The 115,343-nt window shown below is 67.8% G+C and carries 104 protein-coding genes, 1 tRNA gene and 1 riboswitch (1 of these 106 running past the window's edge); of the genes, 45 read left to right on the forward strand and 60 right to left on the reverse strand.

The window, feature by feature from the left end; translation table 11 throughout:
• Both ACWEOI_RS22240 and ACWEOI_RS22245 read left to right on the forward strand, forming a co-directional pair.
• Window positions 1-825 (forward strand): Ig-like domain-containing protein (locus ACWEOI_RS22240; RefSeq protein WP_452360830.1); only part of this gene is annotated, 825 nt, incomplete at its 5' end.
• 61 nt (window positions 826-886) lie between these two features.
• Window positions 887-3,478, forward strand: coding sequence for an FHA domain-containing protein (locus tag ACWEOI_RS22245; RefSeq protein ID WP_452360831.1), 2,592 nt, complete (start codon window positions 887-889; stop codon window positions 3,476-3,478).
• 476 nt (window positions 3,479-3,954) lie between these two features.
• Here the strand turns inward: ACWEOI_RS22245 and ACWEOI_RS22250 are convergent, their stop codons facing one another.
• Window positions 3,955-4,587, reverse strand: coding sequence for a hypothetical protein (locus ACWEOI_RS22250; RefSeq protein ID WP_433667313.1), 633 nt, complete (start codon window positions 4,585-4,587; stop codon window positions 3,955-3,957).
• A gap of 80 nt (window positions 4,588-4,667) precedes the next feature.
• Window positions 4,668-5,192, reverse strand: a complete 525-nt coding sequence (locus ACWEOI_RS22255) for a hypothetical protein (RefSeq protein ID WP_452360832.1) — start codon at window positions 5,190-5,192, stop codon at window positions 4,668-4,670.
• Between the two features lie 284 nt (window positions 5,193-5,476).
• Here ACWEOI_RS22255 and ACWEOI_RS22260 point away from each other — a divergent pair, with 284 nt between their 5' ends.
• Together ACWEOI_RS22260 and ACWEOI_RS22265 are read left to right on the forward strand one after the other, a co-directional pair.
• The gene (locus tag ACWEOI_RS22260; protein ID WP_452360833.1) at window positions 5,477-5,707 is read left to right on the forward strand and encodes a hypothetical protein; all 231 of its coding nucleotides are present in this window, start codon (window positions 5,477-5,479) and stop codon (window positions 5,705-5,707) included.
• A gap of 44 nt (window positions 5,708-5,751) precedes the next feature.
• Window positions 5,752-5,955, forward strand: coding sequence for a hypothetical protein (locus ACWEOI_RS22265; protein ID WP_452360834.1), 204 nt, complete (start codon window positions 5,752-5,754; stop codon window positions 5,953-5,955).
• Window positions 5,956-5,969: 14 nt separating this feature from the next.
• Here ACWEOI_RS22265 and ACWEOI_RS22270 read toward each other — a convergent pair whose 3' ends face one another.
• The 9 genes from ACWEOI_RS22270 to ACWEOI_RS22310 all read right to left on the reverse strand — a co-directional run bounded on the left by ACWEOI_RS22270 (window position 5,970) and on the right by ACWEOI_RS22310 (window position 17,639).
• Window positions 5,970-9,206, reverse strand: coding sequence for a protein kinase domain-containing protein (locus ACWEOI_RS22270; protein ID WP_452361062.1), 3,237 nt, complete (start codon window positions 9,204-9,206; stop codon window positions 5,970-5,972).
• Window positions 9,207-9,300: 94 nt separating this feature from the next.
• Complete coding sequence (locus ACWEOI_RS22275) at window positions 9,301-10,461, reverse strand: zinc-binding dehydrogenase (RefSeq protein WP_452360835.1); 1,161 nt, start codon at window positions 10,459-10,461, stop codon at window positions 9,301-9,303.
• 170 nt (window positions 10,462-10,631) lie between these two features.
• Window positions 10,632-11,621: an alpha/beta hydrolase gene (locus ACWEOI_RS22280; RefSeq protein ID WP_452360836.1), complete on the reverse strand. Its 990-nt coding sequence runs from the start codon at window positions 11,619-11,621 to the stop codon at window positions 10,632-10,634.
• A gap of 79 nt (window positions 11,622-11,700) precedes the next feature.
• Window positions 11,701-12,753: a helix-turn-helix domain-containing protein gene (locus tag ACWEOI_RS22285; RefSeq protein ID WP_452360837.1), complete on the reverse strand. Its 1,053-nt coding sequence runs from the start codon at window positions 12,751-12,753 to the stop codon at window positions 11,701-11,703.
• Window positions 12,738-13,373, reverse strand: a complete 636-nt coding sequence (locus ACWEOI_RS22290; RefSeq protein ID WP_452360838.1) for a TetR family transcriptional regulator — start codon at window positions 13,371-13,373, stop codon at window positions 12,738-12,740. Before ACWEOI_RS22290 ends, ACWEOI_RS22285 begins: the two co-directional genes overlap by 16 nt.
• A gap of 122 nt (window positions 13,374-13,495) precedes the next feature.
• A complete protein-coding gene (locus ACWEOI_RS22295; protein WP_452360839.1) occupies window positions 13,496-14,002 on the reverse strand; it encodes a hypothetical protein in 507 nt (168 codons plus the stop codon).
• A gap of 126 nt (window positions 14,003-14,128) precedes the next feature.
• On the reverse strand, window positions 14,129-15,118 hold the full coding sequence (locus tag ACWEOI_RS22300; RefSeq protein WP_452360840.1) for an oxidoreductase: 990 nt from the start codon (window positions 15,116-15,118) through the stop codon (window positions 14,129-14,131).
• Window positions 15,119-15,271: 153 nt separating this feature from the next.
• On the reverse strand, window positions 15,272-16,453 hold the full coding sequence (locus ACWEOI_RS22305; RefSeq protein WP_452360841.1) for an acyl-CoA dehydrogenase family protein: 1,182 nt from the start codon (window positions 16,451-16,453) through the stop codon (window positions 15,272-15,274).
• Complete coding sequence (locus ACWEOI_RS22310; RefSeq protein ID WP_452360842.1) at window positions 16,446-17,639, reverse strand: acyl-CoA dehydrogenase family protein; 1,194 nt, start codon at window positions 17,637-17,639, stop codon at window positions 16,446-16,448. Before ACWEOI_RS22310 ends, ACWEOI_RS22305 begins: the two co-directional genes overlap by 8 nt.
• A 243-nt stretch (window positions 17,640-17,882) precedes the next feature.
• Here ACWEOI_RS22310 and ACWEOI_RS22315 point away from each other — a divergent pair, with 243 nt between their 5' ends.
• From ACWEOI_RS22315 to ACWEOI_RS22325, 3 genes are read left to right on the forward strand one after another with little or no spacing between them, the layout of a single operon-like run.
• Complete coding sequence (locus tag ACWEOI_RS22315) at window positions 17,883-18,341, forward strand: MaoC family dehydratase N-terminal domain-containing protein (protein WP_452360843.1); 459 nt, start codon at window positions 17,883-17,885, stop codon at window positions 18,339-18,341.
• Complete coding sequence (locus ACWEOI_RS22320) at window positions 18,338-18,739, forward strand: MaoC/PaaZ C-terminal domain-containing protein (protein ID WP_452360844.1); 402 nt, start codon at window positions 18,338-18,340, stop codon at window positions 18,737-18,739. Before ACWEOI_RS22315 ends, ACWEOI_RS22320 begins: the two co-directional genes overlap by 4 nt.
• 15 nt (window positions 18,740-18,754) lie before the next feature.
• On the forward strand, window positions 18,755-19,585 hold the full coding sequence (locus ACWEOI_RS22325; RefSeq protein WP_452360845.1) for an SDR family NAD(P)-dependent oxidoreductase: 831 nt from the start codon (window positions 18,755-18,757) through the stop codon (window positions 19,583-19,585).
• A gap of 67 nt (window positions 19,586-19,652) precedes the next feature.
• On the opposite strand, the gene ACWEOI_RS22330 is transcribed toward ACWEOI_RS22325, so the two are convergent.
• Genes ACWEOI_RS22330 through ACWEOI_RS22340 form a run of 3 tightly spaced genes read right to left on the reverse strand, consistent with a single transcriptional unit; the run spans window position 19,653 to window position 23,481 of the window.
• Window positions 19,653-20,528 carry an SDR family NAD(P)-dependent oxidoreductase gene (locus ACWEOI_RS22330; protein WP_452360846.1) on the reverse strand — a complete coding sequence of 292 codons (876 nt, stop codon included), beginning with the start codon at window positions 20,526-20,528 and terminating at the stop codon, window positions 19,653-19,655.
• Window positions 20,528-22,492 (reverse strand): acetate--CoA ligase, encoded by a 1,965-nt coding sequence (acs, locus tag ACWEOI_RS22335; protein WP_452360847.1) that lies wholly within the window; start codon window positions 22,490-22,492, stop codon window positions 20,528-20,530. Before acs ends, ACWEOI_RS22330 begins: the two co-directional genes overlap by 1 nt.
• The gene (locus ACWEOI_RS22340) at window positions 22,489-23,481 is read right to left on the reverse strand and encodes an alpha/beta hydrolase (protein WP_452360848.1); all 993 of its coding nucleotides are present in this window, start codon (window positions 23,479-23,481) and stop codon (window positions 22,489-22,491) included. Before ACWEOI_RS22340 ends, acs begins: the two co-directional genes overlap by 4 nt.
• A gap of 263 nt (window positions 23,482-23,744) precedes the next feature.
• Between ACWEOI_RS22340 and ACWEOI_RS22345 the strand changes: the two genes are divergently transcribed.
• Window positions 23,745-24,260, forward strand: coding sequence for a flavin reductase family protein (locus tag ACWEOI_RS22345; RefSeq protein ID WP_452361063.1), 516 nt, complete (start codon window positions 23,745-23,747; stop codon window positions 24,258-24,260).
• Window positions 24,261-24,312: 52 nt separating this feature from the next.
• The gene (locus tag ACWEOI_RS22350; protein WP_452360849.1) at window positions 24,313-24,816 is read left to right on the forward strand and encodes a hypothetical protein; all 504 of its coding nucleotides are present in this window, start codon (window positions 24,313-24,315) and stop codon (window positions 24,814-24,816) included.
• 60 nt (window positions 24,817-24,876) lie between these two features.
• Here the strand turns inward: ACWEOI_RS22350 and ACWEOI_RS22355 are convergent, their stop codons facing one another.
• Window positions 24,877-25,644: an SDR family NAD(P)-dependent oxidoreductase gene (locus ACWEOI_RS22355; RefSeq protein ID WP_452360850.1), complete on the reverse strand. Its 768-nt coding sequence runs from the start codon at window positions 25,642-25,644 to the stop codon at window positions 24,877-24,879.
• A 30-nt stretch (window positions 25,645-25,674) separates the two neighbouring features.
• Window positions 25,675-26,010 carry an NIPSNAP family protein gene (locus ACWEOI_RS22360; protein ID WP_452360851.1) on the reverse strand — a complete coding sequence of 112 codons (336 nt, stop codon included), beginning with the start codon at window positions 26,008-26,010 and terminating at the stop codon, window positions 25,675-25,677.
• A 133-nt stretch (window positions 26,011-26,143) separates the two neighbouring features.
• Between ACWEOI_RS22360 and ACWEOI_RS22365 the strand changes: the two genes are divergently transcribed.
• The 12 genes from ACWEOI_RS22365 (at window position 26,144) to ACWEOI_RS22420 (ending at window position 40,873) form a co-directional block, all read left to right on the forward strand.
• Complete coding sequence (locus ACWEOI_RS22365) at window positions 26,144-26,785, forward strand: TetR/AcrR family transcriptional regulator (protein WP_452360852.1); 642 nt, start codon at window positions 26,144-26,146, stop codon at window positions 26,783-26,785.
• A 527-nt stretch (window positions 26,786-27,312) separates the two neighbouring features.
• Window positions 27,313-27,762, forward strand: coding sequence for a VOC family protein (locus tag ACWEOI_RS22370; RefSeq protein ID WP_452360853.1), 450 nt, complete (start codon window positions 27,313-27,315; stop codon window positions 27,760-27,762).
• A gap of 93 nt (window positions 27,763-27,855) precedes the next feature.
• Window positions 27,856-29,052, forward strand: coding sequence for an amidohydrolase family protein (locus ACWEOI_RS22375; protein WP_452360854.1), 1,197 nt, complete (start codon window positions 27,856-27,858; stop codon window positions 29,050-29,052).
• Entirely contained in the window at window positions 29,049-29,981 is a 933-nt protein-coding gene (locus ACWEOI_RS22380; protein WP_452360855.1) for a TIGR03620 family F420-dependent LLM class oxidoreductase, read from the forward strand. Before ACWEOI_RS22375 ends, ACWEOI_RS22380 begins: the two co-directional genes overlap by 4 nt.
• A gap of 32 nt (window positions 29,982-30,013) precedes the next feature.
• A complete protein-coding gene (locus ACWEOI_RS22385) occupies window positions 30,014-31,711 on the forward strand; it encodes a thiamine pyrophosphate-requiring protein (RefSeq protein WP_452360856.1) in 1,698 nt (565 codons plus the stop codon).
• 43 nt (window positions 31,712-31,754) lie between these two features.
• Window positions 31,755-33,425, forward strand: coding sequence for an AMP-binding protein (locus ACWEOI_RS22390; RefSeq protein WP_452360857.1), 1,671 nt, complete (start codon window positions 31,755-31,757; stop codon window positions 33,423-33,425).
• Window positions 33,422-34,921: an aldehyde dehydrogenase family protein gene (locus ACWEOI_RS22395; RefSeq protein ID WP_452360858.1), complete on the forward strand. Its 1,500-nt coding sequence runs from the start codon at window positions 33,422-33,424 to the stop codon at window positions 34,919-34,921. The genes ACWEOI_RS22390 and ACWEOI_RS22395 overlap by 4 nt, the downstream gene beginning before the upstream one ends.
• Window positions 34,918-35,772, forward strand: a complete 855-nt coding sequence (locus ACWEOI_RS22400; protein WP_452360859.1) for an enoyl-CoA hydratase — start codon at window positions 34,918-34,920, stop codon at window positions 35,770-35,772. Before ACWEOI_RS22395 ends, ACWEOI_RS22400 begins: the two co-directional genes overlap by 4 nt.
• Window positions 35,773-35,802: 30 nt before the next feature.
• Window positions 35,803-36,894 carry a hypothetical protein gene (locus ACWEOI_RS22405; protein ID WP_452360860.1) on the forward strand — a complete coding sequence of 364 codons (1,092 nt, stop codon included), beginning with the start codon at window positions 35,803-35,805 and terminating at the stop codon, window positions 36,892-36,894.
• Between the two features lie 12 nt (window positions 36,895-36,906).
• Window positions 36,907-37,446, forward strand: coding sequence for a hypothetical protein (locus ACWEOI_RS22410; protein WP_452360861.1), 540 nt, complete (start codon window positions 36,907-36,909; stop codon window positions 37,444-37,446).
• 51 nt (window positions 37,447-37,497) lie between these two features.
• Window positions 37,498-38,709, forward strand: coding sequence for an acetyl-CoA C-acetyltransferase (locus ACWEOI_RS22415; RefSeq protein WP_452360862.1), 1,212 nt, complete (start codon window positions 37,498-37,500; stop codon window positions 38,707-38,709).
• 4 nt (window positions 38,710-38,713) lie between these two features.
• Window positions 38,714-40,873: a 3-hydroxyacyl-CoA dehydrogenase NAD-binding domain-containing protein gene (locus tag ACWEOI_RS22420; RefSeq protein ID WP_452360863.1), complete on the forward strand. Its 2,160-nt coding sequence runs from the start codon at window positions 38,714-38,716 to the stop codon at window positions 40,871-40,873.
• An 84-nt stretch (window positions 40,874-40,957) separates the two neighbouring features.
• Here ACWEOI_RS22420 and ACWEOI_RS22425 read toward each other — a convergent pair whose 3' ends face one another.
• The 21 genes from ACWEOI_RS22425 to fabD all read right to left on the reverse strand — a co-directional run bounded on the left by ACWEOI_RS22425 (window position 40,958) and on the right by fabD (window position 61,940).
• Window positions 40,958-41,083, reverse strand: a complete 126-nt coding sequence (locus ACWEOI_RS22425) for a hypothetical protein (protein WP_452360864.1) — start codon at window positions 41,081-41,083, stop codon at window positions 40,958-40,960.
• A gap of 75 nt (window positions 41,084-41,158) precedes the next feature.
• The gene (locus tag ACWEOI_RS22430) at window positions 41,159-42,481 is read right to left on the reverse strand and encodes a DUF2786 domain-containing protein (RefSeq protein WP_452360865.1); all 1,323 of its coding nucleotides are present in this window, start codon (window positions 42,479-42,481) and stop codon (window positions 41,159-41,161) included.
• A 54-nt stretch (window positions 42,482-42,535) separates the two neighbouring features.
• Window positions 42,536-44,719: an MMPL family transporter gene (locus tag ACWEOI_RS22435; RefSeq protein ID WP_452360866.1), complete on the reverse strand. Its 2,184-nt coding sequence runs from the start codon at window positions 44,717-44,719 to the stop codon at window positions 42,536-42,538.
• Window positions 44,720-44,725: 6 nt separating this feature from the next.
• A complete protein-coding gene (locus tag ACWEOI_RS22440; RefSeq protein WP_452360867.1) occupies window positions 44,726-45,652 on the reverse strand; it encodes an SDR family NAD(P)-dependent oxidoreductase in 927 nt (308 codons plus the stop codon).
• Window positions 45,649-46,152 (reverse strand): DUF2505 domain-containing protein, encoded by a 504-nt coding sequence (locus ACWEOI_RS22445; protein ID WP_452360868.1) that lies wholly within the window; start codon window positions 46,150-46,152, stop codon window positions 45,649-45,651. Before ACWEOI_RS22445 ends, ACWEOI_RS22440 begins: the two co-directional genes overlap by 4 nt.
• A gap of 2 nt (window positions 46,153-46,154) precedes the next feature.
• Window positions 46,155-47,903: a BTAD domain-containing putative transcriptional regulator gene (locus tag ACWEOI_RS22450; RefSeq protein WP_433673440.1), complete on the reverse strand. Its 1,749-nt coding sequence runs from the start codon at window positions 47,901-47,903 to the stop codon at window positions 46,155-46,157.
• Between the two features lie 45 nt (window positions 47,904-47,948).
• The gene (locus ACWEOI_RS22455; RefSeq protein WP_452360869.1) at window positions 47,949-48,422 is read right to left on the reverse strand and encodes a DUF1772 domain-containing protein; all 474 of its coding nucleotides are present in this window, start codon (window positions 48,420-48,422) and stop codon (window positions 47,949-47,951) included.
• Between the two features lie 205 nt (window positions 48,423-48,627).
• Entirely contained in the window at window positions 48,628-49,023 is a 396-nt protein-coding gene (locus ACWEOI_RS22460) for a hypothetical protein (protein WP_357278846.1), read from the reverse strand.
• Between the two features lie 4 nt (window positions 49,024-49,027).
• Window positions 49,028-49,993, reverse strand: a complete 966-nt coding sequence (locus ACWEOI_RS22465; RefSeq protein ID WP_433667303.1) for a zinc-binding dehydrogenase — start codon at window positions 49,991-49,993, stop codon at window positions 49,028-49,030.
• Complete coding sequence (ubiG, locus tag ACWEOI_RS22470) at window positions 49,990-50,697, reverse strand: bifunctional 2-polyprenyl-6-hydroxyphenol methylase/3-demethylubiquinol 3-O-methyltransferase UbiG (protein ID WP_433667302.1); 708 nt, start codon at window positions 50,695-50,697, stop codon at window positions 49,990-49,992. Before ubiG ends, ACWEOI_RS22465 begins: the two co-directional genes overlap by 4 nt.
• Before the next feature lies 1 nt (window position 50,698).
• Complete coding sequence (locus tag ACWEOI_RS22475) at window positions 50,699-51,913, reverse strand: FAD-dependent monooxygenase (RefSeq protein ID WP_452360870.1); 1,215 nt, start codon at window positions 51,911-51,913, stop codon at window positions 50,699-50,701.
• Complete coding sequence (locus ACWEOI_RS22480) at window positions 51,910-52,467, reverse strand: ester cyclase (protein WP_452360871.1); 558 nt, start codon at window positions 52,465-52,467, stop codon at window positions 51,910-51,912. Before ACWEOI_RS22480 ends, ACWEOI_RS22475 begins: the two co-directional genes overlap by 4 nt.
• Window positions 52,457-53,590 carry a 3-oxoacyl-[acyl-carrier-protein] synthase III C-terminal domain-containing protein gene (locus ACWEOI_RS22485; protein ID WP_452360872.1) on the reverse strand — a complete coding sequence of 378 codons (1,134 nt, stop codon included), beginning with the start codon at window positions 53,588-53,590 and terminating at the stop codon, window positions 52,457-52,459. The genes ACWEOI_RS22480 and ACWEOI_RS22485 overlap by 11 nt, the downstream gene beginning before the upstream one ends.
• 55 nt (window positions 53,591-53,645) lie before the next feature.
• Window positions 53,646-56,048 carry a beta-ketoacyl synthase N-terminal-like domain-containing protein gene (locus ACWEOI_RS22490; RefSeq protein ID WP_452360873.1) on the reverse strand — a complete coding sequence of 801 codons (2,403 nt, stop codon included), beginning with the start codon at window positions 56,046-56,048 and terminating at the stop codon, window positions 53,646-53,648.
• 18 nt (window positions 56,049-56,066) lie between these two features.
• Window positions 56,067-57,341 (reverse strand): beta-ketoacyl-[acyl-carrier-protein] synthase family protein, encoded by a 1,275-nt coding sequence (locus tag ACWEOI_RS22495; RefSeq protein WP_452360874.1) that lies wholly within the window; start codon window positions 57,339-57,341, stop codon window positions 56,067-56,069.
• Entirely contained in the window at window positions 57,338-57,850 is a 513-nt protein-coding gene (locus ACWEOI_RS22500) for a 3-hydroxyacyl-ACP dehydratase FabZ family protein (RefSeq protein ID WP_452360875.1), read from the reverse strand. The genes ACWEOI_RS22495 and ACWEOI_RS22500 overlap by 4 nt, the downstream gene beginning before the upstream one ends.
• Window positions 57,847-59,157, reverse strand: coding sequence for a beta-ketoacyl-[acyl-carrier-protein] synthase family protein (locus tag ACWEOI_RS22505; protein WP_452360876.1), 1,311 nt, complete (start codon window positions 59,155-59,157; stop codon window positions 57,847-57,849). Before ACWEOI_RS22505 ends, ACWEOI_RS22500 begins: the two co-directional genes overlap by 4 nt.
• Complete coding sequence (locus ACWEOI_RS22510; protein ID WP_452360877.1) at window positions 59,154-59,606, reverse strand: hypothetical protein; 453 nt, start codon at window positions 59,604-59,606, stop codon at window positions 59,154-59,156. The genes ACWEOI_RS22505 and ACWEOI_RS22510 overlap by 4 nt, the downstream gene beginning before the upstream one ends.
• Before the next feature lie 41 nt (window positions 59,607-59,647).
• Window positions 59,648-60,430: an SDR family NAD(P)-dependent oxidoreductase gene (locus ACWEOI_RS22515; RefSeq protein WP_357086479.1), complete on the reverse strand. Its 783-nt coding sequence runs from the start codon at window positions 60,428-60,430 to the stop codon at window positions 59,648-59,650.
• Complete coding sequence (locus ACWEOI_RS22520) at window positions 60,430-60,852, reverse strand: acyl carrier protein (RefSeq protein WP_357086477.1); 423 nt, start codon at window positions 60,850-60,852, stop codon at window positions 60,430-60,432. Before ACWEOI_RS22520 ends, ACWEOI_RS22515 begins: the two co-directional genes overlap by 1 nt.
• Before the next feature lie 98 nt (window positions 60,853-60,950).
• On the reverse strand, window positions 60,951-61,940 hold the full coding sequence (gene fabD, locus ACWEOI_RS22525) for an ACP S-malonyltransferase (protein ID WP_433667285.1): 990 nt from the start codon (window positions 61,938-61,940) through the stop codon (window positions 60,951-60,953).
• Window positions 61,941-62,390: 450 nt separating this feature from the next.
• Here fabD and ACWEOI_RS22530 point away from each other — a divergent pair, with 450 nt between their 5' ends.
• The 4 genes from ACWEOI_RS22530 (at window position 62,391) to ACWEOI_RS22545 (ending at window position 67,090) form a co-directional block, all read left to right on the forward strand.
• Window positions 62,391-63,404 carry a ParB/RepB/Spo0J family partition protein gene (locus tag ACWEOI_RS22530; protein ID WP_433667283.1) on the forward strand — a complete coding sequence of 338 codons (1,014 nt, stop codon included), beginning with the start codon at window positions 62,391-62,393 and terminating at the stop codon, window positions 63,402-63,404.
• Window positions 63,405-63,537: 133 nt separating this feature from the next.
• Window positions 63,538-64,374: an alpha/beta fold hydrolase gene (locus tag ACWEOI_RS22535; protein WP_452360878.1), complete on the forward strand. Its 837-nt coding sequence runs from the start codon at window positions 63,538-63,540 to the stop codon at window positions 64,372-64,374.
• Between the two features lie 47 nt (window positions 64,375-64,421).
• Complete coding sequence (locus tag ACWEOI_RS22540; protein ID WP_452360879.1) at window positions 64,422-65,840, forward strand: cytochrome P450; 1,419 nt, start codon at window positions 64,422-64,424, stop codon at window positions 65,838-65,840.
• Complete coding sequence (locus ACWEOI_RS22545; RefSeq protein WP_452360880.1) at window positions 65,837-67,090, forward strand: epoxide hydrolase family protein; 1,254 nt, start codon at window positions 65,837-65,839, stop codon at window positions 67,088-67,090. The genes ACWEOI_RS22540 and ACWEOI_RS22545 overlap by 4 nt, the downstream gene beginning before the upstream one ends.
• Window positions 67,091-67,147: 57 nt before the next feature.
• On the opposite strand, the gene ACWEOI_RS22550 is transcribed toward ACWEOI_RS22545, so the two are convergent.
• Entirely contained in the window at window positions 67,148-69,373 is a 2,226-nt protein-coding gene (locus ACWEOI_RS22550; protein ID WP_452360881.1) for an ATP-binding protein, read from the reverse strand.
• Between the two features lie 247 nt (window positions 69,374-69,620).
• Between ACWEOI_RS22550 and ACWEOI_RS22555 the strand changes: the two genes are divergently transcribed.
• Window positions 69,621-70,583 (forward strand): DNA polymerase domain-containing protein, encoded by a 963-nt coding sequence (locus ACWEOI_RS22555; RefSeq protein ID WP_452360882.1) that lies wholly within the window; start codon window positions 69,621-69,623, stop codon window positions 70,581-70,583.
• Between the two features lie 54 nt (window positions 70,584-70,637).
• Here the strand turns inward: ACWEOI_RS22555 and ACWEOI_RS22560 are convergent, their stop codons facing one another.
• Window positions 70,638-72,395: an ABC transporter permease gene (locus ACWEOI_RS22560; RefSeq protein WP_452360883.1), complete on the reverse strand. Its 1,758-nt coding sequence runs from the start codon at window positions 72,393-72,395 to the stop codon at window positions 70,638-70,640.
• A 224-nt stretch (window positions 72,396-72,619) separates the two neighbouring features.
• A riboswitch (M-box (ykoK) riboswitch) is annotated at window positions 72,620-72,789 on the reverse strand.
• A 78-nt stretch (window positions 72,790-72,867) separates the two neighbouring features.
• On the opposite strand from ACWEOI_RS22560, the gene ACWEOI_RS22565 reads away from it, so the two are divergent.
• Both ACWEOI_RS22565 and ACWEOI_RS22570 read left to right on the forward strand, forming a co-directional pair.
• On the forward strand, window positions 72,868-73,380 hold the full coding sequence (locus tag ACWEOI_RS22565; RefSeq protein WP_452360884.1) for a DUF3558 family protein: 513 nt from the start codon (window positions 72,868-72,870) through the stop codon (window positions 73,378-73,380).
• Complete coding sequence (locus ACWEOI_RS22570; RefSeq protein WP_433667269.1) at window positions 73,380-73,892, forward strand: DUF3558 family protein; 513 nt, start codon at window positions 73,380-73,382, stop codon at window positions 73,890-73,892. The genes ACWEOI_RS22565 and ACWEOI_RS22570 overlap by 1 nt, the downstream gene beginning before the upstream one ends.
• Window positions 73,893-73,910: 18 nt before the next feature.
• Here the strand turns inward: ACWEOI_RS22570 and ACWEOI_RS22575 are convergent, their stop codons facing one another.
• The 7 genes from ACWEOI_RS22575 to ACWEOI_RS22605 all read right to left on the reverse strand — a co-directional run bounded on the left by ACWEOI_RS22575 (window position 73,911) and on the right by ACWEOI_RS22605 (window position 80,845).
• Window positions 73,911-74,102, reverse strand: coding sequence for a hypothetical protein (locus ACWEOI_RS22575; protein ID WP_379275014.1), 192 nt, complete (start codon window positions 74,100-74,102; stop codon window positions 73,911-73,913).
• Between the two features lie 179 nt (window positions 74,103-74,281).
• Window positions 74,282-75,256 carry an AraC family transcriptional regulator ligand-binding domain-containing protein gene (locus ACWEOI_RS22580; protein WP_452360885.1) on the reverse strand — a complete coding sequence of 325 codons (975 nt, stop codon included), beginning with the start codon at window positions 75,254-75,256 and terminating at the stop codon, window positions 74,282-74,284.
• Window positions 75,257-75,301: 45 nt separating this feature from the next.
• Complete coding sequence (locus ACWEOI_RS22585; RefSeq protein ID WP_452360886.1) at window positions 75,302-76,228, reverse strand: AraC family transcriptional regulator ligand-binding domain-containing protein; 927 nt, start codon at window positions 76,226-76,228, stop codon at window positions 75,302-75,304.
• Between the two features lie 49 nt (window positions 76,229-76,277).
• On the reverse strand, window positions 76,278-77,192 hold the full coding sequence (locus ACWEOI_RS22590) for an AraC family transcriptional regulator ligand-binding domain-containing protein (RefSeq protein ID WP_433667263.1): 915 nt from the start codon (window positions 77,190-77,192) through the stop codon (window positions 76,278-76,280).
• 68 nt (window positions 77,193-77,260) lie between these two features.
• Window positions 77,261-77,452 carry a hypothetical protein gene (locus tag ACWEOI_RS22595; protein WP_433667262.1) on the reverse strand — a complete coding sequence of 64 codons (192 nt, stop codon included), beginning with the start codon at window positions 77,450-77,452 and terminating at the stop codon, window positions 77,261-77,263.
• Between the two features lie 52 nt (window positions 77,453-77,504).
• Window positions 77,505-79,211 carry an AMP-binding protein gene (locus ACWEOI_RS22600; protein ID WP_452360887.1) on the reverse strand — a complete coding sequence of 569 codons (1,707 nt, stop codon included), beginning with the start codon at window positions 79,209-79,211 and terminating at the stop codon, window positions 77,505-77,507.
• Window positions 79,208-80,845, reverse strand: coding sequence for an AMP-binding protein (locus ACWEOI_RS22605; RefSeq protein WP_452360888.1), 1,638 nt, complete (start codon window positions 80,843-80,845; stop codon window positions 79,208-79,210). The genes ACWEOI_RS22600 and ACWEOI_RS22605 overlap by 4 nt, the downstream gene beginning before the upstream one ends.
• A gap of 55 nt (window positions 80,846-80,900) precedes the next feature.
• Between ACWEOI_RS22605 and ACWEOI_RS22610 the strand changes: the two genes are divergently transcribed.
• Window positions 80,901-81,761, forward strand: a complete 861-nt coding sequence (locus tag ACWEOI_RS22610) for a response regulator transcription factor (protein ID WP_452360889.1) — start codon at window positions 80,901-80,903, stop codon at window positions 81,759-81,761.
• 59 nt (window positions 81,762-81,820) lie between these two features.
• Here ACWEOI_RS22610 and ACWEOI_RS22615 read toward each other — a convergent pair whose 3' ends face one another.
• Together ACWEOI_RS22615 and ACWEOI_RS22620 are read right to left on the reverse strand one after the other, a co-directional pair.
• Window positions 81,821-82,177, reverse strand: a complete 357-nt coding sequence (locus ACWEOI_RS22615) for a ribosomal subunit interface protein (RefSeq protein WP_357086450.1) — start codon at window positions 82,175-82,177, stop codon at window positions 81,821-81,823.
• A gap of 119 nt (window positions 82,178-82,296) precedes the next feature.
• On the reverse strand, window positions 82,297-83,505 hold the full coding sequence (locus ACWEOI_RS22620; RefSeq protein ID WP_433667254.1) for a glycosyltransferase: 1,209 nt from the start codon (window positions 83,503-83,505) through the stop codon (window positions 82,297-82,299).
• Window positions 83,506-83,807: 302 nt separating this feature from the next.
• Between ACWEOI_RS22620 and ACWEOI_RS22625 the strand changes: the two genes are divergently transcribed.
• The 4 genes from ACWEOI_RS22625 (at window position 83,808) to ACWEOI_RS22640 (ending at window position 88,845) form a co-directional block, all read left to right on the forward strand.
• Window positions 83,808-85,967 (forward strand): terpene synthase family protein, encoded by a 2,160-nt coding sequence (locus ACWEOI_RS22625; protein WP_452360890.1) that lies wholly within the window; start codon window positions 83,808-83,810, stop codon window positions 85,965-85,967.
• A 116-nt stretch (window positions 85,968-86,083) separates the two neighbouring features.
• Window positions 86,084-87,154, forward strand: a complete 1,071-nt coding sequence (locus ACWEOI_RS22630) for a polyprenyl synthetase family protein (protein WP_452360891.1) — start codon at window positions 86,084-86,086, stop codon at window positions 87,152-87,154.
• 396 nt (window positions 87,155-87,550) lie between these two features.
• On the forward strand, window positions 87,551-88,408 hold the full coding sequence (locus ACWEOI_RS22635; RefSeq protein WP_452360892.1) for a hypothetical protein: 858 nt from the start codon (window positions 87,551-87,553) through the stop codon (window positions 88,406-88,408).
• Complete coding sequence (locus ACWEOI_RS22640; protein ID WP_433667248.1) at window positions 88,405-88,845, forward strand: hypothetical protein; 441 nt, start codon at window positions 88,405-88,407, stop codon at window positions 88,843-88,845. The genes ACWEOI_RS22635 and ACWEOI_RS22640 overlap by 4 nt, the downstream gene beginning before the upstream one ends.
• Before the next feature lie 23 nt (window positions 88,846-88,868).
• Here the strand turns inward: ACWEOI_RS22640 and ACWEOI_RS22645 are convergent, their stop codons facing one another.
• Window positions 88,869-89,681, reverse strand: coding sequence for an SAM-dependent methyltransferase (locus ACWEOI_RS22645; RefSeq protein WP_452360893.1), 813 nt, complete (start codon window positions 89,679-89,681; stop codon window positions 88,869-88,871).
• Window positions 89,682-89,852: 171 nt separating this feature from the next.
• On the opposite strand from ACWEOI_RS22645, the gene ACWEOI_RS22650 reads away from it, so the two are divergent.
• Window positions 89,853-90,965, forward strand: a complete 1,113-nt coding sequence (locus ACWEOI_RS22650; protein ID WP_433667244.1) for a cytochrome P450 — start codon at window positions 89,853-89,855, stop codon at window positions 90,963-90,965.
• 41 nt (window positions 90,966-91,006) lie between these two features.
• Here the strand turns inward: ACWEOI_RS22650 and ACWEOI_RS22655 are convergent, their stop codons facing one another.
• Window positions 91,007-91,816: a class I SAM-dependent methyltransferase gene (locus ACWEOI_RS22655; RefSeq protein WP_452360894.1), complete on the reverse strand. Its 810-nt coding sequence runs from the start codon at window positions 91,814-91,816 to the stop codon at window positions 91,007-91,009.
• A 175-nt stretch (window positions 91,817-91,991) separates the two neighbouring features.
• On the opposite strand from ACWEOI_RS22655, the gene ACWEOI_RS22660 reads away from it, so the two are divergent.
• Window positions 91,992-92,690, forward strand: a complete 699-nt coding sequence (locus ACWEOI_RS22660) for a phosphatase PAP2 family protein (protein ID WP_452360895.1) — start codon at window positions 91,992-91,994, stop codon at window positions 92,688-92,690.
• 3 nt (window positions 92,691-92,693) lie between these two features.
• On the opposite strand, the gene ACWEOI_RS22665 is transcribed toward ACWEOI_RS22660, so the two are convergent.
• The 4 genes from ACWEOI_RS22665 to ACWEOI_RS22680 form a co-directional block, all read right to left on the reverse strand.
• On the reverse strand, window positions 92,694-93,764 hold the full coding sequence (locus tag ACWEOI_RS22665; protein WP_452360896.1) for an amidohydrolase family protein: 1,071 nt from the start codon (window positions 93,762-93,764) through the stop codon (window positions 92,694-92,696).
• A 61-nt stretch (window positions 93,765-93,825) separates the two neighbouring features.
• Complete coding sequence (locus tag ACWEOI_RS22670; protein ID WP_433667237.1) at window positions 93,826-95,277, reverse strand: FtsW/RodA/SpoVE family cell cycle protein; 1,452 nt, start codon at window positions 95,275-95,277, stop codon at window positions 93,826-93,828.
• A complete protein-coding gene (locus ACWEOI_RS22675) occupies window positions 95,274-96,326 on the reverse strand; it encodes a hypothetical protein (protein ID WP_452360897.1) in 1,053 nt (350 codons plus the stop codon). Before ACWEOI_RS22675 ends, ACWEOI_RS22670 begins: the two co-directional genes overlap by 4 nt.
• Window positions 96,327-96,439: 113 nt before the next feature.
• Window positions 96,440-97,441: a polysaccharide deacetylase family protein gene (locus tag ACWEOI_RS22680; RefSeq protein ID WP_452360898.1), complete on the reverse strand. Its 1,002-nt coding sequence runs from the start codon at window positions 97,439-97,441 to the stop codon at window positions 96,440-96,442.
• 124 nt (window positions 97,442-97,565) lie between these two features.
• Here ACWEOI_RS22680 and ACWEOI_RS22685 point away from each other — a divergent pair, with 124 nt between their 5' ends.
• A complete protein-coding gene (locus ACWEOI_RS22685; RefSeq protein ID WP_452360899.1) occupies window positions 97,566-98,888 on the forward strand; it encodes a putative glycoside hydrolase in 1,323 nt (440 codons plus the stop codon).
• 3 nt (window positions 98,889-98,891) lie between these two features.
• On the opposite strand, the gene ACWEOI_RS22690 is transcribed toward ACWEOI_RS22685, so the two are convergent.
• Together ACWEOI_RS22690 and ACWEOI_RS22695 are read right to left on the reverse strand one after the other, a co-directional pair.
• The gene (locus ACWEOI_RS22690) at window positions 98,892-99,131 is read right to left on the reverse strand and encodes a hypothetical protein (protein ID WP_452360900.1); all 240 of its coding nucleotides are present in this window, start codon (window positions 99,129-99,131) and stop codon (window positions 98,892-98,894) included.
• 26 nt (window positions 99,132-99,157) lie between these two features.
• The gene (locus tag ACWEOI_RS22695; protein WP_452360901.1) at window positions 99,158-99,448 is read right to left on the reverse strand and encodes a hypothetical protein; all 291 of its coding nucleotides are present in this window, start codon (window positions 99,446-99,448) and stop codon (window positions 99,158-99,160) included.
• A gap of 309 nt (window positions 99,449-99,757) precedes the next feature.
• Between ACWEOI_RS22695 and ACWEOI_RS22700 the strand changes: the two genes are divergently transcribed.
• Window positions 99,758-99,833 (forward strand) — tRNA-Ala (locus tag ACWEOI_RS22700).
• 138 nt (window positions 99,834-99,971) lie between these two features.
• Here ACWEOI_RS22700 and ACWEOI_RS22705 read toward each other — a convergent pair.
• On the reverse strand, window positions 99,972-101,111 hold the full coding sequence (locus tag ACWEOI_RS22705; protein ID WP_452361064.1) for a recombinase family protein: 1,140 nt from the start codon (window positions 101,109-101,111) through the stop codon (window positions 99,972-99,974).
• A 583-nt stretch (window positions 101,112-101,694) separates the two neighbouring features.
• Between ACWEOI_RS22705 and ACWEOI_RS22710 the strand changes: the two genes are divergently transcribed.
• Window positions 101,695-102,024 (forward strand): hypothetical protein, encoded by a 330-nt coding sequence (locus tag ACWEOI_RS22710; protein ID WP_452360902.1) that lies wholly within the window; start codon window positions 101,695-101,697, stop codon window positions 102,022-102,024.
• Between the two features lie 291 nt (window positions 102,025-102,315).
• Here ACWEOI_RS22710 and ACWEOI_RS22715 read toward each other — a convergent pair whose 3' ends face one another.
• Window positions 102,316-102,912: a hypothetical protein gene (locus ACWEOI_RS22715; protein ID WP_452360903.1), complete on the reverse strand. Its 597-nt coding sequence runs from the start codon at window positions 102,910-102,912 to the stop codon at window positions 102,316-102,318.
• Entirely contained in the window at window positions 102,909-104,441 is a 1,533-nt protein-coding gene (locus tag ACWEOI_RS22720) for an RNA-directed DNA polymerase (RefSeq protein WP_452360904.1), read from the reverse strand. Before ACWEOI_RS22720 ends, ACWEOI_RS22715 begins: the two co-directional genes overlap by 4 nt.
• A gap of 989 nt (window positions 104,442-105,430) precedes the next feature.
• Here ACWEOI_RS22720 and ACWEOI_RS22725 point away from each other — a divergent pair.
• The 7 genes from ACWEOI_RS22725 (at window position 105,431) to ACWEOI_RS22755 (ending at window position 114,350) form a co-directional block, all read left to right on the forward strand.
• On the forward strand, window positions 105,431-106,423 hold the full coding sequence (locus ACWEOI_RS22725; RefSeq protein WP_452360905.1) for a CBASS cGAMP-activated phospholipase: 993 nt from the start codon (window positions 105,431-105,433) through the stop codon (window positions 106,421-106,423).
• On the forward strand, window positions 106,420-107,769 hold the full coding sequence (locus ACWEOI_RS22730) for an SMODS domain-containing nucleotidyltransferase (RefSeq protein WP_452360906.1): 1,350 nt from the start codon (window positions 106,420-106,422) through the stop codon (window positions 107,767-107,769). Before ACWEOI_RS22725 ends, ACWEOI_RS22730 begins: the two co-directional genes overlap by 4 nt.
• Before the next feature lie 109 nt (window positions 107,770-107,878).
• On the forward strand, window positions 107,879-108,448 hold the full coding sequence (locus ACWEOI_RS22735) for a hypothetical protein (protein WP_452360907.1): 570 nt from the start codon (window positions 107,879-107,881) through the stop codon (window positions 108,446-108,448).
• A gap of 693 nt (window positions 108,449-109,141) precedes the next feature.
• Window positions 109,142-110,497 (forward strand): alpha/beta hydrolase, encoded by a 1,356-nt coding sequence (locus tag ACWEOI_RS22740; RefSeq protein ID WP_452360908.1) that lies wholly within the window; start codon window positions 109,142-109,144, stop codon window positions 110,495-110,497.
• A 263-nt stretch (window positions 110,498-110,760) separates the two neighbouring features.
• Window positions 110,761-112,017, forward strand: a complete 1,257-nt coding sequence (locus ACWEOI_RS22745) for a haloacid dehalogenase-like hydrolase (protein ID WP_452360909.1) — start codon at window positions 110,761-110,763, stop codon at window positions 112,015-112,017.
• A 229-nt stretch (window positions 112,018-112,246) separates the two neighbouring features.
• Window positions 112,247-112,885 carry a hypothetical protein gene (locus ACWEOI_RS22750; RefSeq protein ID WP_452360910.1) on the forward strand — a complete coding sequence of 213 codons (639 nt, stop codon included), beginning with the start codon at window positions 112,247-112,249 and terminating at the stop codon, window positions 112,883-112,885.
• A 100-nt stretch (window positions 112,886-112,985) separates the two neighbouring features.
• Window positions 112,986-114,350, forward strand: coding sequence for a cytochrome P450 (locus ACWEOI_RS22755; protein ID WP_452360911.1), 1,365 nt, complete (start codon window positions 112,986-112,988; stop codon window positions 114,348-114,350).
• 63 nt (window positions 114,351-114,413) lie between these two features.
• Here ACWEOI_RS22755 and ACWEOI_RS22760 read toward each other — a convergent pair whose 3' ends face one another.
• On the reverse strand, window positions 114,414-115,343 hold the 3' portion of the coding sequence (locus ACWEOI_RS22760; RefSeq protein ID WP_452360912.1) for a DUF1254 domain-containing protein. It continues 495 nt past the right edge of the window; 930 of the gene's 1,425 nt are visible here — the last part of the coding sequence; its start codon lies beyond the right edge, outside the window — the gene reads right to left on this strand; the stop codon is at window positions 114,414-114,416.

Consider the following 115,343-nt stretch of genomic DNA (forward strand, 5'->3'; position numbering starts at 1 on the left):
ACGGTCACTCCGGCAGCGGCGGGTGGCACGGTCCAGTTCGCCGATGGCGCAACCGTGCTGGGGACCGGTCAGGTCGATGGGACCGGGACCGCCACTCTCCAGTGGACGCCCTCGGCTGCCGGGGCGCACACGCTGACCGCGACGTTCTCGGGGCGTGACGGTGTCACCGGATCCAACACGACCGCACAGGCGGACGTTGCCGCAGCCGATGTCGCTTCCACCACCACCTTCAATCCGGTGACGGGCGCGAAAGTCGGTACCGCGACCACCCTCACAGCCAAGGTGACTCCCGCCGCGGCGGGTGGCACGGTCCAGTTCGCTGACGGCGCAACCATTCTGGGGACCGGGCAGGTCGACGCGACCGGTACCGCGACCTTCCAGTGGACGCCCTCGGCCGCTGGGGCGCACACGCTGACCGCGACCTTCTCGGGGCGTGACGGTGTCACCGGATCCAACACCACAACGCAGGTGAACGTCGCTGCGGCCGACAGCAATTCCACCGTGACCGTCAACCCGGTCACAGGAGCCACCGTCGGTACCGCGATCACCCTGACGGCGAAGGTCAACCCCGCAAACGCGGGCGGCACCATCACCTTCACCGACGGTGGCACCGTCATCGGCACCACCGCCCAGGTCGGCGCTGACGGCACCGCCACCATCACGTGGACCCCCACCACCGCCGGTAGCCACATCATCACCGCCGACTACTCCGGCAACGGCACCGTCAACGCGTCCACCACCACCGCCACCATCACGGTCGCACCCGCCGGAGGCACCGGCACCGGCACCGGCAGCTCCCTGCCCGGCAGCCTCGGAAGCCGCTGAACAAAGCTGTCGCGGTGTCTGTTTCCAGCCGGTGCGGCCGGGGACAGACACCGCGGCAGCGATGGGTAATACCGGCTGTCGGGCGGTGAGGCGGTTCTGCATCCGGACGACGCGACTCGCTCGAGTATTTCCGATCCCATCGGTACTCGGCACTCGGCCCGGCAGTTCGGCAGGGTCGTATACTCCCCTTATGGCGGATTTGCGGTCCTCCACAGAATTCCCCGAGTCGCCTGTTCTCGTGGTGCAGACGCGAGAACACGTTTATCGGCTGCGCGCCGGGGGTGTGTACAACATCGGCCGCGATCCGACCGCCGACGTTGTTGTCACCGATCCGCGTGTTTCGGCCGTGCACGCTGTGCTGGAGCGTGGATCGAACGGTTGGGAAATCGAGGATGCGCACAGCCTGAACGGCACCTTCTTCGACGGTCAGCGCGTCGAGCGGATGCTGATCGACCACGACGAGACGTTCCAGCTGGGGCATGCCAAAGATGGTGCGCAGCTGTCCTGCTCGCTGGAATCACCCAACCCCGCTCCCGAGCCCGAACCCGATGACGACTTCGGCGGGGACACGATGGTCGTCCCCAATCCTGGCTATGACTTGGACGATGAAGCCACGGTCACCCTGTTCGAGCCGGGCCTGCCCCGCCGAGTGTCGCGGACGTCGCCTCCGGCTACCGAGCCCACCGCGGTGGTACGGATCGTCTCGGGCACGCTCCGGATCGGGCGCGCCGCCGACAACGACATCGTCGTGCCCGACCTCATGGTGTCTCGCCATCACGCCGAACTACAGGTGATCGCCGAAGGCGAATATCGAGTCGTCGACCTCGACAGTCACAACGGCACGTACGTCAACGGCCACCGGATCGAGACCGCGGACCTGTCCGAATCCGACCTGATCGGCATGGGACACACCACCTACCGGCTCGTCGGCGACGAACTGCGCGAGTCCGTCGACACCGGTGACATCTCGGTCTCGGCCCAGAACCTCATCGTGCGGACACCGGAAGGCAAAGTGCTGCTCGACGATGTGAGCTTCCCCATCGCGCAGCGCTCACTCGTCGGGGTCATCGGACCCAGCGGAGCGGGCAAGTCGACACTGTTGGGCGCGGTCACCGGGATGCAGCCCGCGACCGAGGGGACCGTCCGCTACGACGGACGCGACCTGTACACCGACTACGACGAGCTGAGACACCGGATCGGGCTGGTTCCGCAGGAGGACATCCTGCACAACCAGCTCCCGACGCGACGCGCCCTGCTCTACGCGGCCGAGCTGCGCTTCCCCGGTGACACCCGCAAGGAGGAGCGCGAGCAGCGAGTCGACGAAGTCCTCGAGGAACTCGGCTTGTCGCGGCATGCGGACACCCGCATCGATCGACTCTCCGGCGGGCAGCGCAAACGGGTGAGCGTCGCATTGGAACTGCTGACGAAACCGTCGCTGTTGTTCCTCGACGAACCGACCTCCGGCCTGGATCCCGGCCTGGACAAGACGGTCATGGAAATGCTGTCCGAACTCGCCCACGACGGGCGGACCGTCATCGTCGTCACCCACAGTGTGGCGAATCTCGATTCCTGTGACCGCCTCCTGGTTCTCGTGCCCGGCGGCAAGCTGGCCTATTACGGACCGCCCGCAGAGGGGCTGCAGGAGTTCGGGCAGCGCACCTGGGCCGAGGTGTTCCAGGCATTCGACCGGGACGAGGACCGCGACTGGGCCGGTGAGTTCCGGAACTCCCCGCGCTTCGAGAACTACGTCGCTGTCGGGCTGACCAACGACACCGGACCGGCGGAAGTACACGCACCGGCTCCGCCGCCCGCGCGGCAGTCCAAGCTCAGCCAGCTCAGCACACTGTGTCGGCGGTATCTCGCGGTAATCGCCTCGGACCGCAGTTATCTGGCGCTGCTCGTCGTGATGCCGCTGCTGCTGGGCGGTTTGATCGCCGCGGTGCCGGCGGGCGCGGGTTTCACCGGGGCCCCGGGAACCAACGAAGATGCCTCCACCAAGCTCATGATCTTGGTTTTCGGTGCCTGCTTCGTCGGCACCGGCAACGCGATTCGCGAGATCGTCAAGGAACAGACGATCTACCGCAGAGAACGCGCGGCAGGACTGTCGGCCGGGGTCTATTTGATGTCGAAACTGCTGGTCTTGGGTGTGATCACCATCCTCCAGACGGCGGTGTTGTTCTTGATCGGCGCTATCGGCACGAGTTTCCCGCCGAGCGGGATATTCACGTCGGTCCAGCTGGAGATGATCTTGGCCATGGCGATGCTGGGCATCGCGTCGCTGACGTTGGGCCTGCTGGTGTCGGCTTCGGTGAGCACCTCGGAAAAGACACTGCCCCTGCTGATCGTGCTGTCGATGGCGCAACTGGTGCTCACCGGCGGGCTGGTGCGGCTGCCCGGCACGCCCGTTCTGCAACAGCTGTCCTTCGTGTCGCCGTCCCGTTGGGGCTACGGCGCTGGAGCGGCCAGTATCGACCTCGATACCCTCACGCCGCACGAAGGCGGGCCCGACCCGCTGTGGAAACACACCATCGGCACCTGGCTGCTCGATATGGGAGTCCTCGCCGGTCTCGCCGCGATCTTCCTCGCGCTGGCCTGGTATCGCCTGCACCGGATGCAGCCACGGCGGCGCGGTGCCCGTCCCGCTCAGATGTGAGCTTGCTCCAGGCTCTTGCTCCAGGGTGACTGAACCGTGCGCGGTCGCGGCTGGGTGGCCCGTCGCTTCGTGTGACCCCGAGTGGAGGTACTGACCAGTGTCCACCACTATTCAGGGTCGGTGCCACCAGTTACGGCTGAGGAAACTGCTAGCTACCTTTGAAGAGGAAGTCCTTCCTCGGAAAATGGTGCAAGGAGTTGATCAAATGAAAACAAGAATCGCCGGGACCGTAGCCGCGACTGCAATCATGCTGTCGCTGGGCCTCGCCGGAGCGTCGGCGGCGTCTGCCAGCGAACCGCAGGCTACCCCAGTGGACGGATCGGTCGGCATCTGTTTCACCTTCCCGTTGCCAGGATCCGCAGACTTGGTTTGGTGCCTCTGAGGAAGAGGCTCGGAGAAAGGCGTCCCGCGGCGTCGCATGAGAAAGGCCCGGTCCAGCAGGACCGGGCCTTTCCGGTGGCAACGCCGTGTGGCGGTCAGAGCGTGCCGTTCTCGATGTCCCGCTTCAGTGCAGCCTGGTACGCCTGGTGGGAGGAGACGCCGTTGCTGACGGTGAAGTTGAGCAGCAGGGGGTTGGAGCTGAAGGTGATGTGTTCGTTCACCGAGGTGGTGCCGTTGCCGTTGTCGGTGAACGTCACCTTCTGATGCGTGATGACACCGGGGGTGTCGTAGCTGTCGGTGAGGTAGTACCGGTCGGCCGGGAAGAGGCGCTGTTCGGCCTGGGTTTTCGCGGGGTAGTCGACCGAGCCCATCGGGACGTTCTCCAGCGCGGTGAAATCGATGGTCGTGCTGACGCCGTCGGTGCAGGTGCGGTGGGTGATGATGTCCTTGAGGAACGGGTGGCGGCCGATGTCGTTGCGCAGGTTCGAGTAGACCGTCCACACCTTGTCGATCGGGGCGTTGATGGTGATCGGCAGGTCGACCGTGCGCGAGGCGGAGCCGGAGGATCCGCTCTTCTCCGAGGCCTGGTACGACGCCCAGCCGGTCTGCCAGCCGGCGGTGTACGAGTTCGGGGTGTCGGTACAGGTCGGTGCGGAATCCGCCTGCGCTGCCGGTGAACCCGTCGCTGCGAACGACAGGGCCATTGCGCATCCCACAAGATATTTCACGGCCGGACTGTAACGTGTTCTTGCGATGTTCGCTCGCGCCGTCATGGATTCGAGACCGACCGGCAGGATCGTGCGGCGGATCACCGGCCGATCGGCCGCCGGGCGTCGAGCTGCGCGCGGTCCGCGGCGGCCCGTCCCGCATCCCAGCCCTCGGCGCTGCGGATGGTGATGCCACGATTGCGGGCCTGCGGAAACAGCGCGTCGAAGGCCGCGTCGACGGCGAGCTGATGCGAGGCCAGCACCGGCAGCAGCCGTTCGGAGTCGGGTGATTCGGCGATGGTGGCCGCGGTGGCCGCCGCGAGCCGCTCCCCGATGCGGGTGGCGTAGGCGACCAGGAACGATTTGCGGAAGATCCGGCTGCGCGCCCCGTCGTCGGGGGTGTCCTGCCCGCTCGCGATCATCGCCCGGGTGGCCTGCACCAGCAGCGAGGTGGTCAGCAGCTCGATGGCCTCCAGATCCGCGTCGTCCCCGACGATGGTGACGAACCCCCACTCGGAGGCCACGATGGCGCGACTGCGATTGCCCTTGGCGACCACGTCCACCAGCAGCGCCTTCGCATCGACGTACGGGGTGTCGAGCCAGATCCGCCGTCCGGATGCAGCCACGGCGGCGCGGCGCCCGCGCCGCTCAGATGTGAGCCTCCTGCCCTCGGCGGCTTCTATCCCCACGAGGGTGTGCCGAGAGCAGGTAGCGAGTAGGTAGATCTCCCGTCGCCCGAGCGGCCGTCTCCCGGAGAAAGTGGTGGGGACAGGTCACGCCACCAGCGGACGGGACAAGCATGGATGCACGGAATCACCAGCGGGGGCGCGATGCGTTCTGGGTTCGCTCGGCGCTGAGTCAATTGGAGCGTCTCGCGTACGGCAGGTCGATCGAGCCGGAGTCGCGAGTAGTGATCGAATTCGCGATCCGCTGGGCGCCGTTCGGTGGCGCCGGTCCCGGCGAGCTGCTCGTGGCATTCGGTGTCGACCGGCGGCGGTTCCTGAACCTGCTCGAAGAAGGGTTGCGGACGCGGCAATCCGACAGCTCGGAGGAGCGGTGGTCCAAGCAGCGGCTGTCGGAGGCGGTGACGTCGGCGTGGCGCGCGGATGGTCGTGCCACGACCGGGGACCGTCGATGGTGACAAATACCGGGGAAGCCTGGTTCCTGTCCCCGGACGATGTGCACGTGCGGATCTGGTTGGGCGGGAAGGCGTTCGACTACCGGGCGACCCTGGCCGCCGCGCTGAACTTCATCCACGATTGTCGCCGGAGATATTGGTGCGCAATCGAATTGAAGATGCACGAGATCGAGGAACCGCTGCCGGAAACGCGGCTGCCGAATGAACGATTGTTCCTCGATCCGGAACCTGTTCGGCCCGTTGGACGATGATGGAGCCGGCGGGTTCAGGATCGGCCGTGCTCGGCCGCCCAGTTCGCGATCTGTAAGCGCGAGGTGAAGCCCAGCTTGGTGAGGATATGTTCGACGTGGCCTTCCGCAGTGCGCTGGGCGATCACGAGTCGATTGGCGATCGCCCGGTTGGACAAGCCCTGGGCAACGAGTTCGGTGACCTGGAGCTCACGTTTGGTCAGCGTGCCGCCGGGACCCTGAGCGGGTGTGGAAACGCCGGATTGCTCGCGAAGCGCGAAGGCCACAGCGGAATCGAAGGTCATCGCCGCGCCTTCCCGGCGGCCCGCCTCGAACACTCTCGCCCCGAGAACCTCCCGGGTGCGGCGCTCGCAGTCCTCGCGGTGCACGAGCAGAACGGGAAAAACGAACGCCGAACTGCCGGCCACGCTGACCAGCGTGTCGGCGGCGCCCATCAGCACAGCCGCGCGTCGATCAGGATGCTGCGCGGTCGTGACCCAAGCCAGGGTCTCGGTACAGGCCGCGGCGACCAGCGGATCCGCCGCCCGCCGGGCCAACCGGATGCCCTCCTCGAGCAACCGCACGGCGCGGTCCGGCTCGCCTTCGCGCCACGCCGTGTACCCCGCTGCCCACAATGCCCAGGACCGGAGCATGGTTTCGTGAGCGGATTCGGTGATCGCCAGCACCTGCTCGAAGTATCCGGTCGCCCGCGACGTGTCACCCAGGATCGCGCAGGACCATCCGAGCGAGATCAGCGCATCCAATTGCCGGGGGAGCTCACCGAATGCTTCGTAGATCTCGACGGCGTCGGCCACCAGGTCGCGCGCGTGGTCCACGTCGGCGTCGCCCATCATGAGCAGGTTGTTTCCTTCAGCGTGAGCGAGCAGAGCCGTCACCACCGGGTCGGTGGTCCGGTCGGCCAGGCGCCTGAGTTCCGTCAGTTTGTCGGTGGCGTCGGCGAAGTCACCCTGCAGCGTGGCCATTGCCTCGGCGGCATGGAGTGCCTTGGCGTGATCAGTAGCCTGTGTTCCGGTCGTGTGCGTGAGTGCGCGAGCGAACCAGCGGCGACCCTCACTGAGCCGTTCGCGCATCAACCAGAAGGGGTAGAGGGCGTTGGTCATCCGCAAGGCTGCTTCACTCGCCTCGGACACCGCGAACTCCAGTGCGCTGCGCAGGTTCGGCAGTTCTCGCTCCAGTCTGGAGGCCCACTCCAGCTGGTGCGGTCCGATCCATTCCACCTCTGCTCGCAGCGCGAGACGAAGAAACCAATCCTGGTGTCGCCGAGCGGAATCCAGGTATTCGCCGCCGTCCTCGGCCTTCCTTCTACCGAACTCTTGGACGGTCTCGAGCATCCGGAAGCGGACAGTTCGATCGGCTTCCTCACGGATCAGAATCGACTTGTCGACCAGTGCGGACAATGAGTCGAGCAATTCCGATTGCGTCAGGTCGCTTCCGCAGACCTGCTCGGCGGCGTCGAGCTCGAAACCGCCGGCGAAGACCGACAATCGGGTCCACAACCGTTGTTCGTCCGGCGTACACAGGTCATAGCTCCAGCCGATGCACCAGGCCAGCGTCTGTTGCCGCATCGGTGCACCGCGATGCCCGCGGGTCAGCAGACCGTAGCGGTCGTCGAGCCGAGCCAGAATCTGCTCGGGCGACATCGCGCGCAGCCGGGCCGCGGCGAGTTCGATCGCCAGCGGGAGCCCGTCCAGCCGAGCGCAGATCCGGACCACGCAAGCCCGGTTGCCGGGGGTCACCTCGAAGCCGGGCACCACCGCGGCGGCCCGTTCGGTGAACAAGGCCACGGCGTCGTCACGAGCGGCTCTCAGTGCCGGCGTGACCGCTGGATCGGGCACTGCCAGCGGGGGCACCGCGAGCACCGATTCTCCGCTGACATCGAGAGCCTCACGGCTGGTCGCCAGAATCCGCACGCGCGGACAGGCTCGGAGCAGCGAGTCGCTCAGTGTCGTGACCGCGTCGATCACCTGCTCGCAGTTGTCCAGCACCACCAGCAGGTTGCGTGCGGACAAATACCCGGTGAGCACGTCGAGCATCGGGCCGGCCCCTCGGCTGCGGAGGCCGAGAGCATTGGCGACGACGTCGACCAGCAGTGCCGGATCCCGCACATCGCTCAGCTCGACCAGCCACACGCCGTCGGTGAAACGATTCTTCACCTTCTGCGCGACACGCAGTGCCAGCCGCGACTTACCGACTCCGCCGATCCCGGTCAGCGTCACCAGCCGTGACCCGGCGAGCAGGTTCTCGATCTCGACCATCTGGGTACGGCGACCCACGAAGCTGGTCAACTCGAGCGGCAGATTCCTGACGCCGCTCGAGGCCGTGGCCGCCGGTGTCGCCACTGCCAAGGAGTCGGCTCCGGGCTCGCCTCGCAGGGGCATTCGGTCGACGAGCAGACCATTCCGGCGCTGGACCTCCCGGAGTTGGTCTCCCAACATCGCGGCGGTGGGACGGTCGAGCGGGTTGCGCGCCATCGCACCCTCGATCAACACGCACACGTCCTCGGGAATGTCGTTGTCGCGCAGATCCGGAATCGGTTGCTGGGTGATCCGCAGAAATTGCGCGACCACCTGTTCACCGCTGCGTCGTTCGAACGCCGCATGGCCGGTCAGCGCGCAGAACAAGGTGGCCCCCAGCCCGTAGACATCCGCCGCCGGGCTCGGGACTTCCCCGCTGAGCACCTCGGGCGCGGTGAAAGCCGGAGAGCCGGTGATCGTGCCGCTGGTGGTCTCGAACCCGCCGGTGATGTGAGCGATCCCGAAATCCGTCAACGCCGGTTCACCGTAGTCGGTCAGCAGAACGTTCCCCGGTTTGATATCGCGGTGCAGAACGCCGGTGCGATGCGAAGTTTCGAGTGCGCCGGCGATCTTCACCCCGAGGCTCAGGACCTCCGACAGCGGCAACGGGCCGTCACGATGAATTCGCGTCTGGAGCGAGCCACCCGAGTGGTACGGCATCACCAGGTAGGGGTGGCCGTTGACGGTGCCGACCTCCAGCATGCCGACGATGTTCGGGTGTCCGGTCAACCGGCCCATCGCACGCTGCTCGCGCAGGAATCGTTCACGGCTCTCGTCGAATTCCTCGGTCAGCACCTTCACCGCCACCGTGCGATCCGCACCGACCTGGTGACACCGATATACCGCCCCGAACCCACCCCGCCCGATCTCCTCCGCGTCCTCGAAACCGGCAGTCCTCAGCTCCGTGATGACATCGACGCCGACATCACGCTGGGTCTTGCAGGGATCGTTCTCGACCATCGGATACTCGTGATCTACCAGCGGGCACCAGCCAGAATATCTCCATCGGCTGTGTTCCGGACCATGATGTTCGGACGCCGGCGCCAGGCCCCGGTCAGGGGATGGTGGCCGGGCTCGCGGGGTCGATGAGGATCTTGGCGTGTTCTTCGGGGTTACCGAGGGCGGTGAAGGCCGCGTCCACACCGGAGAGCCCGACGGTTCCGGTGATGAGGGGCGCCGGGTTGACATCGCCGTCGGCGAGCATGTGCAGGGTGTCGCGGAATTCGCCCGGGTCGTAGCCGGTGGAGAAGCGGATGTCGATCTCCTTGTTGATGGCCATCCCGGGATGGAACGTGTCGGCCTCGAGGCAGGCGCCGACGACGATCAGCTTGCTCATCATCGGCACGTCAGCGAGCAGCCGGTCGATCATGCCCGGCACGCCCACACATTCGAAGACGATCGGGCCCGAGGGGGAGACGCCCAACTTGTGCGCCGCGCGAAAGGCGTACCACCACGGCGCATTCGGGACCCGGCGCAGCTTCTCCATGGTGTCGAAACCGAGGTTGAGCAGGTCCGGGACATTGGTGAGCCGATTCGGGTACGGGGAGGAGGCGAACGGATCGGACTCGCGCGGATCGACCACCACGTCCGCGCCGCACTGGACGGCCAGCTCCCGGCGCCGCGGCGAGTAGTCGGAGGCCACGACGGAGCGCACTCCGGCCGCCTTCAACATCGCGATCACGGCCAGTCCGATCGGGCCGCAGCCGATGACGTAGGCGTTCTGCTTCTTCCCGATCCGACTGCGGCGCACCGCGTGCCAGGCGACCGCCATCGGTTCGGTCAGCGCCGCGTGCGCCGGCGGCAAGCCGTTCGGCACCGCGAACGTCATCGACTCCTGCACGACGATCTGCTCGGCGTACCCGCCCGGCACCTGGGTCGAGGTCCCGATGATCTGGACGTCCTTGCCGTCGCGGCACATCGGCATCGCCACCACCGGGGTACCCGGCTTCCAGCGGCGCCGGGTGTCGCGACCGTATTCGACGACCTCCCCGCAGAATTCGTGACCGAAAACGACTTTGTCTTCGTGCCGCGGCATCTTGTCGTAGCCGACGGTCGCGGCCATATCGGCGAGCTCGTCACTGTGGACGCGCGCGTGCAGATCCGAACCGCATATCCCGCAACGGGATACATTGATCAGAACTTGACCCGGTCCCGGTCGCGGATCGGGAACATCGGTGACTTCCAGTTTTCCAGAGCTACATACGACTGCCTTCATGAAACGCAGCGTATTGCTTTCGCGCCGACCGGATCACCCGCCATTCGGCGGGATATGGACGTTGTTCTCACCGGGTTGGCGGGTGCCGCCGCATTCGCCGGAATACGGTTGTGCCACCGGCGGAATCCGCCGGTGGCACAATTCGATCGGATGAGAATTGCCGCGCGCGATCAGCGTTTCAACGCGCGGCGGAAGAACGCGGTCCGAGTCGCGAACGAGGACTGGGCGATCGCCGCCGGCGCGATGTTCTCGAAGCCGTGAAATCCACCGCCCCACATGTGCAGGTCCACGCTCACCCCGGCCTGGCTCAGACCCAGCGCGTAGGCGATGGCCTCATCGCGAAAGCCTTCGGCGGAACCGATATCGATGAAGGTCCGAGGCAGCCCCGACAGATCCTTGGCGCGCGCGGGGGCCGCGTAATAGGAGACGTCCTCGGTGCCGCGGCGATCGCCCAGCAGCGCCGTCCAGCCGTACAGATTGCCGTTGCGGTCCCAGGTTCCGTCGTCGTCGAGCATGCGGGAACTGTGGGTCTCGAACCGGTCGTCGAGCATCGGGCAGACGAGCACCTGATGGCTCACTTCCGGGAAGCCCGTGTCCCGCGCCATCAGCGTGATGCCCGCGGCCAGTCCGCCGCCGGCGCTGGTTCCCGTGACGATGATGTGCGATGGATCGATGCGCAACCGCGCGGCGTTCTCGGCGCACCAGCGCAGGCCGTCATAGCAGTCGGTGATCGGGGCGGGGTCGGGATGTTCGGGCGCGAGCCGGTATTCGATCGACGCGACGACCGCGCTGCCGACCGCCACCAGTGCGATGAGGTCGTCCAGGCCCAGATGGCGTCCGCCCGCGACCATCCCGCCGCCGTGAACGTAATAGATCAGCGGCCACGGTCCCCGTCCCTCGGCGGGCGTGAGGACGACGAGGGGGAGCTCGGCGTCCGCGGTCGTGATGGTCAGTTCCTCGACCTGGACCCGGCCGCCCACGGTCAGATCGACCGGTTCGCGGCCGGGCACCGCCGCCTTGGTGATCTCCCGGACGAGCTCCAGGGTGTCGTCGCCGAGCGCGGGTGTGGCGGCTCGGATCGCGGCGAGTCCGGGAACCAGTTCGGGATCGTAGGGCGGCCGCACCGGTGCGGGGCCGAAAGACAATTCGTTCTGAGTCATTGAGACCTCCTTCGGCCTCCAGTGAACCGGCCGGATGAGGCCGGTCACAGCCGCCAACCCGGCGCGACTACCACCTCGATCACCGACAAACGGCGGTCACGGGCTGCGGTGCACCGTGCGGGCGCTCGGCGGCCATCGCGATCCGCCACAGCATCAGCGTCGTGCTCGCGCGCGCGTATCCATCGCTGCTGAGCGGGGTGTATCCGAGTTGCCGTTCGAGCCAGTCGATCCGCTGCCGCATGGTCGAGTGGTGCAGATTCTGCAGGCGGGCGGCCTCGCGAATACTGCTGTGGCTCAACACCGCCTCGATGGTCGGAACCACCCACGGCCGCTGCGCCTGCAGCTCGACCACCCGGCGGACATCGGGTGCGCGCGCGGCGGTATCCGCGTCGACGCTCTCCACGACGGTGGCGATGCAGCCGAGCTGGTCGTATCGCACATGCGTGGGCTCGCCGGTGGTGAGATCGATGGCGATGCGCAGCGCCGTGCGGGCGTACTGCCATCCCAGATGGACTTCGGCGCCGGCACAGGAATGGATCCCCGCGGCGATATCGAGCGGGATCGTGTGCGGGGGCATCGACGCGGGGAACAGGTTGATCTGATGCTCATCGAGGACGAGCCCCGGGGGCAGGTGCCGCGCATTGGCCAGATGGGTGGCCACCACGGTGACCGCCGACCCCAGGCCCAGCTGCCGCAGTGCGTTGTGCCGGTCGGCGGGGGAGGCGTCCGGATCACACGCGATGCGGGTCGCGGCCACCGCGGGGGAGGTATCGCGAGTCTTCTTGACCGAGTGCAGGCTGCGGGCGAATCGTTCGAGAATCAGGTGGTCCAGCGGCCAGAGCGGACCGTCCCGGTCGAGCCAGACGGTGATCTCCTCGAAGCGCTCGGTCTGGCGGGACGCGGTCCCCGCACCGACATCGGAGATGGTGCGGCCGGCCGCGTCGACACCGACTCGAAGGCCGCGCTCCGGATCCTCCAGCCCGACCGGGCAGTCTGCCAGCGCCGCCGCCGCCCGGAGCATGGCCAGCGCCGATGACCGCTGATCGACCAGCGTGTCGAAATGCTCGATCACGCGCAGGGCTTCCGCCGCTCCGCCGTCGATCGTATTGAGCTTGACTATCCACTCCCGCACGGACGGACTCCTCGATCCTCTGGCACGGCCGCCGGGAACAGGCCCGCTACGGCGGCGACGATCGCGGCGCGGCGCGCCGCATTGGATGGGTCGCGGACCTGTCCCTCGGCGAGGTCGACGACATCGGGCTGCTCGGCCCAGGACAGGGCGATCTGATTGACCAGGACCATGACGTCGATCGGGTCCCACGCCGGATCGATGCGGCCGGCCAGCTGCGCCTGGCGCACCTGCTCCACCCCGCGTCGCACGGTCTGCCGCACGGCTACCTGGAAAGGATCGTCAGGAGTCTCGTTGCCCGCGACATCCAACCGGCCCCACTGCATCAGGCGCAGATGGTCGGGGTGGGCGATGAAGTAGTCGTGCACCCGTCCGGCGTAGCCGGGCAGGTCGGTCGCGTCCAGGCGGGTGGCGTCGGTCATCGCGGTCAGCTCGCGTTCCGCGACGAACCGGTAGAGCTCCTGCTTGCTGCGGAAGTACGCGTACAGCCGTTCCTTGCTCGACTTCGCCCGGCGGGCGATGCGATCGATGCGGGCCCCCGCCACGCCGTACTGGGCGAACTCGTCGGTCGCGGCGGTGAGGATGCGGTCGAGAGTCGTATCGGCGCCGGTTGGAGTGGTCACGCTCACATCATACCAAACCGAACTGTTTGGTATGGTCGGTTGTCCGGGAACTTCCCGGCGCGGGACAGCTCTCGGGTCCACCACCCAGCCGTGGGGGCCCGAGAGCCGTCGTCGCCGCTGGATCAGTGACGCGGGTTGGCGGCGTGCTCCGCCGCTCGATCCAGTCGCGGCACGGGCGGCGGGCTCTTGTCCTCCAGCCGGGACACTCCCGGGATGTCGCCGAAGTCGGGTCCGAGCATCTCGGCCATCGCCTTCGCGAAGGTGGTGTCCATGTACATCCGCTCGCCGGAGATCCGATTGCCCTCGAAGGCCATCACGACAAAGTAGCGACCGGTGACACGGCCCTCTTCGGTGTCGAAGTACACGTAGGCTTCGCGGCACAGTTCGTTGTCGGAAATCGCATGAACTCGCTTGTCGGCCCAGATGTTCCGCTTGTCGCTGCCGGGGAGCATGCGCGCGTATGTTTCGCGAACGGCGTCCCTTCCCTCGATGTGCCATCCGAGGGTCGGGAGCTCGTACACCGGATTGTCGACAAGCGTCGCCAACGTTGCATCGAGATCGAGATTGAACTCGGCCATCTCATGAATGGCGAGCACCTCTTCCATCTGCTGCAGAGTGAATTTCTCCATTGATTTTCAGTCCTCTCCACTGAGCTCGAAACCGGCCGAGACACTGGCCGGTCCGCGAGAATTCGTCGTAGCCGACGGTGCTTGCTGCCCGACGGGAGCGGTCACCGTGGGTGCAAGCCGGGGCCGCTACAGTCGCACGATCGTCCGGCCCTTGACCGCGCCGCCGAGAATCGCGCCCGTGACCGCCGGCACCTCGTCCAGGCCGATCTCGTGAGAAATGCTCTCCGCCAGGTTCTTCGGTTTCAGGTCCGTACCGAGGCGCAGCCACACCGCGGCCCGCACCTCCGCCGGGCACATGACCGAGTCGATCCCCAGCAGGTTGACGCCGCGCAGAATGAAGGGCAGCACGGTGGTCGCGAGCATCGGGCCGCCGGTCAGGCCGCAGTTCGCCACCGAGCCGCGGTAGCGCGTGGTGCGCAGCAGATACGCGAGGGTGTCGCCGCCCACCGGGTCCACCCCGGCCGCCCAGCGCTCGGCTTCCACGGGAGCGCCCTGCGCGGAAACCTCGTCGCGGCCGAGGATCTCGGTAGCGCCCAAGCCGCGGAGAAAGTCGTGTTCCTCGGTCTTGCCGGTGCTGGCGGAGACCTCGTAGCCGAGGCCGGCGAGCATGTTCACCGCCGTGCTGCCGACGCCGCCGGTCGCGCCCGTGACGAGCACCGGGCCGTCGCCCGGCTTCAGGCCGTTCTCCTCCAGTCGCTGAATCGACAGCGCCGCGGTGAATCCGGCCGTGCCCAGCGCCATCGCCTCCTTCAAGGTGAGGCCCGGCGGGAGCGGCTCCAGCCAATCACCGCTCAGCCGCGCGTATTCGGCGAAGCCGCCGAAGTGTGAGATGCCCAGCTCGCGGCCGATGGCGAGCACCTCTTGGCCGGGCGCGAAGCGCGGGTCGCTCGACTCGACGACGGTGCCGGCGAGGTCGATGCCCGGCACCATCGGGTACGAACCCACGACGGGGCTCTCGGGAAGGCAGGCGAGGCCGTCCTTGTAATTGACGCTCGAGTACCGCACCCGCACGGTGACCTCGCCGGCGGGCAGGTCATCGAGCGTGAGCTGCTGCACGCCGGCACTGAAGCCGGCGTCGCTCTTGTTGACAACGAAAGCGTTGAAGGACTGGGACATGACACCTTCCTGGATCGGATCGCATTCAGAGACCTTGTTCGGCAGCGGCGAGCTCCCGGACCGGCAATGCGACCGACTTGATAGATTGATCTACTAGAGCGTAGACGCAGGTCTCCCGCCTCGTCAACGGTCGGACCGCGATCGCCACGGGGTTCATCCCGTCGCGACCGGGAGTTCGAATTCGGGCGTGGCGGAATCGAATACGAGCTCGGCGATCCGGTCCCGGTGATCCTCGGCGCTACCCAGCAGTGCCGCGTCGGTGAACGCGCGCTTGAAGTACAGGTGCGTCCGGTGTTCCCAGGTGAAGCCGATGCCGCCGTGCACCTGGACGGTGTCGGCCGCGATGCGGGTGAATGCCGCCGAGCAGGTCGCCTGCGCGATCGACGCCGCGAGTTCCCCGTCATCGCTTCCGTCCTGCAGCGTCCACGCGCCGTGGTACGCCGCCGAGCGGGCGTGCTCCTGTTCGACGAGCATGTCGGCGAGCCGGTGTTTGACGGCCTGGAACGAACCGATGGGCCGGCCGAACTGCAGCCGTTCCTTCGCGTACGCGACGCTCAGGTCCAGTAGGTGCTGGCCGCCGCCGACCTGCTCGGCGGCCAGTAGCACCGCGCCTACGCGCAGCGCGTGCCGGCAGACCAGGTCCGTCTCCGCCGGGGCCGCGAACAGCCGGGCCCGAGCGCCGGAGAAGCGGACCGTGGCCTGTGGCCGGGTCAGGTCCAGCGTGGACAGCGGAATGCGCTCCACCGCAGGCTCATTGGCGTCGACCACGAAAAGTGCCACCCCGTCCGGGCCGGTCGCGGCGACGAGCAGGTCGTCCGCGGCGCCGGCGTCGACAACGCGCTCGACGGTTCCGGAGATGGTCCACTCGTCGCCAGAACCCGTGGCGCGCACGGTCACGGCATCGGCGGCGAAGCGACCGGCCCGGTCCGGGACGGCGAAGGCCGCGGTCCGAACGCCCGCGACGAGCGGGCCCAGCGTCTCGGCGCGCACCGGACTGTCCGGCGCGGCGACCAGCGCGGGGATGGACAGTGCCAGGGTGCCGAGAACCGGTCCGCAGCACAGGGCCGCGCCGAGTTCCTCGATGGCGATCGCGGCGTCGACGAGGCCGCCGCCCGAGCCGTCGAGCTCCTCCGGCACACCGAGTCCGAGCACGCCGAGCTCGGATCCGAGTCTGGCCCAAGCCTTCTGGTCGAAGGGCGGCGAGGACTCCATGAGCCGCCGCACGGTCGCCTCGTCGGAGTGCTCGGCGCAGAAGCGTCGCACCGCGGTGCGCAGCTCCTGCTGTTCCGGGGTGAACGCGAATTGCTCGCTCGGAGTCGGGTTCTGGTCAGCCACGGGGCACCTCACGCCAGGGTCGTCCGGAGTCGGCGCGCAGGTCGCCGGGCAGGCCCAGGATCCGCTCGCCGAGAATATTGCGCAGCACCTCGGAGGTGCCGCCTTCGATGGTGTTGGCGCGCGAGCGCAGGAAGCGCTGCTGCACGGGGCCGAGTTCGTCGTCGCCGGGGCCCGTGTCGCGCATGGTGTAGTCGCCGTAGAGCAGGCCCTCCGGTCCGAGCAGGTCCATGCAGAACTCGTAGATCCGCTTGTTCAGCTCGGCGCCGACGAGCTTGCCGATCGACCCCTCCGGGCCGGGGCCTCTGAGGGTGGCGGTGGCGCGGGAGCGCTCGGCGGTGAGTCGCTGCGCCTCCGAACGCAACCAGAGCTGCGTGAGGTGGTCGCGCCGCACTGGGGTGTGGCGGTCCGGGCGCTGCGCCCACAGCGCGACGGCGTCGGCGATGGTGCCGTCGCCGCGCCGGGTGCCGCTCGCGCCGATCGAGCTGCGTTCGTTCATCAGCGTGGTCATCGCGACCTGCCAGCCCGCGCCGATCGCGCCCAGCCGGTGCGCGTCGGGGATCCGGACGTTCTCGAGATAGACCTCGTTGAACTCGGCCTGGCCGGTCATCTGGCGCAGCGGGCGGGTTTCGACGCCCGGGGCGCGCATGTCGACCACGAAATAGGTGAGGCCCTGGTGTTTCGGGACGGCCGGGTCGGTGCGGGCGAGCAGCAACGCCCAGCTCGCGCGGTGCGCCAGCGTGGTCCACACCTTCTGCCCGTTGACCACCCAGTCGTCACCGTCGCGGACCGCCGACGTCGCGAGGCCGGCCAGATCGGAGCCGGCGCCCGGTTCGGAAAACAGCTGGCACCAGATGTTCTCGTTGGTCGCGAGCGGACGCAGCCAGGCGCGCTTCAGCTCCTCGGTCTGGGCGTGCTCGTAGACGGTCGGCGCGGCCATGCCGTAGCCGATGGGGTTCAGGCTGAACGCCGCTGGGGCGCCCGCCGCCTGGAAGATCGCGTCCGCGACGGCTTGCAGGCCGCGCGAGACGCCCAGACCGCCGAGGCCCTCGGGAAAGTGCACCCAGGACAGGCCCGCGTCGAAGCAGGCCCCGGAGAATTCCGGGAGGGGAACGGATCGGGGATCGTGCTCGCGCACGACCTCGCGTGCGGCGGCCGCCACCCGGGCGGATTCGACATCAATGCTCAACTTCGGCTCCGGTGATCACGGCGTGCTTGCCGGAAAATCGCATGGGGTTCCCTTCGTGGGTGTGACCGGGGAGTGACGGAATCGCTCTAGATAGAGTGATCTAATAAGACGTACGCTAAGGCGCGCCTCCGACCGTGTCAACGGGCGATCCAGCCCTTCCGGTCCGAGCGAACGACGAGTCTCCGCATCCGAAGTCGATGCAGATCGGTGGAACGAACCATGACAGAGCAGGTGGACTGAACAGTGCCGATAGATACCGTCGCGGCTCTCGAGCTCCCGATCGACCCGATCACCGTCCACGTCGAGCGCGGCCGGCTCCGACTGTTCGCCCGGGCCATCGGCGAGACGGACCCGCTGTATACCGTTGTGGCGGTGGCCCATCAGGCCGGCCATCCCGACCTGCCGATTCCGCCCACGTTCTTCTACAGTCTCGAATTGGAGACCCCCGATCCGTTCGGATTCCTCGAGGCGCTGAAGGTGGATCTGCGCCGGGTGCTGCACGGTGAGCAGTCGTTCGTGCACCATCGGCAGGCCTACGCGGGTGACACGCTCACCCTCCGTCCCCGCATCGTGGACGTTTACGGCAAGAAGGGCGGCGCGCTGGAATTCCTGGTCAAGCAGACCAGCATCAGCCGCGGCGACGAGCTGGTCGCCGAGATGAGCAGCGTGCTCGTCGTGCGTCATCCGGAGTCGGCGAAGTGACCACGACGCCAGAGGTTTCGCCGGGAACCGAATTGCCGCCGCTGGAGGTCGCGCCGATCTCACGGACCACGCTCGCACTCTTCGCCGGCGCGTCCGGCGATCATAATCCGATCCACATCGACGTCGACGTCGCGCACTCCGCGGGCCTGGACGACGTGTTCGCGCACGGCATGCTGTCGATGGCCTACCTGGGGCGGCTGCTCACCAATTGGGTTCCACAGCAACGGATTCGCTCCTGGAGCGTGCGCTTCGCCGCCATCACCCCGGTGCACGGCCGCCCGACCTGTACCGGGCGCGTCGTCTCGGTGCGGAACGGCGTGGCCACGCTCGCGCTGACCGTCGCACTGGCGGACGGAACCCCCACTCTGATCGGCGACGCCGTCGTCGATCTGCACTGAAAGGAATTGCTGCACATGGGAAAACTCGACGGCAAGGTTGCGATCGTCTCCGGCTCCGGCCGGGGTATCGGCCGTGCGATCGCGGTCAAGCTGGCCGAGGACGGCGCCGCTGTCGTGGTCAACGACCTGGATCTCGAACCGGCAGAGCAGACGGTGGCCGCGATCGAGTCGGCAGGCGGCCAGGCGGTGGCCTGCGTCGGTAGCGTGACCGACGAGGATTTCGCCGAGCGCTTCGTGCGCACGGCCGTACAGTCCTTCGGCGGGTTGGACATCATCGTCAACAACGCCGGCTACACCTGGGACAGCGTCGTGCAGAAGATGACCGACGAGCAGTGGGACGCCATCCTCGACGTCCATCTCAAGGCGCCGTTCCGGATCCTGCGCGCCGCGCAGCCGGTGATCTCGGCCGCGGTGAAGCAGGCCCGGCAGGCCGGTGCGGCGGTGCCGTGTCGCAAGGTCGTCAATATCGCCTCGCTCGCCGGGGTCGGCGGCAATGCCGGACAGGCCAACTACGCCGCCGCGAAGGCGGGCGTCACCGGCCTGACCAAGACGCTCGCCAAGGAGTGGGGCCGCTACAACGTCACGGTCAACAGTGTGGCGTTCGGGCTGATCAAGACCCGGCTGACCGAGATCCCCGCCGGCGGCGACGCGACCATCGACGTGGCGGGCAATCAGATCAAGGTCGGCGTGAACCCGGACCTGTTGTCGGACATGGAGCGTGGCATCCCGCTCGGCCGGGCCGGCACCCCGCAGGACGCCGCGGGTTCGGTGTACCTGTTGTGCATCCCGGAATCCGACTACGTCAGCGGTCAAACCCTGGTCTGCGGAGGCGGATTCATGATGTGACCCCGCCGATGCGGCGCGGGCCGCGAAGTGGAGGGTCTCCACTTCGCGGCCCGCACCGCTGTCCGGGTTACGACGCGATCGGGTTCGCACCGCGCACCAGCATCTGCGCCGAGACATCGGGTCCGTGCCGGCCGTCGAATTCGGTGAACGCGCGCGCGATCTCGCGATGCACTCCGGCGACGAGCGGCTCCCACTCGCGATGGGTGACGATCAGGAACTGCCGGTCCACCATCGCCTCGACGACCTGCTCGCCGACCCGGTCGGGGTCGGCGCCCAGAGCGAGCATCTCGCCGTTGCGCGCGATGACGGAGGCGTCGGGATCCCGGCCGAGCAGCATCGCCTGCGCCGCCTCGGCGGTCGTGTTGATCCTGGTGGCCACGGTGCCGGGACACAGCAGGGAGACGCCGATCTCGGTGTCGCGCAGTTCGTCTCGCAACACCATGGAGAAGCCGACGCTGGCGAACTTCGACGAGACGTAGGCGCCGACCGTGGCCATCGGCACCAGACCCGCCATGGAGGCGGTGTTCACGATGTGCCCGCGACCGCCGCGGCGCTGGAAGCGCGGCAGGAAGGTCGAGACGCCGATGAACTGCGCGTCGGTGTTGATCCGGTGGACCCAGCGCCAGATTTCCAGGGGTGTCCGATCGATCGGCCCGCCACCGTTGACGCCCGCGTTGTTGCACAGAATCGAGATCGGCCCGAGGGCCGCCTCGGCGTGCTCCGCGGCGGCCTCCCAGCCGTCGGGGTCGCTGACGTCGAGCTCCACGGTGGTGACAACGCCCCCGGCGGCGGTCAGCTCGGCGGCGGCCGCGCCGAGCCGGGCGCGGTCGATGTCGGCGAGCGCGACCCGCGCTCCCGCCGCGACGAGTGCCCGGGCGAGGCCCAGTCCGATGCCCGACGCACCGCCGGTGACGAATGCCGCTTCTCCTGCGGGCCAGACCATCATGTGCTCCTGACTTCGAAAGTGCCCGAGCGCCGGACGGTTTCGAGGACGCTGGGGTCGACGAGGGTGGAGGTGTCACCGGGTTCGCGGCCTTCGGCGGTGTCCCGCAGCAGGCGGCGCATGATCTTGCCCGAGCGCGTCTTGGGCAGTTCGGGCACGACGGTGATCGCGCTCGGTTTCGCGATCGGCGAGATCTCCAGGGTGACCAGGTTGCGGAGCTCGGTGACCAGGTTGTCGACGGCGTGCTCGCCGCCGGTGCGGAGCACGACGAACGCGACGATCGCCTGCCCGGTGGTCTCGTCGGCGGTGCCGACCACGGCGGCCTCGGCGACCGCGGGATGGCCGACCAGCGCGGATTCGACTTCGGCGGTGGAGATCCGGTGGCCGGAGACGTTCATGACGTCATCGACGCGGCCCAGCACCCGCAATGCGTGATCGGAGTCGTAGCGGGCGCCGTCCCCGGCGAAGTACCAGCCCTGGTCGGCGAACCGCGACCAGTAGGTCTCGCGGTATCGGTCCGCGTCGCCCCAGACGCCCCGCAGCATCGCGGGCCAGGGCTGGTCGAGGACCAGGTAACCGGCTTCGCCCGCGGTGACCGGTTCGCCGTTGTCATCGACGACGGCGGCGCTGATTCCGGGCAGGGCGGCCATGGCCGCACCCGGTTTGGCAGCCGTGACGCCGGGCAGCGGGGAGATCATGATGGCGCCCGTCTCGGTCTGCCACCAGGTGTCGACGATCGGGCAGCGGCCACCGCCGATGACCTCGTGGTACCACCGCCAGGCTTCGGGGTTGATCGGTTCCCCGACCGACCCGAGCAGCCGCAGCGAACTCAGATCGTGGCCGTCGGGGATCTCGCGGCCCCATTTCATGAAGGTGCGGATCAACGTTGGTGCGATGTAATAGGTTGTGACACCGTATTTTTCGATGATCTGGAAGTGGCGGTGCTCATCCGGGGTGTTGGGTGTGCCCTCGTAGAGGACCGTGGTGGCGGCGTTGGCCAGGGGTCCGTAGACGAGGTAGGAGTGGCCGGTGATCCAGCCGATGTCCGCACCGCACCAGAAGACGTCGCGGCCCTCCTTGTGGTCGAACACGTAATGAAAGGTGTAGGCGGCCTGGGTCAGATAGCCGCCGGAGGAGTGCACGATGCCCTTGGGGCTGCCGGTCGTGCCCGAGGTGTAGAGCAGGAACAGCGGATGCTCGGCGGGGAAGGCCTCGGGTTCGTGGGTGTCGGACGCCGCGCCGACGGTGTCGTCCCACCACACGTCGCGACCCTCGACCCAGTTCAGCTCCGGGTCGTGGCCGGTGCGACGCACGACCAGGACCTTGCCGACCGAAGGCGCGGCGGTCGAGCCGCTTCCGAGCGCGGCGTCGACGTTCGCCTTCAACCCGGCGGGCAGCCCGCGGCGGTACTGCCCGTCGGTGGTGATGACGAGTTTGGCTGCGGCGTCATCGATTCGGGAACGCAGCGCGGCGGACGAGAAGCCCGCGAACACCACCGAGTGGGTCAGTCCCAGCCGCGCGCACGCCAGCATGGCGACGATCGCCTCGGGCACCATCGGCATGTAGATGGCGACCCGATCACCGGCGGTCAGCCCGATCGAGGTGAAGTAGTTGGCGGCCCGGCACACCTCGCCGAGCAGCTGCCGATAGGTGAGATCGCGGCTGTCGCCGGGCTCGCCGACCCAGTGGATCGCCACGCGCTCGCCCTTGCCCGCGGCCACATGCCGGTCGAGACAATTGACCGCGACGTTCAGGGTGCCGTCGGCGAACCACTTCGCGAACGGGGCATCCGACCAGTCCAGCACCTCGGTGAAGTCGGTCGCCCAGTCCAGGCGGCGGGCCTGCTCGGCCCAGAACCCGAGCCGATCGGCCGCGGCCTGGTCGTAGAGCGCCGCGCCGGTATTCGCCTGCGCGGCAAAGGTTTCGGATGGCGCGTAGACCGCCGGTGAGGAATCGCCGGTCATCGTTCCAGCGCCCGGCGAATGAACTCGTCGCGGACCGCGAGGGACGCCTGGGTGACGGCCGGCTGCCGGATGCCGATGTCGAATCCGTGGAACCCGCCGCCCCACACGTGGAGGTCGACATTGACCCCGGCCTGGGACAGGCGCTGGGCGTAGTCGACCGCCTCGTCGCGGAAGCCCTCGACCGACCCGACATCGATGTAGGTGCGCGGCAGGCCGGTCAGATCCTCGGCGCGCGCGGGCGCCGCGTACGGGCTGACATCGTCGGTGCCCCGGCGGTCGCCGAGCAGAGCGGTCCACGCCCACAGGTTCTCGTTGCGATCCCACACGCCTTCCCGGTCGAGCATCTGCGCGCTGTGGGTCTGCAAGCGGTCGTCGAGCATCGGGCAGCCGAGGATCTGATGCGTGAGCGCGGGGAAGTCGAGGTCCCGGGCCATGAGGGCGACGCCCGCGGCCAGATTGCCACCGCCGCTGAACCCGATGGCGATGATGTGGTCGGCGTCGATTCGCAGCAGGTTCGCGTTCTCGGCGGCCCAGCGCAGACCCGCGTAGCAGTCCTCGACCGGGGTCGGGTGCGGATATTCGGGGGCGAGCCGGTACTCGATCGACGCCACGACCGCACTGCCCTCGGCGACGTAAGGGAGCATTTCGTCGAGCGCGCTGTAGCGGTTACCGGAAACGACTCCGCCGCCGTGGATGTAGTACAGCAACGGCCACGGGCCCGTTCCGGTCGCCGGGGTGAGCACGGTCAGATTCAGTTCCTGATCCGAGCCGGGGATCATCCGCTCGTCGACGCGGACCTTGCCGCCCACGGTGAGGTCGGGTGCGGGCCGGCCGGGCAGGCCCGTGGTCGACAGTTCGCGGACATCGGCCAGGGTGTCGCCGGTGAGCCACGGAATGCCGGACCGAAAGGCCTGCAACACGGGAGCCAACTCGGCGTCGAACGGTGGCCGGGCAGGAATGCTGCCCGTGAAAGGGGTGGTCTGGGTCATGGATTCAGTGAATCCGGCGGGGCAGTGCCGTCGTAGCCACCAAACGACGTGATTGCCGCGCGAAACATCCGCCAGTTGGCGGTGTGGCTTTCAACTGTTGACGAGGCGGGAGACCCGCACTTAGTCTCGTTATAGATCAATCAATCTAGCATCGGTCGTGGGCCACTGCGCTGCCCCGGCGTCCGTTCGTGAGCAAGGCCACTGCCGCCCCGCGCCCCCAATGTCTTGGAGATCCCGTGAATCAGCCTGCCCCCGTTGTCGCCATGGCGAACGCCGGACCGATGATCGCTTTCGAACCGATGACCGCTGACTCGGGTGTGCTGCGCCGGGCGTTCGGGTGCTTTCCCTCCGGGGTCACCGCCGTGTGCGCGATGGTCGATGACGAACCGGTCGGCATGGCCGCCAGCTCGTTCACCTCGGTGTCCGTCGAACCGCCACTGGTCTCGGTGTGCTTCCAGTCGTCCTCGTCCACCTGGCCGAGGCTGCGGGACCGGCCCCGGCTGGGCATCAGCGTGCTGGCCGAGGGGCACGACGAGATCTGCCTGACCCTCGCTCGTAAATCCGCCGATCGGTTCGCCGGCATCGGCTGGGACAGCGCCTGCGGGGGAGGGGTTTTCGTGCACGGCGCCACCGCGTGGCTGGACTGCTCCCTGCACGCCGAGGTTCCGGCGGGTGACCATGCCGTCGCTCTGCTCGAGATTCACGGCCTGTGGGCGGATCCCGAGGCCGCGCCGCTCGTGTTCCACGGCAGCCGGTTTCGCCGGCTCGCCGCCATCTGATCAAGGAGATCGAACGGCTCCTCGAATCCGTTCTCGAAGAAGTGAGTACACAATGGTTGAAGCGCAACAGCTTTCGCACGTCCAGCGCAATACGAACGCGCTGCTGGTGATCAGCGCCGCCGCGATCTGGCTGGCCCTGTTCGGGCCCGCGTGGACGTACGCGCCGGCCACCGCCACGACCCCGGCCACCGCATTGAACTTCGCCGATCTGGCGGCATTGAACGCCGCCAACCCCAGCGGCCTGCAGGTCGCCTTCTACGGCTGGGTGGCATGGACTTTTGCGGCGCTGACGACGGCCGCGGTGATCATCGCCTTCCGATCCGGTAAGCGACTCACGGGTGCGGCGTGCGCACTGATCGGCGGGGTGCAACTGCTGATCACCGTGTTCGTGACCGTCAAGGCCGCGCCGGATATGTCCGTGCTGTTCGCGAGCCTGCCGAATACCCGGTTGGGCACCGTGCTGTTCCTCGGCTCCATGCTGGCTCTCATCTTCGCCGGTTTCCAGCGACTGCGTGGCACGCGGCTGGACCTCGAAGCGGGTCTGCTCGCCGCGTAGCCGATCCGGCCTGTGGGGTGGTGACGATGTCGTCACCACCCCACAGGCTTGCGCGGGTGATCAGAAGATGGAGTAGCCGCCGTCGATGACGATCTCGTCGCCGGTCTGGAACCCGCCGATCCCGCAGGCCAGATAGACGGCGAGGCGCGCGAAGTCGCCCGGCTCGCCCCAGCGGCGCTGCGGCATCCGCTTCATCACGCCCTCTTCGAACGCCGGATTGTTCATCTCCCGCGAGATCAAGGGCGTCTCGGTCCAGCCGACCACGAGTGAATGTGCGTTGATCCCGTAGCGCGCCAATTCCACCGCGCAGCCCCGGATCATCGCCGTCAGCCCGGCCTTGCTCGCCGCGTAGGCCTGCCCGCGGGGCGTGCCGTGCAGCGACGAGACGCTCGAGGTGCCCACCAGCACGCCCCCGCCCCCGCGCTCCACCATGTGCTGCGCCGCGCTGCGCAGGGTGAGGAACGCGCCATCGAGGTTCACCCGGGTGACCGCCCGGAAGTCGGCGAGACTCGTTGCGGTGAACGGGATCTCGGGGGCGCGGGTACCGGCGTTGGCGAAGCAGGAGTCGACTCGGCCGAAGTGGTCGAGCGTCTCGGCGAAGCTCGCCGTCACGGCGTCCTCGTCGCCCACGTCGCAGCGAATCGCCCGCACCCGGGTGCCGTGCTTCGAAAGTTCCTGCGCGGCGGTCTCATTGCGCTCGGTATTGGTGCCCCAGATGCAGACGTCGGCGCCGCATTGCGCGAGCCCGTGCGCCATGCCGAGCCCGATTCCGGAGTTGCCTCCGGTGATCAGCGCGACGTGTCCGGTGAGGTCGAAGAGCGGGGTCATGCATGTCCTTCGAGGGGTCTGAAGCGCGCGTCAGCGCAGCTGGGAGAAATCTGTCGGGTCGAGGAACTTCGAGGTCGCGCTGGCCGTGACCTGTTCGCCGTCGGCCCGGGCGGCGGCCCATTCGGGGTCCGCCCAGAAGGCTTCCCACGATTTCGCGGCGGCCTCGCGGCTGGCGTGGGACACCAGGTACACGAGGGTCTCGGTGGGGTTGCCCTCGTCGTCGGAGGCCACCCAGAAGCCGATATTGGTCATGCCGTGTTTCTCGAACAGTGCCGCGGCGTGATCGCGGAAACGACCCACCAGCGCGTCGATCTTGCCGGGAACCGCCTCGTAGGTGCGGAGTTCGAAGAGAGAGGTATCAGTCACTAGATCAATCTATCACACCGCTGACCTGCGGTGATTCCGAACTGGGGGCTGCGGTCGGAGCCCATGCCGGGGAGAATCTCGCTGGGTGGAAGGTCACACGCGACAGATTGATCTAGCGCGGTAACCTGGACATATGTCTCCCACCTCGTCAACCCTTGGAAAACAGCCCGAAACCCGCACCCGGCTGGTGGAGTCCGCGGCAGAGCTGTTCAGCCGACAGGGCTTCGGGGCGACCGGAATCAAGGCCGTCCTCGCCGCCGCCGCCGCGCCCTATGGATCGCTTTATCACTTCTTCCCCGGCGGCAAGCAGGAGCTCGGCGCGGCCGCTCTCACCTACGGCGGCGCGCGCTACCGCGAGCTGCTCGAATCGGTATACCCGCCGGGAGCCGACGTCGTCGAGGCCACGGCCGCCTCGTTCGTCCAGACGGCCGAGCTGCTCGAAAAGACCGACTACTCCTACGCCTGCCCGATCGCGACGATCGCCCTGGAGGTGGCCAACAGCGACGAGCTGATGCGCACCGCCGCGGCCAGCGCCTTCGAATCCTGGCTGGAGGTGCTCGAACAGCGCTTCACGGCGGCCGGGATGACCGGTGAGCGCGCCCGCGAGGTCGCGGTGGAGGTCTTCTGCCTGATCGAAGGCGCGGTCCTGCTGGCCCGCACCACGCGATCGTCGGCGCCGCTGCACACCGCCGGGCGAGCGGCGACCAACTCCGTCGCCGCCGGGCTCGCCGCCGGCCGCTTCGACCGCACCGGCCGGGGCAACGGCGCCGGCTGATCACGCCGCGGCCGGCGCGGTGAAGGCGACCACCGGGTGAGCGTCCCCGGTCCGCAGTCGGAGTCCACCACCGCGCCCGCCGGCGTGCAGTCCGCACGCCGCTTCTGACGCATAAATGCCTGCGTATTCGGTTGTCGCACAACGCCGGACGCATTCCTGAAGCAGCTCTTCCTCATCGAGACCCCGGTCCGCGCGTTGACCGCCGCGGGGTCGGTGGGACCCGCGCACTCCGTAGTCGACCCGGCAATCGGCGGGCAAGAAGCCTCGAGCGCGCGGCATTTGGCGGGTACTGAGCCCGCGGTCCGCCGCAGAGACTCATCTCATCCGAAATCGTCCGCGAGGTGAGCGGAGGGCGCGAACACACCGCGTTTCCGAGTTGCCTTCCGAGGGTTGACGGAGTGGGAAAAAGGCGTTTACGCTGAGCGAGTTAGATCAATCTATCTAGTCCCACCAGTAACGCCTGTGGCCACATCGGTGCCCGGCGTGGCGGATGTGATCCCGGTGGGCAGAGGCCGACGGAGGCAAAAATGGGCATTGGACGCGTGGGGCACGTGGTGCTGAAAATGCGTGATCTGGAGGCGGCCAAGGCGTTCTACGTCGGCATCCTCGGCATGAAGATCTCGTCGGAGTCGCCGATCGCGATCTTCTTCCGCTTCGGCGACTACCACCACGACATCGGGGTGTTCAAGACAGGCGAGGACGCCGAGGCGCCGAAGGACAATCAGGTCGGCCTGCTGCATTTCGCATTGACGGTCGACAGCCAGGAAGCGCTCGTCCGGATGCACCAGCACCTGAAGGACCAGGGCGTCGCCATCGAGGCGATGTTCGACCACGGCATGACGCGGAGTCTGTACATCTACGACCCCGAGGGCAACGCCATCGAAATCTATTGCGAGGTACCCGAATACGACTGGCGGACCAACGACGACTTCGTTGGCTACCTCAAGCCGATCGACGTCGAGGCACTCACCTCCTAGGGCGTATCGAACGCCCATCTCGAGCGAGCTCCTCCTGGTGCTTGCTTTTCAACCGCCCGGTTCCGTACCGGGAAATCACACCGAGAGGTTGCGATGAAGCTCCTTGCACACGACGTCGATAGCCACGAGATGATCCCCAGTCACCTGCTCGAGGACATCCTGGGGCAGCCCGGCCGAATCATGGGCAAAGTTCTCGAATCCGCGGACCGGCTCCGTCCCGATCCGACCGCGACGAACATGCACCAGCTCGACGTGCTGGGTGACACGAAAGAGATCGATCCCGACGGGATCTGGAAGATCAAGGGTCCGTCGGCCCCGAGCGCGATCGATCTCGGCCGGCGATCCGAGGTCCTGGCGGCGATGGGGATCGATCGTCAGCTGGTCTTCCCGACCACGGCGATCGCGGCGATGATCATCGGCGAAATGACCGATCTCGCCTACGAAATGCGTTTCGGCGGTGACCTTTCGGTGTTCGAGGGGGTGTCGAGGCCGGACTTCGCGAAGAGCTTCGTGCGGTCCTACAACGAGTGGGTCAAGGCCAACGCGGTCCTGGCCGACGGCCGCATCCGGGTGGTCGGGATCCTCAACACCAGCTCCGACGTGAACGAGATGATCGCCACGGCAAAGGATCTGATCGCCGCCGGTGTCCGCGCCGTATATCTGCAGGCCGACGTGCCGCCCGGCGGAGTCTCGCCGGCGCACTCGGCGCTCGACCCGCTGTGGCGGCTGCTCGAGGCCAACGACATCGCCGTGACGCTCCACATCGGCACCGAATTCGCGTTCTTGGATCCCGGTTGGATGATCGCCGAGACCTTCGCCGACCTGTTCCAGTCCCCGGAGATCCCGAATACCAATATCCAGCTGTTCTCGACCGTGCACATGGCCATCGACAACTACCTGTCCGCGCTCGTGCTCGGCGGCGTGTTCGAGCGGTTCCCGCGACTGCGGTTGGGTCTTTTCGAAGTCGGCGCCCATTGGGTCGGAAACGCCGCCCGGCGAATGGACATGTATATCAACGTGTTTCCGGGTGCGGCGGCCGCCAAGTTCCCGCTCAAGCCGTCGGAGTACATCGCACGCAACGTGCGGGTGTCGCCGTTCAATTTCGAGCCCGTCGACCGCTACTTCCTCGACGACCCGAATCTGGCCGACGTGTTCTGCTATTCGACCGACTACCCCCATGTCGAGGGCACGAAGGACTCGATGAAGAACATGCTCGCGAAGGTCGAGCCGCTGGGTGCGGAGATCACCACGAAGTTCTTCCGCACGAATGCCGAGTGGCTACTTCCGTGACAGTCGCTGACCAGGCCACCGCCTCATACCCCGGTCCGCTCGGAATCTGGTCGTACCAGCTCGATGTGCAGCCGATGAGCCTCGCTCGCGAGGCGGCCGCCGAGCTCGAAGATCTGGGGTTTCGCGCGCTCTGGGTGCCCGAGGCGGTGGCCCGCGAGCCGTTCGCCAACGCGGCGCTGCTGCTGTCGGCCACCGTCAGCATGACGGTGGCCACGGGCATCGCCAGCCTGCACGCCCGCAGCGCGATGACGATGAACGCGGGCTGGCGCACCTTGAACGAGGCGTTCCCGGAACGCTTCCTGCTGGGTGTCGGCGTGAGCCATCAATCGATGGTCGACGGCGCTCATCAAGGCAGGTACGGCGACAAGCCGTACAGCACGATGGTCGACTACCTCGACCGGATGGATGCCGGCGTCTTCTGGGGGTCGGCCTCGCCGATCGCCCCCCAGCGGGTGCTGGCCGCGCTCGGGCCGCGCATGCTGCGGCTGGCGGCCGCGCGCGGTGCGGGCGCCCATACCTACTTCGTGCCGGTCGAGCACACCGCAGTGGCCCGCGCGGAGCTCGGTGTCGACCCGCTGCTCGCGCCCGCGCAGACCGTCGTGTTCGAGACCGACCCGATCGCCGCGCGCGAGCTCGCCCGCCGGTTCATGCAGCGGTACCTCGCGTTGCCGAACTACACCGGCAACCTCCGGCGCCTCGGCTGGGGCGACGACGATCTGGGCGGCGGGGGCAGTGACCGGCTGGTCGACGCGATCGTCGCCTGGGGTTCCCTCGACCGGATCGCGGCCCGGATCCAGGCCCACCTCGACGCGGGCGCCGACCACGTCTGCGTCCAGGTACTGACCCCGGATCTGCAGAAGCTGCCGGTGACCGAGTGGCGCGAACTCGCGTCGATCATTCCGTCGCTGCGCACCCGGCCGACCCCATGACACCCGTCCACGCTTCGAACAGAAGGCTTTCCATGCCGCATACCGCTGCTACCCGCTACCTCACCGCGCTCGCCGAGCACGGCATCGAATCGTTCTTCGTCAACGCGGGAACCGATTTCGCGCCGATCGTCGAGGCCTACGCGGACAACAAGGAGGCCGGCGGTCCGAAGTTGCCGACGCCCGTCCTCTGCGCCCACGAGAACCTCGCCGGCGGCATGGCTCACGGCGCGGCCCTGGTGTCGGGACGGCCGCAGGCGCTGATGCTGCACGTCAATGTCGGCACCGGGAACGCCGTGTGCTCGGTGGCCAACGCCGCCCGGGATCGCATCCCGCTGCTCGTCACCGCGGGTCGCTCGCCGGTCCTCGAGTTCGGTGCGACCGGCGCCCGGGACCTGCCGATCCACTGGTCCCAGGAGATGTTCGACCAGGCGAGCATGGTCCGCGAGTTCGTCAAGTGGGACTACGAGCTGCGTGACGCACGACAGGCCGAAGCCGTCGTCGACCGTGCGTTGAGCCTCGCCACGGCTCACCCGCGCGGGCCCGTGTACCTGTCGCTGCCGCGCGAGGTCCTCGCCGAAGCGGCGGAGGCGCCCACCGACGAAATGCGCTTGCGCACGCCCGTTCCGGCGACCGTGCAGCCCGACCCCGAGGCCGTCGACGTGCTGGCCGACCGGCTCGCCACCGCCGAGTTCCCGGTCATCGTGGCGACGGCGGCCGGCGCCGAGCCCGAGGCCGCCGAACTGCTGGGCGACCTGTGCGCCCGGTTCGGGATCGGTGTCGCGGATCCGTGGGCCCGCTATCTGAATGTCGCCTCCGATCATCCGCACCGCGTCGGGTCCGATATCGCGGCCGTCTTCGAGCGGGCCGATGTCGTCGTGTTCGTGGAATGCGACGTTCCCTGGATCCAGGCCCGCACGGCGCCGCCCGCCGACTGCTTCGTCGCGCAGGTCGGTGTCGATCCGCTGTTCTCGACCTACCCGATGCGGTCGCATCGGTCCGATCTCACCATCAGCGCCACGCCCGCCGCGTTCCTGACCCGGTTGATCGCGGCTCTCGTGGACCGCGCCGACGGCATCGATCAGGCTCGGGCCGAACGTATTCGGGAGGTCGCGGCCGCGAGCCGTGCCGCCGTCGACGCGTTGCGCCGGCAGGAGGACGAGCGCGACGCCGACGAGCCGATCACGACCGCGGCGATCTCGGCAGCCCTCGGTGACCTGCTCGAAGACGACGACATCGTGTTCAACGAGTACGTGTCGTACCCGGACCTGTTGCGCCGCACCAAGCCCGGCACGTACTACTTCCTGCCCGCGTCGGGCGGTCTGGGCTGGGGTCTGCCCGCGGCGCTGGGCGCCAAGTACGCCGCGCCGCACCGGACCGTGATCGCCACGCTCGGGGACGGCGCCTACATGTTCGCCAATCCGGCGGCGTGCCACCACGCGGCCGCCAAGCACGACCTGCCGCTGCTGACGATCGTGGCCAACAACAGCAACTGGACCGCGGTCGATATGGCGACCTACCTCGTCTATCCCGACGGCACCGCGGCCACCACGGGCGAGGACCGGTTCTCCAACCTGTCGCCCTCGCCGGACCTGGCGTCCTACTGCATCGCGTCGGGCGGCTACGGCGCGACGGTCCACCACCGCGGCGAGCTCGCGGGCGCGTTGAAGGAAGCGCTGCGCGTCGTGCGCGAAGAGGGACGTCAGGCCCTGCTCGACATTCGCTGCAAATGACCCCCGCACCACCCTTGCCGATCGTTCGTTCGATGGAGATCTGATGCGTTACAACCACGCCGAGCTGTTCGCCGGCGTCGCCGCGGCGGCACCGGAGCGCGATTGCATCGTGTTCCGGGACCGGCGGCTCACCTATCGCGACGTGGCCGAGCGCGTCAACCGGCTGGCGAATCTCCTGCTTTCGCATGGGATCTCGATCCAGCGTGCCCGCGCCGAGCTGCCGCTGTGGGAGTCGGGACAGGACCATGTCGCGCTGTACCTGCACAACGGCAACGAGTACTTGGAGGGGATGCTGGGCGCCGCGGCCGCCCGCGCGGCGGCGCTGAACGTCAACTATCGGTACGTCGAGGCGGAGCTCACCTATCTGCTCGACGACGCCTCGGCTCGGGCGATCATCTATCACGCCCGTTTCGCGCCGACGCTCGCTGCGGTTCTCGGCTCGCTGCGCGAGCCGCCGGTGCTGCTGCTCCAGGTGGCGGACGAATCCGGTAATCCGTTGCTGCCCGGCGCTTTCGACTACGAGGAAGCGCTTGCGGCCGCCGGCGCCGAAGCCCCTGGAACCACACCGGACGCCGATGACCTGTACCTGGTCTACACCGGCGGTACCACCGGGATGCCCAAGGGCACGCTGTGGGCCCAGGCCGACATCCTCGAAAGTGCCCTTGCCGCATTCCTTCCGGCGGGATTCTTCGATGCGTCGTCGCTGGCCGAGGGCATCGGCCTGGCCGTCGCGAGTGATCGGCGGGTGGTGCTGCCGCTGCCTCCGCTCATGCATGCCGCGGCCCAGTGGATCGCCCTGGCGGGCGTACTCACCGGCGGCAGCGTCGTCTTCCCCGATGTCGTGGACCGTCTCGACCCCGCCGCGGTGTGGGACGTGATCGACCGCGAAGGCGTGCAGCTGATGAACCTGGTCGGGAACGCGTTCGCGACTCCACTGTGCGACGAATTCGAAAAGGGCGGCTACCAAGGGGATTCCCTGCAGCTGGTCGGTGTCGGCGGTGCCGTCACCAGCGCTTCGGTCAAGGACCGCATCCTGCGGCTGCTGCCGCACGTGGCCATCGCGGACGTCGCGGGCTCGTCGGAGACCGGCTCCCAGCTGACGAACCTGAGCACGAGCGCCGCGCCGGCGGTCTCGGGCGTCTTCATGCCGGCGCCCGGCACCTGCGTGGTGGACGAGGATCGTCGCCGGATCCTCGGGCCGGGGGACCCGGAGACCGGCTGGCTGGCCCGGCACGGCGCGATTCCGTTCGGGTACCTGCGCGATCGTGACAAGACCGAGCGCACGTTCCCCACCATCGAGGGCCGCCGCGTCGCACTGCCCGGCGATCGTGCGCGACATCGGGCCGACGGCGGCATCGAGCTGCTCGGCCGCGACTCGGTGACCATCAACTCCGGCGGCGAGAAGATCTTCGCCGAGGAGGTCGAGGACGCGCTGATCGCCCATCCCGCCATTCGCGACGTCATCGTCGTGGGCCGGCCGAGCGAGCGCTGGGGCAGCGAGACCGTCGCGGTCGTGCAGCTGCTTCCCGGGCACGACCCCACCGACAAGGAACTGCTGGCCGACGCCGAACAGCGGCTCGCCCGATACAAGCTGCCCAAGGCCATCGTCCGCGTGGACGCGGTGGTCCGGGGCCCGGCGGGGAAGGCCGACTATCGCTGGGCCGCCGATATCGCGGCGAAAGATTCACTCGCACAAAAGGAACCGAGCAAATGACCATGACCACCGAACCGATCGTCGACGTCGCGCCCGCGGAACTGCGGCGTCTCCTCGACGCCCAGCGCGCCGCGCAGGCCCTGGACCCGATTCCCGACGCCGCGACCCGGCGCGATCGCATCGACCGCTTCGTCGCCGCCGTCCTCGAGCACGCGGACGAGCTGGCCGAGGCGCTGAACGCCGACTTCGGCAGTCGTCCGGCGACCACCTCGATGGAGGTCGACATACTCGGCGGCCTGCCGGGAATCGCCTACACCCGGGAGCTGCTCGAGGAGTGGATGGCGCCGTCCGAGGTGCCCGCGGCGATGGGCGGGGTGATCCCCGCCGGCGTGCAGAATCGGCCCAAGGGCGTGGTCGGGGTCATCGGCCCGTGGAACTTCCCGGTGGTGCTCGTGTTCGTGCCGGCCGTGGAGGCGCTCGCCGCCGGCAATCGGGTGATGATCAAGTTCTCCGATATGGCGCCGCGGGCGGGTGCGGTGTTCGCCCGGGCGGTGGCCTCACGGATGAGCCCCGAGGAGGTCGTGGTCGTCAACGGTGGATTGCCGACCGCCACAGCGTTTTCCGATCTGCGCTTCGACCACATCTTCTTCACCGGTTCCCCGAAGGTGGGACGCCAGGTCGCGATCGCGGCCGGACGGAATCTGGTGCCGGTGACCCTCGAGTTGGGTGGCAAGAACCCCGCGATCGTCGCCCCGGACGCCGATGTCGCCGACGCCGCAACGCGTTTGGCCGCCGCTCGGTTGTTCAACAACGGCCAGGTGTGCCTGTCGCCGGACTACGCTTTCGTCCCCGCCGCGAAGCGGGACGTCTTCGTCGAGGCGTACCGGAAGGCGGTGCTGACCTACTTCCCGACCTTCGTCGATAATCCCGACGTCGTATCGATGATCAACGACGCGAACTACGCGCGGGTCACCGGACTGGTCGAGGATGCCAAGTCCAAGGGCGCCGTGGAAGTCGTGATCGTGCCCGAAGCGGAGCGGGACCGGCTGCCGGCCAGAGAATCCCGCCGACTGCCGCCGACACTGCTGCTCGACACCGCGCCCGACGCCGTGATCAACACCGAGGAGATCTTCGGCCCGGTGCTGGTGCTGCACACCTACGGCGAGGTGGACGAGGCCATCGCGTACGTCGCGGCCGGTGAACACCCGCTGACGGCCTATTGGTACGGCGCCGACACCGACGATTACCAGCGGTTCCTGCGCAACACAACGTCGGGTGGGGTGTCGCGCAACGACTTCGGCCTGGCGTACGGCAACCACCTGCTGCCGTTCGGCGGTGTCGGGATGAGCGGTTCGGGCGCCTACCACGGCAAGGCCGGGTTCGACACGTTCTCCCACCAGCGTCCGATCGCGCACCACGACCTGCCGACCGGGCTGGCCGGCGCGCTGGTGCCGCCGCTGACGCCCGAGCGGATCGCCGGCGTCGCCGCCATGGCCGCCGCCGCGACCGCCGACACCGTCGCCCGGCTGCGGCCCGCGGGTGAGGACAGGCCGTGAGCGAGTTCGAGACCATCCGCTACGAGCGCCCGGCCGAGAAGGTCGCCCGGATCGTGCTCGACCGCGCCGACGCTCGGAACGCGCAGAGCATGCGGCTGCTGTACGAGCTCAACGACGCGTTCGACATGGCCGCGCAGGATGATTCGATCAGCGTGATCATCCTGGCCGCGAACGGCCCGCACTTCTCCGCCGGACACGATCTGCGTGACGCCGAGGGGCCGCGGGTGGTGGCCGAGCACCGGCGGATCGGTACGTGGTGCGGCTTCGGTTGCGACGGCGCCGAGTCGCAGATGGCGATCGAGAAGGAGATGTACCTCGGGCTGTCGGAGCGGTGGCGCAATCTGCCGAAGCCGACCATCGCCGCGGTGCAGGGCAAGGTCATCTCCGGCGGCCTCATGCTGGTGTGGCCGTGCGACCTGATCGTCGCCGCCGAGGACGCGCTGTTCCAGGACAACACCGTCTCGATGGGTGTGTCCGGCGCCGAGTTCTTCAACCACCCCTTCGAAGTCGGCGTCCGGAAGGCGAAGGAGATGCTGTTCACCTCCGACTTCCTCACGGCCGCGGAGGTGCACCGGCTCGGCATGGTGAATCACGTTGTGCCGCTGGAGGAGCTGGAGTCGTTCACGCTGCGGATGGCGGCGCGGATCGCCGAGAAGCCGCTCTTCGCACTGAAATTGGCGAAGGAGGCCGTCAACGTGGCCCAGGACAACCAGGGTCGCGTCAACGCGATGCAGACGTCTTTCGCGTATCACCAGCTGTGCCACAGCCACAATCAGCAACTCCACGGGTTGCCGATCGATCCGGAGTTCATGCGGCAGACGTTCGGGACTAAGGCCGGAGCCGGGTCATGATCTGTTCCATCAAGTAGTGAAGAGGCCACGATGACCAGCGTTGTGCTCATCGATGCGGGCCGGTCGGCGGTCATCCCGGATGATCCCGACCTGCCCGAAACGCCAACCGGGCTGGCCGAGGACGTGATTCGCGCGTTGCTGCGCCGCACCTGCCTCGACCGGTCGGAGCTCACCGAGCTGTTCCTGGCCGACCCGCGCTGTCTGCCGACGGGCCGCTCGGCTGTCCGGCCCGGCTGGGTCTTCGACCCGCCGCCGCTCGAGCTGACGACCCGGGTCGGTGCTGACAGCGCGCTGAGCGTGGCGCAGGCGGTCCGGGCGATCGAGCGGAACCCGGAGATGATCGCGGTCGTCGCGGCCACCGACTTCGGACTGGGCTCCGGCCACAGTCATACGGGTGCCGAGCTCTACCTGAAGCAGCACACGGCCCGGGTGGTCGCGGCGTGGTGGGATGTGGCCTGCGACGAGATGGCGGGCTGGGCCCATTCGTCGTACACGCGTTCCGCCGAGTGCGCCGCGGCCGGCGACTTCGCTGCCGAGATCGTCTCCACCACACCCGGATACCTCGCCGATTGCTTCCGCAAGCCGGTCGCGGGTGACGCGTTCAACGGATGGTCGGGTGAAGGCGTGGTACTGGAACACGACTACCCGGACGACGGGTTGGTCGTCGCGGCCCACGCGGCGCGCGGAGCGAGCGCGATCATCCTCACCGGTGAGCAGAACGCCATCCGGCTGGGTTTGCGCTACCGCGCCCGGTTGCAGGCCACCCGCGCGATCCGCGCATCCAGCGAGTTCGGCATCGCGCCGCTGGGTCCGCACGCCATCGACGAGCTCCTCGCCCCCTGCGGGCTCGACTTCGGCGGGCTGGACCAGCTCGAGGTCCCGGAGCAATACGCGGTGACGCCGGTGGCCTGGATGAAGGAGACCGGGATCAGCGAGTTCCTGGTGAATCCGCGCGGCGGTGATCTCGCCTTCGGCCACCTGCCCCGGTCGGGGCGGCTGCGATCGCTGGTCACGATGTTGAACTCGCTGGAGGACACCGGCGGCCGGGCCGGCGCCCTGATGGCCTCCGACACCCACCGGACGACCGCCTTCGTCCTCACCGTCACCGATTCGAATACCTGACCCACTCTTGAATTGAGGTTGATCCAGATGAATTTCTTGAGCAAGAAACAAATGGAAGAAATCCTGCTGGCGCACGAGATCGCCGAGCTGGAAATGGATGTCGAGGCCACCATGGCCACGCTGACGCCGAACCCGCATTACGAGCTCGCCTCCCTCGGGTGGGCGGTCGACGGGACGGATGCGATCCGCGAAACCTATCGGCGCATCCTGCCCAATCGGGGACGGGACGTTGCCGCCGAGAAGCGAGTGCACGCGGTGGCCGACAACACGCTGCTGCGTGAGGCGTTCATGTCGTTCAACACCCTCGAAGGGGAGCGGGTCACCGGCCTGTACCTGGTGGTGATGGCCTTCGATCCCGAGCTGAAGCTGATCTCCGGCGAGCGGATGTACATGGACCCCAACTTCGGAAAGATGATGTCCGAACAGCTCGGGCCCGACTTCGGCGACCTGCCGGGCGTCTCCAGAATTTCCGCGACCGCGCCCATGATCGCGAAGCATGACGCGTACAAGGTGGCCGCTTCTCGCGGGCTGACCATTTCTCCCCCCGCATAGACCTCGGGTCCAAGGGAATTCATTACGTCTGGCTGAAGAAGGACCGTCGGTTTGAGTAACGAGGCATATATCTACGAGGCGATCCGCACGCCTCGAGGCAGGAACAAGGGCGGATCCCTGCACGGGACGAAACCGGTCGATCTGGTGATCGGCCTGATCGACGAGCTGCGGGCCCGGCATCCGGGCCTGGATCCCGCCGCGATCGACGACATCGTTCTGGGTGTCGTCTCCCCGCTCGGGGATCAGGGCGGCGATATCGCCCGCGCCGCCGCGATCGGCGCCGGGCTGCCGGACACCGTCGCGGGCGTGCAGTTGAACCGGTTCTGTTCCTCGGGGCTCGAATCGGTCAATCAGGCTGCGGCGCGGGTGCGTTCGGGCTGGGAGAAGCTGATCATCGCGGGTGGCGTGGAGTCGATGTCGCGGGTGCCGATGGGCGCCGACGGCGGCGCGCTGTTCACTGACCCGGCCCTGACCTATGACCACCTGATCACTCCGCAGGGCATCGGCGCCGACCTGATCGCGACCATGGAGGGCTTCACACGCGAGGATGTCGACCGCTTCGCCGTGCGGTCGCAGGACCGGGCCGAGGCCGCGTGGTCCGGCGGGTACTTCGCGAAATCCGTTGTGCCGGTGAAGGACATCAACGGGCTGCCGATTCTCGACCACGACGAGCATCGCCGTCCCGGCAGCACCGTGGAGACCCTCGGCAAGCTGAAGCCCGCGTTCGCCGGCATCGGCGAGGTGGGCGGATTCGACGCGGTGGCGCTGCAGAAATACCACTGGGTCGAGCGGATCGACCACGTGCACACCGGCGGCAACTCCTCCGGCATCGTCGACGGCGCCGCGCTGGTGCTGATCGGCAATGAGCAGGTAGGCAAGGATCTCGGTCTCACCCCGCGCGCCCGCGTGGTGGCCGCCGCGATCACCGGGTCGGACCCGACGATCATGCTCACCGGCCCGACCCCGGCCACCCGGCAGGTGCTCGACGTCGCCGGGCTGACCGTCGACGACATCGATCTCTTCGAGCTCAACGAGGCGTTCGCGTCGGTGGTGCTGAAGTGGATGAAGGATCTGGACCTGCCGGACGAGAAGGTCAACGTGAACGGCGGTGCGATCGCGATGGGGCACCCGCTGGGCGCCACCGGCGCGATGATTCTCGGCACCATGGTCGACGAGCTGGAGCGGCGGCAGGCCCGGCGTGCACTGCTGTCGTTGTGCGTCGGCGGCGGCATGGGTATCGCGACGATCATCGAGCGGGTGTGAGGACATGACGAATACGATTCGCTGGGAACAGGATTCCGACGGCATCGTCGTGCTGACCCTGGACGACCCGAACCAGCCCGCCAATACGATGAACGCCGACTTCCAGGAGTCCTTCGGGCGAGCCGTGGAACGGCTGGTGGCCGAACGGGATTCGATCACCGGCGTGGTGATCGCGTCGGCGAAGACCTCGTTCTTCGCGGGCGGTGATCTGCGGGACCTGATCCGGGCGACGCCGGAGCACACCGAGCACGTCACCGAGTCGACCTACGCGTTGAACGGGTGGCTGCGCCGCCTCGAGACGCTGGGCCGGCCGGTCGTGGCGGCCATCAACGGCCTCGCGCTGGGCGGCGGTTTCGAGATCGCGCTCGCGACGCACCACCGCATCGCCGCGAATATCGACGCCGTCGTAATCGGCTCGCCCGAGGTTACTTTCGGCCTGATGCCCGGTGCGGGCGGCGTCGTCCGCACCACGCGCATGCTCGGGATCCAGCCCGCGCTCCGCACCGTCCTGCTGCGCGGCCAACGGCATAATGCGGTGCAGGGCAAGGAATTCGGCCTGCTCGACGAGCTGGTGCCCACCGTGGACGAGCTGCTGCCCAAGGCCAAGGAGTGGATCAAGGCCAACCCCGGGGCGGTGCAGCCATGGGACGCCGAGGGCTATCGGATACCCGGTGGGTCGCCGTTGGACCCGGAGTTCGCGGCCACTCTGCAGTCCCTCACGGCGAATCTGCGCAAGCAGTTCAAGGGCGCGCCGCTGCCCGCCCCCCGGGCCATCCTGGCCGCCGCGATCGAGGGCGCGCAGGTGGACTTCGACACCGCCACGAAGATCGAGGCGCGCTATTTCGTCAGCGTCGTCACCGGTCAGGTCGCCAAGAACATGACCAAGGCGTTCTTCTTCGACCTGCGGCGGATCACCGCGGGCGGTTCGCGTCCAAGCGGTTTCGAGCAGTTCGCGGCGCGAAAGGTGGGCGTGCTCGGCGCCGGAATGATGGGCGCCGCAATCGCTTACGTGTCGGCGAAGGCCGGTATCGAGGTCGTGTTGAAGGATGTCTCACTGGAGAACGCGGTCAAAGGCATGGGCTACGCGGTCGCCCTCGAGCAGAAGGCGCTCTCCCGGGGCGAGACCACCCAGGAGACGTCGGACGCGCTGCTCGCGCGCATCACGCCGACAGCCGACCCGGCGGATTTCGCCGGCGTGGACTTCGTGATCGAGGCCGTATTCGAGAGCCCCGAGCTCAAGGCCAAGGTGTTCGGCGAGATCGAGCACATCGTCAAGGCTGACGCCGTACTCGGTTCGAACACCTCCACCCTGCCGATCACCGGTCTCGCACAGGGCGTGCAGCGGCCCGAGGACTTCATCGGCATCCACTTCTTCTCCCCGGTGGACAAGATGCCCCTCGTGGAGATCATCCGCGGCGAGCAGACCTCCGACGCCACGCTCGCGAAGGTCTTCGACTACGTCCTCCAGATCGAGAAGACCCCCATCGTCGTCAACGACAGCCGAGGCTTCTTCACCTCCCGCGTCATCGGCGCCTTCCTCGACGAGGCCGTGGCCGCGGTCGGCGAGGGCGTCGAGCCGGCGTCGATCGAGCAGGCCGGTTCACAGGCCGGATACCCGGCTCCGCCCCTGCAGCTGTGGGACGAACTGACTCTGACGCTGCCGCGAAAGGTCCGCCAGGAATCGCGCGCCGCACTCGAAGCAGCAGGCGGCTACTGGATTTCGCACAGCTCGGAAGCCGTGATCGACCGCATGATCGACGAATTCGACCGCAAGGGCCGCTCCACGGGCGGCGGCTTCTACGACTACATCGACGGGAAGCGCACCCAGATCTGGCCGGGCCTGCGAGAGGCCTTCACCAGCGGCAGTACCCAGATCTCGATCGACGACTTGAGCGACCGCATGCTGTTCGCCGAGGCACTGGAAACGGTCAAGTGCTTCGACGAGGGCGTCCTGAACTCCGTCCAGGACGCCAACATCGGCTCCCTCCTCGGCATCGGCTTCCCAGCCTGGACCGGCGGCGTCATCCAGTTCATCAACCAATACGAGGGCGGCCTATCGGGCTTCGTGACCCGAGCCCGAGACCTGGCCGCCCGCTACGGCGACCACCTCCTGCCGCCGCAGTCCTTGGTGGAGAAGGCGGCCAGGGGCGAGATCTACGAGTAGCCCGGTCTGTCGAGCTGATGCGAAAGGCCCGGTCCTTACGGACCGGGCCTTTTCGTCTTCACGCCGGGGCGGTGGGCGCGAGGGTCAGAGGGTGCCGTTTTCGATGTCTCGCTTCAAGGCCGCTTGGTAGGCCTTGTGGGAGGAGATGCCGTTGTCGGCGGTGAAGCCGATGAGGACCGGGTTGGCGGTGAAGGTGATGTGCTCGTTCACCGTGCCGTTGCCGTTGTCGGTGAAGGTGATCTTCTGGTGGGTGATGATACCGACCGACCAGAACGTGCGGGTGGGCTACCGGTCGGTGCGTCGTTGCCCGTCGAGTCGGGCGCGGTCGGCGGCGGCTCGCCCCGCCTCCCAGCCCTCGGCGCTGCGGATGGTGATGCCCCGATTTCGGGCCTGCGGGAACAGGGTGTCGAAGGCTCTGTCGACGGCGACTTGATGCGAGGCCAGCACCGGCAGCAAGCGTTCCGGCTCAGGCGATTCCGCGATGGTGGCCGCGGTGGCCGCCGCGAGCCGCTCGCCGATGCGGGCGGCATAGGCGACCAGGAACGATTTCCGGAACATCCGGCTGCGCGCCTCGTCGCCGCGGGTTTCCTGATTGCCGCTCGCGATCATCGCCCGGGTAGCCTGGACCAGCAGCGAGGTGGTCAGCAGCTCGATCGCCTCGAGGTCCGCCTCGTCGCCGACGATGGTCACGAATCCCCAGGCGGAGGCTACGATCGCACGGCTGCGATTGGCCCCGGCGACCACATTGACCAGCAGTGCCTTCGCATCGACATAGGGCGTCTCGAGCCAGATGCGCCGCGCCCCCGGCAGATCGGGGACGGAGGCGTCGGCGTCGACCAGCACCCGATCGAGCGCGTACTTGGTCATCAGTTCCTGCGCCTTGGCCGACAGTGTTTCGGCCTCCTCGGGGAAGGAGGTCGATTCGGCCTTGGCGAGCAGCCCCCGAACCCGCCCGAGCACCTTCTCGTCCACGTGATGGTGCACGCTGCCCCGTGGCCGCGCGGTTCCCGGCAACGGCCGGATGAGTTCCAGCTCCGGCAGCAGAAGCAGCAGCGCGAGCGCCTCGACGACGGTCGTGACCGCCTCCGCCACGGTCAGCATGTGCTTGGCCGCCCACTGCCCGAAATGCGGTTCGGAGTCCGACCACCAGGTGTCGGCTTCGATCGCCCGGATCTGCTCGACCCATGTCTCGTCCATGGTCGCGGGCGCGAAAGGCCGCACGTAGTCGGCCATCACGTCGACCAGGAAGCTGACCGCGAAGTCGTCGACCCGCCGTTGCGCGGCCTGTTGCACGTCCCCGGGCAGCCACCCGTGCTGAAAGACCCGCTTGATGATGTGCCGTCCGGCGAGGTGCACGCCGTACCCCAGATCGGGTGCGGGCAGCTCGCGCGCCGCGGTCTGCTCGGCGAACCGCGCGGCGATCACCGAATCGCCGCGCGGCGTCTTGCTGCCCGCGCCGATCCGCGCGGAAGCCATGGCGGCGGCCAGCACCGCGTTGCCGATCTCCTCCGACGTCGGTGGCTCGCCGCCTGCCGCCGGCCAGAATTCGGCCCCGCCCTGCCGCGCCCGCTGCTTGGCGGCCCGATGCTTGCGATTCGGCTTACCCACGCCCGGCAATGTACCGGTCACGCTGGGCGGGACCGGTACATCGGCTGATTCGGGCTAGGTTGTCACCGGCTCCGGCGCGGGTGTTCGCGCGCGTCCGGGCACCCACCAGTTGAGCCGCCCCATGGTCTGCATCAGGGCGGGCACCAGGATGGTGCGGATGACGGTCGCGTCGACCAGTACCGCCAGGGTGAGTCCCAGGCCGAACAGCTGGACGAAGGAGACGTGCGCGAACACCATCCCGACGAACGCGATGGCGAGCAGTGCCGCGGCCGCGGTGAAGATGCGCGCGGTGCGGGCGATTCCGACCGCGACGGCGCGGCTGGTCTCCCCAGAGGTGAGGTACTCCTCCCGAATCCGGGACAGCAGGAACACCTCGTAGTCCATCGACACCCCGAAGGCCAGGCAGAACATCAGGATCGGCATGGTGGGCACCAGGTACCCGGTCGGCGTGAATCCCAGTGCGCCCGACAGGTGCCCGTCCTGGAAGATCCACACCATCGCGCCGAAGGTGGCCGTCAGTGACAGCACCGTCAGCACGAGTGCCTTGATCGGCAGCACCACGCTGCCGGTGAACACCAGCAGCACCAGGAACATCGACACCGCGATCAGGGCGAGCGCCAGGGGAACTCGGGAGGCGAGCGCGTGCACCGAGTCGGCGTTGCGTGCGGCGGGCCCGCCGAACCGCACCGGCCCGGGCGCGGGCACGGCCTGGAGCCGGTCGAGTTGTTCGGTGGCGGCGGTCGAGTACGGGTCGAGGCGGGTGCCGATGCGCAGGTATGTGCCCGCGTCCCCGGCCATCACGGGTTGTGCTCCGGCCAGCGGCATTCCGCCGCCGAAGGCTCCACCGCTGGACAGCACCGAACTGACGCCCGGCACCAGCGAGAGGCTGCGCGCGTACTCGGCGACCCGTGCGGTGTCACCGTGCGTGTCGGGCAGGACCGCGAGGATCCCCGCGGTGAGGTTCTCCGAGAAGCCGGTACGTGAGGCGTCGCCGACCTCCCGGCTGGATCCGGAGGCCAGTACCCGATCGTCGGCCCATCCGAAGCGCACGCCGAGGAACGGCGCTCCGAGCAGCAGCAGTGCCGCGACCACGGCCACGATCGCGATGACCGGCCGCTTCATGACGCCCATGGCGAAGCGATACCACCGGTCCCGCTCCACCGGCTGGGGTGCGGGGTCGGGGCGGCCGAGCCGCCGGCGCAGCCACTGCCGCACGTCGAGCGCCTCGACCCGATGGCCCATGAGCGCCAGCGCCGCGGGCAGTACCAGCAGCGTGGTGAACACCGCCGCCGCGAGCACCGCGAGCCCCGCGTAGGCGAACGACCGCAGGAAGTACAGCGGGAACACCAGCAGCGCCGCGAGGGAAAGCGCCACGGTCAGACCGGAATACAGCACGGTGCGCCCGGCGGTGCGGACGGTGCGGGCCACCGCGTCGACGGTGTCGGAGCCCGCCGCGATCTCCTCCCGGAACCGGCTCACCATGAACAGGCTGGAGTCCAGCGCGACCGCGAACCCCAGTGCCGTGGTCATATTGAGCGCGAAGATGGAGACGTCGCCGACCGCCGCCAGCACCCGCAGCACGGCCAGCGCCGCGCCGATGGTGACCACGCCGACCAGCAACGGCAGCATGGACGCGACGAGGCTGCCGAACACCAGCACCAGCGCGATGCCCGCCAGGGGGATCGCGATGGATTCGATGAGCACCAGGTCGAGGGTGATCTGCTTGCTCATCTGCGCGAGCGCGACGGCCTCACCGCCGGCCCGGACCTGGACCCCGTCCTGGCCGCCGTTGTACTTGTCGGCCAGGGTGCCCGCGAGTTTCGGTGCGGCGGTGTCGTCGCCGCGCGCGTAGGCCACCAGGACCGCGCTGTGTCGGTCGGTGCTGCGCAGCGCGGTGCGCATCTCGGTGGGTACGCTCCAATACGACTGCACCCCTTGGAGATCCGGGTTCGCCTTCAGTTCATCGGTGATCCGCTGCCCCACCGTGGTGGCCGCGGGCGTGTCGATTCCGTCGGGCGCGGTGAGCACCAGCACGACATTCGGCGCCGCGCCGGGGAAGTGGTCTTCGAGATACCGGTCGACCCAGGTGGATTCGGAGTCCGGCGCCTGGAACCCACCGGATTTCAGGTGCATCGGCGCCGACCATCCGATGGCGTAGCACAGGATCGCGGCGAGCCCCGCGAGCACCAGGACGGCACGCGCGCGACGCTGGGCGAAGTGGGCGATGGCGAGCAGCACGCGGGCTCACCGCCGTTCGGCGGGCGGCACCCGCCGCGCGGTCCGGACCAGGTCCTCGGAGACCTGCCACAGTTCCGCGGCCCGCTCGGGGTCGTAGGACTCGGGTGCGCTGGGCACTTCGGTCGCGCCGGTGAAGTATTTGCCGGTGGTGTCGGCGAGGTCGGGTCCGGTGATCAGCCAGGCCAGGTCGGCGGCCGAGCGGGCGACGGTGCGGGCGATGGGCATGACCCGGATGAGCACCGGCGCGAGCAGCCGGAACCCGATGCGGGCGGGTGCCGAATAGCCCCGGGAGAGAGCGGTTTCCGGCATCAGCCCGGGATCGAAGGCGTTGACGGTGATCCCGCGGTCGCCCCACCGGTTGGCCAGCTCGTAGGCGAAGTACACATTGGCGAGCTTGCTGGTCGCGTAGGCGACCCGCCCGTCGCGTCCGGAACCGTCACCGGGAGTGGCGAGTTCGCGGGGTGCGCGCCACTGCGGCGCGGGGAATCCCATCGATTTGCGCGGCCCCTGATGCACGTCGCTGGACACCACGAGGACCCGTGACCCCGCGTCGAGCAGGTCCGCGCATCCGGTGACGAGCGCGAAATGCCCGAGATGATTGACGGCGAAGGTCAATTCGTAGCCGTCCTCGGAGCTGCGCACCTTGTCCACGATCTGGAGTCCGGCATTGCACACGATCGCGCCGAGTCGCGGCTGTTCCCGGCGGTGCAGGGTTTCCACCGCCGCCCCGACCGAATCCAGGGACGCCAGTTCCAGTTCCAGCAGTTCCACCCGCGCCGTGGGCGCGTGTTCCCGGATCCGCTGCCGAGCGGCCTCCGCCCGCTCGGTGTCACGGCATCCGAGGATCAGGGGAACACCCTTGGCGGCGAGGATTTTCGCGGTTTCGAGGCCGAGCCCCGAGGTCGCGCCGGTGATGAGAACGGGAAGGCTCATGCCGCGTTCTCCAGCCACTTCATCGTGAACTCGTCGATGGCGGCCGCGGTGCTGGTGAACGTCTTGCCCATATCGGCTTCGATGAGCCTGCCGATCAGGGGAACCCGGGCTTCGATCTGCCCGGCCATGGTGAATTCGCACCCGTTGCCGGTGCGTCGCAGCACCAGGTCGGCGCCGAGTTTGATGGTCATGCCCTCGACCTGCCCGTCCATCCGCCCGCGGGCGATACCGTCGGCGGGTTCGGACCAGGTCTCGCTGTAGGTGTAGCGCACGCCATCGGGCCGGAACCTGGCGGCCGGGCCGGGCAGGGACGAGGCCGGGATGACGGTGTTGACGGTGACCAGGGTGCGGTTCGGGGTGACCTCGAAGGCGGCCAATTCGGCGTCGGCGCCGTCGATTTCGCGAATGCGCTGTTCCCAGTAGTCCCGGGAGCCGAGGGCGCGGTGGAACTGGACGTCGCTGTACGGGTACGGGGTGGTGTGTTGCACGGAACGCGGCATGGTCAGTCTCCCAGGTGCTTGGCGTAGATGCGGTGGATGTCGAGCATTCGGTAGAGGGCGCGGTCGGCGTCGTCGCGGCCGACCTCGGAGAGCAGGTAGGCGTCGACGAGCCGGTCCAGGGCGTCCTCGACCTCGTCGGCGCTGAGTTCGGGGTGGTCGGGGGCGATGAATTCGGTTCCGGCGGAAGTGTGGTGGCCGAGGTCGCGGAAGACGCCGGCGGCGGTGCTGTCGAGCCGGTCGAAGGTGAGGTCGAGGCTGGCGCGGATGTCGAGGGATTGGTAGGACACGACTTCGAGGCGGCGTTGTTCGTCGCTGATCCGGGCCAGCATGCGGGCGAAGGTCCAGTGCGGTCGCGCCGACATGCGGCAGGCGACGGCGCGCAGGGCCAGCGGGATGCCCGAGCAGTGGTCGGCGACGCTGCCCGCGTCCTCCCATTCGGGCAGCACCCGGGCCCGCCCGACGGTGGCGACCAGCATCTGCAGGCCCTGGGTGCGGGACAGCTCGTGCAGGACGTAGGTGCGGACGGTGGTGAGCCCCAGGGCGAATCGGCTGGTGATCAGCGCTGTGCTGGATCCGCCCGCGGGCAGCAGCGGGATGATCTGCGATTCGGTGACGGCATTGTCGAGGATCACCAGGACACGTCGCCGCGCCAGCCGCGCCCGGTAGAGGTTGGCGCGTTCGGCGAGGGTGGGGGGCAGGGCGTCGGCGGGGATGCCGAGCGCGGTGAGCAGTCGGCCGAGCACCGTCTCCGGGGTGGTGTTCGGTCCTTCGGCCAGGTCGGCGAACAGCATCCCGTCGGGGAAGCGGTCGCGCAGGCAGTCGGCGGCCTGCAGCACGAGTGCGGTCTTGCCGACGCCCGCGCCGCCGGTGACCAGGACGGGACGCGGGGAGGGATCGTCGGTGAGCATGCCGGTGAGGGTGGCCAGTTCGGCGTCGCGCCCGCTGAATCCGAGCGGGGCCAGCGGCACCATGTCGGGCGCGATGCCGAGGGTGACGGTGGGCGGGTCGCCGCGCAGGATCTGGCAGTGCAGGTCCCGCATGCCGGGGCTGGGGTCGGCGCCGAGTTCGTCGGCGATGAGCCGTCGCGCCAGCTCGTACTGCCGCAGCGCCTGGGCGGTCTCGCCATTGAGGAAGTAGGCGCGGATCAGCCGCTCCTGCAACCCTTCCACGAGCGGTTCCTCGAGCAGGGCGGTGTGCAGCCGGTTGATCACCAGCGAATGGTTGCCGCGCCGGATCTCGGCGTCGGCCCAGTCGGCGGTGACCTCGTGCTTGAGCCGGTGCAGCGAGTCGCTGAGTCGCCGGGCCCATTCGCTGTCCAGTCCGGTCATGGCGCTGCCGTTCCACAGGTTCAGCCCCGCGGCGAGTTGTTCGACGCGGCCGGGGTCGTCGATGTCGGTGGCGCGGGCCCGGTCCACCAGGTCCATGAAGTGCCGCAGGTCGACGGAATCCGGTGGGGTGGACAGGGTGTAGCCGCCCGAGCCGCGGTTGACCTGGACGGGCGGGCCGCCGTGCCCGGCGGTGGCCTCGGTGAGCACCCCCCGCAGCCGGGCGACGTAGGTGTAGACGGCGTCGCGGGCTGCGACCGGCGGGGAATCACCCCACACGCGGTCGATGAGCGTGTCGATGGAGAGCGGCCGGCCCGAATCCACCAGCAGCGCCGCCAGCAGGCTGGTCTGCCGGGGCGGCCCGAGGTCGACGGGTTTGCCGTGGACGTGGAGCTGTACCGGGCCCAGGAGCTTGAACTGGATCATTGTGACGCCTAACTTCCCCCCCTGGTTTGGTTGCGGCGCAGCCCATTACATGGACAGCGCCGCGAGAAAGAGTGCGACCAGGGCGATTCCCTGCAGGACGACGCGGACGACGATGACGCTGTCCCAGGTGCCCTGCATCTCGCGGACGTCGGCGGGGACGCGGTCGGCGATGACCGCGGCGGTGAGCTGCTTGTTGACCGGCGCGCTGATCCGGGCGTAGATGCCCAGCCAGACGGCCAGCACGGCGACGGCCAGTGCCGCGAAGCCCCCCGCGGCGGTCTTGCCGTCGAGAAACGCCAGGCCGGTGGCCACGACCGCGGCGACCACGCCGACCGCGCCCGGGATCGGCATGCGCTTGTCGGCGACCTCGTGGATCCGGCCGGTGACGGCGGCCAGGGCGCGGTCGTCGATGCGGGCGAAGGCCGTCCGCAGCACCAGGGCGCAGAAAAAATCGGTGCCGTAGACGACCGCGGTCGTCAGAATTGAAATACCTATGGCTGACTGGAACAGAATTTCCATTAGCAAATCCTCGGCGAATGGCCAAGGGCGAGAACGGCTACCGCCGATTCTCCACCTCGGCGTCGGTAGTGGTGATCGTCGCAAATTGTCGTGAACATTATGTTGCACCGTGTGGTGCAAGACATTTCACCGAAATGTGATTGTGGCGATGGCCAGTTCTCGCCCGGCGTGCGTTGTGATCGGTTATGGGGCGGTAGGGGGTTCGCTACTCCCGCAACGCCGCGGCTACCAGAATTCCGCCGGCCAATCCCGCTGCTGTGAGCAACTCCCAGGTGTCGGGCGGCCCGGTCACGCCGAGGCGCCCGCGCTTGTTCAGCGTCACCGTGGCGTCCACCAGTTCGAGTGCGACGCCGAGCACGAACCAGTGGCGAACGGGGTGCCCGCGCCGCAGTGACCACACGGTTCCCAGCCCGATCACCACGTCGCGGGTGCCGAACGCGCGGGTGGGCAGCGAGGAGGCGTTGTCGTCGTATTCGCCCGACCACGATTTGGAGACCGTGGCGGGCTGGGTGAGCATGCCGGTGCCGATGGCGATCCGGGCCAGCGCCTGCGACCAGGCCATCTGCCGGACCATGCCCTGCACACGGCGGTGGGCTAGCATCGAATTACCGTTCATCGTTAGGGTTTTCCTCCCGGCAGGCGGCCTCGTCCACGGCGACCACGACCTTTCCGCGGGCGTGTCCGCCCTGACTGAGCAGATGCGCGCCGGCGGCCTCGGGCAGCGGGAAGACCGCGCCGACCGGCACCCGGAACACGCCCTTGGCGGCGAGCGCGGCGACCACGGGCAGGTCGCCGGTGTCGGGCCGGGTGAAGACGTAGGAGCCGCCGAGCTCGCGGGCCTTCGGATCGACCACGGAGGCGAACCGGCCGTGCGGGGCCAGCAGCGGCAGCACGGTGCGCTGGATGCGTTTGCCGACCGCGTCGAGCAGCACGTCGATCCCGTCGGGGGCGAGCGCGCGGACCGAATCGGCCAGCCCCACGGTGTAATTCACCGGTTCCGCGCCCAGTTCGCGCAGGAAGTCGTGATTGCGCTCGCTGGCGGTCCCGATCACCCGCGCACCCAGGTGCACCGCGATCTGCACCGCCACGCTGCCGACGCCACCGGCCGCGCCGTGCACCAGCACGGTCTCCCCGCGCTGCACGTCGAGCACCCGCACCAGGGCCTGGTAGGAGGTGAGCGCGGCCAGCGGCATGGCGGCGGCCTCGGCCCAGCCCATGTTCGGCGGTTTGATCGCCAGCGCCCGCACCGGCGCGGGCATCACCTGGGCGAAGCTGCCGCGGCTCAGGTAGTCCTCGCGCACGCAGCCCACGACCTCGTCGCCGACCGCGAATTCGTTGACGCCGATGCCGATCTCGCGCACCACGCCCGACACGTCCGCGCCCGGGACGATGGGGAAGACGGTGTCGGCGAACGGATCCAGGTAGCCCTCGCGGGCCTTCCAGTCGATCGGGTTGACCGCGGCGGCCTTCACGTCGAGCAGCACCCCGTCGAGCGCCATCTTCGGGATGGGCAGCTCACCGTATTCGAGGACCGACGCGTCGCCGTAGCGCCGGTAGAAGACCGCCTTCACGAGCGCACCGCCGCGCCGATATAGGTGGAGGACAGGTCCGCGGTGGTGAACATGATCAGGTTGCCGTCGCGCTTCTTGCCGAGGATGGTCAGCCCGCGCTGCTTGGCCAGCGGCTTCAGCCCGGCGGCGTCGAGGTGGCGGGCCAGCTCGGCGGGTTTGATGAACTGGTGGTGATGGTGGGTGCCGCGGGCGACCATGCCGGTGAGGTACTCCGGGATCCAGATCATCACGATGCGGGCCAGCAGGGTCCGATTGATGGTGTCGTAGCAGAAGATTCCGCCGGGCTCGAGCACCCGCGCGATCTCCCGCACCGCCATGGCCGGGTCGTCCACGTGCTCGAGCACGTCCACGCAGGTGACGACGTCGAAGGTGTGGTCCGCGTAGGGCAGCGCCTCGGCCCGTCCGACGGAGTACTCGATGTTCTTGCCGGTCGATTCGGCGTGCGCACGGGCGGCGGCGACCAGCCGGGCGGAGGGGTCCATCCCGCTCACCTCGGCGCCGCGCCCGGCCAGGTATTCGGTGGTGAAGCCGCCGCCGCAGCCGACGTCGAGCACCTTCTTGCCCGCCCAGTCCTGGACGTACTTGTCGAAGTACTCGAAGCGCGGGCGCTGGAAGGAGGTGAGCCCCTTCATGGCGGAGTCGTCGTCCCACCAGGATTCGGCGAAGTCGCCGAAGAAGTCGGCCTCGGTCTGGGATTGCTTCATGTCAGACACCGTCTTTCTGCAGTGATGCGGTCGGTTCGGGGGTGCGCCAGCGGGTGGCGTAGGCGATCTGGTCGCGTTCGGCGATGCGGAAGACGAGCCACGGCCACACCAGCCGCATGCCGAATTCGCGCAGCCGGATGAGCAGCGGGTTCTCCACCGCGCCGAGGCGGCCGATGCGCCAGGCCACCTTCTGGAGTCCGGCGGTGCGGGCGCGGCGCTGTTTCTCATAGCGGCGCAACGCGGTCGCGGGGTCGGTGGTGTCGAGTTCCTCGGCCAGGACGAGGGCGTCCTCGAGGGCTTGGCACGCGCCCTGGCCGATATTGAAGGTGATCGGGTGGGCGGCGTCGCCGAGCAGCGTGACCCGGCCGGCGCCCCAGCGCTTGTCGGGGGCCCGGTCCAGGACGTCGCCGCGGATGATGGCCTCGGGCGGGGTGGCGGCCAGGATCTCCTCGACCGGGGCCATCCAGCCCCGATGTCGTTGCGCCAGTATCTCTCTGGGGTCGCCGTCGTCGTGGCCGCCGGGTTGGCCGTTGGCCACGCTCATCCAGTGCACGACGCCGGGGGCGACGTCGTAGAAGGTGAATCGGGTGCCGGGGCCGAACAGCGCGTAGAAGGTGCCGGTCGGGATCTTCTCGTGTCGCAGTTCGGCTTTGCCGCGCCAGGCGATGTAGCCGGTGTAGCGCGGCCGGGACATGCCGAGCAGTCCGTTGCGGACCATGCCGTTGATGCCGTCCGCGCCGATGAGGACATCACCGCGGACCCGCTCGCCGTCGGACAGTTCGACAGTGACCCCGGTGTCGTCCTGTTCGAAGCCGACGACCGCTGCGCCCGTGCGGATCTCGGCGTCCTCGCGGGTGGCGGTGACCGCCGCGCTGAGGATCCGGTGCAGCACCGACCGCTCGACCGCGATGGTCGGGCAACCGTACTTCTCGATGAACCCGCCGACCGGCCACGCGCCGAACAGGTCCCCGCGCCAGGTCCCGAAGTGGGTGATCTGCTGCACGGGGGCGGTCTCGAGCACCTCGCGCAGCACGCCGAGGCGTTGCAGCGCGATGGTGCCGTTGGTCCAGATGTGCAGTCCCGCACCGCCGTCGCGCAGTTCGGTGGCCCGTTCGAAGACCCGCACGCGGAGGCCGCGCTGTCGCAGCGCGAGGGCCGCGGCCAGGCCGCCGATGCCGCCGCCCGAGATGAGAACCGTCAGTGGCCGCTGCGTCACGGCCGGCCCGCTTCGGTCGGGGCCGCCGCTTCCGTCAAGGACGACACGGTGGCCGCCAGTTCCGCGAGGTCCATGCCGCCGCCCTTGCGGCGCCGGCCCTTGCGTCCCAGCGCGCCCGACATCAGCCAGCCCAGGCCGAGCGCCTCGAGCATGGCGGATTCCACGCCGATGCCCCAGCGTTCGTGGATGAGGCCGTCGGCCAGCCGCCACACCACCACGCCCTTGAACTCGATGGCCTCCCCGGTGGGGTCCATGCCGAGGAATTCGCCGGTGAAGGTGCCGCGCCAGGTGTTGTGGATGACCACGTAGTCGGCGTGCGCGCTGAGTGCCTCGATGGTGACGTGCAGGTCCGGAAAGCCTTCGCGCAGACCGGCGATGGTGTACTTGACCCCCGCGGTGCCGTCGGGCGCGCCGGGCAGCGGCTGGTGGTCGACCATGTCGGGGGAGTAGATCTCGTCGACCACCGAGAAGTCGCCCTGGTTGACGAATTCGTCGAAGACGCGGCGGATGATGCGCGCGTTCTCCTCGGCCGTGAACACGTGATCAGGCGACATGGTCGATCACCTCGGCGGATTCGGCGAACGGGGCTTCCCAGCGCAGCGACAGACCGGCGTAGAGGTAGCGGCTGGCCTCCACGGCGAGCAGCAGCACCTGGTCGCCGGGTCGGACCCGGCCCTGGACCCAGCCGTCGTCGAGGGCCAGCGGCACCGCCGCCGAGCCGGTCGCGCCGACGGTGGCGAGGTTCTCGACGATGTTCTTGGCCAGCACCGCCTGGTCCTCGGGAGAGACTCCGGCGGCGTCGAATTCGGCGGTGAAGTAGTCGGCATTGCCCTCGGGCAGCACGCAGGCGTCGATCTCGGCGACGGTGAGCCCGGTGCGCGCCAGCATGTCCTTCATGCCCGCCACGAACACCTGCGGCCCGAAGGTGGCGGTCCCGTTCACGTCGAGCTTCATCTCCACCAGGCGCTTGCGCTTGGCCTGATCGAACACCGGCTCGTGGGTGCCGCCGCCGACGATCTGCATGCCGGGCTTGCGGTCGCCGCCGAGACAGGCGGTGGCGAAATGGAATTCGCCGTTCGGGTCGGCGCTGCCGGGTTCGCCGGCGCGCAGCACGACCGCCCCGGCCCCGTCGCCGAAGGAGTTGATGACCAGCCGGTCGCGCATGCGCACCAGTTCGGGGTCCATGCCGAGGTACATCGGAACCAGCAGCGGCGAAATGGATTCCGCGCCGATCACCACGGCCGTCTTGTAGGTGCCGTCCGCGAGCAGGCGGCGCGCGTAGTCGAGGCCCTGTACGAAACCGGTGCAGGCGGCGCGGAATTCGATGGACGCGCAGTGCGCGAGTCCGAGCTGCTCCTGCACGTAGGTGACCACGGCGGGCAGCTGGTATTCCGGGCTGGCCGAGGACATGACCAGCAGGTCCACCTCCGCCAGGTCGATGTCGGCGCGGGCCAGCGCGCGCCGCGCCGCCGTGGTGGCCATGGCGGAGGTGCCGGTGGTGTGGCGGCCGGTGGCGGGGTCGATGATCCAATGCCGTTGCCGTACTTGGATGTTGTCGAGCACCTCGGCGGGCATGGGCCCGCACAGGCGCTCGAGGGTGGCATTGTCGATCGGGTCCCCGGGCAGGTAGGAGCCGGTGGACAGGATCGACACGTGGCGGGTGTCGAGGTTCGGCATGGTGTCTCCGTTCACGATTCGAGGTGTGCGTTCACGAGTGGGTGGGTGCGTGGGGTCACCGCGGTGTGGCCGCGGGGTGGGTCAGCACGAAACTGGTGTGGGTGCCGCCCAGTGACGAGCCGTTGACCAGCACCGGGCCCTGGTTCGCGCCGTGCGCCCACGAGGTGATGGCCAGCGCCGCGGCCAGTTGCGCGCCCGCGCCGATGGGATCGCCGAGCACCCGCTTCGGCTCGTGCCGGGCACAGGCCGGGTTCAGGCCGAGCCGATCGACGGCCCGGCGCTCGGGACCGTCCACCGCGGGCAGCCCCGCCGCGCCGGTCCAGACCGCGGTCACGTCTTCCGGTTTCACCCCGGACGCGGCGAGGGCGTCGAGCATGGCCCGCTCCACCCCGTGCCCGCGTGGATCCCAGCGCGCGATGCCGAGCGCATCGCAGGTGGTGGCGTAGCCCGCGAGCACGGCCAGCGGGGTGGCCCCGCGGGCCCGCGCCGTCGAGGCCCGTTCCAGCAGCAGGGTGACGCTGCCCTCGGCGAGCTGGAATTCGCGGCCGTGACGACCGGTGAACACTCCCGCGCCCCGGTAGGCGTCGAGCGCGTAGGGCGAGAGCTCGTCCGCGCCGGTGCACAGGACGGCGTCGGCGCGTCCGGCCCGCAGCAGGTCGAAGGCGGTGCCGAGCGCGGCGGCGCCGGCGGCGTGACCCGAGGTGAGCGTCGAGGTCGGTCCCTTCGCGCCCAGCGCCATCGCCACCTGCCCGGCGGCGGCATTGAAGACGGTATTGGGGAAGATGGCCGGATTGCCTTGCAGCGGACCGCCCAGCACCGTCGGCTCGAAGAACCGGGAGATGCTGCTCATCGGCCCGACACCGGTGCCGAGCACCACGCCCACGCTCTCGTCGGCGGTGAGCCCGGCCGCCGTGAGCGCCTGCTCGCTGGTCGCCACGGCCAATTGACCGAGGCGGTCCATCCGCCGCCGCGCCTTCGCCGGAATGGTCGCCCCCGGATCGGTGCCCACTCGCACCACCCGCAACCCGTTGTGCGACTCGGCGACTCCGGCCCCGGCCCGCCATGCGGCCCAGAGCTGTTCGGCATCCGCCGCCTCACCGATGAGCACGCCGATCCCGGTCACGATGACCTCGTCGACCTCGCCGGGTATGAGTTCGCCGTGGGTTTCGGCGGGCCGCCCGTACACCACACAGGCGTTGGCCCCGGCGAAGGCGAAATTGTTCGAGGCGGCGACCCGCATGGGCAGGGCCCGGGCCTGGTTCGGCGCGGGATCCAGTCCGCACGCCGGGTCGGTCTCGGCGAAACCGGCTGTCGGCGGGATCATCTCGTCGCGCAGGCCGAGGATGGTGACGATGGCTTCGACGGCCCCGGCCGCGCCGAGCAGGTGGCCGATCATGGATTTGGTGCTGCTCAGCACCACGTCCTGGGCGGCGTCGCCGAGGGCGGCGCGGACCGCGTTGCTCTCGGCCGAGTCGTTCTTCGGGGTCCCGGTGCCGTGCCCGTTGATGTACGGCACGTCGGCGGGGGTGAGCCCGGCGGTGTCGATGGCGGCGCGGATGGCCCGCGCCGCGCCCGCGCCCTGGGGATGCGGTGCGGTGGCGTGGTATCCGTCGGCGGACATGCCGTAGCCGAGCACCTCGGCGACGATCGGGGCCCCGGCCGCGAGGGCCACCTCGGCGGAGGTCAGCACCATCATGCCCGCGCCCGCGCCGAGCGAGAGTCCGTCGCGGTCACGGGAATACGGCCGCGCCGGTCGCGAGGACAGCGATTCGACGCTGTTGAAGCCGTAGTACGCCATCTCGCTGAGCGCGTCGCTGCCGCCGACCAGCATGGCGTCCGCGCGTCCGGCGCGGATCTGCTCGACGGCGTGGGCCAGGGCGTGGGCGCTGGACGCGCAGGCCGTATTGACCGACAGCACCGGGCCTTTCAGGCCGAACGCCGCGCCGAGGGCTTCCGCGCAGAACTGCGGTGACACCAGCAGCAGGTGCCGGTCGTCGCCGAGCCCCAGTTCGTCCGCGCCGACCGTGCGCCCGGCGTCGACCGCGCGGCGGACCGCCTTCTCGGCGCTGCGGATCCCGCTGTTGCAGCTGCCGAAGGCCACACCCCACCGGTGCGCGGGCAGCGCGTCCGGGCGGGGCGCCGCACCCGCCTCCAGCACGCCCAATCCCGCGCCCGCCATGGCTTCCTCGGCGGCGATGAGCGCGTAGTCGATGGCCGGTTCGGGGTCGGTGAGACCGAGCGGGGCCAGGTAGTCGTATTTGGGGCGCGGCGGGTCGAGGATCTCGCCGCCGATGGCCGCGGGCAGTCCGGCGACGGCGAATTCGCGCAGCGGCCGGATGGCGACCTCGCCGCCGCGCACCCGCTGCCACAGTTCCTCCGCGCCGGCGCCGTGGGCGGTGATCGCGCCGAGCGAGGTGATCACGATGCGCCGGGGCGCCGGACGATGGGTTTCGTGCATGGCCGAAAGTCCTGTCGATCAGTTCGATTGGGTGAGGGTGAGCGCCACGGCCTGGCCCTCCAGGCCGCGGGCCAGGGCCAGCGCGACCCTCGGTCGTGCGTGCCGGGCCGCACCGGTGACGATGTCGAGATCGCATCCGGGGGCCGGGTTCTCGTGATTGGCGGTGGCGGGCACCACGCCGGAGTCCAGGGCCAGCGCCGCCAGGGCGGCATTGAGCGCGCCCGCGCCGCCGACCAGATGCCCGGTCTGGGGTTTGACACTGGTCACGGCCGCCCGGTCGGCGGCCCCGCCGAGGGCGGTGCGCAGCGCCCGCACCTCGCTGGTGTCGCCGAGCGTGGTGGCGCAGCCGTGGGAGAACACGCAATCCGGGCCCGCCGCATCGGCATCCGACAGCGCCGCCGTGATGGCCCGGACCAGGCCGCGGCCGTCGGGATCGGAGGCGGGCGGGCGCACGCAGTCGTTGCCCATGCCGTAGCCCGCGAGTTCGGCGTAGATGTGCGCGCCGCGCCCCAGCGCCCGATCGAGGTCCTCGAGCACCAGGATGGCCGCGCCGTCGCCGATCACGGAGCCGGTGTGCTCGCGATCGAACGGCCGGAACGCCTTGGCGTCCAGGTCGTTTCGCGGTGACAGCACGCCGAGCCCGTCGAGCTTGGCCATGGCCCACCAGTTGGTGGCGTCGTCGTAGCCGCCCGCCACGGCCAGATCGGCCTCCCCGCGCCGGATGGCGCGCATGGCCCGCCCGATCGCGGTCGCACCGGAATCGGCCGCGCCCGCGTAGAAGGCATTGGGTCCGCGCAGGCCGAACAGCGAGGAGATGTGGTAGGTCCCGCCGTTCTGCAAACCCTCCACGTACGCCAGCGGCGGCACGATCGACCGGGCCAGTTCGCCCAGCTTGCGCATGTCCGGCGCGCCGTCCGCGCCGCGGATGGCCTCCATGTCGGCGATCGAGTCGTCGCGCTGGCAGATGTCCTTGTTGCCACCGAGATACAGCCCGGTGCGGTGGCCGAGGTCGCTGCGCTCGAGCCCGGCGTCGCGCAGTGCGAGGGTGGCGGCCGCGACGCCGTACTGGTCGCCGCGGGTGGAGGTGCGCATGGAGCGCAGCGACAGGAACTTGCCCGGATCGAAGTCGGGGATCTCCGCACCGAGCCGGGTGCGCAGCGGCGACGGGTCGTAGGCGCGCAGCGGTGCGATGCCGGTGCGGCCCGCCACCAGCGCGTCCCAGGTCTCGCGGGCGCCCTCACCGAGCGCCGTGACCAGGCCGACGCCGGTGATCACCACGCGGCGCGCGGTCACGACTGCACCTCGGCGGCAAGGCCGTTCGCGACCGGCGTCGATTGGGCGGGGTTGCCGATCGCCGCGGCGGAATCGCCGGTCACCGCGGCGATCGGCCGACGCGCCAGGCGCAGGTTCTTGATGGCGGCGGCGGTCTTGCCGTCCACCGTGGCGGTCGCCCGCCACACCGACTCGTCCGGATCGGTTCCGGTGCTGACGCTTTCGACGGTCAGGTGCACCTGATCGCCCGGCGTGATGAAGCGCCGGAAGCGCAGCCCGTCGGCGGCGCGCAGCCGCAGCAGCGGATCACCGGCGGCCATGACGGCCAGCGCGATCAGGCTCTCGGTCAGCAGTACGCCGGGCAGGATGGGGCGGCGCGGGAAGTGGCTGTCGAAGAACGGCAGGGTGCCGGTCACGTTCAGCAGGGCCTCGGCGCGAACGCCGGGGTCCACCACCAGGATTCGATCGAATCCCGGGGTGCCGATGCCCGCCGCCGGGAGGTCGGCGGGCGCGGGGTGGGACGCGGTCATGGCTGCTCCCTGAGTTCGGGGGTGTTCGGGGGTGCGCCCACCACGAGGCAGGTATTGGAACCGCCGAACGCGAGGGCGTTGATCATGGCCGCGCGCACCGGCATCCGGCGCGCGCGATGGGGGACGTAGTCGAGATCCAGGGCCCGGTCCGGGGTGTCGAGATTGAGGGTGGGCGGCACCACCGCGTCCCGGATCGCGCCCAGCGCCGCCAGCAGGTTCAGGGCCGCGGCCCCGGCGGTGAGGTGCCCGGCCATGGATTTGGGCGAGGACACCACCAGCCGGTAGGCGTCGTCGCCGAACACCTTCTTGATGGCCCGGGTCTCGGAGACGTCATTGCCGGGCGTGCTGGTGCCGTGCGCCGCGATGTAGTCGATATCTGCGGTGCCCAAACCGGATTCGGTCAGCGCGGATTCCATCGCCTCGATCGCGCCCGCCCCGTCCGGCGGCGAGTCGGTGATCCGCCAGGCGTTCATGGTGGACCCGTAGCCGAGCAGCTCGCCCAGGATCGGCGCGCCGCGCTCGACCGCGGAGTCGTGGTCCTCGAGGACGAAGGACACCGCGCCCTCGCCGATCACGAATCCGCTGCGGTCGGCGTCGAAGGGACGGGAGGCGGCGCCGGGATTGTCGTTGTAGCGGTCGGTCATCGCGCCCAGCAGCCCGAAGCCGAGGATGTCGGCCCAGGTGGTGAGCGAGTCGTAGCCGCCGGCCACCATCATGCGGGCGTCGCCCTCCTGGATCAGCCGGAAGGCCTCGCCGAGGGCGTGCCCGGATCCGGCGCAGGCGGTGTGGATGCCCACCATCGGACCGGTCGCACCGATCAGCCGGACCATGGCGTTGAGGGCCAGGTTCTGATTGCCGGTCAGGGTGGCCGACGGCGCGGGGCGCACGAACGCGTCGGGTTTCCCGGTGCGGGAACGCAATTCGGAGACCCGTAGCACCATCTCCAGGTCGGGCCGGCCCACGCTCGCGCCCATGGCCACCCCGCGATCCGAGGGCGGGTAGGGCTGCTCGTCGGCCAGGCCCGCGGAACGCAGGGCCTCGCCGACCGCCGCCAGCCCGAACAGGCCGGGCCGGGACACCCAGCGCCGGTCGGCGGCGGCCGGGATCGCGGTGACCGGATCGAAGGAGTCCGGGACCAGCCCGGCGATCCGGACCGGGAAGGTGGTGCAGTCGAAGGTGGTCAGCGGGCCGATGGCATTGCGCCCGGCCACCAGTCCGTCCCAGGTGGACGGCGCGTCCACGCCGAGCGGCGTGACCGCGCCGACGCCGGTCACCACCACCCGCCGGCGTCCGGCCGGGGTGCTCATCCGACCAGCTCCTCGCCGAGCAGGTGGCGCGCCATCCGTTCGGTGTCGGCCGGGTCGTCGAGCCGGTCGGCGTCGATGAGGGCGCACATGATGTTGCGGGCGTCCATGATCCGCTCGCCGTCGACCTCGATCCAGCCGTCCACCACCGCCGCCTCCGGCGTCGCGTGCACCACCCGGGCCGTCATCCGCAGCACGTCACCGGGTACCGCGTCGCGGTGCATGGTGACTTGGCCGACGGTGAGCAGCGCGGCGCGTTTGGTGTGCGCCGAGCTGAGCAGCACGAGCCAGGCCCCGGCCTGGCACAGCGCCTCGAGGGCCAGGCCGAAGGGCAGCACGGGGCCGGTGGCGGACGGCTGCCAGACGTTCTCGTAGACCGAGGTGAGTTTGCGAGCCGTGATGTGCTGCAACGGTTCCCAGGACTCGATTCGGTCGATGAGATGAAATCGCATGGCAGTCACGTCCTTTCCGATTCAGCGGGATGCCGGGGTGTTCAGCGGGAGACCAGGCGGCCGTTGCTGAGCTGCACCGCGAGACCGCCGTCGACGCGCAGCAGTTCTCCGGTGACGTAGTCGGCGGCCGGACTCGCAAGCCAGGCCACCGCCTCCGCGACCTGTCCCACATCGCCGTAGCGGCGCATCGGGACATGGGTGCGGCCCTTCCCGTTGTCGCGTTGCAGCAGGTCGCCGATGAGATCGGTGGGGATGACGCCGCCCAGTACGGCGTTCACCCGCACCCCGAACCGGGCCATCTCCACCGCGCAGGCCAGGGTGAGCGCGTTCATCGCGCCCTTGGAGGTGGAGTAGTTCGACTGCCCGGTGAGGCCCTTCTCGCCCATGATCGACGAGACGTTCACGATCGCGCCCTCGCCCTGGGACATCAGGTGCCCGGCCGCGGCGTGCGTGCAGTTGAAGGCGCCGCCCAGGTTGACCTGGATGACCTTCCACCATTCGGCCGGATCCATGTCGTGCAGCAGACCGTCGCGGGTGATGCCCGCGTTGTTGACCAGAATGTGCAAGCCGCCCAATTGATCCCGGGTCTGCTCCACCAGATCCTTGGCCGCCGCCAGCTCGGACACGTCCGCGCCGATGGCGACCGCGCGGCCGCCGAATTCCGCGATCTCGGCGACCACCTCGAGGGCTTCGTCCTTGTGGGAGCGGTAGTTCACCGCGACCGCCGCGCCGCGGCGGGCCAGGGTCAGTGCGACGGCCCGGCCGATGCCGCGGGACGCGCCGGTGACCAGCGCGACCTTGCCGGCGAAATCCTGTTCCGGCATCAGGCGACCTCTTCGGCCTCGGCCGGTGCGGCGGCGCGCTGGGCGACCAGGTCGACCAGGTTGCGCACGGTGACCAGGCCGAGCACCTGCTCGCCGCGCAGCGGGCCGTTGAGCTTGCTGCGGTCGAACTGCGGCAGCACCTTCTCCAGGTGGGCGAGCCCGATCTCGGAGACGATCTCGTTCTCGTCGCCGAACTCGTCGTCGGGGATGCCGCCCTGCAGCAGTTCCTGCACGTCGGCGACGGCGATCTTGACGCCGGTGTCGCGGTGGATGCGGAACAGGATGTCGAGCAGGTCGATGGATTCCGCGCCGAGCTCGTCGATCAGGGTGGCGTCGAGGGTCACCTCGGACTGGTCGATGCCGAGGGCGTCGGCGATCGCGTCGGTGACGGCGGGCGCGAAGTCGGTGGTGGTTTCGGGCATGGTGATTCCTTCTTTCTGGGTGAGGGGTTGGTCGGGGACCCCTGCGGCGCCTGCCGCAGGGGTGTGATCGGTGGGAGTCGGGCCGGATCCGGCCTGGCTCAGGCGTATTCGGCGACGGCCGCGGCGATGCGGCGAGCGTCCTGGGTGCTGCGCACGGTGGCGTCGCCGACCATGCGGTTGGCGAGCCCCGACAGCACGCGTCCGGGCCCGATCTCGAGGTAGTCGGTGCAGCCGAGTTCGGCGGCGGTGCCGATCACCTCGATCCAGCGGACCGGGGCGGTGAGCTGGCGGCGCAACAGTTCCCGCGCCTCTTTGCCGCTCGAAATCGGTTGTGCGGTCACGGAACTGATGACGGCGGTGGTGGGATCGCGGAAGTCGGCCAGGTGCAGCCCGGCGGCGAATCGCTCCTCGAGCGACGCCATGAGCGAGCAGTGGAACGGCGCGCCGACCCGCAGCGCGACCAAAGAGCCCGCCCCGGCTTCGCGCAGCAGCTCGGTGGCGGCCGCGACCGCCTCCGCCGTCCCCGAGATGACCGACTGGTCCGGCGCGTTGTAGTTGGCGAGCTCGACGACCCCGTCCACGCCCGCGCAGATCTCCTCGATCCGCCCCGCGTCCACCCCGGACACGGCCGTCATCGCGCCCGGCACCGCCGCCGCGATCTCGGCCATCAGCTCACCCCGCAACCGCACCAGGGTCAACGCGTCGGCGAGATCGAGCACCCCGGCCGCGGCCAGCGCCGCGAACTCCCCGAGACTGTGCCCGGCGACCAGATCGGGCGCGAACCCCTCGGCCCGCAGCACCTCGAAGGTGGCCAGCGCCGTGGCCAGAATCGCCGGCTGCGCCACCTCGGTGGCCCGCAACTGCTCCGCGTCCGCCTCCGTGCACAGCGCCCGCATCGGCAGCCCCAGGCACTCGTCGGCCCGCTCGAACACGGCCCCCGCGGTCTCCGGATGCTCACGGATCAAATGCGCGGCCATCCCCTCCCGCTGCGATCCCTGCCCGGGAAACATGGCCAGTACCCGTCGTTGCCCGTCCGGTGCCCCCGGCGCGGCCAACTGCTGGGCCGCCGCGATCAGATTGGCGTTCATGGTGTCTTCCGAATCGTGCAGGTAGCCGGTGGCTACTCGGGGTCAGATCCCGAACGTCGCTGTTCGCGTCCCGAGTATGTGAATCCCGGCTCGAGCGGTCCTCGAGGAAAACCAAACACGCAGTAACCATCCCGGCGCGGCGGTGTTTCGAGGCACCGCGCAGTGTCCCCGGGAGCGCGGAGCGAAGCGCCGAAACGAAACTGTAACGAGTTCTATTGCAGCAAGGTCTTGCTACGTGCGATCTGGGGAAGAGTGGACGCCCGTTCTTCATGAGTATTGAAAGCTGTTGTTACACAACAGATCTTGCACACAAGAGGCATGGGTTTCCGATCGGTTCGTACCCGGTGGCGGCGGGTGACAGCAGTGGCCGCCGCGAGTGAACGAGTTCTAATCTCGGCTCCGATGGCAGTGTTCGACATCCATCAAATCCGTTAAGAGACAAGGGGAACCATGAACTCGAGCGATCGACCTCTGGTGCGGCTGTCGGCCGGTTCCATGTCGGGTACGGAAGTTCAGGCAATCGGGGGAACGGGGCACGGCGAGGTGGTCCGAGCCGCGACGGCGTCGCTGCGGATCGGGGATCACCCGCGAATCGGCGGTATCGATGCCGAACATGTCGAGCGGCTGGCGGAATCACAGCACCGGCTGCCGCCGATCCTGGTGCACCGCCCGACCATGCGGGTGATCGACGGGGCGCATCGGCTGCGGGCGGCCGAGCTGCGCGGCGATGCGCAGATCGACATCGTGTATTTCGACGGCGGTGAGGCGGACGCCTTCGCGCTGGCGGTGCGGGCGAACGTCCACCACGGCCTGCCGCTGTCGTCGGCCGACCGTGCGGCGGCGGCGCTGCGCCTGTTGCGGACTCATCCGCAGTGGTCGGATCGCGTGCTCGCCTCGGTCACCGGCCTCGCGGCGAAGACGATCGCGGCGATGCGGTCCGATTCCCGCGGTGCCGTCCCGCGGGTGGAGGCCAGGCTCGGGCGCGACGGCAAGGTCAGGCCGGTCGACACCGCCGCCGGCCGGGCCAGGGCCAGCCGATTGCTCGCCGCGCGACCGGATGCCTCGCTGCGCGAGATCGCCAGTGCCGCCGGGATATCCCCGGCCACGGTCCGGGATGTCCGGGCTCGGCTGGACCGCGGTGAGGACCCGGTGCCGTCGCGCGCCCGGCGCACCCCGAAGCCGGTCCAGGTGCGTGGGCAGACCGCCGGTGATCTGCTCCGTGCGATGTATCGCGACCCCTCCCTGCGGATGTCCGGCTCCGGCCGCTCACTGCTGCGGCTGCTCAGTTCGCCGCTGCTCGACGAGCGCACCCGCGAACGACTGGTCATGACCGTACCGCCACACTGCGCCGATCTGGTCGCCCAGGTCGCGCTCGAATGTGCCGCGGGCTGGCGCAAATTCGCCGATGAACTGGCTGCGAGCCCGCGTGCAACCGACGACCGAATCGCAGTTGAACGCGGTTGAACACGGCATTGCCCGGGAAAAGTGAATCCCTCTAATCTCTGGCCATCGATCCGCGAGAACTGGATTCGAGTGGATGCCAGAACGGAAAGGGCTGCCGATTATGTCCGACACGCAATCAACAAGATCCATAGATTTGCCGGACGGCACTGTCGCCGTGGTCAATACATTCCCTGCCGAACACACCGGTGAAGCACCGGTTGTCGTCGTCTGGCCCGGTATCGCGGCGCCCGGTGCACTGTATTCCGGATTGGCGACGGAACTCAGCCGTCAAGGCTTCACCGTCGTGGTCGGCGAATTGCACGGTCAGGGGAATTCGTTTCCCCGGCCGCGGCGTTCGAGCCGCTACGGCATGCACGACCAGGTCATCTACGACTACCACCTGACCACCGAGTACGCGCGTGGCCTCGCCGCCGGACGTCCGGTCTACGTCTTGGCGCACAGCTTCGGTGGCCAGCTCGCTGTCTGTCATATCGCCCGTGATCAGCGCATTGCCGGGCTGATCCTGGTGGCCTCGGGGTTGGCGCCGGTGTCGGAGCTGCGGGCGGTGTCGATGCGGCGCTGGCTGGGCGCCCGGGCGCTGTTCGGCGCTATCGCCCGGATCGGCTGGCTGCCCGCCACCAAGATACTGGGGCGGCCGACCCGTGGCCTGACTGTCGACATCGCGAACATGGTGTTGTCCGGGAAGTTCGAGCCGCGCGGGGCGGAGTTCGATTACGAAGCTGCCATGAGCCGCAGTGCGACGCCGCTCCTCGCGATAAATTTCGCGGCCGACCGGCGCGTCTCGATTCGTGAAACGGATCTGCTCGTGGGCAAATTCGGCCGGGCGCCGCTGCGGCGGGAGGTCGTCGACGCGGGGCTGGGGCACATGTCGTGGTTGAAATCGCCGCAGCCGGTCGCCGAGATTGCCGCGGAATTCATCCGCGAACTGTCGGCGGACAAGCCGGAGAAAGAAACTCGGGCCGTTGCCTGAGTTCCCGATCATTCGAAATCTTCTATGCCAATCGAGGTGAAAAGCACATGACCGAGGTCAAGGGCTGCCCGGTGGATCATTCACAACTGAATGTCCTGGGCGGCGACGGCGAGACACTCCTCATGCCCGGTACCCGCGACAAGTACGGCTTCGCCACCGCGGTGAACACCAAGAAGAACGGTCTGCTGGGGGTGGTCGAGCAGCTCTGGCGCGAACACGGCGATGTCTCCGAGCTGCGGGTCGGTCCGCGCCGACTGGTCGTGTTGGCCCATCCCGATCACGTCCGGATGGTGACGCTCGAGCAGATGGACAAGTACACCAAGGGCGCAAGCTACGACCCGGTGCGCAAGTACTGGATGGGCGACGGCGTCGCGACCAGTGTCGGCGCGCAATGGAAGTCGCAGCGTCAGGTGCTGGCGCCCTTCTTCACCCCGAAGTCGGTGCGTGAGTACGTGCCGTTGTTCTTCGAGGACGTGCAGTGGTTCAGCACCCGCTGGACCCCGGAGTCCGCGGGCGCCGAACCGGTGGACATGGTGCCGGAGATGGCGACGCTGACCGCCTCCATCCTGCTCAAGACGCTGTTCAGCACCGCGGGCCGGGATGTGATCGCCCAGTTGAAGGGCGCGGTGGAAACCATGATCACGTACACCTCCGGGCGCAATACCGACAAGTTCAAAGCGCCCGAATGGGTTCCGACGTCGGGCCGTCGCAGCTACGACCAGGCGCGGCAGCGGGTCGACGAGTTCATTCTCGGGGTGATCACGGAACGTCGGCGGATGCCGGCCGAGGACCGCCCCGACGATCTGCTCACCAAGATGATCGCCAACGAGTCGAAGCTCGGCCCGGCGGATCGGGCCGATATGGTCCTGCGCGACCAGTGCGTCACGATGTTCATCGCCGGGTACGAAACCACCGCGCGCACCCTGGCTTTCGTGTGGTACCTGCTGGCCAACAACCCCGAATCCGCCGTCCGGCTGCGCGCCGAGGTGGACGCTCTGCCCGACGATTTCACCGTCGACGACCTCGACCGCGCGCCGTACTCGCTGTGTGTGATCAAGGAGGCGCTGCGTCTGCATCCCCCCGCGCCGCTGTACCTGCGTGATGTGGTGGAGCCGGTGCGCATCGGACCGTATGTGGCGCAACCGGGTTCGATCGTGGTGGTCGCGCCCTATCTCACCCATCGGCATCCCGATTTCTGGACCGACCCGGAGCGGTTCGATCCGGATCGCTGGGCCGACAATGCCGAGAAGACCATGCACCCCTTCGCCTTCCACCCGTTCTCGGCCGGACCCCGGGTGTGCATCGGCAAGAGCTTCGCCTATCTGGAGGCGCAGATCCTGCTGGTCACGCTGGCCCGGTTGTTCGCTCCCGAGCGGGTTCCCGGCTACGCCCCGAAATGGCGGATGCGCGGGGTGCTCGGGCCCGAGGGCGGCATGCCGATGACCATCAGGCGGCGAGTGAAGTGACCGTAACCGATGACAGGACGGCCGCTTCCGTGATCGCGGCCGCGCCGGAGAAGTTCGTCGTCTCGGTTCCGCAGGAGACGCTCGATGACCTGAGGGCCCGCCTGCTCGCGACCCGCTGGCCCACCGATATCCCCGAGGACGAGACCTACTACGGCACCAGCGTCGCGTACATGAAGGAGCTCGTCGCCTACTGGATCGACGAATTCGATTGGCGGGCGGCCGAAGCCGAGATCAACAGCTACGACAACTACCGCGCGATCGTCGACGGTGTCCCGATCCACTATCTCCGGGAACCGGGCCGGGGCCCCGCACCGATCCCGCTGATCGTGACGCACGGCTGGCCCTGGAGCTTCCGCGAATGGACGCGGGTCGTCAAGCAGCTGGCCGATCCCGGTTCCTACGGGGGCGATCCGGCCGACGCGTTCGAGGTGATCGTGCCCTCGCTGCCCGGCTTCGGGTTCTCCGCGCCCACCGGGCGGACTGATCTGAACTTCTGGAAGATGTCCGAACTCTGGCACAGCCTGATGACCGAGCATCTCGGGTTCGGGAAGTACGCGGCCGGCGGCGCGGACTATGGGGCGCTGGTGACCGCACAGCTCGGCCACGCGCGGGCCGCCGACCTGCACGGCATCTGGCTCGGGCATCCGGTCCACCTGGACGTGTTCCAGGGTGAACGGCCCTGGGACGGCACCGGCGGGTTCATGGTTCCGCCGGGCGTCTCCGACGAGATCCGGGACGGCATCCTCGCGTTCCAGTACCGCTACGCCTCCCACAGCGCGGTCCACATCCTCGATTCCCAGAATCTGTCGTTCGGCTTGGCGGACTCGCCGGTCGGCATGCTGTCGTGGATCCTGCGGCGCTGGACCGAATGGAGTGAATCGGGCGGGGATGTCGAAAGCGTCTTCCCCCGTGATCATCTGCTCGCCAATGCCACCATGTGGTGGGTCGGCAACACCATCACCACGTCGATCCGCGCCTACATCAATTCGAACCGCTACCCGTGGACGCCCGCCCACGACCGCACGCCGATCATCGAAGCGCCCACGGGATTCACCTTCCTCGGCTTCGAGAATCCGCCCGGTGTGACCACGGGCAATCGCGCCCGGGTCTTCCTCGACGATGCGCGCCACCAGGGTTGGTACAACCCGGTCCACATCGGCGCGCACGAACACGGCGGCCACTTCACCCCGTGGGAGAACCCCGACGCTGTCATCGAGGACATTCGGGCGACCTTCCGCACGCTGCGGTGATCGAGGAGAACACCATGTTCCGGCCGGCGGCCCGCGCGAACGCCACCCGTGGCCGCGTCACGCGGGCTGCTGGGTCTCCCGTTCGATGACGAGGGCGACATGTAATCGGCTGGGGCAGTCCAGCTTCGTCATGACTTGCCGCAGATGGTTCACCACCGTCCACTCGGCGATCCCGAGGCGATTCGCGATCATGCGGTTGGTCATACCCTCGGCGACCAGTAACGCCGTCTCCAGCTGCCGCCTGGTCAGCCGGGAAAGTAGCGGAGACGCCAGATCAGCGCGCGACAGCACTGGTATGGACAGTGCGTAGGCGACGGCCTCGTCGATGTCCGATACCGAGCCGATCGTGCTCACCGCCGGATCGGCGGAATGCTCGGCGGGCCGGGGCAACGAACAGCCGGCCCGGATCCAATGCGAAGCCGCTGAAAGACGGTGTACCTGTTCGGAATACTCCCCGCCCGCGGCATCGTAGGCCCGAGCACAGCCCTCCAGCGCAGTCACCATTTCCAGCGGGCTCATCGTCGGTTCTGTTGTCCGCAGAACGAGGTGGAAGACTTCCAGCGCGCGATGCGGTGCCCGGGCGCGCAGCAGGGTCCGGCCGAGCGCGGTGAGGACCGTCAGCCGATCACGACGGCGTGGCAGGGCGGCCGCGTGATCACGGAGCGCGGACCAGGTTTCGTCGTCCTCGAACGGCCCGTCGCCGAGTTCGATCACCGCTGCCATGAGCGCGGCGACCGGCTGCTCGGCGGGTGGGGCGGTGGCCGCGGGGAATCGGGCGAGCAGTGCGCGCGCCCGCTGGGGCTTTCCGGTCTCGTGGTGGGCCTGGGCCAGGGCGCGGCCCGCCCGGTGGACCAGGACGGGGTCGGTGCGGCGGGTCTCGGTGTTCCGGACGGAGGCGACCGGCGCGAGCAGTCGTTTCGCGTCCTGGAAACGCCCGGATCGCAGTGCCCAGCGGCCCAGGAGCTCGCGGCCCGCGGCCATCACCGCGGGCGGGTGGGCGCCGGAATCGACCGCCGCCAGCAGGGTGGCGACGATGGCCTCGGCATCGGCGAGCAGTGCCCGCTGGATCCAGACGTCCTCCAGCTCGGACAGCAGCTCGATGGCGCCCCGGTACGCGTCGTGGTCGATCAGGTACCGGACGGTGGCGAAGAGGTCCGGCAGCCAGCGGTCGACCAGGCGTAGCCCCTCGGCGCGGCCGTCCGGCTCGGCGAGCAGCCGAGTGATCTCCCGGGCCAGCAGGCGGAGCCCTTCGGCGCGTCGGAAGCGTATTCGTTCCGCGAGTACCCGATCCGCGTACAGCAACTGACGGCAGAACGACCGGGTGAAGCCCGAGATCGCATAGGTGTAGTGACCGTTCTCGGCGACCGAGTGATCGAGCAGGCTGCGGTCCACCAGCTCGGCCAGCTTGCCAGCGATCGGATCACCCCGCTCGCCGCTGAGCAGCAGTACCTCCTCCAGATCGGTGAGGACCTCGGAAGCGGCGACGTGCAGCAGCACGAAGAGGCTCATCTCGTCGAGATCGCTGAGCCCCCATGTCACGCACGCGCGAATACTGCGGTGCCGCACCGGGATATCGACGAAGGGGGACGGCGGCAGCGGTTGCCCGGAGCGGATTCGCTCCAGTGTTCGTTCGACGCCGAGCCGGCCGAGAGAGGTCGCGGCGAGCTCCAATCCCACTGGAACGCCATTCAATTCGGCCGCGATCTGCTCGAGCTGTGACCGGTCCGCGGCGGTCGCCGCGTCGCGGAACCGGGTTTCGATGCAGTTCGACAACAGCTGCGCGGCGGGACTGAGCGCGGACCCGTCGGATACGACGGACAGCGGCGGAACCAGGTAGAGCACCTCTTGATACAGGTCGAGCGCGTGGCGGCTGGTCGCGACCACGGTCAGTCCCGGGCACCGGGCCAGCACGGAGGACAGTCCGGCCGCGAGATCGCGGGTGACGAGATCGCAATTGTCGGCCAGCATGATCAGTGGTTCCGGGCCGATTCGCGTCGCCACCGTGTCCGGTCCGAGCGGGGTGGTGTGCGGCTCCGCGGTGCCACCCAGTGCGTCCAGGATAGTCCGCCAAGCCTGTTCGCCGCCGCTCACCTCGGCCAAATCGACCGATACGACCCGACTCTCGGCGTCCTGCAGAGCGGTGGTGGCCAGCCGGCTCTTGCCGACACCAGCGCCCCCGGTCACGGTGAGCAACCGGATTCGCTGGTCGAAGACGAGCTCGCGAAGGTCGGCAAGCTGTGATGCCCGTCCGATCAGGAGGGGACTGCGACGGGATTCGGGCATTCTCCACCGTTCCTGTGTCGGAGCTCGGGTGGACGACGTGCGGCCAGACCGGTGATTCAGTCGGCGACGCTGCCTGGTGCTTCCGACCCTAGTGAACGAGCCTCCTTCCGCAGACCGTCGCGAGGGTGACAGATTGTTGCTCTCGCCGGTGAATCCGCACGGTGTTAGGTTCGGTCTCCCGCCGCCGGTGACCGCGGACACGGCCGGGGTGGTTGACGGGGGTGCGGTGGGGGCGCATGGTGGGCCGATGGGCGAAGACGCGCGGGCCGGTCTGAAGTTCTCCAGTCTGGACAGTCCCCTGTTCGACGGGGCGGGGGCCACCAAGGGGGAGCTGATCGACTATCTCGAGGCGGTGGGGGAGCGGATGGTGGGGGCGCTGCGGGAGCGGCCGTTGTCGGTGGTGCGCGTGCGGCCGGGGCAGGAGCCGTTCATGCAGAAGAACCTGCCGAAGTACACGCCGGAGTGGGTGCGGCGGAAGACCTTGTGGGCGGGGAGCTCGAAACGGGAAGTGTCGTACGCCTTGTGCGATGACGTGCGGACGCTGTTGTGGTTCGGGAACCAGCGGGCGGTGGAGTACCACGTGACACTGCTGCTGGCGGAGGATCTGGTCGACTATTCCGGTGGGCCAACCCATCTCGTGCTGGATATCGATCCCGAACCGGGACAGCCGTTCTCGCAGGCGGTGGCCGCGGCCGAGCTGATCCGGCGGGCGCTGGCCGACGACGGGCTGGCGGGGGCGGTGAAGACCAGCGGGTCCAAGGGGGTGCACATCTTCGTGCCGGTGCGGGCGGGGGTCGATATCGAGGACGCGGCGGCCGCCACCCGGGCCATCGCGGCGCGCGCCGAACGGCTCGACCCGGACCTGGCCACCACGGCCTTCATTCGAGAAGACCGGGGCGGCAAGGTTTTCCTGGACTCCACCCGGGCGGGCGGGGCGACGGTGGTGTCGGTGTACAGCCCACGGGTGCGGCCGGGCGCGACGGTGTCGTTCCCGGTCAGCTGGGCCGACCTGCCGGAGATCGATCCGCGCGATTTCACCGTGCGCACCGCCGCCGCCATCCTCGGCGACCGCGATCCGTGGGCCGAGGCCATGCCCGAACCGCAAACGCTCCCGGCGGATCTCATCGCCGAGGGTCACACCATCCCGGTGGCGCGGGTGCAGGCCATGCACGAAGGCAAACGCCGCGCCCGCGCCCGCCGCGCGGACTGATCGAGTCCTATGATGATGGGGGCGGACATGACTGTCCTCCTTTCGAAAACTGTTTCAGCTCAACGAGAAACGCTGTTCGGCCCGGCGCTGCAGTCGCCGCCACACCAGCCGGTTGATGGTCACGGTGACGGCGCTCATCACCACGGTGCCCAGCAGCACCTTCGGAAACAGGTCCGCCGCGGTGGCATTGGTGATGTACGCGCCCAGCCCGTACGCCTCCAGATGGGTGCCGCCCGCCTCGACCACCTCGCCGACCAGCGTGGCGTTCCAGGCCCCGCCGAACGCGGTGATCGCGCCGACCACATAGCCGGGGGCGATCGCGGGCAGGATCAACGACTTCCACCGCAGCCACCCGTGCACGCCGAGATCGTCCATGGCCTCACGCAGATCGGTCGGGATCTGCCCGGCCGCGGCGATCACGTTGAACAGCACGTACCACTGCGCGCCCAGCGCCATCAGCACGATGCCGCCGATATTCAGCGAGACGCCGGTCCAGGTGAGCGCCGCGATCACGAAGATGAACAGGAACTGTGCCGGGAAACTGGCCAGCACCTGCACCACCGGCTGCGCGAACCGGCACACCCGCGGGTTCAGCCCGATCCACACCCCGACCGGCACCCACACCACGGTGGACACCACCAGCAGCACGATCACCCGGCTCAGACTCGCCAGGCCCATGAGCGTGGCGGGCCCGAATTCGGCCAGCCCGACGGTCCTTTCGAAGTAGGCGGCCAGGGTCCAGGTGCCCCAGGCCAGCGCCGCCAGCAGCAGCGCGAAGAAGACCACGTCCCCGGCCCGGCTGCCGGGACGGTCGTCGTAGGCGGACCGGGTGCTGCGCCCGAAGACTCGCATGACGCGATCGATCCCCTCGCCGACCGGTCGGCTCACGCAAGCCAGCCGCCCGGGCACGGTGCTGCGCCGCAGCAGGTCCAGCACGAGACTGCGTGGTACTTCGGCGCTTTCGGTGTGCTCCACCCGGAACCGCTCCGACCACGCCGTGAGCGGCCGCCAGAACAGCACGTTCACGACGACGATGGTGGCCACCATGACCAGCGCGCCCAGCAGCAGTCGCGACACCTGCCCCTGGGAGGTGGCCGCCGCGATGAAGCTGCCCATGCCCGGCAGCGCCTCTTCCCGCCCGGACACGGTGATCACCTCGGACGCGGCGAGCATGAACCACGCGCCGCCGAAGCTCATCATCCCGTTCCAGATCAACGGCACCATGGCGGCCGGCACCTCCAGCTGCCACAACCGCTGCCAGCGGGTGAGCCGCAGCATGCGGGCGGCGTCGTCGAGCTCCCGCGGCAGGGTGCGCACGGCCTGGTAGTAGGCGAAGGTCATGTTCCAGGCCATCGCGGTGAAGATGGCGAACACGCACACCGCCTCCGCGCCCAGGAAGGAGCCGCGGAACAGCGCCACGAACGCGGTCACCGTGATGGAGACCAGCGCCAGCACCGGCACCGATTGCAGTACGTCCACCATCGGGACCAGCACCTTCTCCGCCCGCCGCGAATGCGCTGCCCACTGGCCGACGACCATCGTGAACAGGATCGAGGCCGCCAGCCCCAGGAACATCCGCAGCGTGGTGCGCGCCGCGTAGTACGGCAGTTCCCGGGGATCGGTCGACACCGCTTCCGGTCCGGAGCCCGGCGTCCACGGCACCGACATATCGCGGAACAGCCGCAGCGCCACGGCGATCAGGAACACGGCCATGCCGAGTACCAGAAAGTCGACGGCGCGCAGCCGATTTCGCGGACGCGGCATCGGCTGCCCTGTTTCGGGACGGTTGGGAATGGTGATCTGGAGCGTCATCGGATGAATCCGCATCTAATCGAAAAAGGGCGCGCGGAAATAGGCGCATGCCGAATCACGCGAAAGGGTGATGGTGGCGTCGCCGAATACCGGGGAATTACGAGTGCGCGACAGGAGGTCCGGGGTCGTCATCAGCTGTCATCCGACCGCCACCTCCTCATACAGCTCATACGCGGATTCATCAGCGCACACGAGGGAGGTCGACCCGGGGAATCCGGGGAGGACGCACACCCCTCTCGTCAGAGCTTCGGCACTGCACGACGTGTTCCGAATCGGAAAGCCACTTTGGATTACCCCTTAATCCGGGGAAATCTGTCCTAACCTTGGGCGTCTCTCGACGTCGTGAGATCAGTGGCCTGTGTTCGTGCAGGAGCCTCGCCTATCGAGGTGCGTTATCGAACGTAGTAAAGCCCCGATGAATTGTCAAAGAGTGTTCGCGCACGATCGGTCCGATTCGCCTAGTCTGGTCCGCGTGACGAGAGCGGTGCGCGCGGCGGTGGGGATCGCCTTGATCGGGCTCGCGGTCGTGGGGTGCGGGAACTCCTCGGACCAGCGGGCCGCGGCGACCCCGACGGCCGCGCCCAAGGCGGCCGTGCCGTCTCCCGACACCATCGGCCTGTGCGGCGGCGTGTCCGACGCCGAGGTGGTCGATGCCACGGGATCGGCCGGTGTGCAACGGGTTTCGGCCAATCCGATCGGCTGCGCCTGGCAGCCCGCCACGGGCGGCGACTACGCCGTCACCTTCCACTGGTTCCGGGGCAGCTCGCTGCAGGACCGCCGCGACCAGGTCACCACCGGCAGTCCCGCCACCGTCCGGATCGCCGGGCAGCCGGGCATCGAATGGCGGGGCGCGCAATCCTGCGAGGTCGCAGTGGCATTCGGCGACACCGACTTCATCGACTGGTCCGAACGGTCGAGCGCACGCGCCTGCCAGGGCATCGAGCAGCTGGCCGCGGCCACCCTGACGCAGGCGGGACAGGGCTGATGGCGCGCCCGGGGGTGCGAATCACGGTGGCGGCCTTGCTGATCGCCGCCCTGTCCGGGTGTTCGCACAGCGATCGGCAGGCCGACGCCCGCCCGGCGGCCGATCCGAACCTGCTGGCGGGCTGTGGCCCGCTGGAGGATCAGAAGCTGGCCGCCGCCATCGGCGTCACCGGGATGCGGCGGCAGAGCGAGCCCACGGTGTGCGACTGGACCGCCACGAATCCCGGTGGCGGCGCGGTCGACATCACCTATGCCTGGCTGCGGGACGACACGCTCGCGCGGGAGGTGCGGATCGCCGACCGGTTCGGATACCGCGTGGAGCGGCTCGTGGTGCGGAACTTCGGCGGCATGTACTGGCGGGATCCAGCGGACCCGGGTGGTTGCGCGGTGACGGTGGCCGACACCGGTACCGTCACCTGGTGGGTGCGAAACCGCGATCACACCGCGCGGCCCGATCCGTGCGCGGCGGCCATGAATCTGATGAACGCGACGCTCTCGGTCGACGGCATCTGACGCGCGCGGGAACCGGCCTCAGTGCTCGAGGAACGTGGCGACGATGTTCCAGAACATGTTCGGGTCCACGGTGTGGAAATCCCAGCTCTCGGTGAGGCTGTGGGTGGTGCTCACGATGGACTTGATATCGAAGTCGTGCCGGGTGGCGGTGCCCTTGGCCTCTACGGCGGTGACGACGTAGGCGGTGGCGGTTTCTGCGGTGTGGGGCACGAGGAAGCTCCAATCGAGTACCGGTCCGGGGGAACGCGTGACAGTGTCCTGGCGTTTCCGACCAGTCTGATTTCCGTCCGCCCCGCGCGGGAGTTCCGAAAGCGCCAAACCGGTCCGGGACACGCCAACCTTGCTGTGAGGTAGCCGGAATACCGTACGGTAGGTGCGATTTCGGCTCCTCAACACGGGTCTTCGGGTCCCGGATCGGCCCGGTCCCGCCACCTTTGCACCGCCCGCCGCAGGCTCGCCGGATCCGCGTATCCCAGGAATTCCGCCTGCTGGGCGCGTGGAAGGTGTTCGGCGCGTTGCAATCTGCGGCGACGCGCGTGATCCACCTCACGCCGCCAAGTGGTTCCGGCCTCGGCGAGCCGGCGTTGGAGTGATCTCGGCGATGTCAGCAGCCGCCGCGCAACCACTTCCAGGGTCGCCGCGCCATTGGCGAGAGCCAGATCGATGGCGTCGCCGAGCTGCTCGAGCCAGGTCACCCCGACCTCCGGGGTGGCGGGCAGGGTGGCCGCGTAGGTCAGCAGCACCGCCGTCAGTTCCGGATCGGCCGACTTCATCGGCAGCGCCAGATCCGAGGCCCGCAGCGTCAGCGCATCCGCCGGGGCGTCGAAATCGATTGCACGGGTACCGAACAGCTCGGTGAAGGTGGCGAGATCGGCGGGCGCGGACTGCCGGAAACTCACCCGCGCCGGCACCACCGGGCTGCGGGTGGCTGCGCGTGCCCGCCCCACGAGCAGCGCGAAAGTGGCCTGTATCAACAGTTCCCGGCCCCGGCAGTCCTCCATGGCCGACCGCACCTCGTAGCAGACCTCCTGTTCGTCGCGGCGCGCGACGCGGAAGCCGTAACTCGTGCTGAGACTGCCGGTATGGCGCACGCACGCCTCGAGCGCGTCGCCGAGCGTGGCCGCGGACAGGAACAGATATTCGAGCAGCCCGAACTCGCCGGTGGTGCTCTCGTCGGACACGCGCAGCGCGATATCGGGATCCCCGGTCTCGCGCTCGATCAGCTCCCACACCCGCAGGCAGTACCGGGACGACACCCGGGTGCCCTCACCGCCTTCGCGCCAGGCGGGTACGCCCGCCGTCCGGGCGATCCGGTCGGCGTCGAGTCCGGCCCGCGCCGCCCGCTGCAACGCGAACCGGGCCATGAGAATGCTGTCGTGACAATCGGATCGAGTGTTCACGGCCGACCGTCACCACGTGGCCCGGCGGCGAGCGTTCGCCAGCTCCCGACTCCAACTGGTTCCGGCCGCGGCCAGCCGCCGCTGCACGGTGCGCGGGCTGGTATCCAGCCGCCGCGCGATATCGGATAGTGAGACGGTGTCGAGGGATACCGTCGCGCGGAAGTCCGCGGTGTCGCTGTCCGGACCGGGTGGGGCCGGATCGCTCAGTGAATCGAGTTCGGCCGCAAGCAGATCGACCCAGGCCCGCGCGGGCGGCGTGGACAGGGTGGCGACCGCCGCGCCGCGCCGCAGGACGGCGGCCAGGCCCGGATCGGCGGAATGCTGAGGCCGGTCGAGGTCCGTGCGGCGCAGCGTCAGACTGTCGACCTCGGCCTCGAAATCCACTGCCGCCGTGCCGAAGAACTCCCGGTAGGGACCGTGCCGTCGGGGCGCGCGTTCCCGCAGGGTGACCGCCACCGGCGTGATCCGCGCCCGCGTGGCCAGCCGGGCCCGGCCGGTGAGGAAGGCGAAACTCGCCTGTGCGGCGACCTCCGTGCCCCGGCCCCGCGCCGCCGTCTCCGCCGCGAACGTGACCTGCCGATCGGTCTCGGCGACCACGGCCACCCGCCGGCTGCCCGACAGCCGCGACCCGAATTCCCCTACGGCCCGGAAGCCTTCACCGACCGTCGGCGCGGTCGCGAGCAGGTAATCCATCATCCCCAGTTCCCCCATTCCATGTCGTTCGGCCGCCCGCAGTCCCACGTGCGGCACATCCACCCTGCGCTCGAACAACTCCCACAAGCGGGGATAACACTGACCCGGAACACTTCCCGTCGAAGCGTCCAGCGCGCTCGGCCCGATCCCCGCCGCCCGCGCCAACGCCACCGGATCCACACCCACGGCCCGAGCCCGGGTGAGTACGAAGCGCGCCAGCAGCACGCTGTCCGGTCCGGTCACCCATCCACCTCGGAGCCTGGAGATCCTGCACCGCAGCCGATCCCGGGCGTCATAGCGCGTCGTCCGGGGGCGGCGTCTCAGGTTCGGGGCCTTCGAAGTGCCGCTTGCGGGCCCGGTCCACCTCCAGCCGCCAGGTGGTGCCGGATTCGGCGAGGCGGCGCTGGAGGGTGCGGGGGCTGGTGTAGAGCCGCCGCGCGACATGTTCGAGCAGCGCGTCGGTGCCGTCGAGCACCTCGGCCAGCGCCGTGGCCACCCGGTCGGGCCATTCGGTGGCGCGCGGGGGCGGCGGCGGCATGGTGGCGGCATGGCGGCGCAGCACCGCCGCCAGCATGGGGTCCGCGGTGATCTGCGGCCGCTCGAAGTCGGTGTTGCGGTAGGTGATGCGGTCGACCGGCGCGCCGAATTCCAGGCGGGCCGTGCCGAACTGCTCGGTGAACGCGTCCAGATCCCGCGGCGCGCGCTCGCGGAACTCGATGCTCACCGGATCCATCGGCTGCCCGGTCATCTGGCGCATGCGCGAGACCAGGGAGGACAGCGCCATCTGCACCGACAGCTCGCGGCCGCGGCCCTCGGCGTTGACGGTGTGCACGTCGAAGGTCGACTCGGTCTCGGTCTGCTCGCCGGGATCGATCCGGAAGTTGGTGGAGATGGACCCGATGAACGGGCCCAGCACGGTCAGGCCGGCCCCGACGGTGTCCGCGGTGGAGATCAGATAGTCGATCAGCCCGAACTCGCCCAGCCGGTAGCTGCCGGTGGCGCGCAGGGTCGCGTCGGGGTTGTCCAGCTCGCGTTCGAGCAGCTCCCACAACCGGGGGAAGTAGTGGCTCGGCACCCTCGCGGCATCGTCGGCCAGCAGCCAGCCCGGAATGCCCGCGGCCCGCGCCAGGCGGGCCGGATCCACGCCCGCGGTGCGGGCGCGCGACAACACGAAGCGGGGCAGCAACACGGAGTCGGAGGTGTGCACGTGCCAATGGTGAGGGCAATTCCGGGCCGGAAACCCAGAATTCGCGGAACTGTGAGGCAGCCCGCTCGTCAGGCTCTGATGAAGGTGGCGGCGATGCCCCAGAAGCGCTCGCGGGCGACCGCGCGGAAATCCCATGTCTGCGTGATGTTGTGGGTGGCGCTGACGATCCCGGACACGTCGAAGTCGTCACGGGAGGCGGTTCCCTTGGCCTCCAGGGCGGCGATGACGTAGGCGGTCGCGGATTCCACGGTGTGGGACACGGGTGTTCCGATCTGTCGCAGGGGCAGGGCGGGTGGTCGGGGTGGAGCGGGTTCAGCGGGTGGTGTCGGTCAGTACGTCCTCGTAGCGGTACTCGGTGGGGATGGTGAAGCCTTCCGCGTGCGCCTGTTCCTCGCGGTGGCGCAGGTCCACGCGGCGGATCTTGCCGGAGATGGTCTTCGGCAGTTCGGTGAACTCCACTCGGCGGACACGTAGGTAGGGAGCCAGGTGGTCGCGGGCGTATTCGAGGATGGCGCGGGCGGTTTCGGCGTTGGGTTCCCATCCCGCCGCCAGCGAAACGTATGCCTTCGGCACGGCAAGCCGCGTGTCGTCCGGTTGCGGGACCACGGCGGCCTCCACCACGGCCGGATGCTCGATGAGCACGCTCTCCAACTCGAACGGCGAGACCTTGTAGTCGGAGGATTTGAACACGTCGTCGGTGCGGCCGATGTAGGTGATGTAGCCGTTCGCGTCCCGGGCCGCGACATCGCCGGTGTGGTAGTACCCGTTCGCCATGACCGCGGCATTGCGTTCGGGATCGCCGAGGTAGCCGGTCATCAGGTTGACCGGCCCCGCGGACAGGTCCAGGCAGATCTCGCCCTCGTCGGCGAGCTGCCCGGTGATCGGATCCACCAGCGCCACCGGCACACCCGGCGCGGGACGGCCCATGGAGCCGGGCACCAGCGGCTGTCCGGGCGTATTGCCCACCTGCAGGGTGGTTTCGGTCTGGCCGAAGCCGTCGCGGATGGTCAGGCCCCACGCCTTCTCGACCTGCGCGATGACGTCGGGGTTCAATGGTTCACCCGCGCCGAGGATTTCGCGCAGCCCGGCCGGACGCTCGCCCAGATCGGCCTGGATGAGCATGCGCCACACCGTGGGCGGCGCGCAGAACGTGTTCACCTCGGCCCGGCGCAACTGCGCGAGCAGGGCGGCGGCGTCGAAACGCGCGTAGTTGTAGACGAAGACGGTGGCCTCGGCCAGCCACGGCGTGAAGAAGCAGCTCCAGGCGTGCTTGGCCCAGCCGGGCGCGCTGATGGCCAGGTGCGTGTCGCCGGGCCGGACGCCGATCCAGTACATGGTGGTCAAATGACCGACCGGGTAGCTGATCTGGGAGTGCTGCACCATCTTCGGCTTGCTGGTGGTGCCGGAGGTGAAGTACACCAGCAGCGGATCGGTCACCTCGGTGACCGCCCGGAACGGACCGGCCGACTCGACCGCCGCGGCATCGGCGTAGTTCTGCCAGCCGGAGACGGCCCCGCCGACCACGATTCGGGTGTAGTCGCCGGGCACCTCGTCGAACTTGCCCGCGTCGCCCTGATTGGCGATGACGAAACGCGCTCCGGCCCGCTCGATCCGGTCGCTCAGGTCGGCCGGGCCCAGCGCGCCGGTGGTCGGCATGATGACCGCGCCCAGTTTGGCCACGGCCAGCATGGCCTCCCACAGCTCGACCTGATTGCCCAGCATGAGCATCACCCGGTCGCCCTTGGCCACGCCCAGCTCGGCCAGCCAGGTGGCCACCCGGTCCGAGCGCTCGGCCATCTCGGCGAAGCCGACCTTCTGCTCGGACCCGTCCTCCTCGACGATCCAGAGCGCCGGCCGGTCGTTGCCGCGGGCGATCACGTCGAACCAGTCGGTCGCCCAGTTGAATGCGCCGGACAGTCGCGGCCACGCGAAATCGCGCACCGCCGCGTCGTAGTCGGTGGCGACGGCCAGCAGCCCGTCACGGGCCGCGCGATAGGCCTCGGTATTGGCGGTGCTCACGCGTCCTCCTCGGTCAGTCCCAGTAGCCGCGCGCTGATCTCCCGCATCTCGACCTTGCGAATCTTGCCGGTCACCGTCATCGGGAACTCCTCGACGACGTGCACGTACCGCGGCACCTTGAAGTGCGCGAGCTTGCCGGTGCAGAACTCGCGCAGGCTCGCCGCGGTCAGTTCCTCCGCGCCCGGCCGCAGCCGGACCCAGGCCATCAGCTCCTCGCCGTACTTGGCGTCGGGCACGCCGATCACCTGGGCGTCGAGGATGTCGGGGTGGGTGTAGAGGAATTCCTCGATCTCTCGGGGGTAGATGTTCTCGCCACCCCGGATCACCATGTCCTTGATCCGCCCGGTGATGGCGACATACCCGTCGGCATCCATGGTGGCCAGGTCGCCGGTGTGCATCCAGCGCGCGGAATCGATGGCCTCCGCGGTCTTCTCGGGCTGACCCCAGTAGCCGAGCATCACCGAGTAGCCGCGCGTGCACAGCTCGCCCGCGGCGCCGATCGGCACCGTCACCCCGGTCACCGGGTCCACGATCTTGACCTCGATGTGCGGCCCGGCCCGGCCCACGGTGGCGGTGCGCTGCACCAGCGAATCGTCGCGGCGGGTCTGGGTGGACACCGGGGAGGTCTCGGTCATGCCGTAGCAGATGCTCACCTCGCGCATGCCCATCCGCTCGATGACCTGCTTCATCACCTCCACCGGGCACGGCGATCCGGCCATGATGCCGGTGCGCAGCGAGGACAGGTCGTAGGCGTCGAAGTCCGGGTCGGCCAGTTCGGCGATGAACATGGTCGGCACCCCGTACAGCGAGGTGCAGCGTTCGGCCGCAACGGCTTCCAGGGTGGCGCGCACGTCGAAGGCCGGGGCCGGGATCACCATGGCCGCGCCGTGCGTGGTGGCGGCCAGATTGCCCATCACCATGCCGAAGCAGTGGTAGAAGGGGACCGGGATGCAGATGCGGTCCTGCTCGGTGTAGCCGCACAGCTCGCCCACGAAATACCCGTTGTTGAGGATGTTGTGGTGGCTGAGCGTCGCGCCCTTGGGGAAACCCGTTGTGCCGGACGTGTACTGGATATTGATCGGATCGTCGGTGGACAGCGCCGACTGCGCCGCCGCCAGCAGGTCCGGATCGGCCGCGCGCCCGGTGGCGAACAGGTCCCGCCACTCGGTGCTGTCGAGCAGCACCACCTGCTCCAGCTCCGGGCATTCCGGACGGACCTCGTCGATCATGGCCGCGTAGTCGGAGGTCTTGAACGCGGGCGCCGCGACGAGCAGGCGGATCCCGGCCTGACCCAGCACGTAGCGCAGCTCGTGGGCCCGGTAGGCCGGATTGATGTTCACCAGGATCGCGCCGATCTTGGCGGTCGCGTACTGGGTCAGCGTCCACTGTGGGCAGTTCGGCGCCCAGATGCCCACCCGGTCGCCCTTGCCGATCCCGGCCCTCAGCAGGCCCAGGGCCAGGGCGTTCACCTCGTCGGTGAACTCGCGGTAGGTCCAGCGGATGCCGGTGGTGTAGTCGATGAGGGCCTCGCGGTCCGGATGCGCCGCCGTGGTCCGGTCCAGGTTCGCCCCGATGGTGTCGCCCAGCGGGGGAGCGTCCCAGACTCCGAAGGTGTAGCTCGTGCTCTCGGTCACACCAGTAGGATCTACGTCACACCCGGCCTCGACTACCCCCGAAAGGGGCTACCCGATGACTACCGCCGCCGACGGGCTCCTACGCCCCAGCGACGGCGACGCGCTGCGCGCCGAGCTGCGCGCCCTCGCCGCCCTGAGCAAGCTGCCGGTCGTCTTCGGGGGCGAGGTGAACGCGGGCACTCTGGTGCTCAGCGAGTTCGTCGGAACCCGGACCAACGGCATGCGGGGGCTGGCGGTCGCGCACAGCTCCGGGCTGGGCGGTTCGGCGGTGGCGACGGGCCGCCCGCGCTCGGTGGCCGACTATCGCTCGGCGTCCACCATCACCCACCATTACGACGTCCCGGTCCTGGGGGAGGGCCTCCGCTCGGTGGTGGCGGTGCCCGTGGTGGTGAAGGGCGAGGCGCGCGCGGTGATCTACGTCGCCAATCGCGAGACGGGGGTGATCGGCGACGGGGTGGCCGACGAGATGGTGCAGGCCGCGCGGCGGCTCAGCACGGAACTCGCCATTCGCGACGAGGTGGATCGGCGGCTGCGGCTGTCCTTCGCGCGCGAATCCATGAACAGCGCCAATATGATTGCCACCGAACAACTCCGGGATCTGCACGCGGAACTGCGGGGGATCACCCAGGTGGTCTCCGACGCCACGGCGCGGGCGCGGCTGCGGGACGTCACGGAGAAACTCGCCCGCCTGGTGTCCGGGGTGGCGGCCGCCGACGACGCGGTGACACTGGCTCCGCGGGAACTGGACGTGCTGTCCCATATCGCCCTGGGCTGCACCAATGTGGAAGCGGCCCAGCGGCTTTCGGTGAGTCCGGAGACGGTGAAGAGCTATCTGCGCAGCGCCATGACCAAGCTCGGGGCGCACAATCGCCACGAGGCGGTCGTGCGAGCACGCCGCCTCGGGCTCCTACCGTGAGTGCTTCCCGACCGGAACGGGGTTCCGGGGCGCGCCCCCGAACCCCGTGAGTTGATCGACTAGTCGGAAACCAGGTGGCGGATGGATTCGCCGCCCTTGGCGTGATGCAGTCTTCCGAACCTGCTGTCGAGCAGGTGAGCCATGCTGTCGGCGGCCCCGGTGTAGGCGTCCTCGACGGTGGCCGCGCGATGCGTGGTGGCGACCGGCGGCTGGCCCTTGGGCCGGGCCTCGAGGGTGCACTTCTTGTCTTCGGAACCACCCTTGTGGCCGTTCACATCGGTGATGTGGGCCTCGACCCGGGTGAGATGATCCGCGAACCGGTCCAGAATCGCAGCGATGGTATCGGTTGCATCCTGGGCGATCGCGCCGCCACCGACGTTCTTGTCGGCGAAGACCTGGATTTGCATGGCTGGCATCTCCAATCTTCTCGGTAATAGCCGAGAACTTGCTGACACCTTCGACCATACCTACCCCGGCTGAGACTCGCCTGTGGGATCGCGCGCGTGGGACCGGAATCACCGCGCGGCGACCGGGTTCACCGCGTGGCGAGGTCCAGGACGGTCAGCGCCAGGTGCTCGGCGGCCTCCGGGTGTCCGAGGGCGCGGGCCGCGGCGGAAACGGCTGCGCGGGTCTCGGATTCGGTGAGCAGCTCGGTCAGCGCGGCGCGCAGATTGGCGGCGGTGGCGTCCTCGCCGACCAGGGCGCGGGCGGCATTGTGGTCGGCCAGGATCCGCGCGTTGCGGATCTGCTCGCCGCCCACCGAATGCGGGTACGGGATCAGCACCGACGGCTTGCCGAGGGTGGTGAGCTCCGCGAGAGTGCCCGCGCCGGAACGGGATATCACCACATCGGTCAGCGCCAGCACGTCCGGGAGCTCCGGGCCGATGAACTCGCGCACCAGGTAACGGCCGCGCACGTCCTCGGGCAGGGTGGCGGCGAATTCGCGCACCTGCTCGTAGGACAGCCGCCCGCACTGGTGAATCACGTTGGCGGAGTGCAGCAGTTCGGGCAGCAGCTCCCGGATCAGATCGTTGATCTGCACCGCGCCCTGCGCGCCGCCGGTGATGTAGACGGTCGGCAGGCCGGGGGTGTAGCCGTCCCAGTCGAGGGCCTTGACCGCCGCGGCGGGATCGCCGGTGGTGAGCGCGGGCCGAATCGGGTTGCCGGTGACCAGGGCCCGGCCCCGGACCTTGGCGGGCAGCATGCCGAGGGAGGCGTCGGAGGACAGCGCGATGCGGTCGGCCATCCGGGCCAGCAGCAGATTGGCCTTGCCGATGCCGGTGGTCTGCTCGTGGATCACCAGCGGGCGGCGGCGCAGCGCGGCGGCCATGCCGATGGGGGCGCAGACGTAGCCGCCGGTGCACAGCACCGCGTCCGGCCGGAAGCGGCCCACCACGCCCTGGGCGGTGAGCACGCTGACCGGCACCCGCAGCGCGTCGCGGGCATTGTCCTTGTTGAGCATCTTCAGTGGATTGCGGTCGCGCCGCAGCTTTCCGGCCTTGATGCCGGTGAAGTCGATGTCGTTCTCGGCCGCCACCCGCTGTTCGAGACTGTCGGGGACGCCGACCCACAGCACCTCCGCGGTGGCGCCGGCCTCGGCGGCCAGATCGCGCAGCGCCCGGACCGCGGCGACCGCCGGATAGGTGTGGCCGCCGGTGCCGCCGCCGGCGACGATCACCCGGACCCGGCCACGATCGCCCAGCCGTTGCAGGATCGGGGCGCGGTCGGCGGCGGGATTCGACATGGACGATCCTCCTGGGCGGGGTGGGTCGGGTGGGTGGGGCAGCGCCCAGGCTATCCCGGGAACGGCTCCGGGGACCGGTCCGGGAGGTACCGGTCGGTCGGAGAAGATTGCGGGGTGTTGGCGAGACGGCTACGGGCCTTTACCATGGTTGTGACACTGATCACGTTGTCGCAGTAAGAGTCACGTCTTCGCAGTGCAGTTCCGACGCGGTCCCGTTCGGCTTTTCCCCGAGTAGCGATATTTCCCAAAAGCAGTGCTCACCGGCATGTCCTCATTGATCAGCCCAGCGAGAGGGCCCCGCATTGAAGCCCTTCACCCTGCCCGATTTCTATTCACCGCACCCCGCCCGGCTCAATCCGCATCACGACTACGCCCGCGCCCACGCCGCCGCGTGGGCCGAGCGCCTGGGCATGCTCGGTGAGCCCGGGGTCGACGGCAAACCCATCTGGGACGCCGAGAAATTGGAGCGCATGGGGTACGCGCTCCTGTGCGCCTACACCCATCCCGATTGCGACGCCGAGACTTTGGCGCTGCTCACCGAGTGGTACATCTGGGTCTTCTACTTCGACGACTGGTTCCTCGACGCCTACAAGCGCACCGGCAACCGCGCCGAGGCCACCCGCTACCTGGCCCGCCTGGAAGAGTTCATGGCCGAACCGGGTTGTCCCGCACCGGAACCGGAGAACGCCTCCGAGGCCGGGCTGGCCGACTGCTGGGCCCGCACCGTGCCCGCCATGTCGGAGGACTGGCGGCGGCGCATGCGGCGCTCCACCCACAACCTCATGGTCGAATCCCTCTGGGAATTGGACAATATCGCCCGCGACCGGGTCGCCAATCCCGTCGAGTACATCGAGATGCGCCGCCGGGTGGGCGGCGCGCCCTGGTCGGCCGCACTGGTGGAATTCGCCTGCGGCGCCGAGGTGCCCGGCCGTTTCGCCGCGGAGCGCCCGCTGCGCGTGCTGTGCGAGACCTTCTCCGACGCAGTGCATCTGCGCAACGACCTGTTCTCCTACGAACGCGAGGTGCGGGTCGAGGGTGAGAACGCGAACATGGTGCTGGTGCTGGAACGGTTCCTGGGCTTACCCACCCAGGCGGCCGCCGAGCTCACCAATGACGTGCTCACTTCCCGCCTAAAGCAGTTCGAGCACACCGCGCTCGCCGAGGTATCGCAGCTGTTCACCGAACGCGCGGCCACTCCCGAGGAGCAGGCCGCGGTGACGCGCTACACGCTGGGACTGCAGGACTGGCAGTCCGGTGGGCACGAATGGCATCTGCGGTCGAGTCGCTACATGAACAGCGGCGTCGATCGCGGGCCGACCGGCCTGGGCACCGCCGCCGCACGGCTGCGGCCGGGTTTGCGGGTGCAGCTGAATCAGCATGTGCCGCCGCCCCGGGTCGCGGGTCCGCTGCCGGTCGACGGGCTGGAGATGCCCTACGTCGTGGGGGTGAATCCACACGTGGAGCTGGCCCGCGCCGATGTCCCGGCGTGGGCGGCGTCGGTGGGTCTGCTGGATCCGCGGGTCGGCTGGACGGCGGAATCGCTGGCGGACGCCGACTTTCCGGCGCTCCTGGCCATGGCCGACCCCGAGGCCGACGCGGAGACCCTGAAGTTGCGCTCGCGCTGGTGCACCTGGGGCACCTACGCCGATGATCTGGGAACCCGGGTGTTCCGGGCCGATCCGGTCTCGGGTCGGGATCAATTGCGGCGCTTACCTCTTCAACTGGGCGAGAGCGCGCCGATGCCCTCCAGTCCGCTCGAGTTCGGTCTGTCCGCGCTGTGGCGGGAGACGTCGGCCGTGTGCGACGACACCGGCCGGAATCGATTGCGTGCGGCGGTGATCGACCTCGTCGAAGGCTGGATCACCGTGCTGGAGAACGAGACCCGGAACCGTTTGCCGGACCCGGTCGACTATCTCGAATTGCGGCGGATCACCTCCGGTGGTCCCTTGTTCGGCGCGCTGGATGCTCTCCATTCGCCCGGAGTTGTCTCGGATCCGGCGGTCGCGGAACTCGCGGACTCCAGTATCGTCCGGCAGCTGCAACATTCGGCGCAGGACTACGCCGGTCTGGTCAATGATCTGTACTCGTATCAGCGCGAAATCGAATATGACCACGAACTGCACAATCTGGTGTATCTGACGCAGTCGTTCCTGGGCTGTTCGCGGGAGCGCGCGTCGGCGATCGTGGTGGATCTGGCCAACGAGCGGCTGCGGCAGTTCGAACTCGTCGTCCGCGATCAGCTTCCGGGCTTCATGGCCGATCATCAACTGTCGGAGGAGGTTCGGGCCGTGCTGTTGACGCACGTCGATCGGCTGCGCGATCACATGGCCGGAAACCTGCACTGGCACATCAGGACCGGACGCTATTCCGAGGCGGCGCTGCGCGCGTCGCGGCCCAGGCCGATCCTCGGCCGCCCGGGGCCGTTCACCAGCGCGCACGCGGTCCCGGCGGCTCGTCGCTGAGCCGGTCGGCACCCACATCTCGCGGGCCCCGGCGCCCATCGGGTCGGCGCCGACCCGGTCGGGTCCGGCGCCGGGTCCGGCGACCACGATTCCGCAGCAGTTCACTGGAGGTTGCCATGAGTTCGTCGACAGCGGCCGATCCCGCGTTCTCCCACCGGAAAGGCGCGCGGGACAGCGGAATCGGGCCCGATGAGCGAGCCCCGTACCTGCTGCGGCGGGCCAAACGCCTCACCCGGCCGCTGCTGCGGGCCGCCTTCGACACCCTGCCCAGCGAACTGCGCCTGATGGCCGAGTACCACGTGGGCTGGCGCGACGCGAACGGTGCGGTGACGGAGGGGGAGTCGGGCCGGGGATTGCGCCCGGCGCTGGTGCTCGCGGCCGCCGCGGCCCTGGACGCGAAGCCCGCCGCCGCCGTGCACGCCGCGGCCGCGGTCGAGATGGTGCACAACTTCACGGTCATCCACGACGACATCGTGGCCGGTGGCACCGTGCGCCGGGGGCGGCCCACGGTGTGGCAGTTGTGGGGTGTGGACGACGCGGTGCTGGTCGGGGACGCCCTGCACAGCCTGGCCATCTGGACCCTGGCCGACGCCCCGGCGACCGCGACCCTGGACAGCATCGCGCGGCTGGCGGACGTGGTCATCGAGCTCTGCCTGGGCCGGCATCAGGACCGGGCCCAGGAATCCGCTCCGGCCGGGTCGCTCGAGGAGTGCCTGGAGACGCTGCGCCACCAGCGGGCGGCCCTGCTGGGGTGCGCGTGCGCCATGGGCGCGTTGTGCGCGGGCGCGCCTTCGGAGGTGGTGGCGGCCATGGATCGGTTCGGCCGGGAGCTGGGCATCGCCTGTCAGCTGTGTGACGACCTGCGTGGGATCTGGGGTGAGCCCGGCAATCCGAGCCGACCGGTCGGCCATGACCTGATGCGGCGCAAGCATTCCTTACCCGTGGTGGCGGCCCTCGAGTCGCCGACACCGGCGGGCCGCGAGTTCGCCGAGCTCTACGCCTCGGACACCGCCCTGGATCGGGAATCGGCCGCGCACGCCGCGGATCTCATCGCGCGAGCGGGCGGAAAGGCTTGGGCGCAAGCGGAATCCCTGCGCCATATGCGCGCCGCCGCGGACATGCTGGGGGGACGTCCCGCCGTGGATCTGCTGGCCTTGGCCGAATGCGTCGTCCCGCGCGATCGGTGACGCCTCGATAATCGCACCGATTCGAAATCAGACAAACCAATTCGACCGGGCGGTTCATATTGCGCCGCAATATCATTCCGTCGGGAACAATTGTGACTCCGCACTGCCTCTGTCAATAGGGATTAACCCCGGTGGCGCGCGTATAGCGGATCGCTTGCGCTGGTGATGCTGGTATCCGGCCGAGCGAATTCGATAGCCGCGAAGGGACTTTAGTAATCGATTCGCAGGAATCCATTGCTCCAAAACTGCTGGGCTGTCACGATATCCCACACGCGGTGAGCGGGGTCGATGCGATTCGCCGTCGAAATATCAACCAGGCGTGCGCGTTTCGCTGTCGTCCGCTGTCGGCCGCGCATTCGCGCCATGTCGTCCTGCCTATTTCCCAGGAGTTCGCGCATGACCACGGGACCTGTCGCCGGACCCGGGCGCCTACCGGCGTTGGACCGCGAATCGGCCCGCGAACTGGTCCGGGAACTGGCACAGGCCGCGGCCACCACGCGGACCGGGGTCCTGCGGGTGACTGGGGAGCCGGGCGGCGATCTCCATATCGTCCATGGGCTGGTGGTGATGGTGGACTCGCCCGGCGCGCCCGGGGTGCGCGAACTGCTCGCGCGCCCCGGGCGTACCTCCACCGGGGAGGCCGATCTGCGGGTGGTGACCATGATGGCCGCGGTGGACGGCTGTTTCGCCATCACCTCGGGCTGGATCGGCAACTGCTTCTGGCAGTCGAACCCGCACCCCGAATCCGCCGACGCGCCAGGCACATTCGAGGACACCGCGCCGCAGGGGCCCGGCTTCGAACCCGGGTGGCTACTACTGGAGACCGAACGGCGGCTGGGCGCGCTCGCCCACGGCCGCATCTCCCCGCACCGCAATCACGTGCAGCTCACCGAACGCGGCCGGGTGTTGCTCAGCGGTCCGGGCAGCGGCCATCGCCGCGAGATCCTGCTGTGGTCCAACGGCCGCCGCAGCTGCCGCGATATCGCGAAGTTGTTGTGCCGCAGCCTCTACGCGGTCACCGTCGAGGTGGTCCGGATGCTCGACGACGACCTGCTCGTCATCGCATCGGTGGAAGCCGATCCGGCCCCGCTCGACCCGGCGCCCATCCACGGCGTGACCGGCCGCACCCTGCTGCCACGCCGCCGCCGCGGGGCCAGCGGCATCAATGACGCGCTCCCGCCCAGCCCGCCCCAGCCCATGCTGCGCGGCGGTCAACGAAGCCTCACCCCAAGGAAATCAGAGAGGACGCCATGAACAATCCGAGCGGAGCCGGCGCACCCGGCAGTATGACGGATCGAATCGCGACGCTGGTCAAGGTGCTGCGATCGGATGTGCCCGACTGCATCGCCGCGGGCGCCATCGATATGTCGACCGGCATGTTGCTGGCCGTGGAGACCGTCGACAACCACCCCACCGAAGTGCTCGATCTGCTCGCCGCGGCCACCCTGGAGCTGTTCCAGGGCCGCAATGTGGTCATGATCGAGAACATCTGGAAGGAGCGCCGCGGCATCCGCCTGGAGCGCCACTACTTCCAGGAGATCCTGGTCAACAGTGACAACCTCACCCACCTGTTCGTGCGGACCGAGAGCCGCGAGGACGTGGTCGTGGTGATGGTGTGCCGCAAGTCGGTCAATGTGGGCATGCTCTTCGCGCAGGCCCGGCGGGTGCTCAAGGATGTCGGCAGGCTGTGACCACGCGGCTCGGCGCGGACCGGTCAGGGAATGCGGGCCACCGCGCCGAGCATGGACACCGCCTCCGGTCGCGGATGCGGCCGATACTCCTCCGGCCGCCACAGCGTGACCGCGGTGATGCCCGGCGGGACCAGGGTGAAGCCGTCGAAGAACTGGGCGAACTCGGTGCTGGAGCGTAGTCGGAACGGCACGCCGCTGCGGGTGTTGGCCTCGGCCGAACGCTCCAGATCGTGCTCGTCCATGTAGTCGTTGGTGGCGTGCGACATGACCAGGTAACTGCCGGGCGCCAGCGCGTCGGTGAGAGTGCGCATGAGCTCGTAGGGGTGCTGGTCGTCGGTCATGAAGTGCGCGACCGCCACCACCATCAGCGCGACCGGCCGGCTCAGGTCGACGGTCGAGCGTAGGTCCGGGTGGTCGAGGATGTGTTTCGGGTCGCGCAGGTCCGCATCCAGGTAGGCCGTCCTGCCCTCGGAGGAGCTGTCGAGCAGGTGCCGGGCGTGCACCAAGACGATGGGGTCGTTGTCGACGTAGACGATGCGGGATTCGGGGGCGATGCCCTGGGCGATCTCGTGCACATTGCCCGCGGTGGGCAGGCCGGTGCCGATATCGAGGAACTGGCGAATTCCGGCCTCACCGGTCAGATAGGCGACGGCGCGTCGCAGGAAATTCCGATTCTCGACCGCGGCCAGCTGGACCGTCGGAAAGGCTTCGGCGACCGCGTCGGCGGACTCGCGATCCGCGGGGAAATTGTCCTTACCACCCAGCCAATAGTCGTACCGGCGGGCCGGGTGTGGTTTGGTGGTGTCGACGCGCTCCGACGCTGAATCCGAGTTCACAACGCTCCCAATCCTTTTCGGCTACTGTCTGACTACGTCAGCTCCAGTTGCGGATCGGTAGCGGCGGTCCCGCGCCCGCGCCGCGACATCGCCGGAAGGTTCGTCATGCAGTTGCGATACAGCCCGTTCGATTTCGAAGTCCATTCCGATCCGTACCCTTACTATGCCAGGTTGCGCAGTGAGGCCCCGGTATACCGGAACGAGACCGACGATTTCTGGGCCCTGTCGCGCCATGCGGACGTGCTCGCCGCCCTCCGGGATTCGGACCGTTTCTCCAGCAAGAATGGCCTGCGCATGGAGCCCGCCTTCTGGGGACCGCAGGCCGAGCGCTTCTTCTCCTTCGTCGCCATGGACCCGCCCAAGCACACCCGGCTGCGCGGCCTGGTGACGCGTGCCTTCACCGCGCACCGGGTGCAGGCGCTGGGGCCGCGGCTGCGCGAGATCGCGGTCTCGATGTTGGAACCGCTGCTCGCGCGCGGCAGCTTCGACCTGATGGCGGAATTCGCCGGGCCGTTCCCGACCGAGGTGATCTCCGAGCTGGTCGGCGTGCCCGAGGGCGATCGGGAGATGCTGCGCAAGCTCGGCATGGAGATCATGTACACCGAGGAGGAGTCCACCGACCTGCGGCCCGAGGCCATGCAGGCGATCGGCGCGCTGGTCGGCTACTACACCGAGCTGACCATCGAGCGCAGCAAGTCCCGCCAGGAGGACCTGCTCTCCGGCCTGCTCGACGCCGCCGAGGGCGATGACCGGCTCACCCCCGAGGAGATCGTGGGCGTGCTGATCCTGCTGGTCGGCGCGGGTATCGAGACCAGCATGCTGACCTTCGGTAATGCGTGGAACGCCGCCGCCCTGCACCCGGAGGCCCGCCGCGCCGCCCTCGACGGCCGCATCGACGACTGGATCGCCGAGGCCATGCGCTGGGATCCGGCCACCCAGACCCAGCTGCGCACCACCACCGAGGCGGTGGAACTGCACGGCGTCACCATTCCCGCCGACGCCCGCGTGCTGCTGCTCACCGGCGCCGCCAACCGCGACCCGGAGGTCTTCGCCGATCCGGACACCTTCGATCTGGAGCGCGACACCTCCGCCTCGCTTGTCTTCGGCAGCGGCCGCCATCACTGCCTGGGCTCCAACCTGGCGCTGCTGGAGCTGCGCACGGCTCTGCAGGAAATCGCTTCCCGCGTAGCCGATTTCGAGGTGGACACCGCGGGCAGCAAGCGCATCCACGCCTCCAACAACCGCGGCTTCGCGACCCTGCCGACCACGGTCACCCTGCGCTGAGAACCGGGCTTGCCGAGGCCGAGCCGGGCTGGTCGAGCTGATCAGGGCTTGCGGGCGATCCCCCGGGTCGCCCGCAAGCGCCCGTCCGCGAGCGCCTCGGTCAGGTGCTCGATCTTGGCCGGGAAGTTCGCGACGAAGGATTGCAGGCCAACGGGATTCGGCGGATTCGCCAGCACCATCCGCATGACGGCGGTCGCCTGCTCGGTGAGGTCGTCCCACTGCTCCACCGTCAGGCCCGACCGCTCGACGGCCGCGCGCAGATTGTCGGCGGTCACCAGATGGCTCTGGTCCGACCGGTCCGCCCACGGGAGCGGGAAATCGGGCTCACCCACGGATGCCGTGGTGATATCCCAGATGGCCAGCAGGCCACCGGTATCCAGCACCCGATACGCCTCGCGGTAGAGGCCGTCCTTGTCGGCGATGTTCATCTGCACGTGCTGGCTGAAGATCGCGTCGAAGCTGTTGTCCGCGAACGGCAGATCGGTGACGTCGCCCTGTCGCACCGTGATCCGATCATCCAGTCCGACCAGCTTGTTGATCCATCGCGCCGTCTCGCAGTAGTCCTCGGTGAGGTCCACGGTCGTGACCCGGCAGCCCCGGCTGTCGGCGATGAATCGCGCGGTCCCGCCGATCCCGCTGCCGGCATCCAGCACCCGTGATTCCGCGGTGAGTCCCGCCAGCTCCACCAGTGCGCCCGTGGCGATCCGGCCCATGGTGTGGAAGTCCTCCACCAGCGCGAGATCGGTGAGCCGCAGTTCGTCGAGGTTGCATCCGGCCGCGACCAGGGCATTCTCGATACCTGTCCGGGAGACGCCGGACCGGTAGGGGGTCTCGATCGAAATATCGTTCATGTCAGCGCCCTTCCTCCGAAGGTGGGTCGGCAATAAGTAATCAGCCAATGCTTACAACTTCGAGTATGCGGCTGTTTCGGCTCCTACGCCAGGGCTCCGCGACAGAAAGCCCTGGCTCACCCCTCGCACCCCTCTCTCGAGATTCTCTCAGCGAAGGCATGGCAACCTCGATGACATGCCGTCCACACCGCCCGCGTCGAAGGAGACAGCGCCGACTTCACCACCGGCCGACTACACGCTCACCGGTGTGTTCATCGCGTCCGTGCTGGCGGCGATCATCATTGCCCTCACCTGCGTGGTGGTCTGGGCCCACGGGCCCGCCGGCCCCGATGCGACCTGGTTGCGGTGGTTCATCGACCACCGCACCGACACGTGGACCACTGTCGCGAAGGTGATCAGCGCGGCGGGCGACACCACGTCGGTCGCGATCTACTCGACGCTGGCCTGTCTGTTCCTGGCCTGGCGCAGGTATTGGGACCGGGCGGTGCTCGTCGCCGTGACCTCGGCCGGGGCGGGCCTGATCGTCTTCTTCGGCAAACTCCTGATCGGGCGCGACCGCCCGCCGGTGGTCGATCACCTCGTCACCGAGACGAACCACTCCTATCCCTCCGGCCACGCCCTCGGCTCGACGGTGGTGATCGGGATCCTGGTGGTCGTCGCACTGCCCTGGCTCCGACCGGTCGCCAGGCTCGTGGTGGCCGCGCTCGCCGCCCTGTTCGTGCTCGCCGTCGGTTTGTCGCGTCTCTACCTGGGCGTGCACTGGCCGACGGACGTGCTGGCCGGATGGCTGTTCGGCGCGTGCTGGCTCACGATCTGCCTGACCCTGAGCCCGCTGACGCGCCTGGTGACCGACCGGCTGCCCGGCCGGGACTGAAACCTACCGGGGGACCGGGGTTCCGGCGGACCAGATCCGGCGGATACGCGTCGTCGCGGTGATGTCGGTGAGCGGATCCCCCTCGAGAAGAACGAGATCGGCGCGCAGCCCCGGGGCGACCGCCCCGCGATCCGCGAGACCGAACCGTTCGGCGGGCCCGGCCGTCGCGGCGTGCAGCGCCTCGGCGGGGGAGAGCCCGGCCGCGACCAGCAGTTCGAGTTCGTGGTGCAGGCTCGCCCCGAACGCGGGATTCATGGGGACGCCGGGATTGGCGTTGGCGTCGGTGCCCGCGAGGATCGGGATGCCCGCGGCGTGCATGGCGGCGACCGAGGCCAGGCAGGCGCCGAACGCGTCGGGGAAGCCCCGGACCGCGGCCATCCCTTCCATCATGGTGAGGGTGGGGACGACGATCGTGCCCTCGGCGGCGATGCGCTCGATGGTGTCGGCCGGGAGCGGATTGCCCGCGGGCACATGGGTGATGACGTCCGCACCCGCGTCCAGGGCCATGGTGTACGCGCCGGGGGTGGCCGCGTGGGCGATCACCAGCAGGCCGCGCGCATGGGCCTCGGCCACGACGGCCTTGGCGGAGGCGGCGTCCGGGCCTCCCTCCCCGGGGGCCTCCAGCACCAGCTTGATGTAGTCCGAGCCGGTCGAGTGACGCTGGGCGACAGCCGGTTCGGCCTGCTCCGCGCCGCGGATGATGGCGGGTTCGCCGAGGAACTTGCCGTGCATGCCGTCGGGTCCGACGATGGCGCGGCCCGCGCTGCGAATATCGGTGGTGCCGACGGTGTTCCGGAGGCCGGCGACCACCTCGGGCTCACAGGCCATGTCCAGGCCGGTGGTGACGCCGTGCGCGGCGAGCAGCCCGGGGGTGTCGTGGTCGCGAATGTGGACGTGGGCGTCGATGAGGCCGGGCAGCAGGACCGCGCCCGCCGCGTCGATGCGCTCGGCCCCGGTGTCGTCGGCGCCGATGACGGCGCCGTCGATCACGATCGTGGTCGGTGCGGTGAGGCCACGGCCGTCGAAGACGCGCACATTGTCGAGGGCGGTCCGGCCGGTGCTGGAGGAAGTCACCCGTCCAGCATGCTCCCGGTTCGGGTTGTGCGGCAGCGCAATCGGATCGCCGGCCTCCGGTTCAGCGGCGGCGCGGCAGCAGGCGGCGGGACACGTGAGCGGTCAGGTCCTCGGCGATCGGCGGCACCGGCGCGGTGGGGCGCGCGGGCGGCGGCGGGGCCGAGCGGGCGTCGCCGGAGATCCGGATGAGCAGCGCCAGAATGATGTAGTTGGCCAGCAGCGAGGAACCGCCATAGGACATGAACGGCGTGGTCAGACCGGTCAGCGGAATCAGTTTGGTGACACCGCCGACCACCACGAACAACTGCCAGCCGATGGAGAACGCCAGCCCGCCGCCCAGCAGTTTGCCGAACGCGTCGCGGGTGGTGAGGGCGGCGCTGAAACCGCGCACGCACAGGATCAGGAACAGCGCCAGCACCCCGGCCAGCCCGACCAGTCCGAGCTCCTCGCCGATGGTGGAGATGATGAAGTCGGTCTTGGCGAACGGCACGTCCTGCGGCCGGCCATTGCCCATGCCGGTGCCGATCAGACCGCCGGTGCCCATTCCGAACAGGCCCTGCGAGATCTGGTACCCCGTCGTGTAATACGTGGCCAGCGGGTCCTGCCACACCTGGACGCGCACCCGCACGTGCGCGAACAGCCCGTAGGCGATGATCGCGCCGACCGAGAACATGGCCAGCCCGATCAGCAGCCACGATGCCCGCCCGGTGGCGATGTACATCATGGCCAGCACGGTCCCGAACACCAGCAGCGAGAAGCCGAGGTTCTTCTCGTACACCAGCACCAGCACCGCGACGAAGGTGACCAGCAGCAGCGGCGCCAGATCGCGCAGGCGCGGGAAGGTCATGCCCAGGAGGCGTTTTCCCGCCGTGGTGAACAGGTCTCGGTTGGCGACCAGGAAAGCGGCGATGAAGATGATCAACAGCACCTTGGCGAACTCACCGGGCTGAATCGAGAAGCCGCTGATCAGAATCCAGCTCTTGCCACCGTTGACCTCACTGAAGCGCGACGGCAGCAGCGCGGGGATGAGCAGGAATACCACTCCGGCCAGTCCACAGGTGTAGCCGTATCGGGCGGGTTTGGTGTGATCGGGCACCAAGGCCAGCACCAGCACGAACAACGCCATGCCCAAGCCGGTCCAGATCAGCTGGTGCGCCGAATCCGAGGAGGGAACCGGCTTGCCCGCGTGCGCGGCCTGCGCCGCCTCCGCCCGGTCGAGCCGGTCGATGAGAACCAGCCCGATCCCGTTGAGCAACACCACGCACGGCAATAACACCGGATCGGCCGCGGGCGCCCATCGCCGCACCGCCAGATGTGTGACCAACACGAACACGGTGAAGACGACCAGCGCCCGAATGCTCTGCCCGTCGAACCCGCTGCCGGTGGTGGAGGTCATGGCCAGATACGCGAATCCGGTCAGCGCCAGCGCCGCCGCGCACAGTAGCAATTCGGCGTTGCGCGGAACCCGTCCGCTCGACCTCGCCGGGGCAGGGCTGTGCCGAATTGCGCTCACACCGAACAGTATCGCGCGCGATACCGGATCAGGAGCCAAAGCAGCAGGGCTTCCGCGATGGCGGTGAACACGGTCAGGAATTGGCTGAAATAGCTGGCCAGCACGTTCACCACGGTGAGCGACAGAATATTGGACCAAATGCCCAGTCGGACACCGATATCCACCCGGCCGCGCATCCACTGCGCCGCCGCCACCGCGCAACCGACACCGACCAGCAGTTCCGCGGCCGCGGCGATGCCCAAGCCCGCCAAGGCCTTCCAGCCGTGATTCTGGGTGACGTCGAGGAAGTGATCGAGGGCGGGGGAGGGGGAATGCCGGCCCGCCAGCACGATGACGGCCAGCATCAGCCGCAACAGCGTCCAGACGGCATGACCGATGAGGACGGCGATCAACACCGCCGCCATCACCCGTTGCGGGAGCACGGCGTCCTCGGCCCGCCGATACGCCCGCCGAAATCGCCCGAAACGGGAGGGTTGAGCGGCCTCGTGGGTGGTGCGCAGATAGTCGCCGAGCGCGTCACACAGGGCGACGGTGTCGGGGGTGAAGCCACCGCGGTCCACGCGGTCGAGACTGTGCAGCAGGGCATTGCGCTGTTCGACGCTGATCGGCGTGCCCACATCCATGCCGACCTGTTCGACGACATCGGCCAGCACCAGGGCGGGCGGGCGCACGCGGCTGCGGGCGGCGTACCGGGCGACCAGCACGATCAGCAGGAAGGCCAGATAGATGATGGGCGCGGCGAGCGGGAAGAAGTAGTCGTTGTCGGAGGTGATGAACTTCCCGACCTCGTCGATGAACAGGCCCAGCCCCACCCCGGACAGCGCCGCCGCGGTGGTCAGGGAGCCGCGACCGGCGAACAGGAACATCACCAGACAGGCGATGACCAGCAGCAATCCACCGAACAGCGCATGCGCGATGTGGTAGGTGCTGCCGCCGATCTTGGGATAGCCGGCGGCCATCAGGTACAGCCGGGTGATCACGACGGTGAGCCCGAAGCAGACCGCCATGATGGTGACCAGGCGGCCGGAGCCGGGTCGCCATCGCATCATCGCCACACGCTCGCCGAACACGGGATCCACCGTGACACAGATCCGGCCGCGCCGGTGCCGAACCGCGGCAGCGCGCAGTGAACCGCGGGTTGCCTGGGCCGCTGCCCCCGCGGTCAGTACGGTTGCGCGGTCGAGTTCCAGCTCACGGCCAGTTCCGCGGCGGCCGCGCGCGGGAAGGAGACGTGCGTGGCGTCGCCGTCGGAGGTGTAGCGCTCGGCCGGATTGGCCGCCAGCCAGTCGAGCCAGTAGCCGGAGTCGAACGCGACGGGGCTGCGGCCGGAGCGGATTCGGGGGATGCCCGCCGGGTCCAACGCTGCGGTGAAGGGCGAGGCGGCCGGGTTGGAGCCGACCAGCAGGACGCCGCCGAACCGGTAGGGCGTGCCATCCCAGCTGCCCGCGCGGGCCAGGCCGTGGTCGGCGGGATAGGCGCCGAGCGGCAGGGCCATGGACCGGATGGTGGTGCCGGGGGCGGCGGCGGTGATGGCGCGGATGTTCTGGACCAGTTCGCGTTGCACGTCGGCGGGCGGCAGCTGACCCAGATTGGCGTGGGTGGCGGTGTGCGCGCCGATGTCGTAGCCGTGGCGGACCAGCCAGGGCAGGGCGCGGGCGTCCTCGCCGAAGGGTTCGTTATTGATGTAGAAGGTGGCGGTGGCCGCGAAATCCGGGTGGCGGGAATGGAATTGCTCGAGCAGGCCGACGGCGCAGTCGGGGGTCGGGTCGCCGGCCGGGGTGAGGGTCAGCTGGCTGCCGGTGGAGTCGTCGAAGGTGAGGACCACCGGATGGGTGCCCGCGGGTAGGTCGATGACGCCCGACAGGTACTCGGTGATGGTGATCGGGCGGTAGCCCTCGGCGTGGAGCCGCTCCAGTTCGGCGGTGAATTTCGCCGGGGTCTGGTCGTATTCGCCGGCGGGCGCGGGTTCGACGCGGTGATACATGAGGATCGGGATCTGGCCCAGCTCATTTGCGGCGACCGCGGCCGGGTCCGGTGGCCTGGCCGCAGCCGGGGGTGGGGCGGGCGCGGCCGCCGGGCTCGGAGCGGTGGATCCTCCGCACGCGGTGGCGGTCGCGCACAGCAGCGCCGCCGTGACCATTCGCAGCATGGTCGACGCCTTCATCGCCGCAACGCTACGCGGCGACAACGGTTTTGACGTGATCTCGGCGAAAATCGGACGTTGTTCGCATACAGGCGAGATAGTGATGCCCAACAGCCCTCTGTGGAAGTTGGTGTCTAGGTTGCTCATGCGACTCCGGTCGATCCGCCGACGGCGGTCCGCCCTGCTCGCGATCGGCGCGGTGCTGTGCCTGGTGCTCGCCGGGGTGGTGTTCGTCTTCGGCCGCAGCCGCCCTTCGGCGGCCGTCCAGCCGGCAACTCTGGAACTCGCGCCGACCCCCGCCGCCACCTCCTATCGGGACCCGGTGCTGGTGCGCGGCAAGGCGATCGGCGCCAAGCAGGTCGCCATCGGCGACCAGTCGGTGCGTCCCGGCCCGGACGGCTCCTTCGAGATCCGGCTGCCGCACGGTCCGGTCGACGCCACGGTGGTGGCGACCGGTGCGGCGGGGGACACCGTCGTCAGCCCGGTGAAGGTCGAGGTGACGCTGCCGCGCATCCGCGCCGTCCACGTCACCGCCTACGCGTGGGCCTACGACCCGATGCGGGAGGCGGTGCTGGATCTCGCTCGCCAGGGCCGCATCGACACCGTCCAGCTCGACATCAAGGACGAGGACGGCATGATCGGCTACGACTCGCAGGTGCCGCTGGCCCGCGAATCCGGCGCCACCACCACGATTTACGAGGCCCCGGCCGCGCTGAAGCAGCTGCACGACATGGGATTGAAGGTGATCGGCCGCATCGTCGCCTTCCGCGATCCGACCGTGGCCGTGTGGGCCTGGCGCAACGGACACCCCGACTGGGTGATCCAGAACGCGGGCGGGCAGCCGTACTCCAGTGGTTACGGCGCCATCGCCTTCACCAACTTCGCGAGCCCCGAAATCCGGTCCTACAACCGTGATCTCGCCGTCGAGGCGGCCAAGCTCGGCTTCGACGGCATCATGTACGACTACATCCGCCGCCCTGACGGCGGGCTCGGCGGCATGCAGTTCCCCGGGCTCACCGAATCCCCGTCGGACTCGATCGCCAACTTCCTGCGCGACTGCCGGGAGCCGATCCACCAGGCCGGGGCGTCGTTGAGCGCCGCGGTGTTCGGTATCGCCGCGACCCGGCCCGACGAGATCGCCCAGGACATTCCGTCGATGGCGCGCTACTCGGATTTCCTGGCGCCCATGCTGTACCCGTCGCACTGGCACGCCGGGGAATACGATGTCGCGAGCCCGAACTCGCAGCCCTACGACATCGTGTTCCGGTCCCTGCAGGACTTCCGGGCGCGCACGGCGGGGACCAGCGCGCAGGTGATTCCGTGGCTGCAGGACTTCAGCCTGGGCGTCTCCTACGGGGACGAGCAGGTGAAGGCGCAGATCGACGCCACCTACGCGGCGGGGTACAACGGGTTCTTCCTGTGGAACCCCGCGGTCACCTACCACCCCGGGGCGATGGTCCCGAACTAGCCGTCAGCCCCGGTTCAGGGTCGCGCCGAGCGGAGCGACGGTGAGCTGGGATCGGGTGGCCTGCACGGTCACCTCGAAAACCGGCTTGCCCGTGAGGGGTCCGTTCACGAAGCCCGCCAGTTCCGGGTTTCCGGCCGGGTCGGCTTCGCGGACGTCGAGGGCGCCTTCGAGTTCGCGGGGATTGTCGTCCAGTCCGGCGGCGCGCGGCAGCAGTCGCAGGCCGTCGGTGGTGTAGAGCTGCACGGGGTGGTCGCGGCCGGTCGGTGAGGTCAGTGTGGCCGGGTGTTTGGTCTGCGCTCGGTCAGCTGATCCGGCGCCGACGGCAGCGGCCCCTGGTCCTGCCAGGTGTACCGCCCCGGAATGTGATTGGACCCCGCCATATCCAGGTCGTACTTACGCGTGAACATGTCCCCGTACCGGTTCATCACGAACGTCACCGACCCCGACACCGACAGCGACTCCGACACGAACCGCCCACCCATCGGCCCGCCGATCTCATAGCTCAGATCCGCCGGCAGCCACGGATCCTGATACGTGATCCGAGACCCGTCCTGCGACAAGGCGACCAACTCGACCAGCCCCGCCGTGGTCGGACGGCGGAATCACCTGCAACGTACCGACAGCCGGCACACACCCCAACGGCCGACTCCCCACCCCCACATCCCCCCTCGCGACACCCCCGCCACCCAGCACCACCACCCCCACGGCAACCGCCGCAGCCACCGACCTCAACCCCGAGCGCCCCGTCATCCGTGCAATCCAACCCACCCTTCCCGTGAAAGACCCACCTTTACCAGGCGATTTGCACACCCCCAACCCTCATGGTGTACCTTCGTCCAGTCGCCGGGTAATCCCAGCGACAACCGCAAGGGGCTATGGCGCAGCTGGTAGCGCACCTCACTGGCAGTGAGGGGGTCAGGGGTTCGAATCCCCTTAGCTCCACCATGACGGTCTTACTCGAAACCCTGACACGAAAACATCAGGAAGCCTGAGTAGGCCCGTCAAGGTAGAAGTTGAAGGAGCCTCCACGATGTGGGGGCTCTTTTGCTATTGTCGATCGGCTATCCCCGTAACCGCGATTGGTTAATCTACCCACGCATCCTTGTAGACCGCCAGCGCATCGTGGATTTCGCCGAACAGTGGCTTCTTGTCGTCCTCCACGACGACATCCGGCTCGTCAATGTAGAAGCGTTCGTAGAAGGTCTGGTTGAGATGGCGCCGGGTCTTGCCATCGGCGTTCTTGTAGAGCGTGTAGGGGTCCTCCAGCAGGCTCAGCGCGTCACGAAGGACTGTTGCACCGACCGCAAGCTGCTCGCCGGTGTTGATCAACCCGGCCTCGATCCTGTTCCGTTCAAGCGTGATCGCATTGAGCTTGGTCTTGATCTTGGCTTGGGGGAGGGCCGCATCCGCCGCGAGGTCGACCAGATTCTTCTCTTGGGCTTCAAGCTGATCGAGCCGGCGCTTGAGACCAGCATGCCGCTCACGCACGTTGCCCTGCTCGTCATCGATGGCCGAGTTGAGTTGGGCTCGTACCTCAGTGACGTAATCTTCAGGAAGTTGTAGACAGCGGTATCGTTCAGCGATGGCATGCTCGACACGTTCGATGCGAAGGTGGGGAAGCTCGCATAGCCCCTCCTGCCGCCCCCGGCAGACGAAGTAGCCATACTTCTGTTTGGTCTTGCTAGTGACCTCGGAGTAGATGAGACGTGAGGTGCGTCCCTGTCCGCGGCACCGATTGCAGAAGAGATCGCCTCTAAAGTAGTGCCGATGGATGTGGTCGCGCTGGCCAGGGGCGCTGCGAGTGTTCAGAATGTTCTGGACTTGGTCGAATAACTCCTGGCTGACCAGCGCCTCATGACGGCCTGGATACAGGTCCCCCTTGTAAACGACGAAACCGGCGTAGTAGGGATCGCGGAGGATGCGATGCCAACTGCTGTCGTTAACGGGCTTCTCGACCGGGTGACGGCCCGAGAGTCGGGTTGTCAGCCCAAGTTCAGCCATGACGTCAGCAAGTCGATCGATGCTGTACTCGTCGGTGGCGTACAGTTCCCATCCTTTCCGCACCAGATGCGCCCGTTTCGGATCGAGTGCGATGGCGTTGACCAGTCGTCCCTCGATCTCGATGCGGGCGTTGAGGTAGCCGATGCGGGCACGTTCGATCGTGCCGCCGTTGCCTGCGCTACTCCGACATCCGCGATCGGATCCGTGAGTCGAGCGCCGCAGTGAAGGTGGTCATCCTCGATTGCTGCCACAGCGGTAGGGCATTCGGTGCCGACTCGATGGCCGCCGACGTCGACCAGAACGAGGTACTCAACGAGCTTACTGTTATCACTGGCACCTACGTCCTGACAGCCACAGACACGATCAGAAAGTCTGCGGCATCCGCTGGCCCTGCGGGTTGTACGGCTTTCACCGGCACACTACTGAACGTCCTTCGCGGAGGAGCTGTCTCGTCGGCCGAGTACTTGACCATGGCCGCAACGTTTCCACTGCTGCGACGCGGGCTAAGGGGCTCAGGCTTCCCTGAACCAAGATCAAGCGGGCGTGACAGCGCCTCCCAGGTCGCGCTAATTCGAAACCGTCAGCAAACTTCCACTGCTCAACCCACCGCACCACAGGACTCTGGGCCGGAGCCGATGGTGCTCGATCATTCGGTTGTGAGCGGCTGGCGACCATCGGTTCTGACGCTTGACGAGGTCGAAAACCTCAATCTCTCGCTTGCTGCCAGCAGCTTGAAGCGCTTCGGTCGCAACAAGACTCAGGAGCAAATCGTTGATAGGAGGCTGTCGACGCCTTCCTTCTGCGGGTGAAAGAGTGGCTGACGAACCCAGACAGTCCACCGATCAAACCCAACGAGACCTGGCCGTACGTATTCCCGACCGCCGGCCGCTTCGCCGCTGGATACAAGTACTGGCCCTTCAACCTGTTCCGGATCCGAGTAATGAACGAAGCTCTCAGGAGAGATGGCCAGTTCTGGATCGGTATCGTTGAAAAGCTGCCAACCGCCCGCGTCGATCGACCGATGAGCCTTCGCTTCGATCTCAACTCACCACCCTACGGCGAAGAAGCAGAGCTGTTGGAACAGATGGAGAAGGTCACCCCTTGGCGTAGGCATCGTGCGTGCAGAGAACGGTGAACGTTTCTGGACGACGCTGAGCCTCTCCGGTTGGAGACCTGGGTTGGGATCAGGGTCTTTTCACCGAGGCTCAAATCTGGCGCCGTCGTTGAGTTTATCCCTCGTGTTCCGGTGTGGCACAACATGATGCAGGCAGCGCACATTGTGCCGATGATCCATGGCGGGTAATCCCACGGCGGCTGCGGGCATGCTGGGTTACTGCAGTCAACTCTCCATTGCTCGTTCGGCTGGTGCAAAGTGCTCCAGGTGCCACCGCCTATACCCTGCGGGCGCTGTGCGGGGGCGACAGACTCACCGGTCTTGCACTGCACGGTCGAGTGATTCGATAAGATCCCGGCATCTGTCTGCTGCGTCAATAAGGTTCTGCTCCGCAAGAACTATCCGATTATTCTCAACTTTAATTCCGGCGTTGAGCAACTGGTCTGGAATTGATGTACCAGTTTGCTTCTGGCGGCGGGTAAGTTCACCGAGCCCGTGAGCGATGGCGTTGCGCGCATGCGATAGTCGCTCGACCGAGGTCCAATTCACTGCAGGCTTAGTGATGTTCAACCACTTCTTGTATGCGGTCTGCTGTTCTTTCCAGGTATTGGTTGCGCCGATCAGGCTGTCGTCAACCACAGCTGTCAGTACTGAGCTCGACACACCTGCGAAGGTTTGCTCCACCTCGCGTGCAAGGAGGTCTGCAGCGAAGGCCTCGGTGATTGACAGCAGACGCAGCAACGTAGCCTGACGCTGTTCTTGTACGCGATCGGCGGCCGAGTGCGGACGAAGACGCCCAGGGGGCTCCGAGGCGATGGCGTCCACTGCCAGCTGGTGCGAGGCCAGGGTCCGATTAAGCAGCGTGGTGAACGCCTCGGCCGAATCCGAGGGTGTTGTCGGCGCACTCATTGCTGGGCTTCGTGGGCTGCGAGCAAGACCCGGTCGAGTGCATCGTCTGCGGTTGCCTCCGCCTTGGCAGCGTCGAGACCGATGAGTCCAACGAAGGCCAACCTGCGCCATTCGGGACCAACTCTGTCGACCGCCGCGGCGACTACGCCCGAGTCCCCGCGGCCGATCTGGCCTAGTGCGGCCGCGGCGCCGGCGGCGACAGCTGGATCACCTGCGGCAACACATTTCTCAAGCCAATTCTCGTATGTGGACGGTCGTGTTCCCGCGCCGCTTCCCGCTGCCGCGTAGGTGAACCACAGTGACTGCCACGTGCTGAGGATGGCCTTGGAGACGATGCTATCCAACCTTTTACGCACCGCACCGCGATGCTCATGTTCTATGCGTCCCAACTCCCGTAGATACAACGCCGCCTGTGGTGTGAGTGCCGGCTCCACACGAACTATCGTCTCTATCCAAGCGAGTGGCGCCGCATCGCCGGCGGTGCCGAGAACTGGTAGCGCGCGGCCGAGGAGGTCCCGTAGAACCGCTGCGTCCCGGTCTTCAAGATGCTCTTCTCCGACCCAGTCTTTCCACAGCTCGAATGCTCGTCGTCCAGCCGCCAGTCGACGCTGGTCTTCGTCGTCAGAACCCTCTGCCTCGGGTTGATCGACCGATTCAGGTTCGGCGTTCAGGGACTCATAGCCCCGCTCAAGAAGTCCTAGATCAACGTCGGTGCCGCCCTCGCCGTTCGGGTCGAGGAGATGCTGCTGTGCCTCGGCAAACGCGGTCAGTGAGTTCTCGTAGTTCCCACGAAGGTAGGTCCGGGTCTTGGTCTCATTGAGTACCAACCCCAGTTTCCGCACTTCGACCTCACATGCTTCGAGGGCACTATGAGCTGCCTGCAGGGTTGGCGCGGCAAGCCTGAAATCATCGGAGTAAGTAAAGGTTGCGTGCCCACGCCGGACCAGGCGTCGCCGAGCTGGGTCGATGTACACGTCGCCAAAGATGTCGCTGGCTGTGTGCACCTGCGGTAGCCCGACGTGTCGGCCGAGCACGGCGGCCAAGACATCGCGCAACACATTGACGGCCATTTGGTCGCCTGTCTGTCCCACGAGTTCGGAGGCGAGGAGATCGTGGTCGATGAACTCGTAGTATGCGGTGACATCTGCGACGCAGATGTATCGCGCTTCGGCAACCTCAAGCGGTGCACGGCGGAACTCTTCAATCGATGTTCGGCCTCGTAGACGGTCCGGAAGCCGGGTGCTCAAGCGACGTGCCAGGATTCGGTATAGGACACTGTCTTCCAGGGTCAGCGTGTGCAGAGGTCGTGTGCCCCGCCACTCCTTGTTGGCAAACACGACGCTGGCACGTCGACCCCACCCTCCTGACCGCAGTTGGGGGATCAGCCATTCTGCTACTGCTGAGGGATCCGTGGAAAGCAACTCGTAATCCAAACGACGAGGCAAAAGGCGCCCATGCCAACCCAACTCATCGTTGACCGCGCGAAGAACATCTTCGCGTGCCAGGAACCTGCCGTCTATCCCCGCCATCGCCAGCTCCTGGTTTGTACCCGATCTCCATACACAGACGACAGCATTTCACCTGACGGCGGCGCCGGTCACGGGTTCGGCGCGATGAATGGTGCTCACATCGGGAGGCCCAGCTCAAGCAGCGAATCGCGGTCTTCCGGGGAGGCAAAGTCTTCGATCGACACCTCGTTTGCGGCAACCGGACCGATATCCACTCCGACATCGTCTTGAGAATCAAGCCGAATCTTGACCCGACACCCACTCACGTGACAGACATAACAAAGTCCTACCAGTCTCGTTGTTTAGGCTTGCTTCCACCCGTCGGCCGCATCGGCACTCCCGCCTTGATCAGAGCTCGTCGCACCGTCCCCGGCCACACCCCGAACTGTGTACCGATCTCGGGCAGTGACTGTCCCTCTAAATACATCTGGGCCGCCGTCTGAACGTCGCTCTCGCTCAGTCCAGCCGCTGCGCGAGCTTATGGACTCGAGGCGGGGGAGTGTTTTCATCTTCCGGCCGTTTGACCTGCAACGATGGCATCATCTCTACCAATCGGCGTAAACGTTCCGACTGGTATGCGGGTTTGGAGTAGGCCGCCAGGAGGCCCACCAAATTGATTATCCTAACTAAATATTCTTCCAAAATAACAGAGGTCCGCATGTACCGGTGCGGACCTCTTCGCGTGTCGCGGCGAGTTTGCGCCGTGCTGGAGATAGGCTCACTACCTCGGTGAAAGGTTTCGAGCCCCATACCGGGTCTTGGGCCGGTACGTGGTTTTCGACTTTGCGCGACCTCTGTTGAGCTGAGCTGAAATGTACCGGTGAATGTTGTAATAAATGCATATGGGCATTGGCGCTGAATCATAGAGCTTATGTTAATTGACGCATTGTCAATGTAATGGTCGTGGGGTTATATTTGATATGAAAATAAAAGGAGGGTGACCTGGGGTGGAGTGATCCGGGTGGTGCGCATGAATAACATCTAAAATTTAGAGGATCTGTAACTAGAGTATGGAAACAAATGAAATTGCCTTGTGTGACGAGGTTTGCGTTCCTAAGAAGATACTTTGTATTGATGGCGGCGGGATCAAGGGCGTTTTCCCGGCCGCCTTTCTGGCTGACGTTGAAGAAAAACTTGATCGACCAATCGTTGATTATTTCGATCTCATCGTCGGTACGTCGACCGGCGGAATCATAGCGCTTGGGCTTGGCTTGGGTCTGTCCGTAAAGGAGATTCTCGGCTTCTATGAGCAACGAGGGCCTGAGATCTTTCGGGGGAATCGAAGTGTCGGGCTTGTCCGGTGGCTAGGCGCTGCTAAGTACAATCCGAAGCCACTGATAGCCGCTCTCGAAGACGTCTTTGGCGATCGAGTCTTGGGTGAGAGCAAGACCCGGCTTGTCATCCCGTCGCTCGACCTTGAGACCGGTCAGGTGCACGTCAAGAAGACTGCTCATCACCCGCGGTTTGAGCGCGACTATCTGGAGCGGGCCGTTGACGTTGCCTTGGCCACGGCCGCTGCCCCAACCTACTTTCCAACGCATCGCTCTCAAGCGGGTGTCCCTCTTATTGATGGCGGGATGTGGGCTAACAATCCCATGGGAACCGCGGCAGTCGAGGCGCTCGGTGTTCTGGACTGGAGCAAAGGTGACGTCCGGCTCTTGAGCGTTGGCTGTACGGACTCACCCCTAAATGCTGGCGCGAATCGGAAATCTCGCCTCGGGCTTAACTACTGGGCGACCCGCTTGGTATCTGTCATGATGGCCGGCCAGTCTTCTGGCTCTATCGGGGCGGCGATGCTATTGCTTGGGCATGACAACGTGAAACGTATCTCTCCTATCGTGAATAACGGCCGCTTCAAGCTTGACCGTACGAGTGATATCGAAGCGCTCCGAGCGCTGGGCGCGTCAGAGGCTCGGACGCAACTACCCCTTATTCGGGAGATGTTCTTTACTCAGGCGGCCGAGCCCTTCGTGCCGCTGCGATCGGTCGGAGGCGCCAAATGAAACTGATCAAACATTTCAACTCCTTCCTGGTGAACAAGGTAAATCTGAGAGACACGCGTATTGCGCAGCTTGACAGTCGTGTCACCGCCGTCGGTAACTATCTGTCATCCGGTACCGATATAATCTCCGAGCACTTTCTTGAACTCATTCCTCAGGGCTCTTATGCGCAGCGGACCATCATCAATCCGGTCCAGTCGAACGATGAGTTTGATGCTGATGTACTGCTTAGTATGAAGGAGGTCGACGGCTGGGATGCCGACGACTATGTGCAGAAGCTATACACCGTGTTTCGTGCTGGCGGCACGTATCGCGAAATGGTCAGTCGGCACGACCGGTGCGTCAAGGTTGACTACGCCAACGAGTTCCATATCGATGTAGTGCCCTATCTTGAACGTCATGACGAGCACTTCATCACGAATCGAGTCACGAACGAATTTGAGCTGACGAACCCGGAAGGGTTCAATGAGTGGCTAGACGAGAAGAATCGAATTACGAGCGGTCGGCTGATCAAGGTCATCAGGTTGCTGAAGTACCTTCGCGACTACAAGAATACTTTTTCGGTACGTTCTGTGATCCTTAATATCCTTGTGGGCGAACGTGTCAACGATGTTCAGCTGATGAATGACATCGATTACTACAAAGACGTGCCGACGACACTCAAGCATATCCTCAAGGATCTAAATGAGTATCTCCAGGCTAATCCAACGGTTCCGCTGATCTGTGATCCGAGCTGCCCGACAGAGAGCTTTAATCACCGTGTCGATCCGGACGAATATGTGAACTTCCGAAACAAGGTCGCCTACTACTATGAAAAGGTATCAGACGCTTACGAAGAACCCGACCGGGAGCTCAGTAAGACGAAATGGCGGGCTGTGTTTGGCGAAGATTTCGCCACGTACGATACTGAAGTCAAAACGGCGTCGAATGCACACATTGGCCGCACTGGTGTTGCGGATACCGTCGAAACGCTGGAGGGGCGTTGGGGAATCCCGATCCACTTAAGTCCCTTCTATAGTGTGCGTATCGGTGCTCGTCTTGAGCGTATGCCTGGATTTAGGGCTTACGAGCTTCGAAAGCACGGAAACACCGTTGCGCCGGGGCGTACTATCCTGTTCACTCTTGATAAAGTCAACGTACCCGAACCATTCTCCGTGTATTGGAAGGTGCGCAATACTGGCGAAGAAGCTATTGCGAATAACTGTGTTCGCGGACAGGTTGTCAAGGACAACGGACGTCGCTCTATGAGCGAGCCGACCAAGTATAGGGGTCAGCATTACGTCGAGTGCTATATCGTTAAGGATGGTGTTTGTGTTGCGGTAGATCGACATCCGGTGGTCATTAGGTAATGTCATGCCCCGCCTCACCACCCCCACCGACCTCCTTGATCACCACTTCCTCAAAGAAGCCTGAAAAACCCACCATCATCAATTCGGTGTCCTCGCCTGGTCAGGCCAAATGGCCCTCCATAAGTACTACCGTCTCACCAAACATCTCTCAGACCGAGAACTCATCACCCATCGTCAGACCATCACCAAATCAGACCCCTCCTTACCCCAACGTGCCGGCAAAGCCCTCGGTCAACTGTGTGCCGTCATCGCCTATTCCGAAGCCCACCCTCCCGCTCCCTACCTCCCCGGTACGCCAAAGAAGCCACGCCCCAAGAACTCAGTCATCACGGTCAAGGCTGTCGCCAACACAGACACTCCCATGAACAAGCTTGCCAAAGCCTTGCTCGAACTCGCCCGTGAAAGCCAACGGAAGCAGGCGATTCAGGAGGAGCTGGCACGAGAGGCTGAGCAGCGCAACGCCAAAGGAGGGCAGGGCGAAGCCCCGGATGACACTCGGGGCAATCCCGACCAGCCTCACGCTGCCTGGCACCGCCTCCTCGGCTTGCTTCCACCCGTCGGCCGCATCGGCACTCCCGCCTTGATCAGAGCTCGTCGCACCGTCCCCGGCCACACCCCGAACTGTGTACCGATCTCGGACAGTGACTGTCCCTCTAAATACATCTGGGCCGCCGTCTGAACGTCGCTCTCGCTCAGTCCTTGTCGTCGCATCGTGACGCCCTGTCCGGCCAGTAGTCGCAGCACACTGCCCTGGCTCAAGCCGAACCGTTCTCGAAGCTCCATGGTTGTAGCTCCACCGCGATACGCCGCTGCCAGCTCCTCGGCTATGTCTGGCGCCAGCCGCTGCGAGAGCTTATGGACCCGAGGCGGGGGAGTGTTTTCATCTTCCGGCCGTTTGACCTGCAACGATGGCAGAATCTCTACCAATCGGCGTAAACGTTCCGACTGGTACGCAGGTTTGGAGTAGGCCGCCAGGAGGCCCACCGAAGGCTTCAATACACGATCTGTTCCCGATGGGGCCGGTACCGCGAAAGCGGTACCGGCCCCATCGTCGTTTCCAGGTTGAGGGATGCGGAAGGTGCGGTGTGTCGAGTGATCGGCAGGCATTGGACTTCTGATATGTAGGTGGTTGTCCCCGCACGGGCGTGCGGTTTACTTGACCGACTGTGTGAGCGTGGTTGAGAGGCGAATTCTGTTGTTGGTGCGACTATTCCGGCGTTCGATCACCGCACTTGTCGTATCGGTGACCGTCATCGCGCCGGTGGGTGTGTACAGTTCCGCCGCGCCCGGGCCGGGAAACGAGCCGCAATCGCTGGGGTTGGAGCGGTTTCAGGGGCAGCCGATCGATTGGAGGGCTTGCGGGACGACGGAGTTGGACGCGGCCGGCGGGGAGTGCGCGGACGTGGTGGTGCCGGTGGATTACGGGAAGCTCGACGGGCGCACGACGACAGTGGCGATATCTCGGGTGCGAGCAGGTGATCCGGAACGACGGCGAGGGGTGCTGCTGTCCAATCCCGGCGGACCCGGCGCGGAGGGGTTGGACAGTCTGGATCTGCTCGGTGATGTGCTGAGCCCGGAGGCGCTGGCCGGCTATGACCTGATCGGAATGGATCCGCGTGGTGTCGGGCGATCGGGGCGGACTGGGCGGTGCGGGTGGCCGGTGGGCGAGATGATCCGATCGGCGGGCGTGGATCTGCTGGGGTTCGCGCACGACACCGTGCAGTCGGCGGGAATGGCTGCCTCGTGCCTGGTTCGTGATCCGGAGTTGTTGCGGCAGTTCACTACTCGCAATACAGCACGGGATATGGACATCGTCCGGAGCGCGCTGCGCGAGGAGAAGATCAGCTACTACGGGACGTCCTACGGGACCTACCTGGGTGCGGTGTACACGCAGATGTTCCCGCAGCGGGCAGATCGCATCGTGCTCGACAGTGCCATCGATCCGGATCGGTATTGGGAAGGGCTGGTGCAGGATTGGGGGCCGGCGGATGAGATCGCATTGGATGATTGGGCGGCGTGGGCGGCCACGCGGGATGACACGTATCGGTTGGGTGCGACACCGCAGCAGGTGCGGGCCGGAATCGAGGAGCTGGTGCGGGCTGCGGCACGGCAGCCGATCGTGGTGGACGGTTTCGCTGTCGACGATCATTGGCTGCCGTTCATCCTGCACGGGACGCTGATGAACTATCGGATCAATGCGGCTGTGGCCGAGACCGTCCGGGAGCTCGCCGACGCCGTGGGCGGGCCGCCGACCACGTCTCGGTCGCCTCGGCTCGCGGCCATCGTGGCAGCGCTGCGCGACGGGGAGAACTCGACGCTGGCGCAGATCGCCTGCGGGGATGCGGGTGCGATGACGGATCTGGGTTCGTACTGGCGCAATATCGAGGACAGCCGGGTCACACAGCCGGTCTTCGGCGCGTTGGCGAGCAATGTCGAGCCCTGTGCGTTCTGGCCACGGCCAGTGGAAGCGCCCACCGTTGTTCGGAATTCGGTGCCCGCGCTCATCGTTCAGGCGACCGGAGACCCTCGTACCCCGTACGCCCACGGACTGCGGCTGCACCAGGACATGACGGGGTCGCGGATGGTCACGCTGCAGGACGTCCGCATTCACATGACCTTCCGGCCCAAGTTGAGTGCCTGCGTAAACGACGCCATCAACAGCTACTTCGACGCCGGGACGCTGCCGGAGTCGGATGCGACCTGCCACGCCGATCCATCGACGCCCTAGAACCGGATGAATCGGGCTTTCCCGGAGACGTCGCGGTCTTCCGGGCAATCGACTCTGGCTCCGGGCGCAAGTATGTCGATTGGGCCCATGTCGACTGGTGTCTGTCGCGGGGAGGAGCAACGGGGTCGCGGATATGCGAAACCTGGCGGACCGCAGTGGGTTCCGGGTCGGCAGGCCTTTCGTGAACAATGTTAACTGAACAACTGACCAGTATTCATGTGGGTGACGGCTCGCGGTGGTGTGCGGTGCCTAGCCTGCCGCGCATGACAAAACGATTTCTACTCGCGCTGGCGGTCATGCTGGGCCTCGCCTCACTGGGAGCGCCACAGGCGAGCGCGGCTCCGTCGAGCGATAAGTGTGCACAGCTCGACAGTTCGCTGCAGTGGTATGGCGACAACGCCGCCAAGTTGCAGCAGATGGTCAATGAATATGGCAAGTGCAACAAGGCCGTTCACGGCAACAAGCATCCGGTTGCGACGTTCGACTGGGACAACACCACGATCAAGAACGACGCGGGTGATGCCACCACGTTCTGGATCCTGCGGAATGACAAGGTGTTGCAGCCGCCGAACAAGGATTGGATGCAGACCAGTCCGTATCTGACGAAGGATGCGGCGGACGCGCTGTCCAAGGCTTGCGGGACCGATGTCGCCGCCGGGCAGCCGCTGCCGACCAGCACGAACACCGCGTGCGCCGATGAGCTGTACACGGTGTACAACGACACCACCACGACCGGCGGCAAGCCCGCGTTCGCCGGGTGGAATCAGCGCCGCACGGAAGCCTCGTACGCGTGGGTGAACAACCTGCTCTCCGGCTACAACGACGAGGCCGTCACCAAGTTCGCCGAGGCCGCCCGTGCGGAGAACCTCGCCAACCCGGTCGGCGCCACGCAGATGGTGGGCACCAAGAAGGTCGTGGCCTGGGTCCGTTACTACGACCAGATGGCGGACCTCTACCGCACCTTGCAGAAGGAGGGCTTCGACGTCTGGGTGATCACCGCCTCGCCGCAGGCCGTGATCGAGGCCTGGGCGCCGCATCTGGGCGTGCAGCGCAATCACATCGTGGGAATCCAGAACGTCATGGATCACGGTGTGCGCAGCTACCACACCGTCGGCTGCGGCGGTTCCGGTGACGACCAGGCGATCACCTACCTCGATGGCAAGCGCTGCTTCATCAACGAGCGCGTCTTCGGCGTCAGCGGCCCGGCCGCGTGGGAGCGCCAGGACACCCGCCAGGTCTTCGCGGCGGGCGACTCCACCACCGACACCACCTTCGTCCGCGACGCGACCGCCCTGCACCTGGTGATCAACCGCAACAAGACCGAGCTGATGTGCCCCGCGTACTCCAACGGCGACAGCAAGTGGCTGATCAACCCCATGTTCATCGAGCCCAAGGCCCAGAAGACCTCGCTGTACCCGTGCTCCACCAAGGGCTACACCAACCCGGACGGATCCGGCGCCCCGGCGAAGGACGACGCCACCGGCGCGGTCATCCCCGACCAGACGGACCGGGTCTACTGAGTTAGGACACCACCGCCAGCCGGGCTCGGCAAGATCGCCGAGCCCGGCTCTTTTCGTATCCGCCCGAGTGGGCCTTGGTCCGCCTGTCGCGGCAGGGTTGCCGACCGCCGAGTCAATTGGCTTGGCCGTCAATCTGTTTCACACCCGAGGTGCTGGTTGCCGGGTGTAGCGGATGGCTTGCGGTGCGGTAATCTCTGACCAGCTGAGTTCTCTAGATCGGAGCGGGTTGGTGAGTGCGGTGATGTCCCCGGTGCGGCAGGGACAGCCTCGGTCCAAGCGGGTGTGGATCGCCGGGGCGGTGGTGCTGGGAGTGGCGATCGCGGGCGGCGCTGTATATCTCGTCACGTCCGGCTCTTCCGACGACGCGGCCGCGGGGCCGACCTACCACGACACGAGCGACGAGTGCACGCTGGTGTCCGCCGCGCTGCTGAGCCGGTACACCCCGGGGGCGCAGTGCAAGCGCACCCCGACGATGACGCTCAACCCCGACGAGGTCACCCACACGCCGAGCTGGACCACGGTCGATTCCGTGACGCATCCGGTCAGCATCCAGGTGGTCCTGCGCATGGCCGCCGGCTCGCCGTCGATGTACAGCCGTGCCCAGAGCTCGCTTTCCGATGTGTATCAGCCGCAGCTCAACGAGTCGAAGTCCGTCGAGATCACCCCCGCCGAACTCGGGTCGAAGGTGCAGTCGGCCGCCATGGTCAGTGGTAGTCCGAAGGCGATTCCGGGGCGTTCCGACGCCCGAATCATCCTGCGTTCGGGCAATGCCGTCGTGGATGTCGTCGTCAACGACTGGAACGGCGCGGCCGCGTCGGAGGCCGCGGCGAAGGCGATCGCGGCCGACGTCGTGGCCAATCTGCATTAAAACGCAGGAGTATTCGGCAAAATACGCCGAACGGCGGTGTGGACCCCTTCCCTGCAGGTAACTTTCGGCTTTGTCGACAGTTACGCAGGAGGGGTTTGCCTTGCCCAGAACACAATTCGTCGCGGCACCACCGGCGGGCAGCGAGCTCCGGCAGATCAGCGGGCCGGCCACGAACTGGATCTCGCAGCTGCGGCGTCAGCGCCGCGACCCGCACGGTTCGGCTCGGGAGGACGAGAACACCTACGGCCCGGTGCATGTGCTGAACATGTTCGGCAGCCGGTGGATCATCGCCGCCGGTCCCGATGCGGCACAGCAGGTTTTGATGAACCGGGACCGGGTGTTCGCCAACGGTCCCGCGTGGAAGCCGCTCAACGGGCCGTTCTTCGACCGCGGCCTGCTGATGCTCGATTTCGACGAGCACAAGGCGCACCGCGCGATCATGCAGCAGGCCTTCGGCCGCTCGGCGCTCAATTCCTACCTGGAAGCCCTGCACACCATCGTGGAACGCCACATCGCGGAGCTGCCGGAAGGCAGTGTGGCCGAGGGTAACCCGGTGCTCATGCACAAGCGGTTGGAGCAGCTGACCCTGGACGTGGCCCTCGAGGTCTTCATGGGTGCGCGCCTGCCTCGCGCGGAGGCCGACCGGATCAGCGGCGCCATCATGGCGCTCCTGCACGCCGGCGGCGCGATGGTGCGGATATCGCTGCCCGGCAGTCGCTGGCGGAAGGGTCTGCGCGCCCGCCGCACCCTCGAAGTGTTCCTCGCCGAACGGATCACGACCGCCCGCGACCAGCCGGGCACCGACCTCCTGTCGATGCTGTGCCACGCCACCGGCGAGGACGGCGAACGCTTCACCGACGAGGACGTCGTGAACCACATGGTCTTCCTCCTGGCCGCCGCCCACGACACCACCACCGGCACCCTCGCCAATATCGTCTACAACCTGGCCAAGTACCCCGACTGGCAGAAACGTGCCCGCGTCCGCTCCCTCGACATGCCCCACGAACTCGGCTACGACGAACTCGCCGACCTCACCGAATTGGACTGGATCTTCAAGGAAACGACGCGCCTGTGCACGCCGATCCAGATCGAGCCCCGCGTGGCCGTCCAGGACACCGAGATCTGCGGCTACTTCGTTCCCGAAGGTTCGATGGTGGTCGTCCCCGCCCTGGCCAACCACCACCGCCCCGAAATCTGGTCCCAACCCGAGGAATTCGACCCGGAACGCTTCAGCGACGACCGCGCCGAACACAAACGCCATCGCATGGCCTGGGCCCCTTTCGGCGGCGGCCCCCACAAATGTCTGGGCCAGCACTTCGCCGGCCTCGAAATCAAAATGGTCCTCCACCAGCTGCTCCGCAGCTTCGAATGGGAAGTCCCGCAGGACTACATCATGCCCCTGGACATGAGCGCGACCCCGCTGCCGGAAGACTCACTGCCGGTGACTCTTCGGCGACGGGGCTGAGGCGTCGACATGGCGGCGGGGTGCCTGCCGGGCTTCGGCAGGCGCCCCAACCAAAGGTGTTGACTATTCGGTCACGGTGACCGGCGGCATGGTGAATTGACCGGCCAGCACGGAGGATCCGGGGATGTAGGCGCGAGCGAACAGGATGAAGGCGTGGCCGGGCCCCGGGCTGGGGAGCCAGTTCGGCTTCTTGTCGGCGGCGGGTTCGGTGGCTTGGATACGGATGTCGAAGCTGCCATCGGGGTTGGTGACCATGCCGGGGGTGTTGTTCGAGATGTGGTAGCGGTTGATCGGGTTCTCGGTGAGGAACTGGCCGTTCTGCTGGACCTTGTAGAGGGTGACCGACCAGAACGCCTTGGACGGGATGCCGCCGGAGGGCAGGCGCAAGGTGTAGGCGCGGTCACCGGTCATGTAGTTGCCGGAGCTGTCGGTGAACGTGATCCAGTAGTTGGCTTCCTCGCGACGCAGGCCGAGCATGCCCGTTCCGCTGCCCAATGAGCTGGCGCGCAAGGCGTAATCGCGTTGTTCGGTGGTGCCGAGCAGGGATCCGGGCGGACTGTAGTCGACCCAGCCCTTGGCCTTGGCGGTCTGCGCGGCGTACTGGGCCATGTAGTTGCCCAGCGTGGGATAGAGCTCCTGCCAAGCCTGTTGGGTCGGCTTCGGGATCTTGTCGAAAGTGCAGTCGGCGCCGCAGATTCCGACCTTGCGGAACTTCTTGATCAGGGAATCGTCGTAGTTCGGCGGCGGATTCAGTTCCAGCATCTGGTTGACCATGGCGAGGTAGTTCTCCGGGCCGGTGCCCGGCGCGACCCGGCGGACCGAGGCGTCGGCCGAATACCCCGGTGCCGGGGTGATGGTGAATCCGTCCTGGACGGCGTTGACCGCGGCCTGGTCGTCGGGCCCGGTCGTCTGAACGCGCAGGTTGACGTAGACGTCGTTGGTCGACGAACGCACCACCGAAACCCCGTCGGGCGCTTGACCATTCCACTTCGG

Source organism: Nocardia sp. NPDC004340 (genome assembly GCF_053602575.1).

Coding starts and splice junctions, on each gene's coding strand:
- ACWEOI_RS22245 (WP_452360831.1), top strand. CDS start 887: ATGGGTAATACCGGCTGTCGGGCGGTGAGGCGGTTCTGCATCCGGACG.
- ACWEOI_RS22270 (WP_452361062.1), bottom strand. CDS start 9,206: ATGGTCGAGAACGATCCCTGCAAGACCCAGCGTGATGTCGGCGTCGAT.
- ACWEOI_RS22275 (WP_452360835.1), bottom strand. CDS start 10,461: ATGAAGGCAGTCGTATGTAGCTCTGGAAAACTGGAAGTCACCGATGTT.
- ACWEOI_RS22280 (WP_452360836.1), bottom strand. CDS start 11,621: ATGACTCAGAACGAATTGTCTTTCGGCCCCGCACCGGTGCGGCCGCCC.
- ACWEOI_RS22295 (WP_452360839.1), bottom strand. CDS start 14,002: ATGGAGAAATTCACTCTGCAGCAGATGGAAGAGGTGCTCGCCATTCAT.
- ACWEOI_RS22300 (WP_452360840.1), bottom strand. CDS start 15,118: ATGTCCCAGTCCTTCAACGCTTTCGTTGTCAACAAGAGCGACGCCGGC.
- ACWEOI_RS22325 (WP_452360845.1), top strand. CDS start 18,755: ATGGGAAAACTCGACGGCAAGGTTGCGATCGTCTCCGGCTCCGGCCGG.
- ACWEOI_RS22330 (WP_452360846.1), bottom strand. CDS start 20,528: ATGGTCTGGCCCGCAGGAGAAGCGGCATTCGTCACCGGCGGTGCGTCG.
- acs (WP_452360847.1), bottom strand. CDS start 22,492: ATGACCGGCGATTCCTCACCGGCGGTCTACGCGCCATCCGAAACCTTT.
- ACWEOI_RS22340 (WP_452360848.1), bottom strand. CDS start 23,481: ATGACCCAGACCACCCCTTTCACGGGCAGCATTCCTGCCCGGCCACCG.
- ACWEOI_RS22345 (WP_452361063.1), top strand. CDS start 23,745: ATGGCGAACGCCGGACCGATGATCGCTTTCGAACCGATGACCGCTGAC.
- ACWEOI_RS22350 (WP_452360849.1), top strand. CDS start 24,313: ATGGTTGAAGCGCAACAGCTTTCGCACGTCCAGCGCAATACGAACGCG.
- ACWEOI_RS22355 (WP_452360850.1), bottom strand. CDS start 25,644: ATGACCCCGCTCTTCGACCTCACCGGACACGTCGCGCTGATCACCGGA.
- ACWEOI_RS22365 (WP_452360852.1), top strand. CDS start 26,144: ATGTCTCCCACCTCGTCAACCCTTGGAAAACAGCCCGAAACCCGCACC.
- ACWEOI_RS22370 (WP_452360853.1), top strand. CDS start 27,313: ATGGGCATTGGACGCGTGGGGCACGTGGTGCTGAAAATGCGTGATCTG.
- ACWEOI_RS22375 (WP_452360854.1), top strand. CDS start 27,856: ATGAAGCTCCTTGCACACGACGTCGATAGCCACGAGATGATCCCCAGT.
- ACWEOI_RS22385 (WP_452360856.1), top strand. CDS start 30,014: ATGCCGCATACCGCTGCTACCCGCTACCTCACCGCGCTCGCCGAGCAC.
- ACWEOI_RS22390 (WP_452360857.1), top strand. CDS start 31,755: ATGCGTTACAACCACGCCGAGCTGTTCGCCGGCGTCGCCGCGGCGGCA.
- ACWEOI_RS22395 (WP_452360858.1), top strand. CDS start 33,422: ATGACCATGACCACCGAACCGATCGTCGACGTCGCGCCCGCGGAACTG.
- ACWEOI_RS22405 (WP_452360860.1), top strand. CDS start 35,803: ATGACCAGCGTTGTGCTCATCGATGCGGGCCGGTCGGCGGTCATCCCG.
- ACWEOI_RS22420 (WP_452360863.1), top strand. CDS start 38,714: ATGACGAATACGATTCGCTGGGAACAGGATTCCGACGGCATCGTCGTG.
- ACWEOI_RS22440 (WP_452360867.1), bottom strand. CDS start 45,652: ATGAGCCTTCCCGTTCTCATCACCGGCGCGACCTCGGGGCTCGGCCTC.
- ACWEOI_RS22445 (WP_452360868.1), bottom strand. CDS start 46,152: ATGCCGCGTTCCGTGCAACACACCACCCCGTACCCGTACAGCGACGTC.
- ACWEOI_RS22450 (WP_433673440.1), bottom strand. CDS start 47,903: ATGATCCAGTTCAAGCTCCTGGGCCCGGTACAGCTCCACGTCCACGGC.
- ACWEOI_RS22455 (WP_452360869.1), bottom strand. CDS start 48,422: ATGGAAATTCTGTTCCAGTCAGCCATAGGTATTTCAATTCTGACGACC.
- ACWEOI_RS22460 (WP_357278846.1), bottom strand. CDS start 49,023: ATGCTAGCCCACCGCCGTGTGCAGGGCATGGTCCGGCAGATGGCCTGG.
- ubiG (WP_433667302.1), bottom strand. CDS start 50,697: ATGAAGCAATCCCAGACCGAGGCCGACTTCTTCGGCGACTTCGCCGAA.
- ACWEOI_RS22480 (WP_452360871.1), bottom strand. CDS start 52,467: ATGTCGCCTGATCACGTGTTCACGGCCGAGGAGAACGCGCGCATCATC.
- ACWEOI_RS22485 (WP_452360872.1), bottom strand. CDS start 53,590: ATGCCGAACCTCGACACCCGCCACGTGTCGATCCTGTCCACCGGCTCC.
- ACWEOI_RS22490 (WP_452360873.1), bottom strand. CDS start 56,048: ATGCACGAAACCCATCGTCCGGCGCCCCGGCGCATCGTGATCACCTCG.
- ACWEOI_RS22500 (WP_452360875.1), bottom strand. CDS start 57,850: ATGACCGCGTCCCACCCCGCGCCCGCCGACCTCCCGGCGGCGGGCATC.
- ACWEOI_RS22505 (WP_452360876.1), bottom strand. CDS start 59,157: ATGAGCACCCCGGCCGGACGCCGGCGGGTGGTGGTGACCGGCGTCGGC.
- ACWEOI_RS22510 (WP_452360877.1), bottom strand. CDS start 59,606: ATGCGATTTCATCTCATCGACCGAATCGAGTCCTGGGAACCGTTGCAG.
- ACWEOI_RS22515 (WP_357086479.1), bottom strand. CDS start 60,430: ATGCCGGAACAGGATTTCGCCGGCAAGGTCGCGCTGGTCACCGGCGCG.
- ACWEOI_RS22520 (WP_357086477.1), bottom strand. CDS start 60,852: ATGCCCGAAACCACCACCGACTTCGCGCCCGCCGTCACCGACGCGATC.
- fabD (WP_433667285.1), bottom strand. CDS start 61,940: ATGAACGCCAATCTGATCGCGGCGGCCCAGCAGTTGGCCGCGCCGGGG.
- ACWEOI_RS22530 (WP_433667283.1), top strand. CDS start 62,391: ATGAACTCGAGCGATCGACCTCTGGTGCGGCTGTCGGCCGGTTCCATG.
- ACWEOI_RS22540 (WP_452360879.1), top strand. CDS start 64,422: ATGACCGAGGTCAAGGGCTGCCCGGTGGATCATTCACAACTGAATGTC.
- ACWEOI_RS22550 (WP_452360881.1), bottom strand. CDS start 69,373: ATGCCCGAATCCCGTCGCAGTCCCCTCCTGATCGGACGGGCATCACAG.
- ACWEOI_RS22555 (WP_452360882.1), top strand. CDS start 69,621: ATGGGCGAAGACGCGCGGGCCGGTCTGAAGTTCTCCAGTCTGGACAGT.
- ACWEOI_RS22560 (WP_452360883.1), bottom strand. CDS start 72,395: ATGACGCTCCAGATCACCATTCCCAACCGTCCCGAAACAGGGCAGCCG.
- ACWEOI_RS22570 (WP_433667269.1), top strand. CDS start 73,380: ATGGCGCGCCCGGGGGTGCGAATCACGGTGGCGGCCTTGCTGATCGCC.
- ACWEOI_RS22580 (WP_452360885.1), bottom strand. CDS start 75,256: ATGGCCCGGTTCGCGTTGCAGCGGGCGGCGCGGGCCGGACTCGACGCC.
- ACWEOI_RS22610 (WP_452360889.1), top strand. CDS start 80,901: ATGACTACCGCCGCCGACGGGCTCCTACGCCCCAGCGACGGCGACGCG.
- ACWEOI_RS22615 (WP_357086450.1), bottom strand. CDS start 82,177: ATGCCAGCCATGCAAATCCAGGTCTTCGCCGACAAGAACGTCGGTGGC.
- ACWEOI_RS22620 (WP_433667254.1), bottom strand. CDS start 83,505: ATGTCGAATCCCGCCGCCGACCGCGCCCCGATCCTGCAACGGCTGGGC.
- ACWEOI_RS22630 (WP_452360891.1), top strand. CDS start 86,084: ATGAGTTCGTCGACAGCGGCCGATCCCGCGTTCTCCCACCGGAAAGGC.
- ACWEOI_RS22635 (WP_452360892.1), top strand. CDS start 87,551: ATGACCACGGGACCTGTCGCCGGACCCGGGCGCCTACCGGCGTTGGAC.
- ACWEOI_RS22640 (WP_433667248.1), top strand. CDS start 88,405: ATGAACAATCCGAGCGGAGCCGGCGCACCCGGCAGTATGACGGATCGA.
- ACWEOI_RS22655 (WP_452360894.1), bottom strand. CDS start 91,816: ATGAACGATATTTCGATCGAGACCCCCTACCGGTCCGGCGTCTCCCGG.
- ACWEOI_RS22660 (WP_452360895.1), top strand. CDS start 91,992: ATGCCGTCCACACCGCCCGCGTCGAAGGAGACAGCGCCGACTTCACCA.
- ACWEOI_RS22675 (WP_452360897.1), bottom strand. CDS start 96,326: ATGATGCGATGGCGACCCGGCTCCGGCCGCCTGGTCACCATCATGGCG.
- ACWEOI_RS22680 (WP_452360898.1), bottom strand. CDS start 97,441: ATGAAGGCGTCGACCATGCTGCGAATGGTCACGGCGGCGCTGCTGTGC.
- ACWEOI_RS22685 (WP_452360899.1), top strand. CDS start 97,566: ATGCGACTCCGGTCGATCCGCCGACGGCGGTCCGCCCTGCTCGCGATC.
- ACWEOI_RS22715 (WP_452360903.1), bottom strand. CDS start 102,912: ATGAGTGCGCCGACAACACCCTCGGATTCGGCCGAGGCGTTCACCACG.
- ACWEOI_RS22720 (WP_452360904.1), bottom strand. CDS start 104,441: ATGGCGGGGATAGACGGCAGGTTCCTGGCACGCGAAGATGTTCTTCGC.
- ACWEOI_RS22725 (WP_452360905.1), top strand. CDS start 105,431: ATGGAAACAAATGAAATTGCCTTGTGTGACGAGGTTTGCGTTCCTAAG.
- ACWEOI_RS22730 (WP_452360906.1), top strand. CDS start 106,420: ATGAAACTGATCAAACATTTCAACTCCTTCCTGGTGAACAAGGTAAAT.
- ACWEOI_RS22735 (WP_452360907.1), top strand. CDS start 107,879: ATGGCCCTCCATAAGTACTACCGTCTCACCAAACATCTCTCAGACCGA.
- ACWEOI_RS22745 (WP_452360909.1), top strand. CDS start 110,761: ATGACAAAACGATTTCTACTCGCGCTGGCGGTCATGCTGGGCCTCGCC.